The sequence below is a fragment of the Sphingomonas sp. DMC8 genome (assembly GCF_056314185.1).
In genome coordinates this window covers 285,423-386,248 of the sequence record NZ_JBQUYV010000003.1, presented here as the reverse complement: position 1 = coordinate 386,248, position 100,826 = coordinate 285,423, and the positions used below count along the sequence as shown (strand labels likewise).

Here is a 100,826-nt window from a genome sequence, read left to right as displayed (position 1 = left end):
CGGGCTGGCTGCTTGCCGATTGTGCGCCGGCTTCTATCATAGCCCCATGGCCAATATTCTGGTGGTAGAAGACGATCCGGCAACGGCGGACGCGATCGCAAGCGAGCTAGCCGCGCATGGCCATTGTGTCGATACCGCCAGCACCGGCAGCGAGGCGCTGGCTCGAGTGCGGTCGAATCCTCCCGAGGCGCTTACGCTGGACCGGTTGCTGCCGGACATGGATGGCCTTTCGCTGCTTGCCGAGTTGCGCGGCGCGGGCATTGAGGCACCGGTCCTGATGGTCAGTGCGCTGGGCGATGTCGATCAGCGGATTGCCGGCCTGCGGGCCGGCGGCGACGATTACCTCATCAAGCCGTTCGCGCCGAGTGAGCTGGCGGTGCGCGTCGAAGTGCTGCTCCGAAGGAGCAGGCCAGCGACCGAGGCGATACTGCAGGTGGGCCGCGTCCGGCTTGATCTCCTCCGGCGCGAGGCGCAGGTGGCGGGAACGCCGGTGCGGCTGCTCCAGATGGAATTCAAGCTCCTCGAATTCCTGATGCGGCACGCAGGCACCACCGTCAGCCGCCGGATGCTGTTCGAGCAGGTGTGGAACTATCATTTCGACCCAGGGGCCAACCTGATCAACGTCCATATCGCCCGCTTGCGCCGCAAGCTCGATGTGCCCGGCGCGTCCTCGGCGATCACCACGGTGAAGGGCGAAGGCTATCGGCTCGATGCCGTCTGACCGCCTCCGCTGGCGCGATGTGCGCAGGACCACGCCGTTTCGGCTGACGGTGATGCTGGGGGCGGTGTTCCTGGCCGGGCTTTGGGCTACGCTGGCGATCAGCTACATCTTCACGGCGCATGAACTGACCGTACGCAGCGACCAGATTCTCTATACCCGCGCTCGTACCCTGCTGGCGGCGCCAGCGGCGGCGTTGCCCGATCGTATGCGTGCCGAAATTGCCAACACCACGCCCGGCCTCAATTATTTTGCGCTGCTCGGGCGCGACGGTGAGCAGGTGATAGGCAATATCCGCCTGCCGGAGCCCTATCGCCTGGGCACGCCCTATACCTTGGCGGCGCGCGACGGAGCACATGGCATGTTGCGGGTGCTGGCGGTGCGCACGCCGAATGGCGAAACGATCATACAGGCACGGGATATCTCGCCGGTGCAGGATCTGCGGCTGCGGCTGCTACAGATCTTGCTGGTGAGCGGGCTGGCGGGGACCGCGACGGTGCTGACGGCGGCGATCCTGCTCAGCATGGGACCGCTTCGCCGGGTCCGCGATCTAGAACGCGCAAGCCGGGTGATCGCCGCGGGGGGCCTCGCGCACCGCATGCCCATCGCCGGACGCCATGACGAACTCGACCAGTTCGCCGCGACGGTGAATCTGATGCTCGAAGAAGTGGCGCATGTCGTAGCGCAAGTGAAGAACGCCACGGACGCGATCGCGCACGACCTGCGGACCCCGCTCACGCGCGTGCGGACTGCGCTGTCGCGGATGCTCCAGGCGGCCGATCTGCCGCCTGCCGCGCGCGCCACGACCCAAAGCGCGGTAGAAGACCTCGATGCGGTGGTCGATCGGTTCGCCGCGCTTCTCCGCATTGCTGAACTGGAGGCCAGCGGCCGACGCGCAGGCATGGAGGCGCTGGCGCTGGCGCCGCTGGTTCGCGCGCTGGCCGAGCTGTACGATCCGCTGGCGGAGGAACGGGGTGTCGCGCTGGCCGTCCGCATTGCGGACCAGCCGATCATATGCGCGGACCATGAGTTGCTGGCGGAGGCCATTGGCAACCTGATCGACAATGCCATCAAGTTTACCCGCAGCGCGGTGCGGGTTCATGTGCGCAGCGAGGGCGAGATCGCGCTGATCGAGGTGATCGACGACGGCCCGGGCATTGCGCCCGACGAGCGCGAGGCGGTGCTGCGCCGCTTCCACCGCGCGAGCGGCGCGGCCGGGGTGGAAGGCACCGGGCTGGGACTGGCGGTGGTCAGCGCGATCCTGCACCTGCATGGCTTTACGCTGGTGTTCGACGATGCCCGCCCGGGCCTGATCGCCCGTATCGGGATACCCCAGCAGCCAAGGTGAAATTCATTTAATTCGCCATTGCTGCAGCGCGGGAGCAAATGCCCTCGCGCCGGCGCCGGGGCGTCCCCCACCCCCTCGCGTCACGGGGCCGGCACTTCGTTCCCGTTGCGCAGGCTGCCCATGCTTCACCTCATCCGGATCGCGCTCAGCAAGCCCTATACCTTCGTCGTCCTTGCGATCCTGATCGTGCTGGGTGGCGGGGTGGCGGCGCTGGAGACCCCGACCGACATCTTCCCCGACATCAAGATTCCAGTGATCGCCGCGGTCTGGACCTATCGCGGCCTGCCGCCCGAGGAGATGTCCGGCCGCGTCGTCTATTATTACGAGCGGCAGCTCACCTCGACGGTGAACGACATCGATCACATCGAGAGCCAGAGCCTCGCCGGCATCGGCATCGTCAAGATCTTCTTCCGCCCGAACGTCGACATCCGCACCGCCACCGCGCAGGTGACGAGCATGAGCCAGACCGTGCTCAAGCAGATGCCGCCCGGCATCACGCCGCCGCTGATCCTGAACTACAACGCCTCGACGGTGCCGATCGTGCAGCTCGCGCTGTCGTCCAAGACGCTGTCGGAAGCGAAGATCTTCGACCTGGGTCAGAATGCGATCCGCCCGGCACTCGCCTCGGTGGGCGGCGCGGCCGTGCCCTCGCCCTATGGCGGCAAGGAGCGGCAGATTCAGATCGATCTCGATCCGGCCGCGCTGCAGGCACATCATCTCTCCGCCACCGATGTCGGCAATGCGCTGGCGCAGCAGAACCAGATCGTGCCGGCCGGTACCACCAAGATCGGCAGCTACGAATACAACATCCGGCTGAACAACTCGCCCGAAGTGATCGACCAGCTCAACGATTTGCCGATCAAGACCGTCGACGGCGCCACCGTGCTGATGCGCGACGTCGCCCATGTCCATGACGGTTCGCCGCCCCAGCGCAACATCGTCCGTGTCGACGGCCACCGCGCGGTGCTGATGACGATCCTGAAGAGCGGCGCGGCCTCGACCATCGCCATCGTCGATCAGGTGAAGGCGCTGCTGCCCCGGCTTGCCCAGACGCTGCCGCCCGACCTGAAGGTGCTGCCGCTATCCGACCAGTCGCTGTTCGTGAAGGCGGCCGTATCCGGCGTGGTCCGCGAAGGCGCGATCGCCGCTGCGCTGACCAGCCTGATGATCCTGCTGTTCCTCGGCTCGTGGCGCTCGACGGTGATCATTGCCGCGTCGATCCCGCTGGCGGTGCTTGCCGCCGTCGCGGGCCTCGCCGCCGCCGGGCAGACGCTCAACATCATGACGCTCGGCGGCCTGGCGCTGGCGGTCGGCATCCTCGTCGACGACGCGACCGTGACCATCGAGAACATCAACTGGCACCTCGAACAGGGCAAGACGGTGCGCGACGCGATCCTCGACGGTGCGCGTCAGATCGTGCAGCCGGCGTTCGTCTCGCTGCTCTGCATCTGCATCGCCTTCCTGCCGATGTTCTTCCTGCCGGGCGTCGCGGGCTTCCTGTTCGCGCCGATGGCGGAAGCGGTGGTGTTCGCGATGATCGCCAGCTTCGTGCTCAGCCGCACGCTGGTGCCGACCATGGGCAATTTCCTGCTCCGTCAGCATGCCGGCGCGCATACTGCCGAGCATATGGCCAGCCATGACGCAATGGCGGGCACGCCCAAGAGCCGCAATCCGTTCCGGCGCTTCCAGCACGGCTTCGAAATGCGCTTCGAAGCGATCCGCCGCTATTATCTGTCGCTGCTCGGTTTCGCACTCGCCCGGCGCAAGGCGTTCGTCCCCGGCTTCCTGCTGGTGGTGCTCGCCTCCTTCGCGCTGATCCCGATGCTGGGGCAGACCTTCTTCCCCTCGGTCGACGCAGGGCAGATCAACCTGCACGTTCGCGCGCCCGTCGGCACCCGCATCGAGGAAACGGCCGCGCTGTTCGACCGGATCGAGGACCGCATCCGCGGCGTCGTTCCGCCCGACCAGCTCGTCTCGATCGTTGACAATATCGGCCTGCCGGTCAGCGGCATCAACCGCGCCTATTCGAACACCGGCGGCATCGGCCCGCAGGACGGCGACATCCTGATCACGCTCTCCAAGGAGCACAAGCCGACCGACGGCTATGTGAAGGCGCTGCGCAAGGCGCTGCCCGAGGCCTTCCCGGGCTCGACCTTCTCGTTCCTGCCGGCCGACATCATCAGCCAGATCCTGAACTTCGGCGCGCCGGCCCCGATCGACGTGCAGGTCGCCGGCCCCGACCAGAAGGCGAACGAAGCCTATGCCCACCTGCTCGCCGAGAAGATGAACCATATCGCCGGTATCGCCGATGTCCGCGTCCAGCAGGCGAACGACTATCCTGAACTCGGCTTCGACGTGGATCGGGCGCAGGCCAATCGCGTCGGAATCACCGAAAACGACGTGACCAGGAGCCTGTCGGTCAACCTCGCCGGCAGCTTCCAGATTGCCCCGGCCTTCTGGCTCAACCCAAAGAACGGCGTATCCTATCCGATCGTCGTTCAGGCACCCCAATATCGCGTCGATACGATGTCGGACCTGCAGACCATGCCGGTGACCGGCGCGCAGGGCAGCGCCCAGTTGCTCGGCGGCCTCGGCACGCTCCACCGCGAACCGAGTGCGGCGGTGGTCTCGCATTATGCGGTTCAGCCAGTGTTCGACGTCTATGCAACCACGCAGGGCCGCGATCTCGGTGCCGTCGCGGGCGGTATCCAGAAGATCATCAAGGACACCGCCGCTCAGGCCCCCAAGGGTGCCACCGTCGCGCTGCGCGGTCAGGTCGAGACGATGAACACGGCCTTCTCCGGCCTGCTGTTCGGCCTCGCCGGCGCGGTGGTGCTGATCTACCTGCTGATCGTCGTCAACTTCCAGTCGTGGATCGATCCGGCGGTGATCGTTTCGGCACTGCCGGCAGCGCTGGCGGGAATCATCTGGATGCTGTTCGCCACCCACACGCCGCTGTCGGTGCCGGCGCTCACCGGCGCGATCATGTGCATGGGCGTCGCCACCGCCAACTCGGTGCTGGTGGTCAGCTTCGCCCGCGAGCGGCTGGCCGAAACCGGCGACGCGCTGAAGGCCGCGATGGAAGCGGGTGCCACCCGCTTCCGCCCGGTGCTGATGACCGCGCTCGCCATGATCATCGGCATGGCGCCGATGGCGTTGGGCCTCGGCGAAGGCGGCGAACAGAACGCCCCGCTGGGCCGCGCCGTGATAGGCGGCCTGATCTGCGCGACGCTCGCCACGCTGATCTTCGTCCCCGTCGTGTTCAGCATCGCGCACCGCCGCGACAAGCTTCGTCAACCCTCCGACCTCGCAGCCGAGGATCTTGTTTATGCAGAGTGAAGCTCCCCTGTCCTCCCAGACCCACGCCCCGCGCGGCCTGAAGACCGCCGGTATCGCCGCCGTCGTGATCGCCGGTGCCGTGATCGCGCTCGGCACGATGAGCCGCGCCCATGATGCCGGCGAGGCCCAGCACTGGTCTGATGCGCGCTCGATCCCAGTCGTCCACCTCGTGCCGGTACAGGCCGCCGCCGCTACCGGCACGCTCAGCCTGCCGGGCACGATGGAGGCCTGGGACGCCGCCAAGCTCTATGCCCGGGTGGCCGGCTATGTCCGCGCCTGGGACAAGGATATCGGCGCCACCGTCGCGGCCGGCACCCCGCTCGCCCAGATCGACACGCCCGAGCTCGACCAGCAGATCGGCCAGGCGCGCGCCGACCTTTCCAGTGCGCTCGCCAATGCCAGCCTCGCCAGGAGCACGGCGGCGCGCTGGAACGACCTGCTCACCACCCATTCGGTGTCGCAGCAGGAAGCAGACGAAAAGAATGGCGAGCTCGCCGTGCGCAACGCTGCGGTCAACGCTGCGCGGGCCAATCTCGGTCGGTTGCTGGCGATGAAGGGCTTCGCCACGGTGCGCGCGCCCTTTGCCGGCGTAGTGACGCAGCGCGCCGCCGATATCGGCGATCTGGTGGGGCCGAGCAGCGGCAATGCGCAGCCGCTCTTCTCGGTCGCCGATGTCCGCAAGATCCGCATCTATGTCAGCGTGCCGCAGGTCTATTCGGCCGCGATCCATCCCGGCCTTGCCGCGACACTGAGCGTACCCGATTACCCGGGCCGCAGCTTCACGGCGCAGGTAATCGCCCAGTCGGGTGCGATCAGCCAGCAGAGCGGCGCCTTCCAGGTCCAGCTCGTCACCGACAACCCCGGCGCAATGCTGAAGCCCGGCGGCTATGCCAAGGTCGCGTTCAACACCGCCGGTCAGGCAGGTACGGTGCAGATCCCGTCGAGCGCGCTGGTGTTCCGGGCGCAGGGCGCGCGCGTGGCGCTGGTGGGGCCAGGCGACCGCATCCACCTCCAGGCGATCACCATCGGCCGCGATCTCGGCCCGACGGTGGAAGTGCTGGGCGGCCTCAAGCCCGGTGACCGTGTCGTCGACAATCCGCCAGACTCGGTGAGCGAGGGCGAACTGGTGCGGGTGCAGCAGAGCCATGCGTAAGCGGCTGACGCTCGCCGGCCTTGCGCTGGCCACGGCACTTGCGGGCTGCGGGACCACGCCTGCCTATCATCCGCCGGTCGTTCCTGCCCCGCCGCAGTTCAAGGAAGCCGGTCCCTGGACCCAGGCTGCGCCCGCGCTCCCTGCCGATGGCCGCTGGTGGACGCTGTTCGCCGATCCGGTGCTGGACGGCCTCGAAGCACGGGTTGCGCAGGACAACCCTACGCTGGAAGCGGCAGTGGCACGCTATGAAGCGGCCCGTGCCTATATCGGCGCGACGCGGGCGGACCTGCTGCCTAGCCTCGGCGCGCGCGGCGACCTGACCCAGAACCGCCAGTCGGACCACCGCCCGCTGCGCGGTGGCAACCAGCCCGACGAATATGCCGCCGACACGCTTTCGGCCGGTATCGGCTGGGAACCCGATCTGTGGGGCGGGCTGCACGCCCGGCTTGCTTCCAGCCGCGCCGCAGCGCAGGCGAGCGCCGACGATCTAGCCGCCATCCGCCTCGCGCTCGAAACCGAGCTGGCGCAGCATTATGTCGAGCTGCGCGGTCTCGACGCGCAGGCGCATATGCTCGGCGCCACAGTGGAGGCCTATGCCCAGGCCGATGCATTGATCCGCAGGCGCTTTGCGGGCGGCATCGCCTCGGGCATCGACGTCGCGCGCTCGGGGGCATTGCTCGCCGATGCCCGCGCCCAGCTTGCCGACATCGCGGCAGCACGCGCGCTGGTCGAACATGCCATCGCCAGCCTGGCCGGCGCGCCGGCGAGCAGCTTCTCGCTCCCCGCCGCGGAGGGGCAGCCGGCGATCCCGGCGATCCCGGCGGTGCTGCCCTCGACACTGCTCCAGCGCCGCCCCGACATCGCCGCCGCCGAACGCCGGATGTTCGCCGCCAATGCCGGTATCGGCGCCGCCAGGGCGGCCTTCTTCCCCTCGATCGTGCTGGGCGGTACCGGCGGCGTGCAGAACACGGCGCTGGCCGGACTGGTCGCCGCGCCCAACAGCTTCTGGTCGATCGGCCCCAGCGCGATCCTCTCGATCTTCGATGGCGGCCGCCGCCGCGCTGCGCTTGCCACCGCCCGTGCGCGTTGGGACGAAACGACCGCCGATTATCGGACGCGGGTGCTCGCTGCGTTCCAGCAGGTCGAGGACAATCTTGCCCAGCTCCACCATTTCGCCGACGAGGCCGACGCCGAAGCGCAGGCTGTGCAAATGGCGGGGGAGGCAGAACAACTCGCGCTAAACCGCTACGGAAAGGGCGTTGTCACGTATCTTGACGTGGCGACGGCGCAGGCGACCGCCCTACAGGCACGGCGCAAGGTGATCGACCTCCAGACCCGCAGACTTGCGGCAAGCATCCGCCTGATCGGTGCGGTTGGGGGCGGGTGGGGCGCGCAGAATGGTTGCTGTGCGCGTGCCGAGTCAGTCCCGACGATGTGAGGGTGCGACGCCGGCGGTTTCTTTCTGGCCGCACCGGATAGTAACGGCACTTCCTGTTGCGGCAAAATGCAGGGTGAAGCCGTGCAAATCGACGATGCCCTTCACCAGCGACAGGCCCAGACCGGCGCCCGCGCTGTCGCGCCGGCCGCGATAGAAGCGCTGGGTGACGAGCGAGCGCTCGGCAGGGGGGACGCCGCTGCCCTGATCGGCGACGGTGATCGCCGGAACCCCTTCCTCTTCCGCGAGCCGGATGGTTACCGTTCCGCCGGCGGGGCCGAACTTCATGGCATTGTCGATCAGATTGGCGACGGCCTCGATCAGCAGGCTGGCGTCGCCCTGGATCGGCGCCACCGGCGCAATGGCGCAGGACAGGGTGATGCCGCGATCCTCGGCGGCGGGGCGGTGCAGGTCGCAGGCGTCTTCGACCAGCTGGGTCAGGTCGACCCGGGTGAAGCGGCTCCGCCGCTCGCCATCCTCCAGCTCGCGTAGCCGCAGCAGCGCGGCGACAATGCCTAGCAGCGCGTCGATTTCCGCCAGCGCGCGATCGACCACGGTCTCGAAGCCGGCGCGATCCTCCGCCTCGCGCAGTCCCCGTTCGAGGCCGGCGCGCAGCCGGGTAAGCGGGGTGCGGAGCTGGTGCGCGATGTCGTCGCCGATGCCGCGCACTTCGGCGACGAGCATCTGCAGCCGGTCGAGCATCGTGTTGATATGGGCGCAGAGCAGGCCGAAACTGTCGGGTCGGTCGGGGACGGGCAGGCGCCGGTCGAGCTCGCCCGCGACGATGCGCTGGGTCAGCAGCCGCACGGCATCCACCTGCCGCGCCGCGCGCCGTCCGGCGAACAGGCCGACGCCCAGCGCCAGGAACAGGCCGGGGAGGAGCCCCACGAGCAGCGAACGCCAGATCAGCCGCAGCGCCTCTTCGGTATCGTCCAGGTCCATGCCCGCGAGCAGCCGGGTGCCGTCCGGCATCGTGCACAGCGTCAGCCGGGCAACGTCGCTGGTCTTGCCGGGCAGGTCGGTCGGCGCGATCGTCGCGATAAAGGACTGGCCCGGGCCGACGGGGATGGGCGGCAGCGTTGCGACATTGCCGACCATACGCTGTCCGCGCGTATCGAACAGCGCCAGAAAGCGCTCGCGATGGATGTCGCGGGCCAGCCGTTCGCGCAGTTCCTCGCGCCGTTCCGCGACCGGGGTCAGCGAGAAGAAGCTGCAATCGTCGAGCAGCGTGTGCTCGATCGCGCGGCGGTGATTGTCGTTGGCGGTTACCCAGAAGATCGCGGAGAGGAGCAGCGACTGGACGATCAGGATCGCCGCCAAGGCACCACCCCAGCGCCAGGTCGCGCGGGTGCGTGGATCAGGCCGGAACATCGAAGACATATCCCTGGCCGCGCACGTTGCGGATCAGCTGCGGCTCGCCTTCGGCATCCACCTTGCGGCGCAGTCTGCCCATATGAACGTCGACGACATTGCTGTTCGGCTCGAAACTGTAACCCCACACGTCCTGAAGCAGCATCGAGCGGGTAACGATCCGCCCCGGCCGGCGGACGAGATAGTCGAGCAGTTTCAGCTCGCGCGGCAATAGGTCGAGCGGGCGGCCGGCGCGGCTCGCCTTGCCTTCGAGCAGGTCGAGATCGAGCGGACCGACGATCAGCCGCGTATCGCGTCGCTCGTCCGGGCGGCGCAGCAGCGCCTCGACCCGGGCGATCAGCTCGACGAGAGCGAAGGGCTTGGGCAGATAGTCGTCGCCGCCTGCGCGCAGGCCGCGCACCCGGTCGTCAAGGCTGCCCAGCGCACTGAGCACCAGCGCCGGCGTGCGCCAGCCTTCGGCGCGCAGGGTGGCGATCAGGTCCAGCCCTTCGCCGTCGGGCAACTGGCGGTCGACGATCATCAGGTCGGTTGTCCTGCCACGCACCACTTCTGCGGCCGCCGCCAGCGTCGTGCGATGGACGACGCCGTGGCCGGCGGCTGCGAGTTCCAGCCGGATCTCGTCGGCCGTGCCGGGGTCGTCCTCGAGGAGCAGTATCTGCGTCACGCGCTCCGTCTTCGCGCTGCGGGCGCGGCCGTCAACTGAATAGCAGTTCAGAGTCTGAACGCGGTTTTAATCGACGCTGCGGGCGGGCGGTGGCTAGGGGGCCGCAGGATCTGGAAACGGAGGCAGACATGCGGTGGCTGGCAGCAGCTTCATTGCTCTTCACGGCGGCGCCTGCGCTGGCGCAAAGCGGGCCCGCGCTGTCGCTCGACGCGCTGGTGCAGGATGTTCTCGCCAAGAATCCCGAGCGGCAATTCTACCAGCGCCAGATCGAGACTGCGGGCGTCGAGCGCGACGCCGCGGGACGCTGGGCGGACCCCGAAGCGGTGGTGGAATTCGGCCAGCGCCGCGCCAGCGATGCCAATAGCGGCGCGCTGATCGGCGAGGGCACGGCCTATGCCGTGTCGATCGTCCAGCCGATCGAGTTTGGCGGCCGCATCGCCCTGCGCCGCGCCATCGCCGACCATCAGGTGGCGCTGGCGCGGATCGGCTTGCAGCAGTTCGATGCGACGCTGGCGGCGCGGGCGCGGACGCTGGGCTACCGCCTGTTCGCCGCCGACGAGAAGGCCGCCGCGGCGCGTGCCGTCGCCACCCGGATGCGGGCACTTGCCCAGATCATCGTCGCGCGCGACCCGGCAGGCCCGGCGCCGCAGCTCGAGGCCGCCGCGCTCCAGGCCGGGGCGATCAGCGCCGAACGCAGCGCCGCCACCGCCGATGCCGAAGCCAATTCGGTGCTGTACGAGCTCAACCAGCTGCGCGGGGCCCCCTTTGCCGCGCGCATCCGTATCGTCCGACCCGACATGAGCTTGCCCGACCTGCCGCCGGATGCGCTGCTGGTCGACCGAGCCAGTGCCAATAATTTCGAGCTGCAGGCGCTGCGGGCGCAGTTCGCCCAGCAGGGGCTGCGGGTGGACCTTGCCAAGAAGGCGCGCATTCCGGTGGTGAGCGTCGGCCCCTATTACGACCATGCCCGCTCGGACATCCGTGAGACCAATGTCGGCATCCGCCTGTCGACCAGCCTGCCGTTCTGGAACCGCCAGGCCGGCGACGTCGCGGCCGAGCAGGGGCGCCAGGCCCAGGCCAATGCGACTCTGGTCGCTGCCGAGCGCCGCATCGCCCGCGACGTGTTCGATCAGGCGGCGCAATATCAGGCCAAGCGCGAGGCGCTGGCGAAATGGGACGGCGCCTCGGCCCAGCGCTTTGCCGCGGCAGCGGCGGAGGCCGATCGTAACTATCGGTTGGGGGCGATTCCGCTGACCACCTACACCCAGATGCAGCAGGCCTATCTCGACGCCACGGCGGCGATTCTCGACACCCGCCGCGACGCGATCGAGGCCCTGCAACAGTTGCGCGCCCTGAACGGCGGCAACCCGCTGACGCGCTGAGGGCCGCCCCGATGGCACGCTGGCTTCACTGGATGACGCGCCACCGACTGGGTGTGGCGCTGGCAAGCGCGATCGTCGCGGCGATCGGTCTCTGGTCTTATTTCAGCCTCCAGATCGACGCTATCCCGGACATCACCGGCGTGCAGGTGCAGATCAACACGCAGGTGCCGGCACTGGCGCCCGAGGAGATCGAGCGGCTGGTGACGCTGCCGATCGAGCGGGCGATGGGCGGCCAGCCGGGGCTGGAGCAGACCCGCTCGGTTACCAAGACCGGGCTGAGCCAGGTGACGCTGCTCTACAAGGACGGCACCGACCAGTTAAAGGCACGTCAGCTTGTCACCGAGCGGTTGAATGTCGTGCGTGACCAGTTGCCGCCGGGCAGCACGCCACAGATGGCGCCGATCACCACCGGTCTTGGCGAAATCTATTACTACACGCTCGAGTGGCGCCAGCCGCCGCCCGGTTCCAGCGCCCAGCGTCAGCTGATGGATCTGTACGAGGCGCAGGAATACACCGTGCGGCCGATGCTGCGGGCGGTCGCCGGCGTCGCGGACGTAAACTCCAATGGCGGCCTGGAAGAACAATATGTCGTCCAGCCCGATCCCGTCCGGCTGGCGCGCCACGGCGTCACCGCTGCAGAGCTGGCGGCGGCCGTGGCGAAGAATGTCGACAATGCCGGTGGCGGCATCATCGCGCGCGGCGCGGAGCGGTTCAGTGTCCGCACCAATGCCCGGGTGATGACCGCCGAGCAGATCGGCGCAATTCCCGTCAAATTTGCCGGCGGCGTGCTGCCGTTGCAAGTGCGCGATCTTGCCGATGTGGTGATCAGCCACGGCCCGAGACAGGGTGCCGCCACCCAGAACGGCCGCGAGACCGTGCTCGGCACGGTGATGATGCTGGTCGGCCAGAACAGCCGGCAGGTGGCCATGCGAGTCGAGGCCACACTTCCCGAAATTCAGGCGGCGCTGCCCAAGGGCATGGTGATCGAGCGCCAGTATAGCCGGGCCGATCTGGTCGATCGCACCATCCACACTGTCGAGCGGAACCTGGGCGAAGGCGCATTGCTGGTGGCGCTGGTGCTGCTGGTGGTCATGGGCAACTGGCGCGCGGCGCTGATCGTCGCGCTGGTGATTCCGCTTGCCTTTCTGGTGACGGTGTCGGGCATGCATGCCATCGGCGTGTCGGGCAATCTGATGAGCCTGGGCGCGCTCGACTTCGGGTTGATCGTCGACGGCTCGATCGTCGTCGTCGAAAATGCGCTGCGGCTGCTCGCCGAGCGTCGCCGCGACAAGGGCGATGACCTCACCCGCGAGGAACGCCGCGCGGTGATTGCCGAGGCTGCACAGCGCGTCGCGCGGCCTACCTTCTCCGGCATCGCCATCATCGCGCTGGTCTATGTGCCCGTGCTCAGCCTGGGTGGTGTCGAAGGCAAGCTGTTCCAGCCGATGGCACAGGCAGTGATGCTGGCGATCGTCGCTGGGCTGGCCTGGACGTTCACCATCGTGCCGGCGCTGTCGGCCTGGCTGCTGCGCACGCCTTCGGCACTCGATGCGGAGGGGCATGAAAAGGGGCTGATGCGGCTGGCCCAGCGCGCCTATGATCCGGTGCTGAACGCGGCGCTGGCGCATCCGCTGCTGCTGGTAATCGGCGCGGCGGCGTTGCTCGGCGCGACGTTCCTCACCTTCCGCACACTCGGCTCGCAATTCACGCCGCAGCTCGACGAAGGCGCGATAACAGCCATGGTCTATCGCCCGGTCGGCATGTCGCTGGAACGCAGCCTGGAAATCGAAATGGCCACCGAGCAGGCGATCCGTCGCGCCTTCCCGCAGGTGACGCATACCTTCTCGCGCATCGGTACCAGCGAAGTCGCGACCGACCCGATGCCGCCCGAACAGAACGACCTATACATCTTCTACACGCCCGAGGCGGACTGGCCGAAAGGGGAGGGCAAGCCGCGCACCAAGCAGGAACTGGTCGCCGGTATCGAGAAGGTCGCGAAGCAGGTCTTCGCCGAGCAGAATCTGGAATTCGCCCAGCCGATCGAGATGCGCTTCAACGAAATGCTGGAAGGCGTCCGCGCCGACGTGGCGGTCAAGATCTATGGCGACGATTACAACGTGCTCGAACGGCTCGCCGCACAGGCCAAGGCGATCCTGCAGAAACAGGCCGGCACCGAAGGCGTCGAGTTCGAAACCACCGGTCGCCCCAAGACGCTGGTGGTCGAGCTCGACCATGCGGCGATGCTGCGGCTGGGTCTCAGCACGCAGGAAGTGAATAAGGCGATCGGCGATGCCGTGGCCGGGGCCGAAGTCGGCTTCATTCCGCACGATGCCGCCCGCCACGCCATTGTCATCCGCATGGCAGAGGGTCTGCGCGCCGATCCGCAGGCGGTGCTCGCGCTGCCGCTGCGCGTCGGCGATTTCGGGATGGTGCCGCTGTCGCGCGTTGCCCGGCTGCGCGAGACACGGATGGTCGAGCCGATCCTGCACGACGGCGGCAATCGCCGCGCCGCGCTGATGGTCAATCTGTCGACCAACGACCTGCAAGGCTATGTCGATACGGCGCGCGCCGCGCTCGACCGGCAGATCAAGCTGCCGGCCGGCTATCGCATCGAGTTCGGCGGTCAGTATCACCAGCTCGAAGCGGCGCAAAAGCGGCTCGTGATCGTGGTGCCGGCGGCGCTGATCCTGATCTTCGCATTGGTCTATGCTGCGCTGGGCAGCGTGCGCGAGGCCGCCATCGTCTATACCGGTATTCCCTTCGCCATCACCGGCGGCGTGCTGGCGCTGTGGCTGCGCGGCATGCCCTTTTCGATCACTGCCGCCATCGGCTTCATCGCGCTGTCGGGCATCGCCATGCTCAACGGGCTGGTGCTGATCGACCATATCAGCGGCCTGCGGGATGGCCGCGAGGGCGAAAATCTGTCGGTTGACGAGGCAGTGCGCCGCGGCGCGCAGGACCGGTTGCGCCCGGTGCTGTCCACCGCGCTCGTCGCCTCGATCGGCTTTCTGCCGATGGCCATCGCCACCGGGGCGGGCGCAGAGGTGCAGCGGCCGCTGGCGACGGTGGTGATCGGCGGCATCGTTACCTCGACGCTGCTGACGCTGGTGTTGCTGCCAAGCCTTTATCGCTGGATTTTGGGCAGGGTGGCGCGGGGCGCGGGCGCGTAGTTATGCCGGGCGGTCGCTGCCGGCGCCGCGCCATTCCCGGGGCGTGGTGCCGAAGCGGCGGCGGAAACAGCGGCTGAAAAAGGCTGCATCGTTGAAACCCAGCGCAAAGGCGATGTCGGTCACGCTGCGGCCAGGTTCCGTCACCAGCAGTTCGGCGGCACGCACCAGCCGGCGTTCGGTGATGAAGGCAGTGGGGGTCCGGCCGGTCTCGCGCAGAAACGCTTTCTGGACCGCGCGTGGCGTCAGCCCGGTTGCGGCACACAGGGTAGCGGTGCCCAGTTCCGGATCGGCAAGATGGCGCAGGGCATAGGCGACCGGCGTCTCCGCAGCCGGGTGCAGGCAGGCGCCGGGGGTGGCAAGTCGCCGGCATACGAGCCGGGCCGCGTCCACCAGCAGGTCGCCGATGCCCTCGTCGACGTCGTCCAGCATCGCCCGCTGCTCCCACAGACCGACGAGCATATGGTTGAGGAAAGCGACATGAGGATCATGGCCGGCCAGCAGGCAGCCGTGCAGCGCGGTCGGCGCCACGGAATCGCTCAAAAGGGCGGCGGGCACCTGGAGGATAAGGCACTCGTTCGCATCGGAAATATCGATCGAATAGGGGCGGCTATCGTCGGCGATCAGAATGTCGCCCATGCCGCCGGAGACTGCCATTTCGCCTTGCAGCATGGTCAGCCTCCCGCGGCGCTGGAGGTGCAACAGCAGATTGTGGCCGTCGCGATTGACGGTGCGGCTCACCTGCGCCCGGCCGCTGCGTGCGCGGGCAAGGCCCACCGGCCCCAGACGCCACCGCGCGAGATCGGCGCAGATGCCCTCCGGCGCCGTCGCCGTCATGCCCGGAAAGGCTTCGGCGACAATCTCGCGCCAGAAGAGGTGTCGCCGCTGGGGCGGCACCGCCTGGGTGGTGAAATGCTCGACCGCGCTCAGGCGGCCGGCTCCAGCGCGACCGCGTTGACGATGTGCGGCTGGGTATATTCGTTGAGGCCCGCCTGTCCCAGCTCGCCGCCGAGGCCCGACTGCTTGGCGCCGCGGAACGGAATGCGGGGGTCGATGGCGAGATGCTGGTTGACCCACACGGTGCCGGTGTCGATCTTCATTGCCACTTCGGTCGCGCGCTCGACATCGCGGCCCCATACGGTGCCGCCCAGGCCATAGTCGGAGTCGTTGGCGCGGGCGATCACGTCGTCGATGTCGCTATATTTCAGCACCGGCAACACCGGGCCGAACTGTTCCTCGCGCACCAGCGGTGCATCGTCGTCCAGATCGCGCACGATCGTTGGCGGAATGAAATAGCCGGGCCGATCGAGCGGCTCGCCACCGGCCAGCACGGTGCCGCGCTGCTTGGCGTCCTCGATCAGCGCCTTGACCTTCTCGAACTGCATCGCGTTCTGGATCGGGCCGACCTTCGCACCCTGCTTGGCGCCGTCATCGACCACGGTATCGCGAGCGAGCTGGGCGATTTCCTCGCAGAACTCGTCATACATGCCTTCCGGCACATAGGCGCGCTTCACTGCGACGCAAATCTGGCCGGCATTGTACATCGCGCCCTGGAACACCTTTTTCGCCGCGAGCGCGGGCTCGACATCGTCGAGGACGATTGCGGCGTCGTTACCGCCGAGTTCCAGCGTCACCCGCTTCACGCCGGCAGCGGCGGTGGCCATCACCTTCTTGCCGGTCGCAGTCGATCCGGTGAATGCCACCTTGGCGACATCCGGATGCGCGGTCAGCATGCCGCCCAGATCATTCTGGTCGCAGATGACGTTGAAGACGCCCGCCGGCAGCAGTTCGGCGAGAAGCTCGCCCAGCAGCAGCGACGTCAGCGGCGTGGTCGGCGCGGGCTTCAGCACCATGGTGTTGCCGGTCACGAGCGCCGGGCCGATCTTGTTGGCGGCGAGGATGACCGGGAAATTCCACGGCGTGATCGCGGCGACCACACCCAGCGGGGTACGGTGCTCGATCACCTTGTTGCCGCCCTCGTCGCGCAGCACCTTGGTTTCAGGACGCATCGCGGCAAAGGCGCGCAGCGTGAAAACGGTGCCCATCACTTCGTTCAGCGCCTGATCGAGTGGCTTGCCCTGTTCGGTGGTGAGCAGGCTGGCAAATTCGTTGGCGCGCGCCTGGAGCTTGTCTGCCGCGGCTTCGAGCAGGGCGGCGCGCTGTTCGATTGGCGTTGCGGCCCAGCCGGGGAAGGCGGCTTTGGCAGCGGCGACGGCGGCTTCGAGCTGCGCGGCATCGGCCTTGGGGCAGCGCGCGAAGGGTTCGGCGGTCGCGGGGTTGATCACGTCGAAGCTGCCGGCGCCCTCGACGGTCTCGCCATTGATCACCAGTTTGAAAGTGCGTTCCAAGACCAACCTCCTAAAACAAGGGGCGACTCGCGGGAGCGAATCTTCTATTTTGAAAAAATGTATCCCAGGCATACCAACCCGACAAGATGACCCAGCAGATTCTGGACAACGAAATCGGCGAACTGATCGGCTATCAGCTCCAGATGGCGCGATTGCGGCTGATCGACGCGGCGCATGCGGCGCTGGCCGCCTATGGCATTTCGCCCGCCCGCGTGACGGCGCTGGCGCTGATCCGCGCCGAGCCGGGGCTGGACCAGTCGACGCTGGGGCGGGCGCTGTCGATCAACCGGGCAAGCGCGATGAAGCTGGTCAATCTGCTTGTCGAACGGGGGCTGGTGGAGCGCCGCGCCGGCCGCAACCTGCGCAGCCACGCGCTGCACCTGACAGCCGAGGGCGAGGCGCAATTGCCGGAAATGATCGCGCGATTGCGTGCCTCCGAAGCGCCGCTGATCGCAGGACTGAGCGATGCGGAGCGGGCGCAGTTGCTGGCGCTGCTACGGCGGATTCATGCGCCAGGAGCATGTGCATGAGGACAGGGTTCCCATATGCACATGCGAATGACTTGCAATATTAGATAGGCCTTGATAGGGCGCCTCCCGGTCGTCGCGACACCGTGCGGCGAAAGGGGGCCGTTGGATGTTATCTCGCGTACATACTGTTTGTTTTTCGCTACCCTTGCTGGCGCTTGCCGCGACGCTTCCGTCGATCGCCTGCGCCCAGACGCAGGATCCGGAGCGTGACGGGCAGACGGTGGTCGTCACTGCCGCCCGCACCGTGCTGCCGCCCAATGCCCTGCCGCTTACGATCGACGTGATCGACAAGACCGCGCTCGACCAGCAGATCGCGATTTCGGGATCGGTAACGGACGCGGTTTCGAACCTGACGCCTTCTTTTTCGCCTACCCGCCAGAAACTCTCGGGGGCAGGGGAGACGCTGCGCGGGCGCTCGCCGCTCTATGCGATCAACGGCATCCCGCAATCGACGCCGCTGCGGGACGGCAGCCGCGACGGCTTCACGATCGACGGTTTCTTTATCGACCGGGTCGAGCTGATCTATGGTTCGAACGCGCTGCAGGGGATTGGCGGCACGGGCGGCATCGTCAATCAGGTGACGGTGGGCGCGCCGACCAAAGAAGGGCTGGGCGGCCGGGTGCTGCTGCAGGGCAGCGCCGGCAACGACTTTCAGGGCGACGGGCTGGGCGGCAAGGCGGCGGGCCTGCTCGAATACAAGGCGGGGCGCTTCGATGTCGCGGCCGGTGCCGCGTTTGAGCGTCGCGGCGTGTATTATGACGGCGACGGGCGCCGCGTTGGCCTGAACCTCACCCAGGGCGAAACGCAGGATTCGAACACGCTCTCGCTGTTCGCCCGCCTCGGCTATCAGGTTAGCGACAGCGGCCGGTTCGACCTGATCGCCAGTCGCTTCAAGATGCAGGATGAAGGCGATTATGTCGCGGTGGCGGGCAACCGGCTGACGGGCGTCCCGACCAGCGCTCGTCGTGGCGACCCGCCGGGCATCGCCGCCGCCAGCCGCACCGAAAGCGTGGCGCTGTCTTACACGGATACCGCCTTGTGGGGCGGCAATCTGGTGAGCCAGCTCTTCTGGAACCGCACCCACGACACGTTCGGCGCCGAACAGACGCCGATTGCCGCGTTCCAGGATGCGCGAATCGCGCCCGTTGGCACGCTGATCGACCAGTCCGAGAACCGTTCACGCAAGATCGGCGGCAAGATCAGCTACGAACGCGCCGTGCCCGGGATCGAGACGCTGACGGCGATCCTCGGCCTCGACGTGCTGACCGATCGCACCGAACAGCGGCTGATCCTCACCAACCGCGTCTGGGTGCCGCCGACCGACTATCGCAGCATCGCGCCCTTTGCGCAGGCGAATCTCGCGCTGTTCGACAGGAAGCTGCGGCTGGCGGGTGGCGTGCGTTACGAGAATGTCCGCATTCGCATCGGCGATTACCACACGCTCGCCTCCACGACGACGCCGGCGGGCGGCGTGGCGGTTACCGGCGGCGCGCCGACCTTTGCGGCAACCTTGTTCAACGGCGGCGTGGTCGCGGAGCCGTTACCCGGCATCCGCGGCTATCTCAGCTATGCCGAGGGCTATACGGTGCCGGACGTGGGTCGCATCACCCGCGCGGTTAGCAAGCCGGGTGTTTCGATCGACAACTTCCTCAACATCGCACCGATCATCTCGAACAATCGCGAAGTTGGCGTGGAGGTGAAGCGCGGGCCGCTCGACGGATCGGTCGCCTATTTCTGGTCATCGAGCGACAAGGGCCAGTTGCTGATCGCCAATCCGGGCGGGATCTTCGACGTGCAGCGGCTTCGGGTCGAAATCCAGGGGCTGGAGCTGAACCTGGGCGTGAAGCTGCCGGTGCCCGGCGCCCGCGTGAGCCTGGGCTACGCGCATCTGGTGGGAAAATATGACAGCGACGGCGACGGCAAGGTCGATAGCGACCTCGACGGCACCAACATCTCGCCCGACCGGCTCAATCTGGCGGCGGATTTTGTCACCGGCCGGTTCAGTGCCCGATTGCAGAGCCGCTTCTTCCTGGCCCGCAGTTTTCAGGGGAAGGTCCGCGATCCCCGCAACGACTTTGGCGGCTATATGCTGGTCGATACGACTGCGCGCTATCAGACGGGGCTGGGCGGCTGGACGCTCAGCGTCTCCAACCTGCTGAATACGCAATATATCGACTATAGCTCGGACACGCGGCTGCCTACGGACAACTTCAGTTACTTTGCCGGCCGTGGCCGGACCTTCACGCTCGGCTGGGACTATCGTTTCTGATGAAGTGGCTTGATCTCGCACACCGCTGGACCGGCGGCTTTCTGGGGCTGATACTGGCGATACTGGGGCTCTCCGGCGCGCTGCTGGTGCACAAGGAGCGCTGGCTGTGGCTGCCGCATGCAGGCGATGCGCGTATCGCCGATCCTGCGGCGATTGCGGCGGCTACCCAACGGGTGCTGGAAGCCGAGCCGAAGACCCAGTCGATCCTGTATGCAAGCGACAATTTCGGGCTGCTGCAACTGCGCATGGGCCGGGGTATGGGTGCCTATACCGACCAGGCGGGGAATATCGTACTGCGCTGGCAGAGCCAATGGGAGCGGCCGGAAGTGTGGCTGTTCGACCTTCATCATCATCTGTTCACCGGCGATACCGGCGAGACGGTGATCGGCATTGCCGGCGTGGCGGGGATGTTGTTCGTCATCACCGGCACGATCCTGTGGTGGCGCACCCGCCGCACCTTCCATTTCCGCCTGTGGCCGAAGCGGATGAGCCGGCCGGCGATCGTGATGCATCACCGCGACCTGGGTATCGTGATGGCGCCGGTGCTGCTGCTCTCGGCCGTCACCGGTACGATGATGGTGTTCAAGCCCTTCGCCGCCTTGATGATTGCACCGTTCGGGAACGCCAATGCTGCACTCGCCGCCAACCGGCCGCCCCGCGTGAAGAGTGGCCCACTCGCGGCGCATCCTGACTGGCGGGCGATGCTGGCGGCCGCGCAGGCGCGCTTCCCCGATGCCCAGTTCCGCGGTCTGTCGCTGCCCCGCAAGCCTAGCGAGCCGATCATGATCCGGATGAAGCGGGCCGGCGAATGGCTACCCAATGGTCGCACCTCGCTGGCGTTTGATTCGGCAGACGGGCGTCTGCTCCAGGCAAACGACGCGCAGGCGCTGCCGCTGGGTGCCCGTGTGTTCAACACCGCTTATCCGCTCCATGCCGGCAAGGTGGGGGGACTTGCCTATGCATTGCTGATGACGGCGTCGGGGCTCGCCATGGCGATGCTGGGCAGCCTCGCGGTGTGGACCTTCTGGTTCCGTCGGCCGAAGCGCCGTCCTGCAATGCTTGGCATGGTACGGGAGCAGGCCGCCTGAGCGACTCGGGCTATATTACTTCGCCGACCGGTGACTTTATGGCGGAATCTGTCTCAGATGGTCGGCATGCGGGTGTGCATGTGTTTACCGCGCGCCTTCCCCCTTGCGCCGGGCAGCCGGAGCGCCGATGTTGTGGCGGGCAAGACAACAAGCACGAGACAATCCTACATGCATCCGCTTTCCGGTCAGATGACCATCGATCCCGTCACCGGCGCACTCGTTCCCATCGTCATCGAACAGTCGAGCCGCGGTGAGCGTAGCTTCGACATCTATTCGCGCCTGCTGCGCGAGCGGATCGTCTTTGTGACCGGGCAAGTGGAGGATCACATGGCCTCCCTCATTACCGCCCAGCTGCTTTTCCTCGAGTCCGAGAACCCGAAGAAAGACATCTGGATGTACATCAACTCGCCGGGCGGCGTGGTGACCGCCGGCATGGCGATCCACGACACGATGCAATATATCCGTCCTCGCGTCGGCACGGTGTGCATCGGCCAGGCGGCGTCGATGGGCAGCTTCCTGCTCGCCTCGGGTGAGCCAGGCCTGCGCGTGGCGCTTACCAACGCCCGCATTATGCTGCACCAGCCCTCGGGCGGCGCGCAGGGCATGGCGTCGGACATCGAGATCCAGGCCAAGGAAATCCTGCGCATCCGTGCCCGGATGAACGCGCTCTATGCTAAATATACGGGGCAGCCGATCGACAAGATCGAGACTACGATGGACCGCGACTCGTTCTTCGAGGCGGAAGAGGCAAAGGCATTTGGCATCGTCGACGAAGTGTATGACAAGCGTCCGGTGCCGACCGAAGAGGCGTCAGCATCTGCTTAAGACTGTTGCATTACCTGTTCTGCCCGGCGCCATCTTGCGATGGAACGTCGGGCGTGCAGGGCGATTATCGTTTGCCGGAACTTCGCCCGCGTGTAGGATGGCGGGCGAGCGTAACGCGCCGTGGGGCGCGAAGGATGGTTTGAATGGTTGACAAGGTGAGAGGCGGAGACGCCAAGAGCACGCTCTACTGCTCCTTCTGCGGCAAGAGCCAGCACGAGGTACGCAAGCTGATCGCCGGACCCACCGTATTCATCTGCGATGAATGCGTGGAGCTCTGCAACGACATCATCCGCGAGGAAACCAAGTCCTCGCTGGTGTCGAAGAAGGACGGAGGCGTGCCGACGCCGCAGGAAATCTGCGACGTGCTGGACGATTACGTCATCGGCCAGAAGAAGGCGAAGCGCGTCCTCTCGGTCGCGGTGCACAACCATTACAAGCGGCTGAACCACGGCGCCAAGGGTGCCGATGTCGAACTCGCCAAATCGAACATCCTGCTCGTCGGCCCCACCGGCTGCGGCAAGACGCTGCTGGCGCAGACGCTGGCGCGCATCCTCGACGTGCCGTTCACCATGGCGGATGCCACCACGCTCACCGAGGCCGGCTATGTCGGCGAGGACGTGGAGAACATCATCCTCAAGCTGCTCCAGGCCTCGGACTATAATGTCGAGCGGGCGCAGCGCGGCATCGTGTACATCGACGAGATCGACAAGATCAGCCGCAAGGCCGAGAATCCGTCGATCACCCGCGACGTGTCGGGCGAGGGCGTGCAGCAGGCGCTGCTCAAGCTGATGGAAGGCACCACCGCGAGCGTTCCGCCGCAGGGCGGCCGCAAGCACCCGCAGCAGGAATTCCTGCAGGTCGACACGACCAACATCCTGTTCATCTGTGGCGGCGCCTTTTCGGGCCTCGAGAAGATCATCGGCGATCGTCTGCAGGGCAAATCAATCGGCTTCGGCGCGCATGTCGCCGCACCGGACGAGCGCCGCACTGGCGAACTGCTTCGCCAGACCGAGCCGGAGGATTTGCTCAAGTTCGGCCTGATCCCCGAGTTCGTCGGCCGTCTGCCGGTGATCGCGACGCTGGAAGACCTCGACGTCGAGGCGCTGATCAAGATCCTGACCGAGCCGAAGAACGCGCTGGTCAAGCAGTATCAGAAGCTGTTCGACATGGAGACGGTCAAGCTCGGCTTCACCGATGACGCGCTGACGGCGGTGTCAAAGAAGGCAATCGAACGAAAGACTGGCGCGCGCGGCCTGCGTTCGATCCTCGAAGGCATTCTGCTCGACACGATGTTCGATTTGCCCAGCATGGATGGCGTCGACGAAGTGGTGGTCGACAAGGAAGTGGTGGAGGGCCGCAAGGAGCCGGTTCGCATCTACGCCAAGAAGGAAAAGGCGGGCAGCGCTGCCTGACCCCATGACGGCGCCCGTCAATCTGCGGGCGGCTGAGGCTAAAGACCGGGCGGGCATCGCAACGATGCTCGCCCGAGCTTTTATGAGCGACCCGGCGTTCGGCTATATCTTCCCCGATCCTGCCGATCGCGCGTGGCGGCTTCCCCTGCTATTTGCGCAATTGTTCGATTCGGACCTGCGTGGCGGTTATGTCCGCGTGACGCATTCCCACGAGGCAGCGACTTTATGGCGATCGCCCGGGCGCCCCAGTGCGGGCTGGGGCGAAATGTTCGCTCATGCCATTCCATTGTTTCGCGCGCTGGGTCCGGCAACGGTGCGCGCCTTACGGCTGCTTGCTGCGATCGAGGCGCATTTTCCCGACCATCCCTTCGCCTATCTTCACATTGCCGGCTGCGATCCCGCAGCGCAGGGGCGGGGGCTGGGCGGCGCGGCGATCCGCGCCGGCCTCGCTGCCGTGCCGCCGGGCACGCCTTGCTATCTGGAGACCGCGACCGAGTGCAATCTGGGTCTCTATGCCCGCTATGGATTCGTGCCCATCGGCGACTGGCGCGTCGGCGCCGATGGCCCGCGTTTCTGGTCAATGCTGCGGCCGGGGGAATAATCCTGTTTACAGATACGTGGGCCCAGTTCGATTGTGGCCATCCCGGTGCGGACTGGGGCCTCGATCGGCAGTGGTAAAAGGCTAAACCTCGCGTCGGTCACCTTTTGTGAGTTAGTCCATAGAAAAAGAGGGTGTTTTTTAGGAGCTAGTCCATCCAACGTAACAATCTTCTTCGATAAGAGCTGTTAGCTTCCGGCCGTCCTCGCCTTTGAAGCTGACTTTGGCAGTATAGCCGCCATCGTTCATGATGACTTCGGTCAGGTTGCCAGCGAAATTTTTCTGCTCGGTTTGAGCCGATCGGCTGAGCAAATCTCGCTTCTGCCGGATCGCTAGGGCCTGGGCTTTGGACGACGAAAGCCCTTTGCATTCGCTAGAGGGGACGTCTTGGCGGCAAGCGGCGCAGGCGAATGCGCATGCGATTATGATAATGCTGCTGTGGCTATTCATTCGGGGATGAATGCGCGCGGCGGGTGCGGCATGTAGTGCCATATTTACAGTCCTTTTCAGGATGGTGCCTGAAGCTGGCCCTGCTTACGGCGTGTCCAGCGCCTCGGGCCAACGCAGGGTGTGGATCAGGGTGGCGAAGGCGTCGCTGAAATCCTGTTCACGCGCCCAGGTGCCGCGCGCATAGACCAGCCATTTGCCGCCAGCCGGGCAGAAGAGATAGCTTTCTGATGCGAGTGGCCGCGCTTCGGTCTGGGTGCCCAGGGTGCCGGTCATCACGAAGCGGGTGTGAAACGCCACGGCGGGATATTTGCCGGAGGGTGAGGGCCAGTGGTCGGTCTCCAGCCGCTCGACGTCCTGATAGGATTGGGCGACATTCCCCGCCATCTCTTCAAAGGCGCCGGCGCAGCCCAGCGACGGGTCGGCGGGATAGATGTAGAGCGTGACGAAGGCCGCGTCGTCGCCGCGCTTCCAGAAATAGCCCGCGCTCGCGTCATTTCCGTCGGCATCATATTCGTGGATGTTGGTGCGTACGGCGTCGCCGATCTGCTCGGGAAACACCATGCCCGTCCCGCGGTGCGCCCAATCGCCGTCGGTGCGAATATCGCCCTGTGCATGGGCCGGTGCAGCCAATGCCAGCGCGGCCAGCGCCGCGAGCGTCCAGATGCCCTTCATGCCACTCCTTGTCGCGCGATCCGCCGCGCGGACGCTTCCCTGTTCGCAGACCTGCTACCGTGCCGCAAGACGGCCACGATTAGGGAATGCTACGGGGGCGGCGCGATTCAGAACAGGCCCGGCACGAAGCGTTTCACGCGCGCGGCATAGGCATCGAACGCCGCGCCGAACTGCTCGCGCAGCAACCGTTCCTCGGCGCGCACGCGAATCCAGGTGCCGAGCGCGAACAGCGGCACGCCGGCGACGAGGCTGCGCCAATGGCCGAAGGCCAGCGTCATCGCCAGCAGGTACAGGAACAGCGCGACATAGATCGGGTTGCGTACCCAGGCGAAAGGTCCCCAGGTGACGAGGGCATGGTCGTCTCTGGTACGCGCAACGACGCTCCAGTTGCGGCCCATGGCGCGAGAGGCGGCGAAGAACAGCGCCATGGTGGTGCCGCACAGGGCGACTACGGCGATCGCGCCGGCAATCTCCGCCGTGTCCGGCGTCGGCGAAAGGCGAAGCGGGCCGAAGCTGGCGAGAAAGAAGGCGGCGCCCTGCAGGCCAATGCCCCAAAAGGAGGCGCGTGCCGTGGCTTGTGTGCGCTCGGGCGCTGTCGGCGTGCTTCGGCGGCGGCGGGCAGCCAAGATCAGCACGAGCCCGATAAGGAAGAACAGCGTCAGCAAGACAGGTGTGAACATCCAGACAGGCTGGGGATCAACAAGCTCGGTCATCAGCGGTATCCCTGTTTCTGAACGGCCTCGACCGCCTCCGAACGCCGCAGCACATGCGCATCGGGATCGATTACGACGTGCGCGTCCGCAGGCACGTGCAGCGTGCTAATCCCGCCCTGCATCTCGACCCGCTGGCGCTTGCCGTCGACCGTTACGTCCAGCGGCATCGGGAAGGGCAGGTTGGCGGGCGTCTTCCAGCTTAGCGTCAGCAGGTCACCCTCGCGCTTCTGGATCAGTTCGGGCAACGCCGCCTGATACAGATAGATGTCGAAGAACCATTGCAGATCCTGGCCACTCACCTGCTTCACAATGCCGATGAACTCAGGCGTGCTGCCGAAGCGCGGCTTGAAATTGCCGGGCTTGGGGTCCGGGCGGCCATAGACGAGGCGGCGCGTGGCGTCGAAGAACTTGTCGTCGCCGATCAGGTAGCGCAGCGTGTGCAGCACCCAGGCGCCCTTCATGTAGATGTCCTGACCGGGGCCGCCATTGGCCTCTTCATACACCTGCTCTTCGGTGCGAATCTTGCCCGAGACGATCGGTGCCTTGTTCTGGATGGCGAGGCGGATTTGATCCATCATCGCCGCATAGCGGGCGTCGCCCTCGCGCCACTGGCCGTAGAGCGGCTGCATGTACTGCTCAAAGCCCTCGTGCAGCCAGTAATCGTCCCAGTTGGCGGCGGTCAGCTGGTTGCCGAACCATTCATGGCCGAATTCATGCTGAAAGATTTCGTCGAAGCCGGACGGCGTCTTGCGATAGTTGTTGCCATAGGCGTTGATCGTCTGGTGCTCCATGCCCAGATGCGGCGTTTCGACCACGCCCATCTTCTCGTCGCCCCAGGGGTAGGGGCCGATCAGGCGCTCATAGAATTCGATGGTCGGAGCAAACTCGGCAAACAGCGCCTTGGCCTTGGCTTCACGGCCGGGCAGGTACCAATAGTGCATCGGAATGTCGTTGCCGAAGCGGCTGTGATAGGTCGCCGAAAGTTCCTCATACGGCGCCACGTCGATCGCCACCGAATAGGGATTGGGGCTCTTCGCGCGCCAGTGCCAGGTCGTGCGGCCATCGGGCAGCGTGTCGACGCCGAGCAGGCGGCCGTTGGCGGGCGCCTTCAGCCCGGCGGGAACGGTGATATGCAGGTCGACCAGGTCCGGCTCGCCGCGCGGAAAGTCCAGGCAAGGCCAGAACAGATCGCAGCCATAGCCTTCTGCGGTAGTTGCTACCCAGGGCTTGCCGTCCTTGGTCTTGGACCAGACGAGTCCGTCATCCCATGGCGCCCGGACCGCGACGTGCGGCGTGCCGCCATAGGTGATTCGTACTACCGCCTTGTCTCCGGCCTTGAGCGGGCGTGGAAGCGAGATGGCGAGGCGTCCTTCCGGATTGGTCCACTGGCTGGGCTTCAGCGCCTTGCCGTCCAGATTGATCGCCGAGATCGGCAGGTTGCGGTCCAGGTCGATCAGCAGCCGGGTCTGCGGCGCGGCGGTGCGCAGCGTCAGGGTGGCGGTGCCGGCAATCCTGTAGGTGTCCGGAAAAACTTCGATCGCGAGATCGGCATGTTCGAGATGGAGGGCTGCACGTTCCTCGCTGATCGGGCCGCCCGATTCCTGTGTAGTCGGCGTGATCGGCGGCTCGCCGCGCTTCTGCGCCAGCGCGGGCGATGCCGCGATTGCCAGCGTTGCGGCGGAAACAAGCAAAAGAGTCGTGCGAATGACAGCCTCCCATACCGAACCTCCGCCGCCCCCCTGGCGCCGGTTTGGATCGTGTCGCTTCGAACTTGCAGGCAAATTCCCGTTCGCCGCAAGCCCCGCCATGGGGGATTGGTGTCAAATTGCCCGCTTTCGCGCTTCATCCACGGGTTAAACCCGCTGGACGATTGATGCGGCTGGCCCCGGCCCCATATATAGGGGGAAGAAGGGCCCGATCGGGCCGACCGGAGTTTTCATGAAGCAATCCTATCCCGTCCTGCCGCTTCGCGACATCGTCGTCTTTCCGCACATGATCGTGCCGCTCTTCGTGGGCCGCGATAAGTCGGTCGCGGCGCTGGAAGCGGCAATGGCTGCGGACAAGGAGATTTTCCTTGTCGCGCAGCTCGACCCTGCCGAGGACGATCCCGGCCGCGAGGACTTGTACGATACCGGTGTGTCGGCAGAGGTGCTCCAGTTGCTGAAGCTGCCCGACGGCACCGTGCGGGTGCTCGTCGCCGGCAAGCAGCGCGGCACGCTCGATTCGGTCGAGGAGACGGGCGCATTCCTGACCGCCCATGTCAGCCCGGTCGAGGAACAGCCGGTGGAGGGCGCCGAAATCCAGGCGTTGATGCGCTCGGTCGTCGACCAGTTCGAGAATTACGCCAAGCTCAACCGCAAGCTGCCCGCCGAAACGGCGGTGCAGCTGGGTGAACTGGATGACGCCTCGCGTCTGGCCGATGCGGTGGCCGCCAACATCGCAGTAAAGGTCGCTGACAAGCAGTCGCTGCTGGTCGAGACGGACCCCCACAAGCGCCTGGAGATGGTGTTCGCCTTCATGGAAGGCGAATTGGGCGTGCTGCAGGTCGAAAAGAAGATCCGGAGCCGCGTGAAGCGGCAGATGGAGAAGACGCAGCGCGAATATTACCTCAACGAACAGCTCAAGGCGATCCAGCGCGAGCTGGGCAATGAGGGCGAAGAGGGTGAGGGCGATGAAGTCGCCGAGCTGACCCAGAAAATCGCCACGCTCAAGTTGTCGAAGGAAGCGCGCGCCAAGGCACAGGGCGAGCTGAAGAAGCTGAAGACGATGGCGCCGATGTCGGCCGAGGCCACCGTCGTGCGCAACTATCTCGACGTGCTGCTGGGCCTGCCCTGGGGCAAGAAGTCCAAGCTGAAGAAGGACATCGCCGAGGCGCAGGGCGTGCTCGACCAGGACCATTATGCGCTCGAGAAGGTGAAGGACCGGATCGTCGAATATCTCGCGGTCCAGGCACGAACCAACAAGCTGAAGGGGCCGATCCTGTGCCTCGTCGGCCCGCCGGGCGTCGGCAAGACCAGCCTGGGCAAGTCGATCGCCAAGGCCACCGGCCGCGAGTTCATCCGCCAGTCGCTGGGCGGCGTGCGTGATGAGGCCGAGATCCGCGGCCATCGCCGCACCTATATCGGCTCGCTGCCGGGCAAGATCGTGTCGAACCTGAAAAAGGCCGGCACCTCCAACCCGCTGTTCCTGCTCGACGAAATCGACAAGCTGGGCCAGGATTTCCGCGGCGATCCCGCCTCGGCGCTGCTGGAGGTGCTCGATCCGGAGCAGAACAACAAGTTCAACGACCATTATCTGGAGATCGACATCGATCTTTCGGATGTGATGTTCGTGTGCACGGCCAACTCGCTCAACCTGCCGCAGCCGCTGCTCGACCGCATGGAGATCATCCGGCTCGAAGGCTATACTGAGGACGAGAAGGTCGAGATCGCCGAGCGGCACCTGATCGCCAAGCAGATCGACGCGCACGGCCTGAAGGAGGGCGAATTCGCCCTGACCAATGCGGGCCTGCGCGACCTGATCCGCTATTACACCCGTGAGGCCGGCGTTCGTACGCTGGAGCGCGAGATTGCGAAGCTCGCCCGCAAGGCGCTGCGCAAGATCCTGGAGGGCAAGGAGACGCAAGTCACCATCACGCCCGACAATCTGGCGGACTATGCCGGCGTGCGGAAATTCCGCTTCGGCATCGGCGAGGAAGAGCATCAGATCGGCGCCGTCACCGGCCTGGCCTGGACCGAAGTGGGCGGCGAACTGCTGACCATCGAGAGCGTCACCGTGCCCGGCAAGGGCGCGATCAAGACGACCGGCAAGCTGGGCGATGTGATGAAGGAATCGGTTGAGGCCGCATTCAGCTTCGTCAAGGCGCGCAGCCCCAGCTACGGCATCAAGCCCAGCCTGTTCGCCCGCAAGGACATCCACGTCCATCTGCCCGAAGGCGCGGTGCCGAAGGACGGACCCTCGGCCGGCATCGGCCTCGTCACGTCGATCGTCTCGACGCTGACCGGCGTGGCGGTACGCAAGGATGTGGCGATGACCGGTGAAGTCACGCTGCGCGGGCGTGTCTTGCCGATCGGCGGGCTGAAGGAGAAGCTGCTCGCGGCGTTGCGCGGCGGCATCAAGAAGGTGCTGATCCCGACCGAAAACGAAAAGGATCTCGCGGAAATTCCGGCGAATATCCGCGAGGGTCTGGAGATCGTGCCGGTTTCACATGTCGACGAAGTGCTGCGTCTCGCGCTCACCGAGCCGTTGGCTGCGATCGACTGGACCGACGCCGACGAACTGGCTGCGCAACCGCCCGTCGGGGTGCCGGCAATCGGGGATGCGGTGCATCATTGACAAAGCGTAACCTTTCTGACGCAATTCTGTCGGAAAGGCTTTGACTCCTTCGGAAAGCCAGTGCTCATTCGAGTACCGGCTTTCTGGAGCGAATCGCTCCAACTCCAATTGTTTCAACGCGATAGCGCTTTTCAGACTTCAAGGGGGTATGCACCAGCATGAATAAGCAAGAGCTGATCGGCCAGGTTGCCGATGTATCCGGCCTCGGCAAGGGCGATGCGAGCAAGGCCGTTGAGGCCGTGTTCGACGTCATTTCCACCGCGCTGAAGAAGGGCGACGAAGTCCGCCTGGTCGGTTTCGGCACTTTTTCCGTCAGCAAGCGCAAGGCCTCGACCGGCCGCAATCCGCGCACCGGCGAGGAAATGACGATCAAGGCTTCCAATCAGCCCAAGTTCAAGCCCGGCAAGGTGCTGAAGGACTCGGTGAACTGATCGTTCGACGCGAAATTCCTCGCTTCGAACGCGGATCAGGGCTGGACAGGGCGCATCGCTGCTCGTAAAGGCCCGCTTCCCGTTTCGGCCGAGAGGCCAAAGGGCGCGTAGCTCAGTGGTAGAGCACTGTGTTCACACCGCAGGGGTCGCAAGTTCAATCCTTGCCGCGCCCACCATTTCGAAAGCCCGTCGGTGTCGCACCGGCGGGCTTTTTCGTTGCCGGGTGCGGCGCCGGGCGATAGGAACGCCGTCGTATCGACAAGGCCCGCTTCGCTGATCGCCGCGTCGGGCGCGCGAGGGGGCGGTTTCCATGTTGTGGGCAGGCGCGACAGTAGCAGCGGCGGCGTTCCAGGTCGCGCGCAACGCTTTTCAACGCGGCATGATGGCTTCCAGCGGCCCCTGGGGCGCGACGCTGGTACGCTTTCTGTTCGGACTTCCTTTCTCCGTGGCGCTAATGCTGGTTGCCATCGCCGTGACCGGGCCGGACCAGTTGCACCCGCAGTTCGCGCTGGCCTTTTGGTGGCCTGCGCTGCTCGGTGCGCTGGCGCAGGTGCTGGCAACGGCCGCCTTGCTGCAGGCGATGCACCATGCTGGCTTCGCGGTGGGAACTGCGTTGCAGCAGAGTTCAGTGCCGCTGGCGGCGCTGGCTGGGCTGCTGGTGTTTGGCGACACGCTGAGCCCGCTTGGTTGGGTCGGCGTTGCCGTCACCACTGCGGGACTTGCCGTGCTGGTCTGGCCGCGGAACTTGGGCGGCGAAGGCCGGCTGGTGCCCGGTGTGCTATTCGGGACGCTGTCCGGCCTGTTGTTCGGACTGGCGCTCAACGGTTTTCGCCATGCCGGGCTGGCGCTCGAATCGCATCATCCCTTCTTCTCGGCGATGACCAGCGTTACGCTGGCACAGGCCGTCCAGACCGTCGGCCTGGTCGTCTTCCTGCTGTGGCGTGATCCTGCGGCGCTGCGCGCGGTGATCGCGGGGTGGCGCGGGTCGTTCGGTGCCGGGCTGTTCGGAGCGCTGGCCTCTTCGGGCTGGTTTTTCGCGCTCAATCTCGCCCCTGCCGCTGCGGTGCGTTCGCTGGGCGTGGTGGAAATGCCGATGGCGGCGCTGGCCGGACACCGACTGTTTCGCGAAAAGCTTACCGTGCGGCAGGCGATTGCCGGCGTCGCTGTCTGTGTGGGCGTGGTGCTTACCGCAGGGCTGTAAAAGCGCGCGGCCTCATCAGCCCCAGGGGCGTTCGCGGAACCACTGGGTAATCACATATTTGGTGCCGGCGCGGACCTTCATCGCATGATGGATGGTCGCCGGATTGGGGCTGCCATCGGCGCGCAGATTGTTCCAGGCGAGCAGCTTGCCTTGCTCCGGCTGGACGATCTTGTCGATCGCCTTGAAGCGCGTGGCACCACCCGACTCGACGGCGTTCAGATACACCATCGCGGTCCAGGTGCGTTGGCCGGCAACGCTGCAGAACCGGTCGAAATCGGCGGTGTTTGGCTCGAAATAGTCGGTATGCGCCTTGAACTCCTGGCCCACGGCATAACGCTGGCCCTGCATTGGTTCGGCATGGGCAGCGTCGATGCCGGTAAAGTCGAGAATCTGCGCCTGCAACGCGGCGACCAGCGGGTCATCGGACGAAAGATCGCAGGTCTCGCTGGTCCGAAAGGCATAGTCGCCACTGGCATTGGCGATGGTGGAGGGCCGGCGATCGGCGTCGATTCGCACCATCAGTTCCTCGCAGAGTTTGGGGTCCACGAAATTCCGGACGATGAACAGCGAAAGCTTCGGGTTCGGCACGCGCTGCACGCCGGGATGCCCAAGAATATGCGCGATGATCGGCTCGGAAGGGTGGCCACTGCCGAGAGAGAAGGGCGGGCGGGGCTGCAACGGCGTTTGGGAATCCATGGCGTAGTTTTGCCAAAAGCCCGCGGAGGGTGCTAGCGCGCAACGAAAATGTCATGAAAGCGCAGGACGCATGTCACACCATCTGCATAGCGCCACGAGCGTCCGCAGGGGGATAGCGATGGCACAGGCGCAGACGAGTACTAGTAAGCCGGTTGCCCGCGGCAGGGAAAAACAGGGTGATTCCCGCGCTTTCGCAAGCGGCGGGGCCGCAGGCGAAGCGTTGCTGGAACGGCTGCTGGCGGAGGCCGCCCAGGCCCAGGCAAGCAACATGCATCTTGAGCCGCTGGCGGATGGCGGTGCGGCGCAATGGTTCCGCGTTGCCGGAAAGCGCGTGCGTCGCGCCGATCTGCCGGCGGCGGAAGTCGATGCGCTGAGCGATGCGATTTTGGCTGCCGCCGGATTGCAGGTGGACCGGCGCGCGCCGCAGCGTGGCTGGCTGAACTGGGCGGGCGAACGGGTCGGCGTGGCGCTGTTGCCGCAGGCACAAGGCCTGCGGATCGCGCTGGCGCGCGAAGCGGTCGCCTCGGGCGAGCGCGGGCTCGAATCGCTGGGGATGCCGGGCGGCCTGGCGGGCGAAGTACGGCGCGCCTTGCAGCGATGCGGTCTGGTCCTCGTTGCCGGGCCGGAACGGGCAGGGCGGACGACGACGCTGCAGGCGCTGCTCCGCGTTGCTGCCGATGATGCTCGGTCGGGGCTGGCGATCGGCGCGGGGTTCGACGGCGGGCCTGCTACCCCGGCCGCGGTCAGCCCGAGCGACGCGGTGCCGATGGCCGACTGGATTCGCAGCGGCATCGATCAGGATTTCGATGTGCTGCTGATCGATTCGCTCGACGAGCGCAACGCAGCGCGCGCCGCAATCGAGGCGGCCCTGTCGGGGCGGCTGGTGCTTGCCGGTATTGTGGCGCCCAACGCGGTCGGTGCGCTGGGGCAGATGCGCAACTGGCGAGTCGATGCGTTTCAGCTTGCGTCCAGCCTCAACATCGTGCTCGCCCAGCGGCTGGCGCGCCGGCTGTGCGCCGCATGTCGCGAGCCGGTGCAGGCGCAAGGTTCGGTCTCCGCGCTGCTGGGCTTCGATCCCGGGGCGATCGTTTATGCCCCCACCGGGTGCAGCGCGTGCGACGGTACCGGTTTTGCCGGCGATACCGGCGTGTTCGAGGCGATTCGCGCCGATGCGGACATTCGCCGGCTGATCAACGATGGCGGCGACGAAGCGATACTTGCCCGCCATGCCTTTGTTGCGGCACCGAATCTCGGCTCGGCGGCACGGGCGCTCGCAAGATCCGGCGTGACGACGCCGGAAGAAGCGGTTAGAATTTCCCGCGGATAGGTTCGCAACTATCTTGCGCTACGGGCCGGAGCCCGCTAAGCGCGCTCTCCTTCGTGGCGACCATAGCTCAATTGGTTAGAGCGCTGGTTTGTGGTACCAGAGGTTGCGGGTTCAATTCCCGTTGGTCGCCCCATTCTCTCCCCCAATTTTCTCACGGCGCGGATCCATCCATGATCACCGACTGGGGCTTTCCCGACTTCGACGACCACGAGGGCGTTCACCTCTTCTCGGATCGGGCGACGGGCCTAAGCGCGATCATCGCGGTACACTCGACCGCGCTGGGTGCCGCAGCCGGTGGCGTGCGCTTCTGGCATTATGCCGATCACCGCGCGGCGATCACCGATGCGCTGCGTTTGTCGCGCGGCATGAGCTACAAGAACGCGATGGCCGATCTGCCGATGGGCGGCGGCAAGGGCGTGATCCTCGCTGAAAAGCCGGGCGCCGAAGTCACGCAGGCGCAGCTTGAGGCGTTCGGCCGCGCGGTCGAATCGCTCGGCGGCCGCTATGTCACGGCCGAGGATGTCGGCATGTCCGAAGCGCGGATGAAGGTGGTCGCCACCCAGACCCGCCATGTCTCGGGCCTGCCAGTTGCGGCGGGCAGCGCGGGTGGCGATCCGGGGCCGGTGACGGCGCGCGGCGTCTATCTGGGCGTCAAGGCGGCGGCGAAGCGCGGGCTGGACGCCGATTCGATGAAGGGCGTGCGAGTCGCAATCCAGGGGGTCGGTTCGGTCGGCGGCGGGCTTGCCCGGCTGCTGGCGGCGGACGGCGCGACGCTGGTGCTGGCGGACGTGAATGCCGATCGCGCCAAGGCGCTGGCGGCGGAGCTGGGCGCCGAAGCGGTCGCCGCCGATGCGATCCTGGCTCACGAAGCCGATATTCTGAGCCCCTGCGCGCTGGGCGCGATCTTCACCGAAGCCTCGATCGAGGCGCTGAAGGTGCGCGTGGTTGCGGGCGGCGCCAACAACCAGCTGGCGACGCGCGAGGACGGCCACCGAATGCACGCGCGCGGCATCCTCTATGCGCCGGATTATGTGATCAACGCCGGCGGCATCATCAATGTGGCGCTGGAATATCTGGGGCAGGGCGACCGCTCCGAAGTCGATGCGCGGGTGGAAAAAATCCCGGTGCGCCTGAACCAGGTTTGGGACGAAAGCGCCGCGACCGGCGACCCGGCCAGCGACGTTGCCGACCGGATTGCCCAGCGCCTGATCGGGCGGTGAGCGCGTTCCCCTCCCGCTTGCGGGAGGGGAGGATAGGGGCCTGTCACACCAGCCCCGCCGTCTGCGCCGCCAGCCACAGACCGATCGCGATGAATAACCCGGCGGCGATGCGGTGGACGGTCTGCAGCGGTACGCGGTCGATCACGGCCTTGCCCAGGAATACCGCGGGTACATTCGCCAGCATCATGCCGAGGGTCGTCCCCGCCGTGACCGGCAGCACCGCGTGGAAGCGCGCGCCGAGCGCGACCGTCGCCACCTGCGTCTTGTCGCCCATCTCGACCAGGAAAAAGGCGATCAGCGTGGTCAGGAACGCCCCGAACCGCGCCGGCTTTGGCGATTCCTCTTCGTCGAGCTTGTCGGGGATCAGCGTCCACAGGCCCATCGCCACGAAGGAGGCGGCGATCGCGTAGCGGAACCAGATGCTGTCGAGCAGCCCGGCCACTTCCGATCCGACCAGTGCGGCGAGGAAATGATTGGCGATCGTCGCCGCGAAGATGCCGAGGATGATCGGCACCGGCCGCTTGAACCGGGTGGCGAGCAGGATCGCGAGCAACTGCGTCTTGTCGCCGATTTCGGCGAGCGCGACGACGGCGGTGGAGGTGAGCAGGGCTTCCAAGGACATCACTCCGGGCCGGGCGGACTTGCGAATCCAACGACGCAGCATCTCTCCGCCCGGCAGGTGCGGAGATGCGGCGTCATTGGTCTCGCCCGAACCGCTGCTGCGGCTCCGCCTGCGCCATGGCCTCTCGACCAAGTATGTTGACGCGGACGCCCGGTGCCCGTGCGGCGCCGGCTGGCTACTCCCCAGATGACGGAGCAGCTGCTACCCGCTTCTGCGCGAGGGTGCAAGTCTGGCGCTGTGACCGCATGGTGAACTGCGGAACATTCCCAACATGGATTCGCGTGCCGATCCCCGCTATCCAGCGGCGGTGCCCGTACTTCACGCCCTCGCCAATCCTGCGCGCTTCCTGAAGATCGCCCGGCCGCTGACGCCCCTGCTGTTCTGGGCCGGCGTCGCGCTGGTGCTGTTCGGCGGCTGGGCAGGCCTTACCCAGACGCCCGCCGACTATCTGCAGAAGGACAGCGTCCGCATCCTCTATCTGCATGTGCCCACCGCTTGGCTGGGCATGGCCGGATGGAGCGGGCTGGCGGTGGCGAGCCTGGTCTATCTCGTCTGGCGGCACCCGCTGGCGCATGTCGCCGCGCGCGCGATCGCCCCGGCGGGCGCCACCTTCGCGGCGCTATGCCTGATCACCGGATCGATCTGGGGGCGGCCCACCTGGGGTACCTGGTGGGAATGGGACGGGCGGCTGACCAGCATGTTGCTGTTGTTCTTCGTCTATATCGCCTGGATCGCGCTGGCCCGCGCCGATGCGGACCGCGGCGGTGATGGCCGTATCCCCGCGCTGTTCGGCGTGGCGGGAACGGTGCTGCTGCCGATCATCCGCTATTCGGTGGTGTGGTGGAACTCGCTGCACCAGGGCGAGAGCATCGGTCTTGCCCGAACGACGATCGATGCGTCGATGCTCTGGCCGCTCTGGTACACCTTGTCCGGCTTCACCCTGTTTTTCGCCAGCATAGTGCTGATGCGGATGCGCGCATTGCTGGCCGCGCAGAAAGTCGAAGCCCGGCTGCGGAGGATGGCCGCCCAATGAATCACTGGTGGTTTGTAACCGCCGCCTATGCGGTGACGGCGATTGGCACCGGCGCACTGGCGCTGACGAGCTGGATCGCGATGCGGCGTGCCGAGGCTGCTGCCGACGCGCTGGGGCGCAAGCGATGAAGGCCAAGCATCAGCGGCTGGTGCTGGGGCTGGCGGCGATCGGTGCGATCATCGCGGCCGCGCTGCTCGCGCTGTCGGCGCTGAAGGATCAGGCGGCGTTCTTCTATGCCCCCGGCGACCTGACCGGAAAGCCGCTGCCGCTGGGCCGCGCGGTGCGACTGGGCGGCATGGTGGAGAAGGGGTCGTTGCAGCGTGCCGCAGACGGCGTGAGCATCCGCTTCACCGTCAGCGACGGCAAGGCGACCGTCCCGGTTGCCTTTCGCGGGGTGACCCCGGACCTGTTCCGCGAAGGATCGGGCGTGGTCGCCGAAGGCAAGTTCAATCCCGACGGCACCTTTGCCGCCGACAACCTGCTCGCCAAGCATGACGAGCGCTACATGCCGCCGCAAATGGCCGGCAAGATGCACAAGACAGAGACGCTGCAACAATGATCGCCGAAGCGGGACTGGCCGCGCTGTGGCTCGCCACGGCCTTCGCCGTGGTACAGCTGATGCTGGCGACGGGCGCCGCGCGTTCGCCGCAGGCGGCGGCCATGCTGCTCGGCCTGCGCCGCATTGCGCTGGTGCAGGGTGCGTTGGCCCTGACGGCGTTCCTGCTGCTCATCTGGCTGTTCGTGCGATCCGACATGTCGGTGCTGCTCGTGGCGCAGAACAGCAGCGTGCTGAAGCCGATGCTCTACAAGGTCGCCGGCGCCTGGGGGAACCATGAAGGCTCGATGCTGCTCTGGGTGACGGTGCTGGCCGTCGCCGGCGCCGGTGTCGCGCTGTTCGAACGGCGGCTGGCCCCCGGAACGCTGGCGGCGACGCTGGGCGCGCAGGCGGCGATCGCGCTGGGCTTCTACGCCTTCCTCGCCTTCGCCTCGAACCCGTTCCCGCGCCTCAATCCGGCGCCGGCGGACGGGCAGGGGCTCAACCCGCTGTTGCAGGATCCCGGCCTCGCCTTCCACCCGCCGACGCTCTATCTCGGCTATGTCGGCCTGTCGGTGGCGTTCAGCTTCGCAGTCGGCGCGCTGGTGATGCGCGATGTCGGCCCGGCCTTTGCGCGGGCAATGCGGCCCTGGGTGCTGGCGGCATGGATATTCCTGACGATCGGCATCACCGCCGGCAGCTACTGGGCTTATTATGAGCTGGGCTGGGGCGGCTGGTGGTTCTGGGATCCGGTCGAGAATGCCTCGCTGATGCCCTGGCTGGCGGCGACGGCCTTGCTCCATTCGGTGACGGTGCTGGCGACCCGCGACGGCTTGCGCGCCTGGACGCTGGTGCTGGCGCTGGTCGCCTTCTCCATGTCGATGATCGGCACCTTTCTGGTCCGCTCGGGCATCCTGATCAGCGTCCATGCCTTTGCGGTCGATCCGACGCGCGGCACCTTCATCCTCGCGCTGCTCGGCATCTATATCGGCGGCGCGCTGGCGCTGTTCGGCGCGCGGGTGAGCACGGTCACGCAGGGCTCGACGTTCGAGATCGTCAGCCGCGAAGGTGCACTGGTGCTCAACAACCTGCTGCTCAGCGTCATCCTTGGCGTGGTGTTCATCGGCACGCTCTATCCGCTGGTGGCGCAGGCTGCAGGCGTGCAGCTTTCGATCGGCGCACCCTTCTTCGACAAGACGACCGCGCCGATCGCGCTGTTGCTGGTGGTGGCAACCGCGGTGGGTCCGCTGCTCAAGTGGCGGCGCGACTCGCTGCAGGCGCTGTTCAGCCGCATCACCGTGCCGGTGGGGGTGGCGAGCGTCACCTTCGCGCTGGTTTTCGCGCTTTCGGGTGCGGCGCTGCTGCCGGTGCTCGCCCTCGGCCTGGCGGCCGGACTGGCCACTGCCAGCATCGCGCCTTTGTGGAAGCGCAAGCTGCGCCGCACGCCGCTCCATATCTGGGGCATGGTGATCGCGCATCTGGGCGTGGCGGTCAGCCTGGCCGGCATGGCGAGCGATTCCGCCTTCAAGCAGGAGCGACTGGCGGCAGTGATGCCGGGGGATAATCTGGAAGTCGGCCCGTTTCGCGTGACGCTGGACGAAGTGCGGCCGGCCGTTGGGTTGAACTGGTCGGCGATGGAAGCGAAGCTGAGCGTCCGTCGCGGTGATGGCGAGCCCTTCACGCTGTTCCCGCAGCGTCGCTTCTTCCCCAATCCCCGTACCGAGACGAGCGAAGTCGCGATCAGCACCATGGTGGACGGGCAGCTCTACACCGTGCTGGGCGCGCCTGACGGCAAGGGGCGCTGGCAAATCCGCTTGTGGTGGAAGCCTTTTGTGACGCTGATCTGGCTGGGCGGCGCGTTGATTGCGCTGGGCGGTGCGCTGGCGCTGATCGGCCGCGTCCGCCGCGAAATCCGTGATGCGCAGGCGGAGCATTACGCATGAAGAAGCTGCTGATCTGGTTGCCGCTGGCATTGTTTGCGCTGGTGTTCGTGCTGGTCGCCAACGGGTTGCTGAAGCCCGCCGATCATTTCGTGCGCTCGGCGATGATTGGCCAGCCGGTGCCGGCTCTGAACCTGCCGCCGCTGGTTCCCGGCAAGCCCGGCATCGCAGCCGGCGATTTCGGCAAGGGCAAGCCGCGGTTGCTGAATGTCTTCGCGAGCTGGTGCATCCCCTGCGTCGCCGAAGCGCCGAACCTGATGAAGCTGCGCCAGGCGGGCGTGGAGATTGACGGCATCGCCATCCGCGACACGCCCGAGGCGATGCAGGCGTTTCTCGCCCGCAATGGCGACCCCTATGCGCGGATCGGCGACGACAAGGCGAGCCGGGCGCAACTTGCCCTAGGTTCGTCGGGTGTGCCGGAGACGTTCGTGATCGATTCGCACGGTCGGATCGTCGACCAGCATATCGGCGACATTCGCGAAGATGATGTGCCGAAGCTGCTCGCCGCGCTGGAGAAGGCGCAGTGAGGCGGCTTGCGCTGTTCCTGCCGCTGGCGCTGGCGGCGTCGAGCGCCTTTGCCGATTCCGGCCAGCCGCCCGAGCCGCTCGCCTATACCCAGCTCGCCGATCCGGCGAAGGAGGCCGAGGCAAAGGCGCTGATGAACACGCTGCGCTGCCTTGTCTGCCAGGGCCAGTCGATCGCCGACAGTGATGCCGATCTGGCCGGTGACATGCGTGCGCTGGTCCGCCAGCGCATCCAGGCGGGTGAAAGCCCGGCACAGGTGCGGCGCTGGCTGATCCAGCGTTATGGCGATTACGTGACCTATGATCCGCCGCTGAGTTGGGTGACGGCGCCGCTGTGGATCGCGCCGCTGGTGCTGCTCGGCGTCGGGCTGCTGCTCGCGCGCCGGATTTTCGGGAGGCGCAAGGCATGACAGGCTGGCTGTTGTTCGCAGGCCTTGCCGTGGCGGTGGCTGCTATACTGGCGCTGTTGCGCTTTCCGGCGCGGTTGTGGATGCTGCCGGCCACGGCGCTTATGCTGGGTGCAGCAGGCTATGCATGGCAGGGCAGCCCCGGCCTTGCCGGGCATCCCGCCGAGCGCCAGGCGGATACGGCGGCGGTCGATCCCGACATGGTCGCGCTGCGCGAGACGATCTTCGGCCGGTTCAACTTCGACTACAGCTATTTCATGGCGGCCGATGCGATGACGCGCGCGGGATCGCCGGAGCTGGCCGCGAACATCATGATTGGCGGCGTGCGCAAGGCGCCCCAGGATGCTGCCTTGTGGACCGGCCTGGGAACCGCGCTGACCGAACATGACGATATGAGCATGTCGCCTGCGGCGCGCTATGCCTTTGAACATGCGATCGCGCTGTGGCCGAACCATGTCGGCCCGCCCTTCTTCTACGGCATCGCGCTCGCCCGGTCGGGCGATCTGGCAGCGGCGCGCAGGCAATGGGGCAGGGCGTTGTCGCTGGTGCCGGAAAAGGCGAGCTATCGCGAGGCGATGCTGGTCCAGATGCTGCGGGTCGATCCCGGCCTGGTAGAGGTGCTGCGCCAGATGCGCGCGGCACAGGGGGCGAAGGCGAATTGATGCGCGCTCCCGCGCGATAGACCACCGGTCACCCTCACCCTTCCGGCGCTTCGTGCCTCCCGCCCTCTCCCATTGGGAGAGGGAAGGGGCCCGCCGCCGATGGCGGTGGGAAGGGTGAGGTCGACCTGGCGGTTCAGGCTCAGCCCGCCCAGGCTTCGAAGGGCAGGTCGAGTGCTTCCGACACCGCCTGATGCCGGATCTTGCCGCCCGACACGTTGAGGCCGTTGGCAAGGTGACGATCCGCCTTCATCGCTGCTTCGGCGCCCAGATTGGCCAGCTTCAGCACGAACGGCAGCGTGGCGTTGTTGAGCGCGAAGGCCGAGGTGCGGGCGACTGCGCCCGGCATGTTGGCGACGCAGTAGTGGATCACGCCGTCGATCTCGAAGACGGGGTCGTCATGCGTGGTCGGACGGCTTGTTTCGAAGCAGCCGCCCTGGTCGATCGCGATGTCGACCAGCACCGATCCGCGCATCATCGTCTTCAGCATGTCGCGGGTGACGAGCTTCGGTGCAGCTGCGCCCGGCACCAGCACCGCGCCGATCACCACCTGCGAGGTGCGCACCGCCTCGGCGATCGCTGCCTTGCTGGCATAGGCGGTCTTGATCTGGCTGCCGAAATGCATGTCGAGTTCGGCGAGGCGTTCGTTGTTGATGTCATAGATGGTCACATCGGCGCGCTGGCCGGTCGCCATCTGCGCGGCGTTGATGCCGGAGACGCCGCCACCCAGAATCGCGACCTTGCACGGCGCCACGCCCGGTACGCCGCCGAGCAGTTCGCCGCGGCCGCCCTGTTCCTTTTCCAGATAGTGCGAGGCGACCTGCACCGACATGCGGCCCGCCACTTCGGACATCGGCTTGAGGAGGGGGAGGGCGCCCGAGTTCGACGTCACCGTCTCATAGGCGATGCAGGTGGCGCCCGAGGCCATCAGCCCTTCGGCCTGCGGCTTGTCGGCGGCGAGGTGGAGATAGGTGAACAGCAGGTGGCGCGCCTCGAGCATCGCGATTTCGCCCGGCTGCGGCTCCTTCACCTTCACGATCATGTCCGATCCCGCGAACACGGCGGCGGCATCGGGGGCGATCTTCGCGCCGACGGCGGTGTAGGCGGCATCGTCGAAATCGATGCCCATGCCGGCCTTGGTTTCGACCAGCACTTCATGGCCGGCATGGACCAGCTCGGCGACCGATGCCGGGGTCAGGCCGACGCGATACTCGTGATTCTTGATTTCCTTGGGAACACCGACGCGCATGGGATTTCCTCCACCTAAGAAATGTGGCGGCATCGTATCGAAAACCGCGCCGGGAATCCCTGCAAAGTACGCGCGTGAAGGCCGGTGCCGCGCATGAAAGATGCGTATTTTGGAAAAATATGATAGGTTCATGCGCAATGGATCGAATCGACACAGCAATCCTCAAGTTGCTCGCTGCGGATGCGCGCGCTCCCGTCAGCCAGGTGGCGGGCGCAGTGGGCCTGTCGCAATCCGCCTGCACGCGGCGCATCCAGGCACTGGAAGCGAACGGGCTGATCCGCGGCTATGGTGCGCGGCTGGGGCATCGACGGTTGGGGTTCCGTGTAACTGCGCTGGTCGACATCACCCTCGGCACGCAGGTGGAGGAAGACCTTGCTCAGTTTGAAGCCGCTGTGGGACGCATCGACGGGGTGGTGGAATGCGCGCTTGTCTCGGGGGGGCAGGATTATCGGCTGAAGATCCTCTGCCGCGATCTCGACGATTATGAGCGACTCCACCGCGAACATCTGGGACGACTCCCCGGAGTCGTGACGATCAACAGCAGTTTTGTTCTGCGCGAGGTGCCGACGCGCGGCGAGGCGGACGCCTTGTTTGGGGACAATCGCTGATTCTGTGACTGTTTTGGAACAGTTGCGGGCGATGTGCGTCTCCCCCTTGATGCGATGATTGCTAGGCCATGTTGCGCGTGCTAACGGCCCGCTTCCCGATGAAGACGAGAACACAGGTCTGCATGGCCCGTCCCGTTCGCCCCGCCCAGCGTAAGTCCTGCCGGTGACCACGCCTGCGACCGGAGACGCAGCAGCGCTCCTCCCCGATACCGCACCGCAAGGCGATCATGGCCATGGCCATGACGCGACGTGGAAGCTCGCGCTCGGTGCGATCGGCATCGTCTTCGGCGATATCGGCACCAGTCCGCTCTATGCGTTCCGCGAGACGTTCGCGAACGAGCATCACGAGCTGCCGCTCGACACGCCGCATGTGCTGGGTGCGATCAGCCTGATGTTCTGGTCGATGATGGTCGTCGTGACGTTGAAGTACGTCACCATCATCATGCGCGCTGATAATAAGGGCGAGGGCGGCAGCCTGGCGTTGCTGGCGCTGATTTCCGGGCGCGGCGGGCAGCGCCGCTGGACGCAGGGAATCGTATTGCTCGGCGTGTTCGCAACCGCGCTCTTCTATGGCGATTCGATGATTACCCCGGCGGTGTCGGTGCTGTCTGCAGTCGAGGGGCTGGCGATCGCCGCGCCGGGATTTCACCGGCTGGTGGTGCCGCTGGCGGTGGTGATCCTGGTCATGCTGTTCTCGATCCAGCGCACCGGCACCTCGCGCGTGGGGGCTTTTTTCGGCCCGGTCATGGCGGTCTATTTCGTCACGATTGCCACGCTGGGCGTGATCAGCATGGTGCAGACGCCGCACATCCTGCAGGCGCTGTTGCCACACCATGCGGTGCATTTCTTCACGCTCGATCCGCTGCGCGCCTTTCTCGCGCTCGGCTCGATCGTGCTTGCCGTTACGGGTGCCGAGGCGCTCTATGCCGATATGGGCCATTTCGGCCGCAAGCCGATCCGCATCTCGTGGCTGTGGTTCGTGCTGCCGGCGCTGATGATGAACTATATGGGGCAGGGCGCCCTGCTGATCCGCGACGCAGAGGCGCTGCGCAGCCCCTTCTACCTGCTGGCGCCCGAAGCGCTGCGGCTGCCGCTGGTGGGCATTGCCACCGCCGCCGCGATCATTGCCAGCCAGGCGGTGATCTCGGGCGCCTTTTCGGTTACGCAACAGGCGATCCAGCTCGGCTTCGTGCCGCGCCTGCGCATCGACCACACCAGCGCCTCGACCGCGGGGCAGATCTACATCCCGATCATCAACTGGGCGTTGATGGTGATGGTGATCCTGCTGGTGCTGTCGTTCCAGACCTCGTCGAACCTGACGGCGGCCTATGGTATCGCCGTAACCGGCGCGATGCTGATCGACAATTGCCTGCTGGCCGTCGTGCTGTTCAACCTGTGGCACTGGAAGAAGCGCTACGCGATACCGCTGCTGCTGCTCTTCTTCACGGTCGACTTCGCCTATTTCACCGCGAACCTGACCAAGGTGCCCGATGGCGGCTGGTTCCCGCTGATGGTCGGCTTCCTCGTGTTCACGCTGCTGACCACCTGGGCCAAGGGGCGCAAGCTGATGATCGAGCGGCTGCGCGAAAGTGCGATGCCGGTGCAGATCTTCATCGATTCGGCCGCCAATGCCGCCACCCGCGTGCCCGGCACGGCGGTGTTCATGACCTCCACGCCCGACGGCGTTCCGCACGCGCTGCTCCACAACCTTAAGCACAACAAGGTGCTGCACGACCGCGTCGTCCTGCTGACCGTCAAGATCAGCGACGTGCCTTATGTGCCGGAGGAAAAGCGGCTGATCGTCGAGGATCTGGGCAAGGGCTTCCACCGCATGATCCTTTATTATGGCTTCATGCAGGAAGCCGATGTGCCGGCGGCGCTGAAGCGGGTCGACGCCTGTGGCGGCGAGTTCAAGATGATGGAGACCAGCTTCTTCCTCGCTCGACAGACGTTGTTGCCGTCGCGGCGGCCGGGCATGGCGATCTGGCGCGAAAAGCTGTTCGCCTGGATGCTGCGCAACGCCGAAAGCGCGATGGAGTTCTTCCGCCTGCCCACCAACCGCGTGGTGGAGCTGGGCAGCCAGGTGGAGATTTGAGCGGCGGGGCCGCGCCCCTCATCGTCACGGCCTTGTTCGGCAAGGCCGACCAGGCCTGGTTCGATGCCCTGCGCCGCGTCCATTTCCCGCCCGAGCGTAACCAGCTCGACGCGCATCTGACCCTGTTCCACCATTTACCGCCCTCGGTGGCGGACGACCTGAAGCATCGCCTCATGCAAGAAACGCGCGGGCTGCGGGCGCCCCGGGCGCGGGTGACGGGCCTCATGTCGCTAGGGAAGGGCGTCGCCTACCGGATCGAGGCACCCGCGCTGGATGCGATTCGCGATCGCTTGCTGGATGCCTTTGCGGGACTGCTGACACCGCAGGATGCAGGGCGCTGGCGCCCACATGTCACCATCCAGAACAAGGTGACGCCGCTGCTCGCCAAGGCGCTGCTGGGCGCCCTGAGCCGCGATTTCCGCCCGCGTGAGGTGGAAATCGCCGGGCTCGCGAGCTGGTGGTATCGTGGCGGCCCGTGGGAAGCACATTCCCGTCACATGTTCGCTTGACTGGCGCGCGGGGAGGCCCTAAGCGGCGCCCTCGCTTCCGGGGCGGAGTAGCTCAGTTGGTTAGAGCAGCGGAATCATAATCCGCGTGTCGGGGGTTCAAGTCCCTCCTCCGCTACCATTCCCAAGTTGCTGATTATCAACAAAAACCGCGCAGTTGGTTGTGGGGTTCAGGCGGACGCCTGAGGCGTTTTTGGGAAGATTTTTGGCAAAATCAGCCGGATTCCAGCTTCCGGATCGCCGATTCAGCCAGGCGCTGGTCGCGATTCAGATAGTGGGAATCGAGGATGTCGTTCACGTCGCGCAGCGAGTGGCCGGTGATCGTTGCGATCTCCGGCGGGGTTGCTCCGGCAAGGGCCAGGCGGGTTACCGCAGTGCCGCGCAGATCGTGGAAGGTCACGCCCTCCACCCCGGCCAGCATGCATGCCTTCCGCCACGATGCGCGAAAGCCGCCCTCCGTCCATGGGGTGCCCCGCTCGGTCAGCAAGATCGTCTGGGCCGCAGCCGGTCTGGTTTCTGCCAGCGCGTCCAGCCGGGCCTTTAGCGGTTTGCCGACAGGGATGACGACGCGCTTGCCGCGCTGCCCTTCTTTCTTCCGGATCGTCTTTTGCTGGATCAGCCTCAGGCTGGTGCCGTCATAGGCACCCCATGTCAGCGCCAGCAGATCGCCCTGCCGCTGCCCCGTCCACAGCGCCAGCATCAGCGCCAGATGCAGATGCTCCGGTGCCCGCGCGTAGAAGGCGGCTTCGTTTTCCTGCGTCCACACCCGATCGGATCGCGCCGCGCGATAGACGCGCCCGCCCGCTCGACACGGATTGACCGGCGCCAGCCCGCGATCGACAGACCAGGACAATACCCGCGCCAGCACCGCATAGGCATAATCAGCCTGCCGCCGGGAGCGGATGGCGAGCCGATCCCGCCACGCCATGAACTCGCCCCGGGTTCGCCGATCCGCCAGCGCCGCGATGGGAAAATCGCCGAATTCCCCGTCGATCACCCGGAGCTGGCGGTTGTAATCGACGCGGGTGCGCTCGGCGAGGTCGGCAAAGGCGCTCGAATCCTGAAACGCATCGAGCAGCGTGCGCAGCGTGTCCGCCGCGCGCCGCCGGTCCTCCGCATGCGCGCGCTCATAGCTGGCGATAAACTCGGGCGAGCCCGGCGTGCCTTCCAGCCGCGGGCCGCCCTTCCACGCATAATAATATTCGACGACTCGCCCGTCTGCCGCGCGGATTCTGGTGCGGTTCAGCCCCTTCAGCTTAACCCGCATGGCGGCTGGCCTTCCATGCGTCGAACGGGCTTGCCGGCGCGGCCTGGGCGCCGGCGGCTGCGTGGAACAGGATGATGCGGCCATCGGGATCGATTTCGGTCCGCTCCACCTCCAGCCCCCCTTTGCGGGAGGCGCGGATGGCGCGGACCAGATCGGCCTGGCGGAATGTGGGGCGTGCGGCCATGGGCCTTTCCTTCGCTGTCGCCGTGTTCAGCGCCGCGCCGCCTGGGCGCGGCTGAACAGCAGAACCAGTTGGACGGGGACGCTGCACAGGGCAGCGCAGAGCAGCAGCGCGAACATCGCCGCGCGCGCGGTGGCGCCGATCAGCCGCATCGCCGCTCCCCCCGGCTGCACGCCGAGCAGCGATCCTGATCGTCCCAGCGGCACGTGCCGCCTTCGGCATCTCGGCAGCGGTCATGCGCGGAACAGCCGCAGGTGCGGCAGATGCGCGGGTGGCGATGCACCGGCTCTTCGGCGAGCTGCCAATAGACCGCCGTGTCGAACGGAAAGGCGCGCAACAGATGCGCGATGGTCGACCGGTACAGCGCGGTGCGTCCCGGCGTTTCCAGCCGGCGCAGAAACGCCTCTGCCCGGGCCTGATCGGCGCGGCAATCGACCAGCCGGCGGGCTGCATCGGCAATCGTCAGCCCGGCGGCAACACGCCGCAACCGCAGATAATCCGAAGGCGTCAACCGTGGCACCTCTGCCAGCGTCGGCCACAGGCTGGGCTGCAGTACGGATGCGGCACGCGGGCGCGCGCGGGTGGAGGCGAGGTGGGCCGCGATCATCGAATGCCCTCCCACAGCGCCACCACTGCCCAACCCGCGGCCATGCCGGCCAGCAGGCACAGACAGGCGCGATCGAGCGGGCGCAGAACCCAGCGGCCGCGCCGGCACGCCGGGCAGCTACATGCCGCAATCCGTGGGGGGCGGGGCGGGAAGGGGACTATCGCGTGCATCGGCATGGCTTCCTTTCGGACAAGGCAGGGGCGTTGCCCGACGCGCGGGTGCGTCGGGCCGTGGCAGGCAAATGGAGGCGGCGGGCCGCCGGGGGATCAGCGCGTCAGGGTTTCGGCGGCCTCGGGCGGGGGCGCTTCGTCGTCGTTGCCGGGCTGGCGCGTGTCGTCGTTCGCCGGGCGCGGGCCGAAATGCTGCAACCGCGGATTGGCAAGCGGCAACACGATGCCTGCGCGGGGCCGCGCGCTCTGCACCAGCGTGCGCACCAGCACCAGCTGGCCGGCGACGATGAAGCCGCATTCGTCGTTATCGCAGCGCAGTTTCACGTCGCGGACGGTTTCCGTGACCTGGGCACTGTGGCGAACGATCATGCGGCCCTGGCAATGCGGGCAAGGCATGCCGATGCGGCGCGAAGGACCGGCACTCATGACGGGGCTCCCCCTGTTAGGTTGCGCGGCACCGTGCCGCGTCGGAAAATGGAAGAAAGGCGGCGCGACAGCGTGCCGATCGCGCGGGCCGCTTCCTGTGTCTCACCCATGGCGCGCAGCATGGCGGATCGGCTGGCGCCCGGCTGGCTGGCGGCCAGGCTGAAACACACTGCCTCGCCGGCTTCGCGCGCGACATCGGCGATCTCGCCCACCAGCGCCTGCGGGCAGGCGGGCAGATCGATGGCGCCGCGATCCACCATGCGGCCATAACATTCCAACAGTGGCATCGCCGTGCCGCCGGCGGCAGCATAGGCGCGGTCCAGCGCCGCCGCCTGTGCCAGTGTGGGCGTGGTCGCCATGTCGGGATCGGACCATTTGTAAATCGTCCGTTCGCCCACGCCGGCGGCCCGCGCGGCATGGGGAACGCCCAGATGCTCGGCGATCAGCGTGACGGCGGCAGACGAGGTGCCGGGAATGCGTGCCTTCGTCATGCGCGGGTCTCCGCAAGGTTGCGGGGGCGGGCAGGGATGAGGCTCCGGTCGGCCCAGGCCGCCGGAGCCTCCACCGCAGTGCGACCCGCGGGGCTATCGGAAAAGGGGTAGGCGTTCGAAGCGGCGCGGGGATCGCACGCGACGCGATTCGAGGTGCGGCCTAGATCGAGATCATCGGGATAGAGATCGGGGCGAAGGAGCGAGCGCGAGACACCGGTGGCCTGTTCGACGCGGAGGACGTGCTCGGCGGGGAGGGGTTTCCCCTTGGTCAGCCACTTCCATACAGCCGCTTGAGATACAGCGCAGATTCGCGCGAGCGCGGATTGGGAGCCCGCTTTCTCGATCGCGGATCGAAGGGCTTCGGACGGGGATAGCTGAGGAGGCATGCTGGCTGCCTACAGCTATAGTGTTAGGCAGTCAATAGCTAAACCATTATACCGTTCTACAGCTAAAGGTGTAGCGTCGCGGCCATGTTTTCCTCAGAACGGTTTCGGTCACTCCTGGCCGAGCGCGGCATTAGCCAAGCTGAGCTTGGCCGCCGGATCGGAATTGCTCAGGCCACAGTCAATAAACTGGCCACCGGTGGGGTGTATGGCACAAAGCACATCCATCTGATCGCCCGCACCCTCCGAACGTCGCCAGCGTATCTGATGGGGGAGACGGATGATCCTGCACCCGATGCCCCGATCATTGAGCCCGAACGGCCGGTGCAGTTCGTAACCATGCAGGTCGCACTCCCTAGTGAGGACGCGCTGGCAACGATGTTCGAAGCGATGCTGCAGATCGTTCCGGCGGATGCGACCGAGGCCGAGCGCGCGCGAATCCTTGCTCGGCGCTTGCCAGCTGCGCTTTCGCAGCTTCGAGATCTCGCGCGCTGACCCGCCCGGGGTACAGCGCCCGCTCCCGGTGAAGCTGTTCCACTTCCCGCCACAGATCGTCGCGCAGCGCGGCAAACACTGCGCAGGACAGCACACACGCTTCGCACCCTTCCTCGCAACCGGGTGTCGTTCGTTGCACCAACTTCCCATCGTTCATCGCGGCCCCGTCTGTTGTTCTTGTTGTGTTCCGATAGGGCGCCAGGGGGCTTGTAGGACATCCCAAAAATTACAGCCGTTTCGGATGCGTTTTTCAGAGAACGGCCGGGTCTCCTCGCTTAGGACGGATCGGACCGGGAGGGGTGCCGCTCAGGTAACGTCATGTGGTGGGGTGAAAATTGCGACATTCGATAATTCGCGCGCGTGCGGTTGCCGTTGTTCTGGCGCTGCTCGCTCCATTGGCAATATTGCAGGCTTGTCGCGGCGCCGAAAAGTCGAGCGCCGCGAGCAATCAAGCCGGATCGGTGACTGTGCTGACAGCCCGTGATGTTATTAAGACCTTGTCGTCGGCCGGCATACGCATTGTCGACGTTCGCGAGGTTACCGATGTGACGGATGACAATCATCTACTCGGTCGACCTGGGCAATATACCAGCAAAGTCTTCTTCTTCGACGGCCGCCACCCGAGGGCCAGCGCGAACGATACGGAAGGGGAAAACACCATCGAGGTGTTTGCAAATGCGGCGGATGCAAAGAAGCGCCGGGACTATGTTGAGAGCGTCACCAAAGGGGCGCCGTTTCTGCTTCAGTATCAATTGCTCAAGGGACGCGCTTTGATCCGCTTGGACAAAATTCTCACTCCGGCAGAAGTGGCACAATACGAAGCCGCGCTCAAAGGGGTGGAATAGATCGCGCCGACGAACTGCTGCTATGGAGTTGGACCGCAACAGCAGCCCTGAAGCCCGAAAACGACTGAAAATCAGCCGGTACGCTCACGCTAAAATTTGTCTTTCAGATCGCTTCCAGGTCGACCGGAAAGCTGCCTTCTCTCCGCATGAGTTTGATCGGCCAAGTTTGGGACAAAGCCATCGTTCGTAAGCAGGGGCGGGAAGGGAGGGTTTCGATAGAAGCCGCCATCCGCGAGTCTGTATCGATCGCCCTTAGGCCTAAATTCGGTTTTGCGTGCGCAATTTTTCAATGATGAAATCTAATCGCGTGCCCATTATTACTTTTTCGGCACTATGAGATTCTGTCAAGATGCCCGCCAAGAGTGGTGGCCGGGGTAAAAAGCCGTTCAATATGCCAAGCGGGCCAACGTCGAATATAGCACCTCCACTAAAGCCGTTTTTTCTGCCGGGATTGATGCGTACACCATCTGGATTAAAGACGTACTTAGGATTTCTATCCACAAGGACATGCATTTCATTCTGAGCTCGATTCGGAAGCTGTGAAATGGCCCGACCCCTATTTGTATAACTCATCAGTTTGCTCCGCACGACCGTGGCGCCCCGATACGGATCGCGATTTTTCGAATTAGGATAGCCTAAACAAGTGAACATCTGGTCCTCGACGGGCCCTCCTATTCCGATCGAGCTCTCTGGTATAAATGTTGCATCTCCGATCTTTCCAATGAGGCCTACCGGGAACCGCGCAAATGCAAAATCAATGACATCATTATCACGATCTATATTTTGCACTTCTATCTCTTCAAATGAACACTTCAACTGCTCCAGTTCATTGAGTGCGATGTATAAATTGGATTTTTCAGCATTATCAATCACGTGCGCCGCAGTGAAAATGTATTTTTCTGACGCAATTTCTATGAGCGCGCACGAGCCGACATGGGTCGGGCGTCCGTTGGATTTCGCCATCCAGATTGGGCGCACTGCTGTTTTGAACGGAGCCGCACGATTCGCGGCTTCCTGGATACGCATTATTGCGAATTTCCGCAGTTCTTCTTTCGTGGGAGGGCGACCCACTTCTTCGGTAATTTGCTCCAGTATATCAGCAGAGGTTTGCTCGAGGCCGTGATCGGTAGTCTGTTGCGACATACAGTCCTCCGCTTTTAACCCTAGGGCCGCGCCCGTAATGAAGAGTACCTCGTCTGCCCAGCCTTAACAATGTCGGAGCGGCGTCCAATTCCAAAAGCGCGAATGTTCGAGCTGAGTGTCGAGAATAGAAGCATTCAAGCGTTGCAGCGCATAGTTTGCTTTCGGCCGATATCGACATGAGTCGCCATTCCGGAAATCGCCTCGGAATGGCGTGACTTGATCGACTGTTGCCGGAAACCTGATCGCCGTTTCTTGGGACCTTTCGGTCGTTGCAGAGCGATATGTCAAACGGCAACTCTTATTAGGAGCCGACGTTCGACGCCCGCTTGGCTGACATCGGAGAATGACAGAGATTGAGCCGGTTGCCGACAGGCAGCTTTCAAACGGATGCATTGCAAAAGCCGACGATCGCTAATGTGCCGGCTTGGTGGTGTCGGCCGCTTAACCGAAACGAAATGCCGACAATAATCCTAAAAACGAGCGAGATGTAGCTATGTAAAACGGGCAAACTATGGGTTATCGAAGGCATCCATAGAGGGAATGCGATGGCCTTTAAGAGTGCAGCTCCGACAGAAATTGTCCCAGCCAGTCCGGAAGAAATACTCCTCACGCTTCCGCGCAGAACCATCCCGGGCGTGCTGTTGCACCAGGGCGAGATCATGCGCAGCTATGCTATGCACGCGGTCGCCGACTCTGATGTCGCACTGCAGCTTCCGACGGGAAGCGGGAAGACTCTGGTCGGACTAATGATCGCCGAATGGCGCCGTCGGAAGTTCAAAGAGCGAGTCGTCTATCTTTGCCCAACCAAGCAGTTGGTGAACCAGACGGTGGAGCAATCGCGATCCCAATACGGGCTGATGGTGAACGGGTTCACGGGAAGCAATCGCGACTACGATCCGCAGGCGCGCGCCGAGTATCAAAATGGCGATCGGGTCGCGGTGACCACCTACAATTCGCTGTTCAACACCAACCCGTTCTTCTCGAACCCGGAAACCATAATCATCGACGACGCGCATGCCGCCGAGAATTATGTCGGCGAAATGTGGACGGTCCGTATCCAGCGCACCAAGCTGCAGCATCGTGCCCTTTTCGAGGCGTTGACCGGCGTGCTGCAACCGCATCTCGATGCGCACGACTTTTCGCGCTTGACGGGCCGCTGGGACAGCAATCCTGAGGACCGGCGATGGGTCGACAAACTGCCGACACCCGTCTTTGCGGAAATCGCTGGCGAAGTGACGGCGGTGATCGATACGCATGCGAACGAGTTGGATGTGCGGTGGGCCTGGTCGACGATCCGCAGCCATCTTTCCGCCTGCCATTTCTATGTTTCGGCGACGGAACTGCTCATTCGCCCGCTATTGTCGCCGACCTGGCAGCATGCGCCGTACCACAATGCGCGCCAGCGCATCTTCATGTCGGCCACTCTGGGTGCCGGCGGCGATCTCGAGCGGCTGACCGGGCGTCGCAGCATCAAGCGCCTCCCGGTACCAGAAGGCTGGGACCGCCAAGGTATCGGACGCCGGTTCTTCATCTTTCCGAACAGTTCGCTCGAAGCCGATGACGTCGTGAAGCTGCGGCACCAGCTGATGCGGCGCGCGGGACGCAGCCTGGTCCTCGTGCCCAGTGAACAACAAGCGCAGGAAATCCGCGAGGACGTCACGAATAATCTTGGCTTCGCGACTTTCACCGCCGATGCCATCGAGGATTCGAAGCAACCCTTCGTAACCACAACGCAGGCGGTGGCGGTGATCGCCAACCGGTATGATGGCATTGACTTCCCTGGTAATGACTGTCGGCTGCTGTTCATTGAGGGGTTGCCGCGCGCGTCAAATCTCCAGGAGCGCTTCATCATGTTGCGCATGGGTGCATCGCAGCTGTTCAACGATCGGGTGCAAACTCGCGTGCTTCAAGCAATTGGACGCTGCACGCGCTCGCTGCAGGACTATTCCGCGGTGGTCGTCTCGGGCGAGGAGCTGCCTGACTATCTCGCCGATCGTCGTAGGCGCGTCCATCTGCACCCGGAATTGCAAGCTGAACTGGAATTTGGCATCGAGCAATCGGTCGGCACGACTGTGGCCGATATCATCGAGAATTTCGACATCTTCCTCGCGAACGACGCGCGTTGGGATGCCGTCAACAACGACATCCTGCGCAAACGCGCCCAGGCGATACAGCTGCCTTTTCCCGCTCTGGGCGAATTGCAGGCGATCGTCGATAAGGAGGTCGAATACCAGGCCAGACTCTGGCAGGGCGACTATGAGAGCGCGGTGGAGGCAGCCGAGACCGTGCTGGGAAGCCTCGCCGATCCGGAACTGAAAGGCTATCGCGCGTTGTGGCATTATCTCGCCGGGTCTGCGGCCTGGTATGGCGAGCGCGCCGGTATCGGTTCGCTCGGCGCGAAAGCGCGGAGCCACTTCAATCACGCTAAGCGCGCTGCCACCGACTTGCCCTGGCTCGTGAAGCTTGCCCGCTATCACACTGCAGGAGAGTTGCCCGCCGGACGCAGCCCGCGACTATTGCAGCAGATCGAGCGTGTCGAAGGCGTTCTCGAACGGCTCGGCACGGTAACGGACCGCGAGTTTAACAAGCGCGAGATGGAAATCCTCCAGGGCCTCGCCTCCAGTGAGGGGTTCGAGCAGGCGCAGGTCCGGCTCGGCGAGATACTCGGCTTCCACGCCGGAAAGCGTGAAGTCGATGCGTCGCCCGATCCCTGGTGGGTGGTGGATGACCTGTGTTTCGTATTCGAGGATCATGCAGGCGCTACCAACGACGTGCTAGATGCCACCAAGGCGCGGCAGGCCGCCTCGCATCCAAATTGGATCCGTGAGCATGTAGCCCTGCCGGACAATGCCACGATCCTGCCGGTGCTAGTTACGCCGGTGACCAAGGTGAAATCGGGCGCGGTGCCCCATCTTCACACGGTTTCGCTGTGGGAAATAGAGAGCTTCCGACATTGGGCCGGACAAGCGCTCAGGACGCTGCGCGAGATACGGCGGACCTTCGGCCAAGCCGGGGACCTGATGTGGCGTGCCGATGCTGCCGAGAAGTTCGAACAGGCCGGCATGGGCGCCGATCAGATCTACGACTTCCTTAAGGGACGTATCGCTAGCGGCATTTTAGTGACCGTACCCTAAACCGGATCCGGAAGGGCGTGGGAGGGGCAAAGGCAATGCCGAATATGATCGGAGACGAACCGGACGAGCTTCTCAGCCCGACAAAGGCGGTCCGGGTTTGAAGATGCTTCGAGCACTCGCGCGTTTTTGGTCATTGCCCTAACCAAGCTGACAGAGGGCCTTGCAATATGTCCCAAAATATGCTCTCAGATGAGGGCGGATTTTGGGACACGACAATGAGCGAACCGGCGGTCTTCGATAACGGTCACGAACGCGAGGCCGAATTAACGGCGATGAAGCTTGATCTGGATGGGCTGCGCTGGTCAGCGCGCTCAGCCCATATAGAGGCAGGGTTCGCGACCGCCAACGACGTGAAGGGCTGGCGCCTGATCGTGACGCACGACAAACTGGTGCGCGCTCTTCGCGAGCGCTTCTGCGGTGAGGACTGGGAGCGGGATGACGCCGAAAACCAGGAGGGAATCCGCAATCCGGCGCTCGGGATCCGGATCATCGCGGCAAACTTCGATGAACTGGCCGGGGATCCCGACCCCTCAGTGATGCCGTCGAATCTTAGGCCCAAGGGTAATGCGTCGTGGCGCAAGGCCCGCTGCAACATGACCGGCTGGCTGCCTGGCCTCGCGCTTCCAGAACCTCTTCATCAGGAGTGGCAGACTTGGGTCTTCGGAATCTGTTCGGACGAACAGGGCCTTGGCGCTGAGCTATCACTGCCCCTCGAGTTCTCGGAAAACCGATTCTCCAAGCTGGTCAAACGGATCATTATCCAGTCGCGTGAGGATGGAGATGCCGTGCCCTCGCGCATCCCCACCGCGCCGCTGGAGGACATCGATATTCCGATCCGTCGCCGAGAGGCCTAACCGTGATAAATCCTGATCGCGTCGAGTTGGTCCGAATGAGGTTCGGGCTGACGAAGTCCGGATTCGCCGAAGCGCTTGGCGTCGATAGAAAGAGCATTCAGCGGTTCGAGGCTGGCACCCATGATTTCCCCCAAGGATGTCTTGAGAAGCTGTGCGACTTGTCGGGGTTCACACCACAGTATTTCGAGAAGGCTTCCCCCGAACTGCCAAACCCTGAAGGCGTCAGCTTCCGATCACTGCGGTCACTGACGGCAGCGCGTCGCGACATGGTGATCGCAGCTGGCGGAATTGCGTTTGAATTCGATGATTGGATCTCCAAACGCTATTCGCGCCCAGATCACGATCTAAAGCCGGCGGAGAACCTGAGTCCGGCGGCCGCGGCGGCGCAAGTTCGTGCGGAATGGGGCATCGGGCAGCGTCCGATTGGCAACGCCATCAATCTTTTGGAGGCGCACGGCGTGCGCGTGTTCTCGCTGGTCGAGGACACTCGTCATTTGGATGCGTATTCACTGTGGCGAAATGATATTCCCTACATCTTCCTGAATACAACGAAGACGACCGAGCGGTCGCGCCACGACGCCTTCCATGAACTGGGCCACTTGGTGATGCATCGCCATACCGGCTCGAAGCACGCATCCGCCGAGGACGAGGCAAATGCGTTCGCGTCGGCGTTCCTGATGCCTCGCGAGGACCTACTTGCCGAGACCCATTGGGACATGGACCTCCGCGATCTGATCAAAAAGAAGGGGCGCTGGGGTGTTTCTGCGGCATCGCTGAACTACGCCCTGCATAAAGCCGGGCGGCTCTCGGAATGGTCGTATCGAGGCAACTACATCGCGCTTGGCCAGCAATACGGCCGCATCGAGGAGCCCCAGCCCATGGCCGCAGAAACGTCGCAGGTCTGGACGAAGATCCTCACCGACCTATGGTCGCAAGGTTTCTCCATCTCGCGTATCGCCAAACTACTGGGCGTCTCGGAGAAGCAGTTGAACGACCTGCTGTTCGGCATCGCCGGTCGTTCCATCTCTACGCCGCGACAGCCGCTCAGGAGTGCATAGGCGGGCGCGCCGGACCGCGCCCGCCGGCAGCACGCAGTAGCGCTCGGGGGCCGGTTGGATCGCCCCGGCTGGAAGAGCATAGCATAGGAGAGCTCAGCACCTCGAACACGGCCTCAAATCCCGTAATCAGGTCCGGGGTGGGAGCAGTATCGCGACAGCGCATGCGCAGGATCTGGCGCAGGGCGCATTTCTACTGGCAGTGGCGCGCTGATCCGACCACCCATTCCGCGTGTCGGAGTTCGGCGCTAGCCGGCGCTGCCCGTTCAGGGGCGCGCCGGCGGCCCCACCAGAACGCACGCTGCGGGGATCACCGCGCCGAATCCGCCACCATGCTGCGCAGGGCGTCGTTGACGCGCGTCTGCCAGCCACGTCCGGTAGCGCGGAAGTGATCGAGCACCGCCTTGTCCAGGCGGAGCGTCACCTGTTCCTTGGCCGATCCGCGCGGGCGTCCCCCGCGACGGACAACCTTTTCGCCCAGCTTCAGGGTGGCGGTGTCAAACCATTCTTCGGTCAGCTCGGGCGCGTCGTCGGGATCAACCCAAGCGCTCTTGATATCGCTGTTGCTCACGATCGTTCGCCTTTCTCATGGAGATGATGTGGCGAGCCTCGCCACGCGGGGTCCAGACCAGTACCACCATCCGCCCATGGAGCAGGCCGATGGTGATAACACGCCGCTCGCCATAGTCGAAGCGGTCGTCGTCCTGTTCGAAAACCGGTCCTTCGAACACCTGCGGCGCATCGGCAAAATCCAGACCGCGTTCGGCCTTGGTGATGTCGCGCTTGGCAGGATCGAAGGTGATTTCCATGAGAGTTTTGGTAGCTACAAAAACAGGTGGCGTCAAACAGTTTTTGTAGTTGCATAAACTGTTTGCACTCACCCGTTCTCCAGCTTCAGCTTCGTAGTGAACCCCTGCTGGTTGAGGCTGTGCGTCACCTCGGAAATCAGCCAGTCGGGCGCCTCGATCTCCGGCTTGAAACCCAGCGCCTTGACGCGCTGTTCGGGCGCCACATCGGCGCGGCCAAGGGCAAGGTTCAGCTCCAGCGAGAGGGACTGGCGCTGCCGGTGGCTGTGTTCCGCCTGCGCTCCCCGTTTCGCGCTCGCTTCGCTGGCATAGACGCGCTGCAGCTTGCGGGCGCCGTCTGCCTTGCCCACCGTCACCGTCTTGCGCTTGCCCGCCTTCGCGTCGTGCCACGTCGCGGTAACGCCCTGGCTCTCTTCGCGCTTGTCGATCCGGAAGCTGTAGCGGTCGCCGTCGCTGCGCGGGATGGCGATGCGGGGCAGCGCCTTGCCGCCGGCGGTAACGCCCGTGCCCACCGGGGACAGGATCAGCGCGCCGGCCTTGATGGTAGCAACGGCGTCATGTTCGCGGCCCAGCCGGCGCAGAAAGGCCATGTCGCTTTCGCCGGTCTGGCTTTTCGCCTTGATGGCGAGTTTCGCCAGCCCGGCCGCGCAATGCGGTTTCAGGCCATGGGCGGCAGCGATCTTCTGGACGATCGCGCCCAGCGTGGTGTCGTGCCAGCTCCGGTCCCGCCGCTTGGTAAGGTCGCCGCGCAGATCGGCCGATCGCGCGCGAAGCGTGATGATGTCGGGCGCACCGCTGCATTCCAGCTCGTCGACCACGAAGCGGCCCTTGTCCACCAGCCCGATCGGCACGCCGCTGCCGGCGGCCCAGCCGAACGCCACCGTCAGTTCCACGCCCAGCTTGGGCAAGGCCAGATCGCGCCGGCTGTCGTCGATCACCAGATCGAGCTGATCGGCCTCGCCCCCGCGCTTTTCGGACAGGGTGAGCGAAATCAGCCGGGGCCAGATGCGCCCGGTCAAATCCTTTCCGCCCAGCGTCACGCGGGCGGCGGGGGTGGGCAGCGCGGTCATCGGCCGCTCTGCGGATCGGGCACGCGGCGCAGGTCGAGTCCGAATTCGATCTTGCGGGCCGTGCCGTCGCGCAGGATCGCGCGGTGCCGCTCGTCGATCGAGCCGATCACGAATGCGCCGAACACCCGGCCGGTGCCGTCCACCAGCGACCAGGCGTCGCCACTGTCCGCCATTTCGCGGAGCCGGTCGAGCGACACGCGGCCATCGGCAATCTCGGCATAGACGGTGCCGTTCAGCGTAACCGTCTCTTCGCCGGGGCCGACGAACTGATAGGCATCGCGTGCGCCGAAGCGCTGGTTGGCGGCGTGGCGCCAGTCCGATCGCCGCACCAGCTCGTCGGGCAGCAAGCTGCTCGCCTCGAATACGAACATGCCAAGGCTGTAGATCATAGCTGGTCGAGGTCCGGGCTGTCGGCATAGCTGGATCGGTTGCGCGCCGCGCGTTCGCGCTCCGCCTGTTCCAGCGCCTTGCGCACTTCGCGCGCGATCGCCTCGGCAAGGCTCTGGTCGGTTTCGCCGCCGGCGCGCTGCACGTTCACCGTGATGGCGATCGATTGCGCCCCCGCCGGCGGCGCAGCACCGGCCGCGCCGGCACGCGCGGCGGCAGCGACGGGGCGGGGCATGGCGCTGCCGCGATCCACCGCCTGTGCGGCAGTGGCGGCGCGATCGAGGATCGGCGCGGCCGGAGTGGCCATTGCAGGCGCGGCGACGGCGCTGAGCGCCATGGCGCCCGCCATCTTGCCGGTGAGGTTAGAGAGCCGGTCGAGCGGGCCGCGCTGTTCCGCATCGATGCCTTGCGACAGGCCCTGCATCATGAATCCGCCAAAGCCGGCAAAGACCCGGCTGGGCGAATGGATGCCCAGCTTGGCCTTGAACCAGTTCGCCGCCGAGGTCGCCGCGTTGACGATGGTGCTGTGCAGATTGCCCAGCATGCCCAGCACGCCGTTGATCAGCCCGCGCACCAGATCCACGCCGCACTGGAACATCTGTTGTGCCATCGGCCCGCGCAGCCAGCCGAACAAGGTCATGAAGCTTTGCAGCAGCAGCCCGGTCGGCGTGAAGTTCAGGAAGATCTGGGCGAGCCCCTGAATGCCCGCCCAGGCGGCCGACTTGATCGACTGCCACAGCCCGGCGAACCAAGCGCCGATGGCGCCCCAGTTGTTGTAGATCAGATAGGCGGCCGCCGCGACGGCCGCGATGGCGGCGAGCACCAGCCCGACCGTGCCGATCACCGGCAGCAGCGCGACCGATCCCGCCAGCCCCAGCGCGGTAAGCCCGGCCTGAATCATCGCTATCGGCCCCAGAATGGCGGCCATCACGATCATGATCGCGCCGATCGCGATGAACAGCGCGGCGAGCCCGCCCACGGTGTAGGCGATGGCCTTGGCAAGACCCGGATTGCGCTGTGCCCAGCGGTCGAAGCCATCGGCCATGCGATTCACGAAGGCGAGCGTGCTGGCCACCGCCGGCAGCAGGAGCGTGCCGAGCTTGACGCCCAGCTCGGTGGCATTGACCTGTGCCGCCTTCGCCTTTTCGGCGGTGTCGTTCAGCCGCTCGGCAAAGTCGCGATCGGTCGTGCCCTTGGCGTTCATCGCCTGGGCGCGAATGTCGCGATATTGCTGCATATTCTGGATCAGCGGGCGCAGGCCCGCCTGCACCTGCGCATCTTCGAACAGATTGCCGATCTTCGACAGATCGCCCTTCAGCGTCTTGTTGGTCAGCTCGGCAATCGCCTCGAGCGGGGTCTTGCCCTCCTTGTACGCCTTCTTCAGCGCGGCCGGCAGGTCGACGCCCATTTTCTTGAACGCGCGCACGGTGGCGGGGGCGTTGATCTTCTGCAGCACGTTCGCGACGTTGTTGGCGGCTGTCGCGGAATCGCCGGCGCCCTTGCGTGCGATCTGCAGCGCGGCGGCCAGATCGCCTACCGCGCCCACGCCCTTTTGCCCCAGCCCCTGATAGGCGGCGGTGAGCTGGGGGAAATATTGCGCCATGTCCTTGATTTCGAAGGCGCCGGATTTGCCCGCCTGCGCCATCACGTCGATAACGCGCGCGGTCTGGTCGACCGGCACTTTCAGATTGTCGGTTACGGCGAACGCGGCCGAGGAAAGGTCGGCGATTTCGGCCTTGTAGGCGGTGGCGGCGCGGCCGATCGGCTCCATCATCACCATCGCCTTGCGCGGATCGAGGCCCATGCCCGCGAGCACGTCGGCACCTTCCTGCAGCTTTTCGGGGAGCTGGTTGGAGGCCCGCGCTGCGGCCAGCAGCGTCTGGCCCATCTTGCCGGCTTCGGCGCGCGACAGGTCCGCCTTCTGGGCGATATCGGTCATCACCGATTCGAACTGCATCGCCTGCTCGATCCCGCCCAGAACGGGACGGCCCACGGCCATGCCGGTGCCGACGGCCGACATGCCGGTCGCCGCCACGCCGGTGGCGGCGCCGGTGGTGCGTTCGAAGCGGTTGCGCGCGGCGGCGAAACGCTGACTGCGGTCGGTCGCGGCCTTCAGCCGGCGTTCCTGTTCGGCAATCTCGCGGTTGGCATCGGCAATGGACTGGCGCAGCCCGCGTTCATGGCTGGAGAGGCGCGTGGTGGAAATGCCGGCGCTGTTGAGGCTGTCGCGCATCCGCTGCAGCCGCATCGATTGATCCGCCTGTTCGCGGCCCAGCGCTGCCGCCTCGCGCTTGGCGGCGGCAAGATCGGCCGTCATGCGCTTGGTGGGCGCGTCGCTCGCCTGCACGGCGCGGGCGAGTGCGCGCACCTTTTCCTGTGCCGCCTGCAGCCTGGTACCGGTTTCGCCCAGCTCGGTCTTCAGCGTGCGGAAGCTGCCGATATCGGCCTGGGCACGCTCCAACTCGCGCAGCCGGTCGCGCGCGCCTTTCAGCGCCTGCGCCGCGCGGGTCGAGCCGCCGGCGATGTCGCGCAGCGGCGCGCTGACCTTGTTCGCCGCTTCCAGCACCATGCGAATGCGCAGGTCGCGGTCCATCGCCTATTCCTCCGGATTGTGGCGCCGCGCCGCGCGCGCCCGCCACGCCATCAATTCGCCAAGCGGCATCGGGTCCATGACGGAGGGCGCCCAGCCAAACACCAGCGCCAGATCCGCCATGGCTTCGTCGACAGAGTCGGGCAGGCCTATTTCGCCCGACTCGGCAGCAAAAAATCCACCACCTCGCTGCCGAACTGCAGCAGGTCGGACGGCGCCATCGCCTTGGCGAGCGGCAGGGCGAGCGTGGGGCTGGTGACGCGCGGCGCCAGCGTCTGCAGCGCCACCACGTCCATATTGATGCAGTCGAGCAGCTTCAGCCCGCGCAGCGCGCCGCTGTCCGGCTTGCGGACGGAGATCACCGTCCCCTTGGGATAGACGGTGCGGTCGCCGACGACGATATCGTCGTCGAGCGCGAAGCTGTGCGGGGGCAGATCGTGGACGGTTTCCGGCATGTCGTTCATGGTCTTCTCTCGGATCGGCAGGGAAGGGGGATCAGACGAGCAGCGCGTTGACGCTCTCGTTGATGTCGATGCCGGCGACGCGGTAGACGCCGTTCAGGATATCGATTTCGATTTCCTCGGTGCCGTTCCACTCCAGCCGGTAATAGGCGCAGGCGAACTTGCCCTTGAATTCGCCGGCTTCGCCCGGCTTCTGTTCGCCCAGCTCCAGCTCTTCCCACCGGCCGCGCACGGTGATTTCGACCAGATCGACATCGCCGGTGCCGTCATTCTGGTACACCCCGGCAAAGCGCAGCGGATTGTCCACCAGCGACTGGCTGCCGAACTGGCGCAGCACGTCGCGCATCGGGCCACCGAACGTGACTTCGAGGTCAAGGTCTTCGGTGGCGCCCATGTCGATCTTGGCGGTGCCGTCCATGCCGGCGCCGCGCCAGCTTTCCAGCTTGCGGGCAAGCTTGGGCAGGGTGATCGACGCGACCTGGCCGATCCACGACGTGCCCTGCGAAAACACGTCGAACTTCTTGAGCTTGCTGGGGAGCATGCGTCACTCCTTCGATTTGAGGGGAAACAGGGGCGCGGGCGGTCAGGCGGCAGCGGCTTCACCGCTGCTGAGGCCGTTGCCGAAATCGGCGAGATACCGGTCGGTGATGCGCTGCTGCAGCATCAGGTTTTCCAGCGGCGGCACGGGCGTGAAGTCATAGTCGATCGCCAGCTTGCCGGCCTTCAGCGTGTCGGTGCTGTTGATCTCGCTATTGTACCAGGCGCGCCCGTCGATGATCTGGCCCTGCGCCTTCATCTCGCGCAGCTTGCCGTTGATCGTCTCGATAATGTCCTTGGCCAGGCTGGGGCGCAGCGGCTTGTCGATCGCCCACAACATGCCGCCGCCGATCGTATCGAGCAGCACCTGCGCCGTGCGGGTGGCGGTTTCGAAGCTGAACGGGCTGGTGGGGTCGACAGCGGTGCGGTTGCCCCAGAAGCGATAGCCGCCGCCGTTCGGCCGCACCAGCGTGGTGATCTGCTGCTCGTTCAGCAGCGCGGCGTCGCTGCCGGCATCCTGCACGTCGAACTGCACGTCGCGGGTAAGACCCACCACGCCCTGCACCTCGACGTTCGACAGGCTTTTGTGCCAGCCCTGTTCCTGATCGATTTTCGCGCGCAGGCCCATGGCGCGGGCGACGGCCCAGCTCGTCTGGTTGCTGGTGCTGGCGGTATCGAACGCCACGAAGTCCGGCCAGATCAGCATCAGCTCGCGCGCGGAGAAATTCTTGCGATAGGCCACCAGCGCCGTGCGGTCGGCGCCGATCGCCGCCGCATAGGTCATGGCGCGCAGCTTGCCCGCCACGACGGCCAGCGCGGTGGTGACCGCCTGCGTATCGAGCCCCGGTGCGCCCAGAATGCGCGGGCGCACGCCCAGCTTGCTTTCGGCCGTAAGCAGCGCCTGCAGGCCGGTGCGCTGGCCATTGGCGACAGTGCCGATCACGGCAGCCGAAGTTTCGCCGGCATCCTTGCCGGGGGCGACGCGCACCACGACGACGGGCGTTTTCGTCTGATCGGCAATTGCGCGCAGCGCTATGGCCAGCGTGCCGCCGGCGCCGGCATCGTCGATCGCCGCTTCCAGATCGGTCACCAGCGTGGGCGTGTCGAGCGGGAAGGCTTCGGCCTTGGCGGCGGGCGCCGTGGCGATCAGGCCGATTACGGCCGTGGCAACAGTCACCAGCGAACGTGCGCCGGTTACGGGTTCGGTAAGGGTGATGCCGTGCATGGGCGGGCTCCTTGGCTCAAAGCGGAATCGAAAGGCTGGTGGAGGGGGCGGTGGCGATGTCGGTGCGGCGGCCGGTGAGGCGCAGCACGTAGCGGCCGGTGCCGGCGGGCAGCAGTTCGGCGCGTTGCAGGGCGATCCGCGGTTCCCAGCGCAACAGCGCCAGCGCGGTCGCGGCATAGAGGCGCAGCTTGCCCACGGCGTTCATCGGCTGGTCGATCAGGTTGGGCAGTTCGCTGCCATAGTCGCGCAGGCCGATCCGCGATCCCACCGGGGTGGTGAGGATGTCGGCGATCGACTGCGCGAGATGATCGACACCCGACAGCGCCTTGCCGGTGGTGCGGTCCATCCCGTTCATGGCTGGGGCTTTCCGCTGATGCCGCCGCCGGGCTGCACCTTGTCGTGGGGGTGGTTCTTCAGGCTGATATTGCCTGCCTTCACATCGGCATCGCTGGCGATTTCGCTGGTGGCGTGCAGGCGGCCCTGCACCTCGACATCGCCCACCAGCGTGATACCGCCCGGCGCCTCGATGCGGGCGGTGCCGCCGCCGGGCAGGATGGCGGTGAGGCTATGGCTGGCGGGATCGTAGCGCAGTACGGCGCCATCCTCGAAATGGAGCGCGGCGGCGTCGATCGAATCGGGGGCCGGGGAGGCATCGGAATAAACGCCGGGCAGCACGACGCCGCCTTCGTCGTCGCCTTCCGGGCAGAGCAGCAACACCTGTTCGCCCACGCTGGGCGGGTTCCATTGGCGGGTGGCGCCGGCGCGGCCGGCGATCCAGGGCACATCGCCGGTGGTGATGTCGCCCATCGCCACGCGCACCCGCGCCTGGGCAAGATCGACGGAGGCGATCGTGCCCAGGCGGATCATGTTGCCGATCAGGCGGTGGCTGTCGGTCGGGGCGGCCATGGGGCAGGACCATGGCCGCAGGCGCGCGGCGATGCGCGTGGGCGGGCGAGTAGCGCCGGGCGATACTAGCCCCGGCTGCTGGCTTTTTTCGCCGGGGCGGGCGCGGTCGCTTGCGGTGCTTCCGGCTCGGCATCGGCCGGCGGCGGCGGGTTCGTGATCGCCCCTGCCTCTATCTTCGCGGTGACGCCCAGCGCCACCGCCTCGACGCGCTCTGCTGTCGCCTCTTCGTCATACCCGCCCTCCGCATCGAGGCAGGCGTTCACCGGGCGGGTGTGGGTGATGCCGGCATGTTCGAACGTGACCGACACGGTGCGGGTGTCCGGATCGAAGGGGCCGATGCTGGTCTTCATGGGTGCTTCCTTTCCTGTGGGCTGTGGGCGCGCGCCTAGACGCCGATCGTCCGGACCCAGACGCGGGCGGTGCGATCGTCGGCGTTCCAGATCTGGATGCCGGTGGGCGGGTTGCCGATGATGTCGGCGATGCCGGTGTTCTGATAGTTGGTGGTGTTGCCGCTCAGCGACGTGATGCCGGCGCTGGGGTGGACCCATGAAGTGTGGGGGACCGGCAGGCTGTAGGTCGCCCAGGAATCCTGGCCGACATAGACGAAGCCCCAAGTTTCCTTCCGGCCCGAGGCGTACACGATATAGCCGCCATTTTCGGTGAGCCTCTGGTCGACGACGCGGTCATAGGCAGAGCTGTCGTACCCGTCGAGCATATCGGCATCGAGCCCGGAGCCGGCGCCGTCGTTGCCCGCGTGCCAGATAGTGCTTCCGAGGACGTTGGGCGTTATTCCGAACCCCCAGCTCCAGCCATTTTCGCTGCCGAGTTGCAGCGAAGTGCTGCCATCGGACCATCCGACATATCCACGGCGGGTGCCATCCGCAGTGAAAAAGCTAATGTAGCCGGGGCGACCTTGGAAGTCTCCTTCCGTGAAAGTCACGAATCCGTTGGAGGTTTTAGAGCGGAACTGAAACGAGGCGTCCGTCGTCTTGAAAAATGCCGTCGAATCCTTGCCATCGAGCAGGTCAGCATCGAGGCCGGAGCCGGCGCCGTCATTGCCCGAATGCCATGCGCGCCCACCCTGCACGCGGACTTCACCTGTCGAACGGTAAATCAGCAGCGGCGTGTCTATGACGTTTCCCGCATCGTCGAAGCGGTTGATAAAGTAATCGCTGCCGACTGCGCCGCCGCTTTCTTGTGAGTTGTTCATGCCAACATCCCAGCGGGCACGGCCTGTCCGCTGGTATCGAATGAAGGACAGGGCGTTGGCTACAGTCTCGAAGAAAAAGGTATTCCAGCCGGAACTGGAAATCGTGATATTTCCGGTGAATGTTTCGCCTGCGCGGTTGGCCGGCGTGTAGCCCAACCGCGCCGCAATGGCGGTGTAATAGCTGCTATCCTGCCCATCGAGCAGGTCGGCATCGAGCCCGGAACCGGCGCCGTCATTGCCAGCGTCCCAAACCTGATTGCCGGCGCGACTGATCGTGCCGCTCCATTGCATTTCCCCGGCGGCGTTGAAGCGGATACTGCCCCATTGCACCGAGGCGGCGGCGTTCAGCACTTGTAGAAAGGCATAGCCGCTGGTTGCATTGCCGCGCAGGCGCAGCCCGCCGGTTGTGCCGTTATTGGGCGTCTGGACCGAGATGGGGCCGCTGAAATCGTCGCCCGCCCGATTGGCCGGGGTAAAGCCCAGTCGTGCGGGAATATTCGCGTACCAGCTCCCCTCCTGCCCATCGAGCAGATCGGCATCGAGTCCGGAACCGGCGCCGTCATTGCCGGCGTCCCAAACCTGATTGCCGGCGCGGCTGATCGTACCGCTCCACAGCATTTCCCCGGCGGCGTTGAAGCGGATACTGCCCCATTGCACCGAGGCGGCGGGGTTCAGCACCTGCAGATAGGCATAGCCGCTGGTGGCGTTGCCGCACAGGCGCAGTCCGCCCGTGGTGCCGCTATTGGGCGTCTGGACCGAGATGGGGCCGCTGAAATCGTCGCCCGCCCGATTGGCCGGCGTAAAGCCCAGCCGCGCCGGCACATTCGCGTACCAGCTCCCCTCCTGGCCATCGAGCAGATCGGCATCGAGCCCGGAACCGGCGCCGTCGTTGCTCGCGCGCCAGATATCGGCGCCCCAGCTCGCCAGCTTGGCCATCAGCGACGCCATCAACCCCTTGGGCGTGACGGCGCGGCGATCGTCGGTGGCGGCGATGGTTTCGGCATCGGTCGCCAGTTCCACCACGCCCTGCATTTCGGTGGTGGCGGCCGGATTGATGAAGTTCGTATTGCCGAAGCTGAGCTGCGCCGCATTCACGTCGGCAAAGCGCACGTCGATCGCCAGCAGCATCAGCGCCTGCGCCGATTTCTCGACGAGCACGCCCGCCTGGCCATAGCCGGCGAACAAGGTGCCATCGGCTAGATAGAGCGCGATCGAGCGGGTGCTGTACTGATCGCCGCTTTCATCGCGCGCGGTGACATGGATGGTATCGGGAGCCGTCACCGTGCCGGCGATGGTGCCGAGTCGCTTCACTTCGCCGGGCAAGCTGGTGGTGGTGGCGGCGAAGGCCACCGACTGGGGAGAGACGCCGATCGCGGCGACGCGCACGGCATTGGTGCCGTTGGCGGCGGCGTTGACCAGCGCGGCGCGGCCGGCATTGGTGATGACAAGGGTCAGCGCGGGCATAGGGGCTCCGGTTCAGGCGGCCAATTGCAGGCGGGCGAAGGCGACGGGGCGCGCGACGGCAATCACGCCCATCGGCTGGGCGAAGTTGATCCCCATCGTGTACGTAAAGTGGCTGCGCACCGGCTTGGTACGGGCCACCTCGGCAATCACGGCGTCGGTAAAGGCGGCAGTGGCGGGGGCGCCGTCTGCGCCGGATAGCGTCACCACCAACTGGAAGGTGTGCGGATCGCCGGCCGGCTGCTGCTGCCACCATTCGCGTAGCGCGACGGCGCCGCCGAAACTGGCGATCACGTCGCGCACTGATTTGACGGTGCCCTTCCGCCGGGCAATGTCCATCGCATAGCGGACGCGCGACCGTCGAACCGATTCCGGCCAGTCGCTCGACCAGGCATCGAGGCTGAGTGCCCAGGCGAGATAGGGCAGCAGGTCGACAGGGCAGGTGTCCGGGTTCCACAGGTCGCGCAGCGGCGTGGGGATGGCCGAGATGCGCGCAATGGCGCTGTCGATCGCGCGTTCCAGCGGCGTGGCGTTGGGCGGCAGCAGGCTGCTCATTCGCCGGTGCCTGCGTGGGTGACGGTGATCGCCGTGCACCAGCTCGCCTGTGTGCGATCGAGCACGATATCTGCGGCGGGCGTCGCCAGCGCGACATTCTGCACGCCTTCGGCGAACAGTGCGGCGATGATACCGGCGCGCGTTACGTCGAGCCCGAGGCCGTGGACCTTCGCGACATAGGCGTCGAGCCGCTTGCGCGCTTCGGCGAGCACCAGACTGCCGTCCGGGCCGGCGAAGGTGGTGACGGTGGCGGCAATGGCATAGGGCACGATTTGCGCGGCGCGCACCGTGACATGATCGGTCAGCGGGCGCCGGCTCTCGTCCGACACATAGGCCGCCACCTTGTCGAGCAGCGCCTGCGGTGCGGTGCCGTCTCCGGTGCGCGACAGCACGGTGACGACGACATCGCCGGGCGTCGGGCTGGTGGCGCTGGCGTCGAGCACATCGCCATCGGCCGAGCGCGCGTGGAAGATATAGGCGCCTTCCGGGCCGGCGACGCTGAACCCTTCGGGCGCGAGCACCAGCCGGGCGCGAAAATCGTCATTGCCTTCATAGGTGGGGTCGATGCCGCTGGCAGGGTCGCCGGGATCGAGCTCCAGCCGCTTGACGTTCATCAGCGCGGCCAGATTGTCGAGATCCGCGTCTTCCGCATAGGCGACCATCACCGCGCGGGCCGCGTCGTTGAGCTGGCCCCGCAGCAGCAGCTCGCGATAGGCGAACACCTCGATCAGCTTGATGACGGGATCGGAGGCGATAGCGGCGTCGAACGTCGGAAGCGCCGCCTGCAGCGATGCGATCAGTTCGCTGCGGATCGTCTCATAGCTGAGCGTCTGCACCACGGTCGGCGCCGGCAGGCGCGACAGATCCACGGCGGTGAAGGTGGCGGAGCTGGTGGCCATGGGGCAGGACCATGGCGAGCGGTTCGCGGGCGCGCGTGGGGCGGGGGGAGTAGCGCCCTTTCATACTAGCCCCGCCGTGGAAGTCCCCGCACCAGATGGTCGAGCAGAAGATCGGTGGCGTGGCGCTGTTCGGCCCCGGTGAGGCCCAGCAGGCGGCGCATGGCATAGCGAACCGGCTTCGCCTTGGCGGTGGGGCGATCGGTGAGCCCCTCTTGCGAAACCCGTGCGATTTCTGCGGCGCGGCCGGTGAATCCTGCCCATGCCTCATCGGCCGAGGCGCCCGCGCGCAGGAAGCGGGCGCGGCGGAGCTTGCGGAACATCGCCGCGCGGCGGATGGCGCCGCGTCGCTGCATCTTGCCGGCGGCCTTGTTCTGATCGGCGCCCTCGACCGGCAACCATTTGGCGACGTGATCCCAGAAGAAGCTGCGGATGCCGCCGGCTTCGATGTCATAGCCGGTGAACAGCGGCCCCTGATGCACCCATGATTTCAGCAGCGCCACGCGCGGTTCGGCCGCGCCCTTCGGGTAGAGGAATTTGAGGGCGTGGTTGCCGGGCTTCGCCGGCTGCTTGGCCCGGCGCGGGGCGAAGGCGCCGCCATCGGGATCGGTCTGGCTGCCGATGCGGGCGGACTGGCTGCGCTGGATATCGCGGGCCAGCTTGTTCAGCAGCCGGCGACGTTCGGCGGGGCCGAGCTGGCGCAGCAGGCCTTGCACGGTTTCGTTGATTTCGAGCAGTTCGGTCATCGGACGGCATATTGGCAGCCATGCCGGTCGATCGCGTTGTGCGGGGCAAGTGGCGTCGTCAGGCACTCCCCCGCCGGGATCGACTTTTCGCCAGCGCTGCGCGCGCCCCAGTAGAACGCCAGAGGCGACTGGCATAGGTTGCTTTCTGCATATGCAGAGGGGGCCATCATGGATTCGAGCAGGACGGAGGAAGTCACGCTGGACGCGCTCGCACATCTCGATCTCGCGATAGCGCTATGTGACAGCATCGGTGAACGTGTGGCGACATGCCATATGCAACTGGCATCGGATCTGCTGCGCCAACAAGTGCAAGGGCAGACCTATAATGGCTGGGGTGACGCATCCGCATGATGATGTGCTGCTTCGAATCGATGCGGTGTTGTGTCGTGCAATCATGATGGAGCCTGCGTTTTCCGATGAGGGGATCAACGCACTTTCCGAGCGGCAGCGACTGTGCCTGCGGCTGGTCGCCCGCGGCATGTCGTCCAAGGAAATTGCGCTTGAAACGGGCCTCGCCCCGCTGACCGTAGACACCTATCTGAAGCAAGCGATGGCACGGCTGCGCGTGAGCAACCGGAGAGAGGCGGCACGCCTTCTCGACGCCTGGGAAATATCCCAAAATTCGGGATCACCACCGCCAACCGTTGAGCCTGACCCATTTGTCGCGGCAGACATGTCCCCGACGGCACCGAATGACTGGCGGCAGTTTCTAAGACTGCCGCCCCTCGGCGGGGCCGTTAACGATCTGAACGCAACCCAGAAAACGCTGCGAATATTCCAGCTTGTTATCGTCGCCCTGGTGGTGGCGCTGGCAGCGACGCTGGTGCTCGCCGGCATATTGCGGGTTGTCCGCTAGATCGTCCCGCTACGACCGCCTGGCCGACCAGGCGCTTTGGACAGGAGCTATGGGGATGTTGAACTTTCGAGCTGGTGCAGGTGCGGTGGTGGCCGCCGATACGAAAAACGCCGTCGAGTCCGTCGACGAGGCGTTGCTGAACGGCGTGCGCATGTATGCGTCGATTCTGGAAAGCGTGAAGGGTTCGAACCTGCCGGCTGCGCGCAGCCAGAAGCTTTATTCTTCGATGAATGCAGGTCTTGGCCAGGTTCTCGCAGGACGGAACGAAATCGTCTCCACCCTCCGTCAACTGACGGTCATCAAGGGGCAGAGCAATTTTGCGCCGGAAGATTTCGGGTGCCCCGCCGGCTGGGTTCCCACCGACGCGCTGAACCTGCCCGAAACGGCGGCGGCGTGAAGCGGCAGATATTCCTTCTGCCAAATGTGCACTGACAGAGAGGCGTTGTGATAGCCGCGTTATTCTGGCTCCTGACCCTCGTCGCTTGCTACTATGCGGTAGTTTTCGGCGGGGGCGACGGGCGCCGCGCTGCGCTGCTTCTGATTGCAGCGTCTCTCATCACCCTTCCGGCGACGTTCGCCGGGGACCATTTTCGTAACATCGAATTGTGGGTGATGCTTGTCGATATTGCTCTTCTGGGCGGGCTATATGCCTTGTCCCTGAGAAGCAACAGATGGTGGCCGCTATGGATGACGGCCTTTCAGTTCATCACGGTACTGAATCATCTGAGCACGAAGTTGGCGCCGGGATTTCTGCCTCGGATATATTTCGCGATGACCGCTTTTTGGGCTGTTCCGATAATCCTTTGCATGGTGCTTGGTATCGCGCTGGACCATCGCAGCCCATATTTTAAAGGGGGTGAGGGATGAACGGCGGCGGCAATTCGAATATCGAAGACATGCTCGCACTGACACGGACGTTCACTGCCCGGCTGGAGAACGCTTCTGAAGCGCAACTCTCTCCCGAGCAGGATGCAGCCAGCCCCCTGCCGGGTGATCGGGCAATGGTCGCATCGGTTCGGCGCTACCTGCGCGCGCGACGGCGGCGCGAGGAGATCTTCCCCCGCAACCTGTTTTCCGATCCGGCATGGGACATGCTGCTCGATCTGTTTGTGGCGCGAATGGAAGGAAAGTCGGTCAGCGTGACCAGTGCCTCCATTGCCTCGGCGGCGCCACCCAGCACTGCATTGCGCTGGTTAGCGCGGTTGGAGGATTGCGATCTGGTCGTCCGGCTGCAAGATTCCAAGGATGCACGACGCAGCTTTGTCCGCCTTTCGCCCAGGGGAGAGAAGCTGATGCGAAACTGGTTGATGTCGCCCATTCCCTGAATGCGCACGTGCCGGCGCGTGGTGGTTGATTATTGGGCGTCGCCGCCCGCGACCAGCTCGTCGCGCAGGAACAGGCCCCAGAGCGGCGGCGCCCCGACATCGTCGAACACGTCGGGATCGTTGTTCGACCGGTTGGTTTCGGGCAGCGTTTCGGTCTGCCAGCCGCCTTCTGCATTGCGGATGACGCGCACCGCCTCGGTCAGCTCGATCGCGATCGAGATGTCGGCCGTGTCGTCGTCGAGCAGCTCGACTTCATAGGTGAAGGGCTGTCGGCTGTGGTTTTCGAGCAGGTCGGGCTGGGCTTCGGCGATCCACGCCAGCAGCGGCACGAAAAGGTCATGGACGTCGCCGGCAAATGCCTCGATCACCACGCTGAGCGTGTAGGCGGTTTCGAACGACAGCTCGGCGCCGGCGCGCGCCTGCACCTTGCCCTTGTCGACGAAGATGGCGAGCCGGGCGGGATCGGCCTGCAGACCGGGTACGAAATTGACGAGCACGCGGCGCAGATCGGCGGGTTTGTTCATGGTGCGGGCTCCGGACAGGCGCCGGGGGTGATCCAGTTGATCAGCCGCGCGGAGCGGGCGCGGGTGTCGCGATCGGCGAGCACCAGCGCCTGCAGGGTGCTGCGGATTGCGGGAGGGATGGTCGCGGCCTGATCGGTGGGGAAGGCGGCGGGTGCGGGCGGACAGAGCAGCAGGTCCGCCGGGGGCGTGTCGCGTACCGGCAGCGCCACCACCTCCGCCGGGCGATGTTCAATCGCGCGGTTGCAGCCCGCCAAGCCGATTGAGAGCAGCAAACCAGTCGCCGCCGACACGATCATCCTGGCCGATTTCGGCATTGCGTTTCTCCATGCTGGTCTGGGCGGCGCGCCGGCTTTCGGACTCGGCGCGGGCGATGCGGGTGTCGGTGACGGCCTTGGTTTCGCGGGCCTGTTCGGCCTGGGCGAGCGTGCGGGCGCTAGCCGCCAGCGTATCGGTGCGGAACTTTGCCAGATCCTGCACCGCCTCGCGGCACAGCGCGCCGCGCGGCATGGCGACCTTGTGGCGCTTGCCGTGCGCGTCGGCGCGCTCGACGGTGGCGGGATCGGGACTGGTGCCGGCGGCGGCGCAGGTTTCGCGCGCCCAGCTCGCCCAGGCGTCGCGATCGACGCGGGCGTGGCGCGCGTCGACATAGAGGGCGGCCGTCGCGATGCCGAGCGCGATCAGCACCAGCCAGCTATTGCCCGCCCATTGGTGCAGCGCCTTGCCGGCGCCGAGCAGGAAACGGATCATGCGCCCTTCTCCATCATGGCGGCGAGGCGAGCGGCGCGGGCGCCGACCTGCCGCGCCCACAGCGATGCCCGCATGCCGGCGGCGGCACCGGCGAAGTCGCCGCGCTGCATCATCGCCAGCGTGTTCTTGAACCCGAGCAGGCGGCCGATGCCGAGGTTGAAGCACATGTTGAGCAGCACGCGCTGGCGGACGGGATCGAGCCCGCGCCACCATGGCAGCCTGGCGTCCAGCGCGCGTTCGGCGCGGTCGATGTCGTTCGACAGGAGCGCGCGGGACTGGGCGAGGGTGATGCCGTTGGCGATGGCGCTGGCAGTGGTGATGCCGAGCGCCGCGGTTTCGGCGGGCAGGATGCCGACATCGTCGAGATTGCGGCCCACGCCGATCGTGCGCTTGCCGGCAGTGCAGCGATACACTTTCAGCTTTTCGCCTTCGTCGACGATCAGTTCGGCGACCAGGGCGTCGCGGTCATAGCTCATTGATCGCCTCCCTTGCCGAGGAACCTGTCGCGCAGCAGCGCGGGCAGGCCCGCCACCACGTCCGATGCTGCGGCGATGAAGCGGGGCGTGGCCTCGAACGCGATCATGCCGATGGTGAAGCTGATCGCCTGCAGCACGAAGGGATCGAGCGGCCAGACCGCGCCGATCGCGCGGGTGGCGAACCACGACACGACGATGCCTACGGAAAGCTGGGTAAAGCGGTCGCGCCACGTAAGCCCCTTGCGCCATGCCAGCGCCACGGCCGCGCCGATCGCGCCGGGGGTGAGGCCGGCGGCGAAGGTCACCAGCGATTGGGCGGCTTCGGAAAGGAACGGTTTGTCCATGCGATCAGTCCCAGAGCTGGATGACGGGAAGGGGGCGAGTGGCGGGGCGGGCGGTTTCGGGCACGGTCACTACGGTGCCGAGCGGCAGCACGGGGCCGAGCGCGGCAATGCCGGGATTGGCGTCGAGCACGCCGGGCACATCCTCGGCCGACAGACCGCGTTCGCGCCACAACAGCGCATCGAGCGTATCGCCCTGGCGTGCTGTGATCCGGTCGGCCATCAGATCAGCTCGATGCTGGTGCGGGTGCGGCCAAGCAGCGCGCGCACGGCGTGAATCGCATCGCGGCGCAGATCGCCGACGGGTTCGTCGAGCGCATCGGCCTTGCGGTCGCCGGCGGCGGTTGCGTCCATGTCGCGGTAGCGCTCGACCAGTGCAGCCTTTGCCCAGCTACACACCGCCTGGCGATAGAGCAGCACGAGCCGGCTTTCGCCGTCGATCCGCACCGCCGGCACGTCCGCCAGCGTGGCGGCGGTCTGCGCGGCGCGCCATTCGGCAAGCTGTTCGGCGGCCCAGATCATCGCTTCCACCACGGCGCGGCGCAGGCGTTCGGGGGTGACCGCGTCGCGCAGGCGGTATTCGGCGCGCATCCGCACCAGATCGATATCCGGCCACCAGCCGTCGCCCGTCACCGGCGCATCAGCGGGCGGCGCGGGCGGCGGCACGATAGAAGGCGCCGAACCGCCCCGGCCGATGCTGCCGAGGCCCGTCACGCCAGCGCCTGCCGCGCCAGCGCATCTGCCCAGCACAGACAGCCGATCAGGTTAAGGAGGATCAGCAGAAAGGCGACAAGCCCGCGCGAGACGGTTTCCGCCAGCGCCATGGTGACGACATTGCGCGCAAGGCAGATGACGGACGCGCAAAAGCCGATCAGGAGCAGGGTGAGGCAGAGGGCGGCGGGCATGGCGGCTTCCTGTGTGGCGCCCCCGGTTACGGGGGTGGGGACCGGGTCCGCGACGGCCCTCAGCCCGAAGGCCCTCCCGTCGCGCGCGATCCGCCCCCGAGCGCCGGGGGGCGAGCGGGTCAGTCGCCCTTGGGGGGCGCGGTTTCGGATGCGGGCGGGGCAGCCGGGGTTTCGAGCTGCTTTTCGAGCTTCTTGATCCGGCCGATCACGCCGGCGCGGTCGTCGAGCTGGTGGGCGCGGCGCAGCGCGTCGAGCGCCTTTGCCAGCGCGCGGGGCTGTTCTTCTGCCGGCAGCACGGCTTCCGCGCCCTGCGCCGTTTCCACGCCGATCGCCTTGTAGAGCTTGGCGCGGATCTGGTCGTGCATGTCGGCATCTTCGGTCAGCAGCTCGACGGCATAAAGCACGCCAAGGTCGAACCGCTTGTCGGCCGACTGTGCCTTCAGCGCGGCGGCGGCGATTTCCTCCGTCACCAGCGCGGCGGTGGTGCGCTGGTAGCGCGCGGGCATCGGCAGATCGTGGTGCAGCAGATATTCGGCCAGTTCGATCGCGCCGGCATATTCGCCAACGTCGATCAGCCAGACCATGATGGTGGGGATCACTTCGTCCGCCACTGCCTTGCCGGTTTCCTTCGCAGCGGCCAGCCGCGCCATGACCCAGTCGCGATAGGCGGGCAGCATTTCGCGCTTCGCCTCGATCTTCTTTTCGATCGACTGGATCGATTTCAGCCGGCGCATGTCGGTGACGAGGCGCAGCAGGATCTGGGCGTCGGGGCCGCTGGCAGCCGGATCGTCGGCGGGCGGCGCCTCGGCAGCGGCCAGCGCCGCGTGCTGCAGCATGTGCAGGCGTGCGGGGCTGGCGGAAACGACGGGGGAGACGGGCAGGGTGGTTTCCTGCCCGCCCTCGCCCTCGGGCGCGGCAACACTTCGGGTGGCGTGATCGGGCCTGGCCGTGGCGGCGAAGCGGTCACGATGCTGGCGAGCGGGGCTCATGATGCGTTCCGGTGCTGAAGAGGGGAGAGGGCGGGCAGCCTTGGCGCAGGGCCTCAGACCTTCGGGCCAAGCTGGATATTCTCGACCAGCGCCGCCTTGCCGTATTCCTCGACCATGAAAGCGTCGTTCACGCTTTCATAGTTGGCGACCTGATCGAGCGCCGATTCCTCGACGATGTTGCGGCGGTTGGAGCCGACCTGCCAGTAATAGGACAGGTTCTTGAGGCTGGTGACCATCAGTGCATTGGCCGGGAAGTTCGGCACCTGCATGGTCGGTTTGCCGCCAAGCTGGCGGCTGGACATCAGCACGTCGCGCGCGACCTGTTCGGTGGCCTTGTCGCCCGCCTCGCTGACGATCTTGAAGTATTTTTCGTGCACCAGATCGCTGCCGACGATCACCACCAGATCGGTCGCGCCACGGAACTGCTCGTGCAGCAGATTGTGGATCACGTCGAACACCAGCGCGTCGAGATTGACGTAGTCGGCGGCGCCGGTTTCGGACACATAGACCCTGGCCTGATCCAGCCCGCCATGGGCCATGACGCGCGACGGCGCATAGGTGCGCATCTTGTAGAGCCAGCCGTAGTTCACATCCTGCAGCAGCGGATAGGTGACACGGTTGGTGCTCGCCTTCGCATCGACGCCGTTGAAGCCGATGGTGACGATGTCCTGCGCCTTCTGCACGATGACCGCGTCGCGGCAGAGCTGCTGGAATTCGGGCCGGTGCGCCCATGCATCGAGCAGGCCGTACGACCAGGCATAGTCATAGTTGGTCTGGTTGCAGAGATAGCGGTCGATCGTGTCGCTGCCGAACGGGCTGGTCGGCGTGCGGCGTTCGCCGGCGGCGGTGTTGCTGCGGCTTGCCAGCGTGCGGGAAACGCCGACGCCGACGCGGTCGCCCATCTGCGGCACCACCGGGATCACGTTGATCCGCGAGAGGAAATCGCTGCTGGTCTGCAGCTTGGCCTGCAAGCGCTGTTCGATCGCCGGGGCCACGGCGAACTTCTTGATTTCGCTGGAACCGGCAGTGAAGAAATTGCCGTCCAGCCCGTTCAGGCGGGCGATCTGGCCCAGATAGCTGTTGAACAGCACGCGAGTGTGATTCTGCATGGGGGGCTCCGGTGATCGAGGGTGTGGGGCGCGGGCGGGGCGATCAGCAGTCGGTCAGATGCTGGCCGGTGCCCCCGGTTGCCGGCGGACGGGAAAAGCCGGCGGGCGTCGCCTGCAGCTGGGCCTTCAGCGCGGCGAAATCGCTTTCCATCTTGGCGATGGCGTTGTGCGCCGGCTGTACCGCCGCCGCGACGGCCTGGCCGATCGCGGTGCTGAAGGCGGCCGCGTCGAAATTGTCATTGGCCGGCTTCGGCTCGGGCTTGGGTTCCGCCTTGGGTTCGGTGGTTTCGCTTCGGCCGAACATCGCCGCGACCCTGGCGAAGCCGGCGACGATGGCATCCGCGATACCGTTCGCGCCGGCACCTTCGAATTCCAGTGCGATCGGCTCGCTCGACGCGCTGAACAGCGTGCCCGGCGCGGTGCGCGCGAACTGCAGCTTTTCGGTGCCGATCGAGGCGGGCGTGTCGGTGAAGGCCAGGCCGATCAGCCCCACCTTGCCGGTGCCGGCATAGTCCGGGGTCAGCTCGACCGAGGGATAGGGCTTCTGTTCGGCATTGGCGAGCGCGATGAGCTGGTCGTTGCCTTCGACCTGCGCATAGAGGGCGCGGCGGGTTTCCGTCTTGCCGGCGATGGTGAACTGATCGTCCTGCGCCTTGACCGCGACGACATCGCCATAGCCGTTAAAGGGCGGTTCCGGGCTGAAGCCGGCGATATGTTCGATGTTGATGCGGGGCGAATAGGTTTCGCGATTGAAGGTCGCGACGATGTCGTCGATCATTTCCGGGGTGATCGTGCGACCGTCGCTGATGGTCTGGCCGGCGACGAAAGCGCGGAAGAACTTGGAGAGCTTGCCCATGGCGCGGCGATCCTTGCGGGTGGGGGTGGCGGCAACTGGTTTTCAGGGCGCGAACAGGGCCGAAGGGCGCGCGATCCTCAAGCCGGGGGGCGAGTAGCGCCGGGCCATACTAGCCCTGCCGCTCCGGCTCGGCGGCGTGCGGTGGCTAGGTTCCGCCCGCCATGCACCCCAGCGACGAACCCCTGCCGGCATCGACCATGCCCATCCCGGTGGATGCCCGCCGGCAGGCGCGCAGCCTGTACTGGCGCGGGTGGGGCGTTACCCAGATTGCCGGCGAGCTGGGGCTGAACCGCGCCACGGTGCAGTCGTGGAAAGACCGGGAGAAATGGGACGATGCGCCGTCGATCGCCAAGATCGAGGATGCGCTGGAATGCCGGCTGAACCTGCTGATCGCCAAGGAACAGAAGACCGGCGGCGACTTCAAGGAAATCGACCTGCTGATGCGCGCCGTCGTCTCGGCCGCGCGGGTGCGCCGCTATGAGGCGCCGGGCGGGCACGAAGGCGACCTGAACGAGAAGGTCGCGAACCGCAACGCGGGCGAGAAGAAGAAGCCGAAGACCAATTATTTCACCAAGGAGCAGGTGGAAGCGCTGGAGCGCATCTTCCACGACGAGCTTTTCGACTATCAGCGCGACTGGTGGGAAGCGCGCGACGAGCGCACCCGCATGATCCTGAAATCGCGCCAGATCGGCGCGACATGGTATTTCGCGCGCGAGGCGCTGCTCGACGCACTGCGCGGGCGCGGCAACATGATTTTCCTGTCCGCCTCGAAGAGCCAGGCGCACATCTTCCGCAACTACATCGTCCAGTTCGCGGCACGGGTGGGGGTGAAGCTGCAGGGCGATCCGATCGTCATTGATGCCGAGACGCTGCCCGAGGGGGAGGATCTGCCGCAGCTCATCTTCCTTGGCACCAATGCGCGCACGGCGCAGGGCTATCACGGCAATTTCTACTTCGACGAGTTCTTCTGGACCTATGGGTTCGAGGAGTTGAACAAGGTCGCCAGCGGCATGGCGATGCACAAGAAGTGGCGGAAAACCTATTTCTCCACCCCGTCGACCGTCGCGCATCAGGCGCACCCCTATTGGACGGGCGAGCGCCGCAACCGGCGACTGAAGAAGGAAGACCGGATCACGATCGACGTAGGCCATGGCCGCCTGCACACCGGCACGCGGTGCGAGGACAAGGTGTGGCGCCAGATCGTGACGATCGAGGATGCCGAAGCGCGCGGCTGCGATCTGTTCGATCTGGACGAACTGCGGATCGAATATGCGCCGGACGAATTCGCCAACCTGCTGCTGTGCCAGTTCGTCGACGACAGCCTGTCGGCGTTCAAGTTCAACGAGCTGCAGCGCGCGACCGTCGACGCGATGGTCGACTGGACGGACGTGCAATTGCTGGCGGCGCGGCCGGTGGGCAACCGCGCGGTGTGGGCCGGATATGATCCGCAGGAGAGTGAGGAAGGCGACAATGCCGCGCTGGTGATCGCGCTGCCGCCCGAAGGCCCCACGGGCAAGTTCCGCCTGCTGGAGAAATACCAGCTTCGCGGGCTGGATTTTCAGGCGCAGGCGGAATTCATTCAGCAGCGGCTGTCGCGGTACAACTGCACCTATCTGGGCATCGACGCGACCGGGGTGGGTGCCGCCGTCTATCAGCTCCTGCGCGACAAGGTGCGCGGCTGCACCAAAATCGAATATTCGCTCGAATCCAAATCGCAACTGGTGATGAAGGCGCAGCACAGCTTTTCGCGCGGGCGGATCGAGTTCGATGCCGGCTGGATCGACGTGCAGTCGTCGTTCCTGTCGATCAAGAAGACCCTCACCGGATCGGGCCGGGCCATCACCTTCAAGGCGAGCCGTGGCGGCGAAGATACCGGCCATGCCGATCTGGCCTGGGCGGTGATGCACATCCTGATCAACGAACCCCTGGACGGCAGCGCGCGGCCGAAGACGCGCATGGAGATGATCGATGGCGAAGACGAGCAGGCGGCAGCGGCAGGCGAGGGCAGCGGCGCCGGCGGCGGCCTTGTCTGGGGAATGGGCGGCGCGGACGGAGCAGGCGCCGAATGCGTTCAGCTTTGGCGATCCCGAACCGGTGCTGAGCCGGCGCGAGCTGCTCGACATGGCCGAATGCTGGAGCAACGGCCGCTGGTACGAACCGCCGGTCAGCCTGGACGGGCTGGCGCGCGCGTTTCGCGTATCCCCGCACCACAGCAGCGCGATCATGCTGAAGCGCAATTTGCTGGTCGCCGCGTTCGAACCGTCGCCGCTGCTCGGCACCGCCGCATTCGAGGCGCTGGCGCAGGATTTCCTCGTGTTCGGCAACGGCTATCTGGAAGAGCGGCGTAACCTGCTGGGCGGCGTGCTGCGCTATGACCATGCTATCGCGAAATATACCCGCCGGGGCGTGGAGGCGGGGCGGTTCTTCTATGTGCCCGGTGGCCAGGACGAGCGCGAATTCGCGCCCGACAGCGTGTTTCAGGTGCGCCAGCCCGACGTAAATCAGGAAATCTATGGCGTGCCGGAATATCTGAGCGCGCTGCAATCCGCGCTGCTGAACGAAGCGGCCACGCTGTTCCGGCGCCGCTATTATCTGAACGGCAGCCATGCCGGCTACATCCTCTATGCCACTGGCGAAATCGACGAGAAGGATACCAACGCGCTGAAACAGGCGCTGCGCCAGAGCCGGGGGCCGGGCAATTTCCGCAACCTGTTCGTCCATGCGCCGAACGGCAAGGAAGGCAGCCTGAAGATTCTGCCGATCGCCGAGGTAGGGGCGAAGGACGAATTTCTCGGCATCAAGAACGCGACGCGCGACGACGTGCTGGCCGCGCACCGCACGCCGCCGCAGGTGCTGGGCATCGTGCCGGCGCAGGGATCGAGCGGGTTCGGCAATCCGTTGCAGGCGGTCGACATGTTCTTCGATCTGGAAATCGTGCCGCTGCAGGTGCGCTTGCTGCAACTGAACGAAGTGACGGGCCGCGAGCTGATCCGGTTCCGCGAACGCAAGCCGATGGCCGCCGCCGCATAAGCCATTCCCCCGCTGGCAAGGGCCGGCGGGGGTTCGATCCGGGGTGCCACCCGGCGAACCGACGAGATTGCCCCTCGCCATGACTGATCGGCCGCATCGGCCATCCCGCACCGGGCGTGCCCGGCGGGAATTCCAGAAGAGGGTAATCTCCTACATGTCCATCCCTGTTTCGCCGGTTGCGCCCGCAGCCGGCTATATCGGCGGCAAGCGCAATCTGGCCGGCCGGATCGTCGGCATTCTCGATCAGGTGGAGCACCAGCTCTATGCCGAACCCTTTGTCGGCATGGGCGGCATCTTCCTGCGCCGCCGGCGGCGGCCCAAGGCCGAAGTGATCAACGACATCAGCGGCGACGTGGCGAACTTCTTCCGCGTGCTGCAGGCGCATTACGGCTACTTCATGGATATGATCGGCTGGCAGGTGGCGAGCCGGGCGGAATTCGACCGGCTGCGGGCGATACCGGGCGAACGGCTGACCGACCTGCAGCGCGCGGCGCGGTTCCTCTACCTGCAGCGGCTGGCGTTCGGCGGGCGGGTGCAGGCGCGGACCTTCGGGGTGGACGCGCGGCAGGAGGCGCGCTTCAACGCGCGAAAGCTGGAGCCGCTGCTGGCGGACATTCATGCCCGACTGGCGGGCGTGGTGATCGAGCAGCTTGGCTATGCCGAGTTCGTGCGGCGCTATGACAGGCCGGACACGCTGTTCTATCTCGATCCGCCCTATTGGGGGTGCGAGACGGATTACGGGCAGGATGTGTTCGGCCGCGAGGATTTCGAACGGTTGGCCGCCCAGCTCGCCGGGATCAGGGGCCGGTTCCTGCTGTCGCTGAACGACACGCCGGGGGTGCGGGAGGTGTTCGGCGGGTTCGACATGATGCCGGTGGAGACGACCTACACCGTATCAAAGGGCGCCGCGGCGAGGGCGGGCGAGTTGCTGATTGCCAACTTCGCGATCGGCGGCGACGATGCGGAATGCGACTGCGCCGACCGACTCTGACCGAAATCGAGTACGTTGTGGTGGCCATCCTGTGCCTGGCGCAGGCGGGGGTGGCCATCGCTGCGGCCGTGGCCTGCTGGGGCAAATGGCTTTTGTCGGTTGCGACCGGGTAATGGCGCTGGCGGCGCGGAGGGCGCCCTATCTTCGGAGGCCCCGAACCAGTCTTTCCCACTGCTCTTCGCTGTTCGGGAAGCGGTTGGGGGCAGTCGGAACCTGCGCACATGGGCGCAGCTTGGCGGAAGCGGGCCGACCGCCGCATGCCAGGCAGTATAGATGATCGCGGATCATGTGCAGCGAGGTCGGCCATCTGTGGCACCGAAACCAGCGTTCCAGCCTTGGTGCGTCCAGCACGGCGCTGTGCCCGCACCCACACTGCACCAGCACGTTGAAGCCCCGGCGCGTGATGTCCCCGAGCGTGTCATAGCGATGGTTGGCGCTCATTTTCCGGGACCATCGGTGCGAGGTTGTGTTGGGAACATAACTAGAACACTATTAAGTGATGCGCGCACGAGTCGACAACCCGCACTATCACTCTGGCCCGGCGGGCGGCCGCTGCCGGATATGCACGGCTAATGACCGGGGAGCGCTGATCGAGGATCTCGCTCGCGCGCTGTGGGACAGCCGGCGCGGGGGACGCTAGATGACGTGCCCCTGGACCAGGCGGCCGAGCATTGGCAGCGGGTCTTTCACGAATTCGCCGAAGCCGCGATCAACCTGCTTGCGCCTTAAAAGGCTCGCGCGATCCTACCTTTCAAAAGGCTAAAATCACGATCCAAGTGATAACCGCGAAGGCCCAGGCTATCAGGGTCCAGCGGCCGATCAGCTTTCGATCCGGCCCTGGCGGGGCCGCCGTCGATCGATAATTGTAATCAAGGTCTTCTGCGTTGATGCCTAGTTCTCTGGCACGTCGTCGCTGACGTTGCAGGGACCGGCGGGAGCGCGGAGCCTCACCAGTTGTGTCCATGTAGGATTTCTGCAGATAGCAGAAGAACAGGAACGCTATAAGAGCGACCGCTACCGCCATTGTTTCCCTCCACCCTCACCCGGTTACACGAGGTGAGGGGCAGCATCTACCGCGATTAGCGCGCCTAGCCGACAGGCCGATCCGGATAGACCCTCCCGCACCACTTTCGCCCCAAAGCGAGCGCTTTTCCCCCCTCCTCGCCCGCCCCCTTTTCGTGTCGCTTTTGATGCAGGGATTGTACGCTGGGGGCGCCGCAGGGCAGGGCAGAGAGTTGTCCGATGCATTTTGATGCAGGGTTGCGGACATTCACGCTGTTTGCGCCGCGCTGGCCGCATTGCCCTCGATCGGCGCACCTCAAGCCCGCTGATCCGGCTTTGTTTGGCTCGAACCTCGCCGGGCTTCCCCACTGGGGAGCCCCCGAGGCGGCGCAAGCCGCCTCGTCCCTCTGTCGCGTCCTGGCGATGAAGGTGCCTTTTCAGTCCTATGGGGAATGTGTCCGCAAACCAGCGCGTGCCCGTAAGGGCACTCCTTTCCATATTTATCCTTCGGCTCCGGGATTCTCGCCCTTTAGGAAATTCGCGTTGTCGACAGCGCGCGCCAGCTTGCGCAAAGCGTTGCCCAGTTCGCCGCCGACGTCGATCGAGGCGTCGAACGCCTCCACCGCCGTCACCGACGCGAGCATTGAGGCAGTCTCTGCCGCATGATCTTCCTTGCGCCACAGCGCATCTTCCGGCGGCGGTGCGTTGCCCAGAATCTGGCGAACCATCGTCGCAACACGTTCCGGCAAGCGGAAACCATAGGCGTTGGATATCTGGCGAACCTGCGGGCCGAACTCGCCTTCGTTGTCGGTGCGCTCGGTGCGACGAATCCACTCAAGGAAGCCGGCAGCCGCCAGCCGCTTCAGCGCCGCGTGAACGGCTTTGTAGGATCGCTTGATGTTGGCGGCGATCGTCGAAACAGCAGGATCGAGCCTGCCCGTGCGATAGTCGACCAGGCGGAAAAGCTCTTCGAGCACCTCCAGCCCGATATGCCCCAGCGCGCCATTACGCTTTCCGGGTTCCATGCTCTCACGCTCGAATCGACGGGCCGCGCGCATGACGGCACCGATCCAGCGCCGCGCATTCCGGCATTTTCCATCGGCAATAGGACGCCAGAGACGACCTTCGCGCTCGCCGGCCGCATAGCTGTTGCGACGGACGGGCTGGCCCGTCCGTCGTGTCGGCTTTGAGCCGATCAACTGCGCCGTCAGGGCGCCGATTGAGCGGGCCGTCATGCGCCCGCTCCATTTGGAATTTTGCAGCTAAGTTGTTGAAAAGGCAAGGTCTACTTCTCTGACCTTGGCGGATAATGTCAACGAAATCAGCGGCTAATTGGGAATCATAATCCGCGTGTCGGGGGTTCAAGTCCCTCCTCCGCTACCATTCGCATATTGGCCAAGCCGTCTCAGGATTTCCCGAGGCGGCTTTTTTCTTGTCTTTTTCAAGGGATTGTGCCCGTGCCGAGGTGGCCGAAACTGACCCATTGGCTGCCTGAAGATGTCAGGGCGTCGATTTGCTTTTGGGGGTATTTTCTGGGGTAATCGCTGTAGACCTCAGCGGAGTACCCTCAGATAGCGCTTAAGGAACTCGAAGCCCGCTCGCAACCTGATCAGCCCGCCCATTGTGGGATCAGGGGGAAGCGGTGCATTGGATGGTCTTTCGCGAGTATCCCGGGTTTTCAGATCGCGCGCTGGCATATCGTCGCAGTCAGCGCCTTCCGGGCGCGCATCGCCCGAAAAGGAATGGCAAGCGGGTGGCGGACGGGCGTCATTGCTTGCCAACCGTTCGGAAGCCGAGATGCGACGCTGCGAGCGTTTCCTCCTGGGCATGGCGCGCAGCGGGGCGATAGCGGGCGCAGTAATTGCTGGCGCAGAGATAGGAGCCGCCCTTGATTACCCGCGCCTTCGCCTCGGGCTGGCGCGGGTCAAAGCTGGGATTGCCGGGCGTTCCGTCGCTGACCGCGAAGGGCGCGTGGCTGGGCAGATACCAGCTTTCGGTCCATTCCCAGACATTCCCGATCAGATCATAGGCGCCGGCACCATTGGGCTTGAAGCAGCCGGCGGGCGCGCGGCCGGTATAGCCGTCGTGCTTCGTATTCACGTTCGGGAAGCTGCCTTGCCAGGTGTTCGCTTCGTCCGGATTGGGTTCGGCGTCGGGATCAGCGATTCCGACGCGCGCCGCTGCTTCGAACTGTTCCTCGCTCGGCAGCGCACGGCCGGCCCAGCGGGCATAGGCCTGCGCATCGGCAAAGGTGACGTCGACCACCGGCTCTTCCTCGTGCCCGATGACCGTGCTGCCGGGGCCTTCCGGCTGGCGCCAGTTCGCGCCGTGCACGAACCGCCACCAGCGGCGCGGATCGGGTTCTTCGATCGGTGTCCTGGGCGGCACAAAGACGAAGGCGCCGCCGCCCGGATTCTCCGCTTCGGTGCGATAGCCGGTCGCTGCGACAAAGGCGGCGAACTGCCGGTTGGTGACTTCGTGCGCGTCGATGTCGAAGGCGGGCACCTCGGTTTCGATGGGTGGGCCTTCTTCCGGATAATAGCGGCTGCTGCCCATCACGAAGCGGCTGGCGGCGATGCGCACCGGCCGGTCGGCATGGCTGCCGGCGCAGACGCGGGGCGAGCCTGCCGGCGTGGGGGGCGCTGCCGGGCGGGGGGGGCAGAGCAGCGGCAGCCCGACCAGCGGCGCGAGGGCGAGCAGCACGATCGGCTTCGCGGGCGGCTTCACGGGAACGTCGCCGGCGTCGACTGCATCACCACGCCCGCACCCTTGGCATAGGTGTCCCACGCCGCCACCAGCGCCTTCAGCCGGGCGGGCTGTTCGGCGGCACGGTCGCGGGTTTCGCCGGGATCCTCGGCGAGGTTGTAGAGCTTCCACCCATCGCCCAGATCGACGAGTTTCCAGTCGCCCTGGCGGATCGCGCGGCGACCGAACAGCTCGGTGCCGACGATCTCCTTCGGCCCGTGCACCGCCCTGGTCTGCCCGCGCAGATAGGGAAGCCAGCTGCTGCCGCGCACCGGCTGTACCGTCCGGCCGCCATAGCTGCTGCCCTGCCAGCTACCACCGGCCGCCTCGACCAGCGTCGGCACCACGTCCATCACCGTCCCAAAGGCATGGCTGATCCCGCCCTGCCGCTTCCAGCCGGGATAGGAGAGGAACGCCGCAACCCGTGTTCCCCCCTCGCTGGTGAAGCCCTTGTACAAAAAGGAGGGCGTGGTCGCTGCCTGCGCCCAGCCGGGGCCATAGGCGGTGTAGGAGGTCGCGGCCCCGAGATTGTCGAGCCGATTATCGGCCGCCTTCAGCCGCTGCGCCATGGTCGGCAACTTGGTCGTGGCGAGGTCGATTCCTTCCGCGCCATTGTCGGCAAGGAACAGGATGATGGTATTGTCATACTGGCCGGTGGCCTTGAGGTACGCGATGACCTTGCCGACATTCTGGTCGAGCCGGTCGACCATCGCCGCATAGACTTCCATCAACCGGGATTGCTCGCGCTTTTCCTGCGCGGAGAGGTGCGCCCAGTCGCGCCCATCGGGCAGCACGAAGGGGTGCGGCTTCACCCCCACGGGCACCAGCCCCAGCGCCTGCTGGCGCTTGAGTCGCTCTGCCTGAAGCACCTCGAACCCGGCATCATAGCGGCCACGATATCTGGCAATGTCCTCCGCCGGTGCTTGAAGCGGCCAGTGCGGGGCGGTGAAGGTGAGATAGGCGAAGAAGGGCTTGGCTCGATCCGCTTTGCCTAGAAAGTCGATCAGCCTGGCGGCATAGGCATCGGACGAATAGAAATCCTTGGGCAGGCTCGGCAGCGTGACGCCATTCTCGCGATAGGTCGCCTGGCCGGGCAGCGCCACGGCAGTAGCGTCGATGCCGAAATGATTGGCTCCGCCCTGGAGCAGGGCGAAGCTCTGTTCGAAGCCATGGCGGCTGGGATCGTCCTGGGGCCGCGTGCCGAGGTGCCATTTGCCCGACATCAGAGTCGCATAGCCCAAGTCGCGCAGCCGTTCGGCCAGCGTCACCACATCGTCGGGCAGATAGCCCTGATAGCCGGGCTTGCCGATCTGGTTCGGCGCGACCAGCTCCGCCATGTTGCCCAAGCCGGCCAGATGGTTGTCGGTGCCCGAGAGCAGCATCGAGCGGGTCGGCGAGCACGTCGGCGCGGCGTGGAAGCCGGTGAGACGCAGGCCATGTTCGGCCAGCGCATCGAGATTGGGCGTGCGGATCTCGCCGCCGAACGCCCCGAGGTCCGAATAGCCGAGATCGTCGGCGACGATGATCAGGATGTTGGGCCGTTTGGGCGGCTGCGCGGGTTGAGGCAATTGCTGCGCCACGACTGCCGGGGACGGCAGTAGCAGCAGGAGCAGGGCGGCGAGGCGGAGACGCATGGGCGACCTATCCGGAAAAAGCGCCGCGCCCCCGATCGGGGAGCGCGGCTGAAGGGGTGATGTCAGGCGGCGGCTTCGAGGGCTGCGGCGGGTTCGGGCTTGATCACCCGGCTGGGCGCACCGTCGATTCCGCGCGGCACGTCCCCGGCGATGGTTGCACGGCGCAGGGTACGGCGCTGGTGGCCGAAATCGGCGATGGCGCGGTGCTGGGTGGCGCGATTGTCCCAGATAGCCACGTCGCCGGGGCTCCAGCGCCAGCGCACCGTATTCTCCGGTTTGGTCGCGTGATCCTGCAAAATGCCGAACAGGCGGGCGAAATCCTCGCGACTGAAACCGACAAAGCCCTTCACGAAGCTGCCGAGCAGCAGCAGCTTCTCGCCGGTCACGGGATGGACGCGGACGACCGGGTGCTCGGTCTCGTACACGGTCGACGCGAACACTTCGCGGTGGCGGCGGATCTGCTCGCTGGTCGCCTCCGGTCGCTGCGCCGCATAGTCATAGGCATTGGTGTGAACGGCGCGGAGATTTTCCACGAGCGCCTTCAGCGGCACCGGCAGCGTTTCATACGCGGTGACCGCATTGGCCCATAGCGTGTCGCCACCCGCCGGGGGAATGGTGATCGCCCGCAGGATGGACGCGGCGGGATAGGCTGGCAGGAAGGTGATGTCGGTGTGCCAGGCGGAGGCCGCCTCGCCTTCCTTGCTGTCGAGTTCGAGCAGGAAACGCGACCCGGCCGCCACCGGCACGGTGGGATGCGCGAGCGGATCGCCGAGGCGTTCGGCGAACGCCTCCTGGCCGGCATCGTCGAGATGCGTCTGCCCGCGGAAGAAGATCACCTTGTGGCGGTGGAGCGCGGCGCGGATCGCATCGATGGTTGCGTCATCGATGTCGCCGCCGAGGCGGATGCCACGGATTTCGGCGCCGATCCGGCCGGCGACGGGCGTGATGTCGAGCGGACTGTCCGCGTCGGCGGCGTTGGTGAAATCATGCGTCTGGACGGTCATGTGCACTCTCCTTCAGGGTCAGTCGTGGGGGAGTTGGCCGGCGGCACGCGCTTCCAGCGCGCGACGGATGGTGGCGTGGCGCTGCGCATCGAGCGGAAAGCGCCAGATCAGGGCGGCGGACAGGATGTGGGCGAGCGCCGGGCCCAGGGCGAAGACGAGCTTCAGCGTCTCCAGCGCCTCGGGCGTGTTGGTGCCCTTGGGGCTGAACCCCATCCAGGCGATGAAGGGCAGGGCGATGCCGATGCCGATCGCCGGCCCGGCCTTGGTGGCCAGGCTGAACACCGAAAATAACAGGCCGGTGCGGTTGTGGCCGGTTTCCAGCTCGTGCAGGTCGGCGACATCCGCCACCATTGCGCGGAGCATCAGATTGCCTGACCCCTGCGCCAGGCCCTGCGCGATCGTAAGGGCCAGCAGCAGCCCGATCGTGCCCGGCACCACGAACAAGAGGCCGAGATTGATTGCTACCTGTACCAGCTCGCCGGCGATGGCGGTTTCGCGCTTGCCCAGGCGGCGGCCGATCTGCAGCCAGATCGGCCCAGCGAAGATGCCGAACACAAACTGGAACAGGTAAAGCCCGCTCGCCCAGCCCGGTTGGTCCATATAGCTGACCGCGAAGAACGTGATGAGGCCGGCGCGGATCGACTGGCCGGCGGTGACCGCCACGTCCGAGGCGAGTACGCGCACCAGCAGCCGGTCGCGCAGGATCAGGCTGGCGGTGCGCAGAAAGCCTTCGGGGTGTGGTTCGAACGCCGGGCGGGGTGGCTCGCGAAAGGCCGCCAGGCTGAGCAGCAGCGCAGGAGCGAGCGTCAGCAGGATGAACCCGCCGACGACATGAAGCTTGAGTTCGATGTCAGCCGGACGCACCTGTTCGAGCAGGGTCGGCAGGATCAGCACCAGCAGCAGACCCGAGGCTTGCGCCGTCTGCTGGAACGTCACCGATCGGGTGCGCCCGTGATAGGCGCCCGACAGTTCACCGGCCCAGGCCGAGAATGGCACCTCGATCATCGTCCAGCCGGCGTAGAAAACGAACAGTGCGGCGGCGAGATAGAGCGGGGCGACTGTCGCCGGCGGGAAAAAGAGCAGGGTAGAGCCCAGCCCGAACAGCAGACCGCCGGCTGCGATCCAGGGCTTGCGACGGCCGAAGCGGCTGCGGGTGCGGTCGCTCAGCACGCCGACAATGGGGTCGGCGGCAACGTCCCAGAAGCGGCCGAGGAAGAAAATCAGGCCTATCGTCGCCAGGGATAGGCCATAGTGCGTCGCGTAGAGCTGCGGCACGAACAGTGCCAGCGGCAGCCCCGCCCCTGCGATCGGCACCGCCAGCGAGGCGAAGCCGATCAGCCGCCACGCCGGTGGTTCGTCGGTGCGCTCCGGCGGGAAGGCAATGCGGAACCGGGTGTCGTGGGCGGGGATCGTCGCCATGGGCTCACCATTTCGTCCGGAGGGTGACGCCCAGCGTGCGCGGATCGCCCAGGATCGCGGTGACGAGCCCGGTATTGGCCACGCTGAGCGTCTGGAAATACTGTTTGTCGAAGAGGTTGCGGGCCCAGACCGAAAGGTCGAACTTGCCCTTGTCGAACCGCACGCCGAGGCGCGCGTTGACCAGGCCATAGCCCGGCACCAGTCCATAGCGACTGTCGCTGGCAACGGTGTAATAGTTTGACCGCCACGACCAGTCGGCATGGCCGTACAGGTCGACGTGGTCGGTCAGCGCGTGCGAGGCGTCGGTGCCGAGCGTGGTGGACCATTTGGGCACGCCGGCGAGTCGCCGCCCGCTCATATCCTGCACCGGCGATCCGGCGGGCTGGGCGGTCGTTGGGTTCAGGGCCTCGACGGGCGTCGGGCCGTTCGGATATTTGCGATAGGTCGCATCGGTATAGGCAAGCGCGCCGGTGAAGCCGAGACCTGCGATCGGCTGCCACGCCAGATCCGCTTCGAATCCGCGCGAGCGGACCTTGGGGATGTTGGCGATGTAATTGATGTAGCTGTTGGTGCCGATCACCTGCTGGACGATCGTCGTCTGGTAATTGGTGACGTCGTCCCAGAATGCCGCCAGGTTTGCCGTGACCGTGCGATGGAACAGCTGGGACTTCAGCCCGATTTCGTAATTGTCGGTCTGTTCCGGTTCCACCACGGCGCTGACGCCGGTCGGGATTGTCGTCAGATTGAGACCCTGCGATTTGGTGCCGCGCGAATAGGTCGCATAGAGGAGTGCCGCTTCCATCGGCTTCCAGCTCAGCGTGGCCAGCCAGGAGAGGCTGTCGTCCTTCGCGCTCACACTGTAATTCGCAGCCGGGTTGAGGGCATTGCGGATTGCCTGGGCGCGTGCCGCCTGCGCTGCGGTTAGCCCGGCGAGCGACTTGCCGTCGGTCTGTTGCGACACATAGCTTCCCCATTTGTCCTCATGGGTGAAGCGCACGCCGGTGGTAAGGCTCAGCCGCGGACCGATGTGCCAGGTGGTCTGGGCGAAGGCGGCAAGACTGCGGGTATGCGGGTCGGAGCGCGATCGCGAGGTGAAACCGTTCACCGCCGCATCGGCAACGGCAGGCGTATCATTCGGATAGAGCCAGTTCGCGGCATCCGCCCCGTAAATGGCGGAGCCGACGCCGCGCACGACCTGCCAAAAATAATAGCCGCCGATCAGCCAGTCGATGCGATGCTCGCCATTGGAGGCGATGCGGACCTCCTGACTGAATTGACGCTGGAAATTCTGCTGGTTGCTCTGGAGGTTCACCGATAGCCGGGTGACGTCGGCATCATTCGATGGATACCAGTTCCAGTGCCGACCCGCAGTGACGGACGTGATCGTCGCCCCGCCCAAGTCATAGTCGATCTGGGCAGAAAGGCCCCAGGTGTCCATTTTTGCATAAAAGGGCGAGTTGGCGTCGGTCTTCCGGGCAAACGGGTCGAAGGCCAGCGGTGTGTAGCCGGCACGCGCAACCCGCTGCAGCCAGTTGTTCGCGATGGTCGTGCCGTTATTGTACGTCGTGAAGACCGATACCGGCAGGTTGACGCAGCATTGCTGGCGTTGGTTCGAATAGTCGCCGATCAGTCGGATCGACAGACGCGTCGCCGGCGTGACAAGCAACTGCCCTCGCGCGGTGAAGTCATCATAATTGTGCACGTCCTTGCCGGTCGTCACATTGTGGATGAAGCCGTCGCGATGGGTTTCGGCCAGACTAATCCGCGCGGCGGCGAGGCCGTCGATCAGCGGACCGCTCAGCGATCCGCGCAGCTGCCGATAGCCGTAATCGCCGACGCTCGCCTCGCCTTGCGCTTCGATCGTAAAGCTCGGCAGGCGCGAGGTGATGTTTATCGCGCCGGCGGTGGTATTCTTGCCGAACAGCGTGCCCTGGGGCCCTCGCAATACCTCGACCCGTTCGAGGTCGACCAGATCGAACTGGCTCTGCCCTGGTCGGCCATAATAGACGCCGTCTATATATAGGCCGACGCCATTCTCGATGCCGTCATTGGTGAGGGCAACGTTCGAGCCAAGGCCGCGGATATTGATATTGGTGTTGCGCGGGTTGAAGCTGAACACCTGGAGCGCCGGCACCAGCTGCTGGATCTGGTCGAGCCGATAGTCGCCCCGCGCTGCCAGTGTCTCGCTGTTGATGGCGCTAAGCGCGATCGGCACGTCCTGCGCGCGCTCGGTGCGGCGACGGGCAGTGACAACGATGTCCCGCTGCTCGTCCGCGGCCGGTGCGTCGCTCTCCACTGAGGTTGCGGTTGCGGTTGCGGTTGCACGCACCGGATCGGCTGCGGCCAGCTGCACGGACTGTGCCTGGGCCACACCGGCCGAGAACGCAGCAAGGCTGGCGCCGGCAAGCCATGCCGGCACAAAAGGTTGGAACGACAATGGTTTCTCCCTGGAAATCGAATCGTCGGCAGATCGCCGCCGGCGGAGGGCACGCAACATCCCCGTCCGGCGCAGCCTGTGCGCGGACGCCGGCGCGGCGCCGATCGGGTCGGGTTTGTCTGCTTTAGGGAACCGCGTGTGCGGTCAGCGGCTCCGGCAATCGGGTTGGATCATATAGCCTCCCTTGTCTGAGCTGCTAATCTCTACTTAATTAGTAGAGATTCTGAACCTAGTTTGCGTTTGTCAACGCGAAGCTCAGCTTTGGTGGACCGCAGGGCGCCGCTTCGGAATCGCCGACGAAGCCGGGCACCGACAGGTAGCGCTCACCGGTGTCGTAGGCAAAGCCGAGGATGCGTAGTCCGGCTAGCTCCGGCAAGCGCGCGGCGATGGCGGCTAGCGTGGCGCCCGAGCTCAGCCCCACGAGAAGCCCTTCGCGTCGTGCTGCCGCCTGGGCAAATCGTAGCGCTGCATTGGCCTCCACAGCGATCACGCCATCGAGCATGTCGGCGTGCAGGTTGCCGGGGATGAACCCTGCGCCAATTCCCTGGATAGGGTGCGGGCCTCCGCGCCCCCTCGTCAAAACCGGTGATGCCGCCGGCTCGACCCCGAACACCAGCAGGCCCGGCCATTCCATCTTCAGCGTTTCCGCCAGCGCCGTGATATGCCCCCCGGTTCCGACGCCAGTGATGATGGCGTCGATCGGTTCGTTGCGGAAATCGGCGAAGATCTCGAGCGCGGTGGTGCGGGCATGGGCGTCGATATTCGCAGGATTATCGAACTGCCGCGGCATCCATGCGCCGGGCGTGCTCGCTACCAGTTGTTTCGCCCGGACGATCGCGCCAGCCATGCCCCGTTCGCGCGGCGTCAGTTCGAACTGCGCGCCATAGGCTTGCATCAAGCGCCGCTGCTCCATCGACATGCTTTCCGGCATCACCAGAATCAGCCGATAGCCCTTGACTGCCGCAACCACGGCCAGTCCGACGCCGGTATTGCCGCTGGTCGGTTCGATGATCGTCCCTCCCTGGGGAAGCACGCCGCTGCGCTCGGCCGCTTCGACCATCGCCAGCGCGATACGGTCCTTGATCGATCCGCCTGGATTGCCGCGTTCGGACTTGATCCAGACCTCGTCGTTTGGAAACAGCCGCGACAACCGAATGTGCGGCGTGTTGCCGATCGTTCCCAGGATGTTGGCTGCTCGCATATTGTTTTACCCCAGGTTGCCGGGTGCAGCGTAATTCCTAGTGAATAGGTAGGCAATAAATCACGGCTTGTCCGATGCCAAATTCAGATTGCCTAACGGGAAGGTGTCGGCCAGCGTCACGCTATCGAGAATGCGCGCAGTTTCGTCGCGAACGCGCAGCATCAGGTGGCGAATGCGGCATTCCTGTTCCGGTACGCAGTTTTCGCAATGCTCGTGCGGCTCGCGGCTGGCGCAGGGAACCAGCGCGATTGAGCCGCGCATCAGGCGAACCACCTCACCGATGCGCACCTCGCTGGGGGCGGGTACCAGCACATATCCCCCTTCGCGTCCTCGCTGTGAACGCACCAGTCCCTCGCGTCCCAGTTCGGATAGGATAACGGTTAGGAATTTGGCCGGAATGTTCTGGACAGCGACGATCTCGGCCAGCGGTACCACGCCCTGTCCATGCCGATCGGCGAGATGTTGCAGCGCGCGGATCGCGTATCGGCTTTTCTGCGAAAGCATCACAGGCTTATGGGCGGTGAGTGGTTCGATTTCAAATACAGCGCATCCTGAGCATGCGGGAGCTCGTGGACCGTGCCGGTTTTGCCGGAAGCATTGGGTTGTGATTCACGCTGCAATATCGATGTTGTTCGCGGCAGCATAATATTGATCTTCGGCTTCGGCAGGTGGCAAGTTGCCGATGGGCTTCAGCGGCCCCACGATCGTCGAACCAGTCGACCCATTCGAGCGTGACATATTCGACAGCTTCGAAGCTGCGCCATGGCCCACGCCTGTGGATGACCTCGGTATTGTAGAGGCGGTGATGGGCTGGCCTACGCTTGTGAAACGCCTGTTCCAGGACATCGAGCACGAAGCTGGCATGGGCCGTTTTGCTGGCCCACCAGCTGACAATCCGCCGAGCATAGGCATCGATGACGCAGGCAACGTAGACGAACCCGGTTGGATAGGCGTGCGGATAGAACGCGCTTTGACATCAAAGCGGAACGCATGGGCATCTTGCTGCACTCGCAGAGCGGCGCAGGGGCAATCCGGGGCGGAGGTTGCATAAGTCAGATCCTCCGGCTAGGGAATTGCGAGTAATAATGATTCGCAATTATGGGGACTCAGTGAACAGGCTGGTGTTAGGTGGACTGGTGGGCGTTTCGATCGCTGCCGGGAGCGCTTCGGCGCAGCAAGGGCCCGACGGGCGCACCGCAGCGCCGGTGTCCCCGGCGGTGGTCGCCGGGGCGGATGCCCGAACCGCGCAGGACCAGCCGAACCCGCAGGAAATCGTCGTCACGGCAGACCGGCGTGGCACGTTCAGCGCCGACTATGTCCAGGCCGGCACCTTCCGCGATTCCCGCCTGCTCGACACGCCGCTGACGGTCGCCATCCTCACTCGCTCCATGCTTGATGCGCAGCAGGTGCAGTCGCTGGGCGGAGCGATGCGCAACACGCCGGGCGTGACCGAGGCGCAGATCAACACCAGCATCTACAGCAACCTCTCGATCCGCGGGATTCCGGTCAACAACTTCACCAATGTCCGCTGGAACGGCGTGCTCCCGGTCATCAACCTTATCGAGCAGCCGATCGAGAGCAAGGACCGTATCGAAGTGCTGAAGGGGGCGGCGGGTCTTTATTACGGCTTTGCCGCTCCGTCCGGGATCATCAACCTCGTCACTGAGCGTCCGACCGCGCAGCCGGTGACCCGCTTCGCCGTCCATGGCGATGCGAACGGATCGGTGGGTGCCGATGTCGATGTGGGCCGGCGTATCGGCGATGTCGGGTTCCGCGTGAATGCAGGCAGTTCGCTGCTGCGTACCGGCGTGTCGCGTACCGATGGCGAGCGGTTCTTCACCACCGGCGCGTTCGACTGGCAGGCGAGCGAGCGGCTGAAGGTGCTGCTCGACGCGGAATATATCTACAAGACCATTTCCGAGCCGGCAGTGATCAGCCTCACCGCGGTCAAGGGCGCCATCACGCTACCGCCGATGCCGCCGGCCTCGCGCAATCTTGGCGACCGCTGGATGCAGGCGCGGGGACGTGAAATCAACCTGCTCGCGCGCATCCACTATCAGCTTGCGTCCGACTGGCGGCTAGCGCTGGCCGTCGGGCAATCCTATCTCACCCGCGACCGCGCTTTCTCTTCGTTCGGCGCCTATGATCTCGCGACGGGGAACGGGCGGCTTACCGTCGCGCAGACCAGCGGCAATGATTATACCAGCCGGGTCTATCGGGGTGATCTGTCGGGCCGCATACGGACGGGGCCGGTGGTGCACGATATTCTGGTGGGCGTCGCCTACCAGACCCGCGACGGCGCCGTGCCAACCGCCGTCCGGCGCAGCTTTGCCCAGAATCTCTATGCGCCGGTGTCGATCGCGCCGCAGCCTGCCGCGCCGCGGATCATTCCCAATCCGACGCAGACGACGGATCTGGGTGTCTATCTGTTCGACCGCGCCTCGCTCGGCGAGTGGCTGCAGGCGACGATCGGCTATCGCAAGACCGAATATATCGATGAAAGCCGGACCAGCCGGCTCCGGATCACGCCCGGCACTTTCTCTTACGGAGTGCTGGTCAAGCCGGTGCACTGGGTCAGCGTCTATGGCAATTACATCGAGGGCCTGGAGCCTGGCCCGGTCGCGCAGCAGATCGCGAACAATGCCGGTGAGATATTGCCGGCGGCGGTCAGCAAGCAGAAGGAAGCAGGGGTGAAGGTGGAGCCCCTGCGCGGGCTGGTGCTGACCGGCGGCTGGTTCCGCATCAGCCGTCCTTCCGCCTATCTCAACAGCGCCAATTTCTTCGTTCAGGATGGCCAGGCGGTATATGAAGGCGGCGAGTTCGGCGCGGTGGGCGAAATGACGCCGCACCTGTCGCTTTCTGCCAGCGCGATGACGCTGGATGCCACCCAGCGTTCGGGTGCCGCCAGCGTGGTCGGCAAGCGGATCGAGAATGTCGCTCGCTTTTCCGGCTCCGTCTTCCTCGAATACCGCGTGCCGCAGCTTCCCGATCTGCGCCTTTCGGCGGGCATGTTCCATGTCGGCCCCCGCGCGGTCGATGCGCTCAATCAGGCGTTCGTGCCCGGCTATGATACGTTCGATCTGGGGGCCAGCTATGGCTTCGCACTGCTCGGCAAACGCGCGACGGTGCGCGCCTACGGGCAGAATGTCACCGGCAAGCGATATTGGGCGGCCACGGGCTCCGACCTGCTCGCACCGGGCCTGCCCGCAACGGTGCGGCTGTCGCTCGACATCGCGCTGTAAGGCGGCGGGCGCGCTTACCCGATGCCCAGCGCCTGCCGCTCTGCGTCGGTGAAGACCCTGCCGCGGGTGAGGAAGCGCTTCTCGCGGCCATTGTCTAGACTGAACATCCCGCCGCGTCCTTCGACCACGTCGAGGATCAACTGGGTGTGCGCCCAGGCCTGCCCCTGCGCCTTGCCGATATAGACCGGCACGCCGTCGACTTCGCCGAGCAGCGTGTCGCTGTCGCCGGTGATGAACTCGCCGGCCGGGTAGCACATCGGCGAGGAGCCGTCGCAACAACCGCCCGACTGATGGAACAGGATCGCGCCGTGTTCGGCCCTGATCTCGCGGATCAGGGCAATCGCCGCCGGTGTGGCGATGACGCGCGCGACGTCGTTCGTCCCGTCCTGCATGGTCGTTGCTCCTGCCGTGCCGAAACCGCGCAGGCGCCCGGCCCGCAAATGGACCGGGCACCCGCAGGCCGGGATCAGAAGAAGCCCAGCTTCTTCGGGCTGTAGCTGACCAGCATGTTCTTCGTCTGCTGGTAATGATCGAGCATCATCTTGTGCGTCTCACGTCCGATGCCCGACTGCTTGTACCCGCCGAACGCGGCATGTGCCGGATAGGCGTGGTAGCAATTGGTCCATACCCGGCCCGCCTGGATGGCGCGGCCGAAGCGGTAGCAGGTGTTCGCCTCGCGGCTCCACACGCCGGCGCCCAGGCCGTAGAGCGTGTCGTTGGCGATGTGCAGCGCCTCGTCCGCGTCCTTGAAGGTGGTGACCGATACGACCGGACCGAAGATTTCTTCCTGGAATATCCGCATCTTGTTGTGTCCGCGGAACACGGTCGGCTGGACATAATAGCCGCCCGCCAGTTCGCCGCCGAGGTCGGCCGCCTGGCCGCCGATCAGCAGTTCGGCACCTTCCTGCTTGCCGATGTCGATATAGGACAGGATCTTCTCGCGCTGTTCCGACGAGGCTTGCGCCCCGATCATCGTCGCGGGATCGAGCGGGCTGCCCTGCACGATCGCAGCGACGCGCTGCAGCGCCTTTTCCATGAAGCGGTCGTAGATCTTCTCGTGGATCAGCGCGCGGCTTGGACAGGTGCAGACCTCGCCCTGGTTGAGCGCGAACATCACGAAGCCTTCGATCGCCTTGTCGAGGAAGTCGTCATCCTCGCGCGCCACGTCTTCGAAGAAGATGTTGGGCGATTTGCCGCCCAGTTCCAGCGTCACCGGGATCAGGTTCTGGCTGGCATATTGCATGATCAGCCGGCCGGTGCTGGTCTCGCCGGTGAAGGCGATCTTGGCGATGCGCGAACTGGACGCCAGCGGCTTGCCGGCCTCCAGACCGAAGCCGTTGACGATGTTGAGCACGCCGGGCGGAAGCAGGTCGCCGACAATGTCGATCCATACCATGATCGAGGCGGGCGTCTGCTCGGCCGGCTTCAGCACGATGCAGTTACCCGCGGCAAGCGCCGGCGCCATCTTCCACGCAGCCATCAGCAGCGGGAAATTCCACGGGATGATCTGGCCGACCACGCCCAGCGGCTCGTGGAAATGATAGGCTACCATGTCATGATCGATCTCGCCGATCGAGCCTTCCTGCGCGCGGATAACGCCCGCGAAATAGCGGAAATGCTCGATCGCCAGCGGCACGTCGGCGGCCATGGTCTCGCGGATCGGCTTGCCGTTGTCCCACGTCTCGGCAATCGCCAGCCGCTCCAGATTTTCCTCCATGCGGTCGGCGATGCGGTTGAGAATTCGCGCGCGCTCGGCGACCGAGGTGCGGCCCCAGGCGTCCTTCGCCTTGTGCGCGGCGTCCAGCGCGGCCTCGACATCCTCCGCCTGGGAGCGGGCGATCTCGCCCACCACCTTGCCGGTGACGGGGCTGACATTCTCGAAATAGCGGCCGGCAACCGGCGCAACCCAGCGGCCGCCGATGAAATTGTCATAGCGCACGGCGAAAGGCGCCTTGAGCCCGGTGACAAGCCGATCCTGAACGATGGCGTCCATGTGCCTCTTGATCCTCTTCCTAGCGATGAAGGCGCCGTGGTCCGGCGTCTCTGCTGGGAGGATAAGTCCGATAATCGGTGCGGGGAAAGCCGGGGGGCAACGATTGATCGAGGCACCTGTCTCAATCGCGAGACAGGTCGGCAGCGGATTATGCTAGTGCTTGACCCCCGCCCGCGCCAGCCGCCGGTACAGCGTCGCCCGGCCCACACCCAGCAGCCGGGCTGCCGCACTGGCATTGCCGCCGGCCCGGGCAAGTGCCTGGCGAAGGACGGTGCGGTCGCCATCATCGAAGCCGGGAACGGCATCCTGCCCCAGCAACTGGCCGACCGAGCGCGGCACGACGAGTGGATCGTCGATGCCGAGACGGATTCGTGCGGCACGGGTAGCGCCGACCACCATGTCGTCCTTGTCCGCTGCGAGCAATGCCGTGCCGCCCGAAGCATCGTCGGAAAGGAAGAGGATACGGTGGCCGTCGAAATGGCTGCAGAAATAGTCGCGTTCGATCCGGCGGGCGGCGTCGCGGACGATCGCTGCAATCATTTCCGCCATGGCCGGGCCGTGATCGTCGCGGCAGCTCGACACGTCGAGCGCTGCTACCAGCCGGCCGTGCGGATCGTGCACCGGCGCATCCATGCAGCTGATGCCGATATTGCGGGTGGCGAAATGCTGGTCGCGATGGATCACCACCGCGCGGTCTTCGGCAAGGCAGGTGCCGATGCCGTTGGTGCCCTCATTCGCCTCGTCCCAGCGGCCGCCTTCGACCAGCCCGGCATGGGCGAACCCGGCGGCGTCGCTTTCCTCCACGCGCCGGGCGAGGATCACGCCATCGCGGTCGCTCAGCAGGACGCCGCATCCGGATCGACCGACATAGCGGAACGTCTGGTCTATAACCGGCGCCGCGATAGCCAGCAGGGCATCGTGGGCGGCGCGCCGTTCAGCGAGTGCGGCCTCGTCGAGCCGGATGCGGCCGGGATGGCGTTCGGGATCCAGCCCATGGTGGAGCGCCGAGCGGCACCAAGACGCCGCGATCGCCGACTGCGCGGGCAGGGCGGCGGAATGAATCGCGTCGAACACGCGATCGGCGTGTTGAGGCCCGTCGGACATCGCTTCTCCTGGCGCGATCTTCTTCCCCGTACTCGTGCTTGTCAAATCCGGGAATTTGCCAGGCGGTTACATATCCGGCGCGCCGCGCCGCCGCTATAGGGCGAGCGCGATGGTCTGCTGGAGATGTGCCACCATCGCGGTCACGCGGGCAGGGGGATCGGGCGCGTGAACGGCGAAAACACCTGTCTCTTCCGATCCGGCATAATCCGGCAGCACGCGCTGCAGCGCCCCTTCGGCCAATGCCTGCGCCACGTCCCATAGCGAACGCAGCGCAATGCCGCAGCCACCGATGGCCAGCTCGCGCACCACTTCGCTTGAATTGGTGCGGACGAAGCTGGTGCCCGTTTGCAGGACCGGCCCTTCCGGCCCCTGAAGGCGCCAGGGAAGCTGGCTGTCGGTTGCGAGCAGCCGGTGCCGCGCGAGGTCGCCGAGCGACTGTGGTTCGCCTGCGGCCTCCAGATATGGCGGGGCGGCACAAAGTACGCGCTGGCTGGTGCCGAGCCGATGGCCGATCAGTCCCGACCCGACCTGTCCGCTAATCCGGATTGCCAGATCGTGCCGGCCACCCAACAAATCGATCAATTCGTCCGAAAGATCGATCGACAGTTCGACATCGGGGTGGGCTGCGAGAAATGCCGGCAGCGTGGGAACGACGTGCATTCGGCCGAACGAGGTGGGGGCGGTGATGCGCAATATTCCCCGCACCGCGCTGTGACGGCCTGCGATCCGTCCCTCGGCTGCAGCCAGCGCCGCGCGGAGCGGGGCCAGCGTATCGAGCAGCTCCTTGCCCGCCGCGGTCAGTGCCAGTCTGCGCGTGGTTCGCTGCAGCAGTCGCGCGCCTAGCCGTTCCTCCAGTCGCGCGAGGCGTTTCGATAGGGCTGGCGGCGACAACCCCCGCGCCCGCGCCGCCGCTGAAATGGATTCGGCATCGAGGATGTCGAGGAATAGATCATAATCCGGATCGAACATTCGTAACTCATGGGAACAGGTGCTATAAATTATTTCCTTCTACCGCTGAAATTTGGGTCGCGCTACAAGCGTGCTCGGGCAGAGACGAGAGAGGAAGGACAATGGGCGAGATGGTGGAACGGGCCGGGCTGCGGGTCGCGTCGATTCTGGTGGACTTTGTCGAAACCCATGTGCTGCCCGGCACCGGTATCGCTGCCGACGCTTTCTGGCGTGGCGCTGCGGGCATTTTCGAGCAGTTCTCCCCCCGTAACCGGGCGCTGCTGGCGACGCGCGACGCGCTTCAGACCACCATCGATGACTGGCACCGGGAGCGCGCCGGTCAACCCCATGATCCGTTCGCCTATGCCGCCTTGCTCCGCGAGATCGGCTATCTAGTGCCGGAGCCTGCGCCGTTCCGGGTCGATCCCCACAATGTCGATCCCGAACTGGCGTCGGTTGCCGGGCCGCAGCTGGTCGTGCCGGTGCTGAATGCGCGCTTCCTGCTCAACGCCGCCAATGCGCGCTGGGGCAGCCTGTATGACGCGCTTTATGGGACCGATGCGATTCCGGGTGCGACAGCGACGCCGGGCTATGATCCCGTGCGGGGGGCTCAGGTGATCGCCTGGGCCAAGGCGTTCCTCGATCGCGCGGTGCCGCTTGCGACGGGAAGCTGGTCCGATTGGGACGGCACGGCGCCGACGCTCGTCGACCCGGCGCAACTCGTCGGGCGGGCAGGGGACTCGCTGCTCTTCGTGCGCAACGGCCTGCACATCGAAGTCGTGATCGATCGTACGCACCTGATCGGCAAGAGCGATCCGGCCGGCATCGCCGACATCGTTCTCGAATCGGCGCTTTCGACAATCTGCGATTTCGAGGACTCGGTCGCGGCGGTCGATGCGGAGGACAAGGTGCTCGCCTATGCCAATTGGCTGGGGCTGATGCGCGGCGACCTGGAAGAAACGTTCGACAAGGGCGGCAAGACCGTCACGCGACGGCTGGCGCCCGACCGCGCCTATGTCGCGCCCGACGGCACGGGCTTTACGCTGCCGGGCCGTTCGCTGCTGCTGGTCCGCAATGTCGGGCATCTGATGACGACACCGGCCGTTCTGCTGCCCGATGGCAGCGAGGCGCCGGAGGGGATTCTGGATGGCATTGTCTCCTCGGCCATCGCGCTGCA

At 65.6% G+C, this 100,826-nt stretch carries 101 protein-coding genes, 3 tRNA genes and 2 pseudogenes (1 of these 106 only partly in view); 46 read left to right on the top strand and 60 right to left on the bottom strand.

The annotated features are described in order from the left end of the window. The 5 genes from ACT53K_RS09420 to ACT53K_RS09400 form a co-directional block, all read left to right on the top strand. On the top strand, positions 1-721 hold a 721-nt coding region (locus tag ACT53K_RS09420), incomplete at its 5' end, for a response regulator transcription factor (RefSeq protein ID WP_476228354.1). Next, on the top strand, positions 711-2,066 hold the full coding sequence (locus tag ACT53K_RS09415) for a sensor histidine kinase (protein WP_476228353.1): 1,356 nt from the start codon (positions 711-713) through the stop codon (positions 2,064-2,066). The genes ACT53K_RS09420 and ACT53K_RS09415, both read left to right, overlap by 11 nt. A 120-nt stretch (positions 2,067-2,186) precedes the next feature. Then, positions 2,187-5,405 (top strand): efflux RND transporter permease subunit, encoded by a 3,219-nt coding sequence (locus ACT53K_RS09410; RefSeq protein ID WP_476228352.1) that lies wholly within the window; start codon positions 2,187-2,189, stop codon positions 5,403-5,405. Further along, complete coding sequence (locus tag ACT53K_RS09405) at positions 5,395-6,558, top strand: efflux RND transporter periplasmic adaptor subunit (protein WP_476228351.1); 1,164 nt, start codon at positions 5,395-5,397, stop codon at positions 6,556-6,558. The genes ACT53K_RS09410 and ACT53K_RS09405 overlap by 11 nt, the downstream gene beginning before the upstream one ends. Next, positions 6,551-7,996: an efflux transporter outer membrane subunit gene (locus tag ACT53K_RS09400; protein WP_476228350.1), complete on the top strand. Its 1,446-nt coding sequence runs from the start codon at positions 6,551-6,553 to the stop codon at positions 7,994-7,996. The genes ACT53K_RS09405 and ACT53K_RS09400 overlap by 8 nt, the downstream gene beginning before the upstream one ends. On the opposite strand, the gene ACT53K_RS09395 is transcribed toward ACT53K_RS09400, so the two are convergent. Both ACT53K_RS09395 and ACT53K_RS09390 read right to left on the bottom strand, forming a co-directional pair. Then, positions 7,979-9,364: a sensor histidine kinase gene (locus tag ACT53K_RS09395; RefSeq protein WP_476228349.1), complete on the bottom strand. Its 1,386-nt coding sequence runs from the start codon at positions 9,362-9,364 to the stop codon at positions 7,979-7,981. The genes ACT53K_RS09400 and ACT53K_RS09395 overlap by 18 nt on opposite strands. After that, entirely contained in the window at positions 9,351-10,028 is a 678-nt protein-coding gene (locus ACT53K_RS09390) for a response regulator transcription factor (protein WP_476228348.1), read from the bottom strand. The genes ACT53K_RS09395 and ACT53K_RS09390 overlap by 14 nt, the downstream gene beginning before the upstream one ends. A gap of 128 nt (positions 10,029-10,156) precedes the next feature. Between ACT53K_RS09390 and ACT53K_RS09385 the strand changes: the two genes are divergently transcribed. Together ACT53K_RS09385 and ACT53K_RS09380 are read left to right on the top strand one after the other, a co-directional pair. Beyond that, positions 10,157-11,410, top strand: coding sequence for a TolC family protein (locus ACT53K_RS09385; protein ID WP_476228347.1), 1,254 nt, complete (start codon positions 10,157-10,159; stop codon positions 11,408-11,410). Between the two features lie 11 nt (positions 11,411-11,421). Next, positions 11,422-14,580 carry an efflux RND transporter permease subunit gene (locus ACT53K_RS09380; protein WP_476228346.1) on the top strand — a complete coding sequence of 1,053 codons (3,159 nt, stop codon included), beginning with the start codon at positions 11,422-11,424 and terminating at the stop codon, positions 14,578-14,580. Here the strand turns inward: ACT53K_RS09380 and ACT53K_RS09375 are convergent, their stop codons facing one another. Further along, the gene (locus ACT53K_RS09375; protein WP_476228345.1) at positions 14,581-15,474 is read right to left on the bottom strand and encodes an AraC family transcriptional regulator; all 894 of its coding nucleotides are present in this window, start codon (positions 15,472-15,474) and stop codon (positions 14,581-14,583) included. 29 nt (positions 15,475-15,503) lie between these two features. After that, positions 15,504-16,925, bottom strand: coding sequence for an aldehyde dehydrogenase family protein (locus ACT53K_RS09370; RefSeq protein ID WP_476228344.1), 1,422 nt, complete (start codon positions 16,923-16,925; stop codon positions 15,504-15,506). A gap of 86 nt (positions 16,926-17,011) precedes the next feature. Between ACT53K_RS09370 and ACT53K_RS09365 the strand changes: the two genes are divergently transcribed. The 6 genes from ACT53K_RS09365 to ACT53K_RS09340 all read left to right on the top strand — a co-directional run bounded on the left by ACT53K_RS09365 (position 17,012) and on the right by ACT53K_RS09340 (position 23,650). Further along, the gene (locus ACT53K_RS09365; RefSeq protein ID WP_476228343.1) at positions 17,012-17,455 is read left to right on the top strand and encodes a MarR family winged helix-turn-helix transcriptional regulator; all 444 of its coding nucleotides are present in this window, start codon (positions 17,012-17,014) and stop codon (positions 17,453-17,455) included. A 106-nt stretch (positions 17,456-17,561) separates the two neighbouring features. Beyond that, positions 17,562-19,724 (top strand): TonB-dependent receptor, encoded by a 2,163-nt coding sequence (locus ACT53K_RS09360; RefSeq protein WP_476228342.1) that lies wholly within the window; start codon positions 17,562-17,564, stop codon positions 19,722-19,724. Then, entirely contained in the window at positions 19,724-20,812 is a 1,089-nt protein-coding gene (locus tag ACT53K_RS09355) for a PepSY-associated TM helix domain-containing protein (protein ID WP_476228341.1), read from the top strand. Before ACT53K_RS09360 ends, ACT53K_RS09355 begins: the two co-directional genes overlap by 1 nt. A gap of 168 nt (positions 20,813-20,980) precedes the next feature. Further along, positions 20,981-21,637 (top strand): ATP-dependent Clp protease proteolytic subunit, encoded by a 657-nt coding sequence (locus ACT53K_RS09350; RefSeq protein WP_476228340.1) that lies wholly within the window; start codon positions 20,981-20,983, stop codon positions 21,635-21,637. 143 nt (positions 21,638-21,780) lie between these two features. Continuing rightward, positions 21,781-23,049: an ATP-dependent Clp protease ATP-binding subunit ClpX gene (gene clpX / locus ACT53K_RS09345; protein WP_476228338.1), complete on the top strand. Its 1,269-nt coding sequence runs from the start codon at positions 21,781-21,783 to the stop codon at positions 23,047-23,049. Between the two features lie 4 nt (positions 23,050-23,053). After that, entirely contained in the window at positions 23,054-23,650 is a 597-nt protein-coding gene (locus ACT53K_RS09340; RefSeq protein WP_476228336.1) for a GNAT family N-acetyltransferase, read from the top strand. Between the two features lie 138 nt (positions 23,651-23,788). Here the strand turns inward: ACT53K_RS09340 and ACT53K_RS09335 are convergent, their stop codons facing one another. The 4 genes from ACT53K_RS09335 to ACT53K_RS09320 all read right to left on the bottom strand — a co-directional run bounded on the left by ACT53K_RS09335 (position 23,789) and on the right by ACT53K_RS09320 (position 27,173). Further along, positions 23,789-24,139 (bottom strand): hypothetical protein, encoded by a 351-nt coding sequence (locus ACT53K_RS09335; RefSeq protein ID WP_476228335.1) that lies wholly within the window; start codon positions 24,137-24,139, stop codon positions 23,789-23,791. Positions 24,140-24,181: 42 nt separating this feature from the next. Beyond that, positions 24,182-24,769 carry a hypothetical protein gene (locus tag ACT53K_RS09330; RefSeq protein WP_476228334.1) on the bottom strand — a complete coding sequence of 196 codons (588 nt, stop codon included), beginning with the start codon at positions 24,767-24,769 and terminating at the stop codon, positions 24,182-24,184. Between the two features lie 107 nt (positions 24,770-24,876). Beyond that, positions 24,877-25,482 carry a methyltransferase family protein gene (locus tag ACT53K_RS09325; protein ID WP_476228333.1) on the bottom strand — a complete coding sequence of 202 codons (606 nt, stop codon included), beginning with the start codon at positions 25,480-25,482 and terminating at the stop codon, positions 24,877-24,879. Next, complete coding sequence (locus ACT53K_RS09320; RefSeq protein ID WP_476228332.1) at positions 25,482-27,173, bottom strand: M1 family metallopeptidase; 1,692 nt, start codon at positions 27,171-27,173, stop codon at positions 25,482-25,484. Before ACT53K_RS09320 ends, ACT53K_RS09325 begins: the two co-directional genes overlap by 1 nt. 247 nt (positions 27,174-27,420) lie before the next feature. On the opposite strand from ACT53K_RS09320, the gene lon reads away from it, so the two are divergent. From lon to ACT53K_RS09300, 4 genes are all read left to right on the top strand, one after another. Beyond that, positions 27,421-29,817: an endopeptidase La gene (gene lon / locus ACT53K_RS09315; protein ID WP_476228331.1), complete on the top strand. Its 2,397-nt coding sequence runs from the start codon at positions 27,421-27,423 to the stop codon at positions 29,815-29,817. 158 nt (positions 29,818-29,975) lie between these two features. Continuing rightward, complete coding sequence (locus ACT53K_RS09310) at positions 29,976-30,248, top strand: HU family DNA-binding protein (RefSeq protein WP_476228329.1); 273 nt, start codon at positions 29,976-29,978, stop codon at positions 30,246-30,248. 101 nt (positions 30,249-30,349) lie between these two features. Further along, positions 30,350-30,424: transfer RNA gene (locus tag ACT53K_RS09305), tRNA-Val, on the top strand. 134 nt (positions 30,425-30,558) lie between these two features. Next, complete coding sequence (locus tag ACT53K_RS09300) at positions 30,559-31,449, top strand: EamA family transporter (RefSeq protein ID WP_476228328.1); 891 nt, start codon at positions 30,559-30,561, stop codon at positions 31,447-31,449. Positions 31,450-31,464: 15 nt separating this feature from the next. On the opposite strand, the gene ACT53K_RS09295 is transcribed toward ACT53K_RS09300, so the two are convergent. Beyond that, positions 31,465-32,145 (bottom strand): prolyl hydroxylase family protein, encoded by a 681-nt coding sequence (locus tag ACT53K_RS09295; protein ID WP_476228327.1) that lies wholly within the window; start codon positions 32,143-32,145, stop codon positions 31,465-31,467. Between the two features lie 220 nt (positions 32,146-32,365). Between ACT53K_RS09295 and ACT53K_RS09290 the strand changes: the two genes are divergently transcribed. The 3 genes from ACT53K_RS09290 to ACT53K_RS09280 all read left to right on the top strand — a co-directional run bounded on the left by ACT53K_RS09290 (position 32,366) and on the right by ACT53K_RS09280 (position 34,692). Next, positions 32,366-33,472, top strand: coding sequence for an ATPase, T2SS/T4P/T4SS family (locus tag ACT53K_RS09290; RefSeq protein WP_476228326.1), 1,107 nt, complete (start codon positions 32,366-32,368; stop codon positions 33,470-33,472). A 56-nt stretch (positions 33,473-33,528) separates the two neighbouring features. Then, a tRNA-His gene (locus tag ACT53K_RS09285) sits at positions 33,529-33,605 on the top strand. A gap of 37 nt (positions 33,606-33,642) precedes the next feature. Continuing rightward, positions 33,643-34,692, top strand: a complete 1,050-nt coding sequence (locus ACT53K_RS09280) for a Glu/Leu/Phe/Val family dehydrogenase (protein ID WP_476228325.1) — start codon at positions 33,643-33,645, stop codon at positions 34,690-34,692. Positions 34,693-34,735: 43 nt separating this feature from the next. Here the strand turns inward: ACT53K_RS09280 and ACT53K_RS09275 are convergent, their stop codons facing one another. Further along, positions 34,736-35,308 (bottom strand): TMEM165/GDT1 family protein, encoded by a 573-nt coding sequence (locus ACT53K_RS09275; protein ID WP_476228365.1) that lies wholly within the window; start codon positions 35,306-35,308, stop codon positions 34,736-34,738. 277 nt (positions 35,309-35,585) lie between these two features. Between ACT53K_RS09275 and ccmC the strand changes: the two genes are divergently transcribed. Genes ccmC through ACT53K_RS09240 form a run of 7 tightly spaced genes read left to right on the top strand, consistent with a single transcriptional unit; the run spans position 35,586 to position 40,415 of the window. Then, entirely contained in the window at positions 35,586-36,347 is a 762-nt protein-coding gene (gene ccmC / locus ACT53K_RS09270; protein ID WP_476228324.1) for a heme ABC transporter permease CcmC, read from the top strand. Further along, positions 36,344-36,475 (top strand): hypothetical protein, encoded by a 132-nt coding sequence (locus ACT53K_RS09265; RefSeq protein ID WP_476228323.1) that lies wholly within the window; start codon positions 36,344-36,346, stop codon positions 36,473-36,475. Before ccmC ends, ACT53K_RS09265 begins: the two co-directional genes overlap by 4 nt. Continuing rightward, positions 36,472-36,906, top strand: a complete 435-nt coding sequence (gene ccmE, locus ACT53K_RS09260) for a cytochrome c maturation protein CcmE (protein WP_476228322.1) — start codon at positions 36,472-36,474, stop codon at positions 36,904-36,906. The genes ACT53K_RS09265 and ccmE overlap by 4 nt, the downstream gene beginning before the upstream one ends. Next, positions 36,903-38,825, top strand: a complete 1,923-nt coding sequence (locus ACT53K_RS09255; RefSeq protein WP_476228321.1) for a heme lyase CcmF/NrfE family subunit — start codon at positions 36,903-36,905, stop codon at positions 38,823-38,825. The genes ccmE and ACT53K_RS09255 overlap by 4 nt, the downstream gene beginning before the upstream one ends. Next, complete coding sequence (locus ACT53K_RS09250; RefSeq protein WP_476228320.1) at positions 38,822-39,349, top strand: DsbE family thiol:disulfide interchange protein; 528 nt, start codon at positions 38,822-38,824, stop codon at positions 39,347-39,349. The genes ACT53K_RS09255 and ACT53K_RS09250 overlap by 4 nt, the downstream gene beginning before the upstream one ends. Further along, entirely contained in the window at positions 39,346-39,756 is a 411-nt protein-coding gene (locus ACT53K_RS09245; protein WP_476228319.1) for a cytochrome c-type biogenesis protein, read from the top strand. Before ACT53K_RS09250 ends, ACT53K_RS09245 begins: the two co-directional genes overlap by 4 nt. Next, on the top strand, positions 39,753-40,415 hold the full coding sequence (locus ACT53K_RS09240; RefSeq protein WP_476228318.1) for a tetratricopeptide repeat protein: 663 nt from the start codon (positions 39,753-39,755) through the stop codon (positions 40,413-40,415). The genes ACT53K_RS09245 and ACT53K_RS09240 overlap by 4 nt, the downstream gene beginning before the upstream one ends. Before the next feature lie 139 nt (positions 40,416-40,554). On the opposite strand, the gene ald is transcribed toward ACT53K_RS09240, so the two are convergent. After that, positions 40,555-41,661: an alanine dehydrogenase gene (ald, locus tag ACT53K_RS09235; RefSeq protein WP_476228317.1), complete on the bottom strand. Its 1,107-nt coding sequence runs from the start codon at positions 41,659-41,661 to the stop codon at positions 40,555-40,557. A gap of 137 nt (positions 41,662-41,798) precedes the next feature. On the opposite strand from ald, the gene ACT53K_RS09230 reads away from it, so the two are divergent. The 4 genes from ACT53K_RS09230 (at position 41,799) to ACT53K_RS09215 (ending at position 44,991) form a co-directional block, all read left to right on the top strand. After that, positions 41,799-42,269, top strand: a complete 471-nt coding sequence (locus tag ACT53K_RS09230; RefSeq protein WP_476228316.1) for an Lrp/AsnC family transcriptional regulator — start codon at positions 41,799-41,801, stop codon at positions 42,267-42,269. 163 nt (positions 42,270-42,432) lie between these two features. Continuing rightward, positions 42,433-44,364 carry a potassium transporter Kup gene (locus tag ACT53K_RS09225; RefSeq protein WP_476228315.1) on the top strand — a complete coding sequence of 644 codons (1,932 nt, stop codon included), beginning with the start codon at positions 42,433-42,435 and terminating at the stop codon, positions 44,362-44,364. Further along, a complete protein-coding gene (locus ACT53K_RS09220; RefSeq protein WP_476228314.1) occupies positions 44,361-44,873 on the top strand; it encodes a 2'-5' RNA ligase family protein in 513 nt (170 codons plus the stop codon). Before ACT53K_RS09225 ends, ACT53K_RS09220 begins: the two co-directional genes overlap by 4 nt. A 41-nt stretch (positions 44,874-44,914) precedes the next feature. Next, a tRNA-Met gene (locus ACT53K_RS09215) sits at positions 44,915-44,991 on the top strand. Positions 44,992-45,084: 93 nt separating this feature from the next. Here the strand turns inward: ACT53K_RS09215 and ACT53K_RS09210 are convergent. The 7 genes from ACT53K_RS09210 to ACT53K_RS09180 all read right to left on the bottom strand — a co-directional run bounded on the left by ACT53K_RS09210 (position 45,085) and on the right by ACT53K_RS09180 (position 48,398). Next, entirely contained in the window at positions 45,085-46,137 is a 1,053-nt protein-coding gene (locus ACT53K_RS09210; protein WP_476228313.1) for a tyrosine-type recombinase/integrase, read from the bottom strand. Further along, positions 46,127-46,321 carry a hypothetical protein gene (locus ACT53K_RS09205; protein WP_476228312.1) on the bottom strand — a complete coding sequence of 65 codons (195 nt, stop codon included), beginning with the start codon at positions 46,319-46,321 and terminating at the stop codon, positions 46,127-46,129. The genes ACT53K_RS09210 and ACT53K_RS09205 overlap by 11 nt, the downstream gene beginning before the upstream one ends. Before the next feature lie 26 nt (positions 46,322-46,347). Continuing rightward, complete coding sequence (locus tag ACT53K_RS09200) at positions 46,348-46,470, bottom strand: hypothetical protein (protein ID WP_476228311.1); 123 nt, start codon at positions 46,468-46,470, stop codon at positions 46,348-46,350. Continuing rightward, positions 46,461-46,925, bottom strand: a complete 465-nt coding sequence (locus tag ACT53K_RS09195; protein WP_476228309.1) for a hypothetical protein — start codon at positions 46,923-46,925, stop codon at positions 46,461-46,463. Before ACT53K_RS09195 ends, ACT53K_RS09200 begins: the two co-directional genes overlap by 10 nt. Before the next feature lie 266 nt (positions 46,926-47,191). Beyond that, complete coding sequence (locus ACT53K_RS09190; RefSeq protein WP_476228308.1) at positions 47,192-47,521, bottom strand: Ogr/Delta-like zinc finger protein; 330 nt, start codon at positions 47,519-47,521, stop codon at positions 47,192-47,194. After that, a complete protein-coding gene (locus ACT53K_RS09185) occupies positions 47,518-48,012 on the bottom strand; it encodes a hypothetical protein (protein WP_476228307.1) in 495 nt (164 codons plus the stop codon). Before ACT53K_RS09185 ends, ACT53K_RS09190 begins: the two co-directional genes overlap by 4 nt. Next, positions 48,009-48,398, bottom strand: coding sequence for a YdaS family helix-turn-helix protein (locus ACT53K_RS09180; protein ID WP_476228306.1), 390 nt, complete (start codon positions 48,396-48,398; stop codon positions 48,009-48,011). The genes ACT53K_RS09185 and ACT53K_RS09180 overlap by 4 nt, the downstream gene beginning before the upstream one ends. An 84-nt stretch (positions 48,399-48,482) precedes the next feature. Between ACT53K_RS09180 and ACT53K_RS09175 the strand changes: the two genes are divergently transcribed. Together ACT53K_RS09175 and ACT53K_RS09170 are read left to right on the top strand one after the other, a co-directional pair. After that, the gene (locus ACT53K_RS09175; protein ID WP_476228305.1) at positions 48,483-48,890 is read left to right on the top strand and encodes a helix-turn-helix domain-containing protein; all 408 of its coding nucleotides are present in this window, start codon (positions 48,483-48,485) and stop codon (positions 48,888-48,890) included. Positions 48,891-49,225: 335 nt separating this feature from the next. Further along, complete coding sequence (locus ACT53K_RS09170) at positions 49,226-49,735, top strand: hypothetical protein (RefSeq protein WP_476228304.1); 510 nt, start codon at positions 49,226-49,228, stop codon at positions 49,733-49,735. Between the two features lie 258 nt (positions 49,736-49,993). Here ACT53K_RS09170 and ACT53K_RS09165 read toward each other — a convergent pair whose 3' ends face one another. After that, positions 49,994-50,878: a serine protease family protein gene (locus ACT53K_RS09165; RefSeq protein ID WP_476228303.1), complete on the bottom strand. Its 885-nt coding sequence runs from the start codon at positions 50,876-50,878 to the stop codon at positions 49,994-49,996. Positions 50,879-51,423: 545 nt separating this feature from the next. On the opposite strand from ACT53K_RS09165, the gene ACT53K_RS09160 reads away from it, so the two are divergent. From ACT53K_RS09160 to ACT53K_RS09150, 3 genes are all read left to right on the top strand, one after another. Further along, positions 51,424-54,012, top strand: a complete 2,589-nt coding sequence (locus tag ACT53K_RS09160) for a DEAD/DEAH box helicase (protein ID WP_476228302.1) — start codon at positions 51,424-51,426, stop codon at positions 54,010-54,012. A gap of 215 nt (positions 54,013-54,227) precedes the next feature. After that, the gene (locus ACT53K_RS09155) at positions 54,228-54,866 is read left to right on the top strand and encodes a hypothetical protein (RefSeq protein ID WP_476228301.1); all 639 of its coding nucleotides are present in this window, start codon (positions 54,228-54,230) and stop codon (positions 54,864-54,866) included. 35 nt (positions 54,867-54,901) lie between these two features. After that, a complete protein-coding gene (locus tag ACT53K_RS09150; RefSeq protein ID WP_476228299.1) occupies positions 54,902-55,924 on the top strand; it encodes an XRE family transcriptional regulator in 1,023 nt (340 codons plus the stop codon). 307 nt (positions 55,925-56,231) lie between these two features. Here ACT53K_RS09150 and ACT53K_RS09145 read toward each other — a convergent pair whose 3' ends face one another. The 16 genes from ACT53K_RS09145 to ACT53K_RS09070 form a co-directional block, all read right to left on the bottom strand. Beyond that, complete coding sequence (locus ACT53K_RS09145) at positions 56,232-56,492, bottom strand: BrnA antitoxin family protein (protein WP_476228298.1); 261 nt, start codon at positions 56,490-56,492, stop codon at positions 56,232-56,234. Next, positions 56,458-56,730, bottom strand: coding sequence for a BrnT family toxin (locus ACT53K_RS09140; RefSeq protein WP_476228297.1), 273 nt, complete (start codon positions 56,728-56,730; stop codon positions 56,458-56,460). Before ACT53K_RS09140 ends, ACT53K_RS09145 begins: the two co-directional genes overlap by 35 nt. 68 nt (positions 56,731-56,798) lie before the next feature. Beyond that, positions 56,799-57,797: a contractile injection system protein, VgrG/Pvc8 family gene (locus tag ACT53K_RS09135; RefSeq protein ID WP_476228296.1), complete on the bottom strand. Its 999-nt coding sequence runs from the start codon at positions 57,795-57,797 to the stop codon at positions 56,799-56,801. Beyond that, a complete protein-coding gene (locus tag ACT53K_RS09130; RefSeq protein WP_476228295.1) occupies positions 57,794-58,168 on the bottom strand; it encodes a phage tail protein in 375 nt (124 codons plus the stop codon). Before ACT53K_RS09130 ends, ACT53K_RS09135 begins: the two co-directional genes overlap by 4 nt. Before the next feature lie 14 nt (positions 58,169-58,182). Continuing rightward, complete coding sequence (locus tag ACT53K_RS09125; protein WP_476228294.1) at positions 58,183-60,777, bottom strand: phage tail tape measure protein; 2,595 nt, start codon at positions 60,775-60,777, stop codon at positions 58,183-58,185. Between the two features lie 3 nt (positions 60,778-60,780). Continuing rightward, positions 60,781-60,897: a GpE family phage tail protein gene (locus ACT53K_RS09120; protein WP_476228293.1), complete on the bottom strand. Its 117-nt coding sequence runs from the start codon at positions 60,895-60,897 to the stop codon at positions 60,781-60,783. Between the two features lie 26 nt (positions 60,898-60,923). Next, a complete protein-coding gene (locus ACT53K_RS09115; protein WP_476228291.1) occupies positions 60,924-61,238 on the bottom strand; it encodes a phage tail assembly protein in 315 nt (104 codons plus the stop codon). A 31-nt stretch (positions 61,239-61,269) separates the two neighbouring features. Continuing rightward, positions 61,270-61,776: a phage major tail tube protein gene (locus ACT53K_RS09110; RefSeq protein WP_476228289.1), complete on the bottom strand. Its 507-nt coding sequence runs from the start codon at positions 61,774-61,776 to the stop codon at positions 61,270-61,272. A gap of 42 nt (positions 61,777-61,818) precedes the next feature. After that, positions 61,819-62,997, bottom strand: coding sequence for a phage tail sheath subtilisin-like domain-containing protein (locus tag ACT53K_RS09105; protein WP_476228288.1), 1,179 nt, complete (start codon positions 62,995-62,997; stop codon positions 61,819-61,821). A 16-nt stretch (positions 62,998-63,013) separates the two neighbouring features. Then, complete coding sequence (locus ACT53K_RS09100) at positions 63,014-63,352, bottom strand: GPW/gp25 family protein (protein ID WP_476228287.1); 339 nt, start codon at positions 63,350-63,352, stop codon at positions 63,014-63,016. After that, entirely contained in the window at positions 63,349-63,903 is a 555-nt protein-coding gene (locus tag ACT53K_RS09095; RefSeq protein WP_476228286.1) for a phage baseplate assembly protein V, read from the bottom strand. The genes ACT53K_RS09100 and ACT53K_RS09095 overlap by 4 nt, the downstream gene beginning before the upstream one ends. A 65-nt stretch (positions 63,904-63,968) precedes the next feature. Continuing rightward, positions 63,969-64,253: a hypothetical protein gene (locus tag ACT53K_RS09090; RefSeq protein ID WP_476228285.1), complete on the bottom strand. Its 285-nt coding sequence runs from the start codon at positions 64,251-64,253 to the stop codon at positions 63,969-63,971. A 35-nt stretch (positions 64,254-64,288) separates the two neighbouring features. Continuing rightward, on the bottom strand, positions 64,289-66,577 hold the full coding sequence (locus tag ACT53K_RS09085; RefSeq protein ID WP_476228284.1) for a hypothetical protein: 2,289 nt from the start codon (positions 66,575-66,577) through the stop codon (positions 64,289-64,291). A gap of 12 nt (positions 66,578-66,589) precedes the next feature. Beyond that, on the bottom strand, positions 66,590-67,129 hold the full coding sequence (locus tag ACT53K_RS09080) for a phage tail protein I (protein WP_476228283.1): 540 nt from the start codon (positions 67,127-67,129) through the stop codon (positions 66,590-66,592). Then, positions 67,126-68,028, bottom strand: coding sequence for a baseplate assembly protein (locus ACT53K_RS09075; protein WP_476228282.1), 903 nt, complete (start codon positions 68,026-68,028; stop codon positions 67,126-67,128). The genes ACT53K_RS09080 and ACT53K_RS09075 overlap by 4 nt, the downstream gene beginning before the upstream one ends. 65 nt (positions 68,029-68,093) lie before the next feature. Continuing rightward, positions 68,094-68,771 carry a phage virion morphogenesis family protein gene (locus tag ACT53K_RS09070; protein WP_476228281.1) on the bottom strand — a complete coding sequence of 226 codons (678 nt, stop codon included), beginning with the start codon at positions 68,769-68,771 and terminating at the stop codon, positions 68,094-68,096. Between the two features lie 168 nt (positions 68,772-68,939). On the opposite strand from ACT53K_RS09070, the gene ACT53K_RS09065 reads away from it, so the two are divergent. The 5 genes from ACT53K_RS09065 to ACT53K_RS09045 all read left to right on the top strand — a co-directional run bounded on the left by ACT53K_RS09065 (position 68,940) and on the right by ACT53K_RS09045 (position 70,952). Continuing rightward, a complete protein-coding gene (locus ACT53K_RS09065; RefSeq protein WP_476228280.1) occupies positions 68,940-69,122 on the top strand; it encodes a hypothetical protein in 183 nt (60 codons plus the stop codon). Then, positions 69,097-69,627: a helix-turn-helix domain-containing protein gene (locus tag ACT53K_RS09060; protein ID WP_476228279.1), complete on the top strand. Its 531-nt coding sequence runs from the start codon at positions 69,097-69,099 to the stop codon at positions 69,625-69,627. Before ACT53K_RS09065 ends, ACT53K_RS09060 begins: the two co-directional genes overlap by 26 nt. 88 nt (positions 69,628-69,715) lie before the next feature. Continuing rightward, a complete protein-coding gene (locus ACT53K_RS09055; RefSeq protein WP_476228278.1) occupies positions 69,716-70,024 on the top strand; it encodes a hypothetical protein in 309 nt (102 codons plus the stop codon). Between the two features lie 47 nt (positions 70,025-70,071). Continuing rightward, positions 70,072-70,494, top strand: a complete 423-nt coding sequence (locus tag ACT53K_RS09050; protein ID WP_476228277.1) for a hypothetical protein — start codon at positions 70,072-70,074, stop codon at positions 70,492-70,494. After that, entirely contained in the window at positions 70,491-70,952 is a 462-nt protein-coding gene (locus ACT53K_RS09045) for a winged helix DNA-binding protein (protein WP_476228276.1), read from the top strand. The genes ACT53K_RS09050 and ACT53K_RS09045 overlap by 4 nt, the downstream gene beginning before the upstream one ends. A 29-nt stretch (positions 70,953-70,981) precedes the next feature. Here the strand turns inward: ACT53K_RS09045 and ACT53K_RS09040 are convergent, their stop codons facing one another. From ACT53K_RS09040 to ACT53K_RS08990, 11 genes are all read right to left on the bottom strand, one after another. Beyond that, entirely contained in the window at positions 70,982-71,476 is a 495-nt protein-coding gene (locus ACT53K_RS09040) for a phage tail protein (RefSeq protein ID WP_476228275.1), read from the bottom strand. Next, on the bottom strand, positions 71,473-71,685 hold the full coding sequence (locus ACT53K_RS09035; protein ID WP_476228274.1) for a hypothetical protein: 213 nt from the start codon (positions 71,683-71,685) through the stop codon (positions 71,473-71,475). The genes ACT53K_RS09040 and ACT53K_RS09035 overlap by 4 nt, the downstream gene beginning before the upstream one ends. A 19-nt stretch (positions 71,686-71,704) precedes the next feature. Beyond that, positions 71,705-72,223, bottom strand: a complete 519-nt coding sequence (locus ACT53K_RS09030) for a hypothetical protein (RefSeq protein ID WP_476228273.1) — start codon at positions 72,221-72,223, stop codon at positions 71,705-71,707. Continuing rightward, the gene (locus ACT53K_RS09025; protein ID WP_476228272.1) at positions 72,220-72,699 is read right to left on the bottom strand and encodes a glycoside hydrolase family protein; all 480 of its coding nucleotides are present in this window, start codon (positions 72,697-72,699) and stop codon (positions 72,220-72,222) included. Before ACT53K_RS09025 ends, ACT53K_RS09030 begins: the two co-directional genes overlap by 4 nt. Beyond that, positions 72,696-73,043 carry a hypothetical protein gene (locus tag ACT53K_RS09020; RefSeq protein WP_476228271.1) on the bottom strand — a complete coding sequence of 116 codons (348 nt, stop codon included), beginning with the start codon at positions 73,041-73,043 and terminating at the stop codon, positions 72,696-72,698. The genes ACT53K_RS09025 and ACT53K_RS09020 overlap by 4 nt, the downstream gene beginning before the upstream one ends. A gap of 4 nt (positions 73,044-73,047) precedes the next feature. Continuing rightward, positions 73,048-73,263 (bottom strand): tail protein X, encoded by a 216-nt coding sequence (locus tag ACT53K_RS09015; protein ID WP_476228270.1) that lies wholly within the window; start codon positions 73,261-73,263, stop codon positions 73,048-73,050. Then, a complete protein-coding gene (locus tag ACT53K_RS09010; protein ID WP_476228269.1) occupies positions 73,263-73,754 on the bottom strand; it encodes a head completion/stabilization protein in 492 nt (163 codons plus the stop codon). Before ACT53K_RS09010 ends, ACT53K_RS09015 begins: the two co-directional genes overlap by 1 nt. After that, the gene (locus ACT53K_RS09005) at positions 73,751-73,945 is read right to left on the bottom strand and encodes a hypothetical protein (RefSeq protein WP_476228268.1); all 195 of its coding nucleotides are present in this window, start codon (positions 73,943-73,945) and stop codon (positions 73,751-73,753) included. Before ACT53K_RS09005 ends, ACT53K_RS09010 begins: the two co-directional genes overlap by 4 nt. A 119-nt stretch (positions 73,946-74,064) precedes the next feature. Continuing rightward, positions 74,065-74,934: a phage terminase small subunit gene (gene gpM / locus ACT53K_RS09000; RefSeq protein ID WP_476228267.1), complete on the bottom strand. Its 870-nt coding sequence runs from the start codon at positions 74,932-74,934 to the stop codon at positions 74,065-74,067. Positions 74,935-74,987: 53 nt separating this feature from the next. Then, positions 74,988-76,043 (bottom strand): phage major capsid protein, P2 family, encoded by a 1,056-nt coding sequence (locus ACT53K_RS08995; protein WP_476228266.1) that lies wholly within the window; start codon positions 76,041-76,043, stop codon positions 74,988-74,990. Positions 76,044-76,086: 43 nt separating this feature from the next. Then, positions 76,087-76,899 carry a GPO family capsid scaffolding protein gene (locus tag ACT53K_RS08990; RefSeq protein WP_476228265.1) on the bottom strand — a complete coding sequence of 271 codons (813 nt, stop codon included), beginning with the start codon at positions 76,897-76,899 and terminating at the stop codon, positions 76,087-76,089. A 161-nt stretch (positions 76,900-77,060) separates the two neighbouring features. Between ACT53K_RS08990 and ACT53K_RS08985 the strand changes: the two are divergent. The 3 genes and pseudogenes from ACT53K_RS08985 to ACT53K_RS08975 form a co-directional block, all read left to right on the top strand. Next, positions 77,061-78,851: pseudogene (locus ACT53K_RS08985) on the top strand (terminase large subunit domain-containing protein); the annotation flags it as partial. Positions 78,852-79,020: 169 nt separating this feature from the next. Continuing rightward, on the top strand, positions 79,021-79,929 hold the full coding sequence (locus ACT53K_RS08980) for a phage portal protein (protein ID WP_476228264.1): 909 nt from the start codon (positions 79,021-79,023) through the stop codon (positions 79,927-79,929). Between the two features lie 154 nt (positions 79,930-80,083). After that, the gene (locus ACT53K_RS08975) at positions 80,084-80,920 is read left to right on the top strand and encodes a DNA adenine methylase (protein WP_476228263.1); all 837 of its coding nucleotides are present in this window, start codon (positions 80,084-80,086) and stop codon (positions 80,918-80,920) included. A gap of 751 nt (positions 80,921-81,671) precedes the next feature. Here the strand turns inward: ACT53K_RS08975 and ACT53K_RS08970 are convergent. The 10 genes and pseudogenes from ACT53K_RS08970 to ACT53K_RS08925 form a co-directional block, all read right to left on the bottom strand. Continuing rightward, entirely contained in the window at positions 81,672-81,944 is a 273-nt protein-coding gene (locus ACT53K_RS08970; RefSeq protein ID WP_476228262.1) for a hypothetical protein, read from the bottom strand. Positions 81,945-82,422: 478 nt separating this feature from the next. After that, positions 82,423-83,157, bottom strand: coding sequence for a replication protein A (locus ACT53K_RS08965; RefSeq protein ID WP_476228261.1), 735 nt, complete (start codon positions 83,155-83,157; stop codon positions 82,423-82,425). 532 nt (positions 83,158-83,689) lie between these two features. After that, positions 83,690-84,649: a formylglycine-generating enzyme family protein gene (locus ACT53K_RS08960; protein WP_476228260.1), complete on the bottom strand. Its 960-nt coding sequence runs from the start codon at positions 84,647-84,649 to the stop codon at positions 83,690-83,692. After that, complete coding sequence (locus ACT53K_RS08955; RefSeq protein WP_476228259.1) at positions 84,646-86,301, bottom strand: arylsulfatase; 1,656 nt, start codon at positions 86,299-86,301, stop codon at positions 84,646-84,648. Before ACT53K_RS08955 ends, ACT53K_RS08960 begins: the two co-directional genes overlap by 4 nt. A gap of 62 nt (positions 86,302-86,363) precedes the next feature. Further along, positions 86,364-87,305, bottom strand: a complete 942-nt coding sequence (locus ACT53K_RS08950; protein WP_476228258.1) for a TauD/TfdA dioxygenase family protein — start codon at positions 87,303-87,305, stop codon at positions 86,364-86,366. Positions 87,306-87,323: 18 nt separating this feature from the next. Beyond that, positions 87,324-88,724 (bottom strand): MFS transporter, encoded by a 1,401-nt coding sequence (locus tag ACT53K_RS08945; protein WP_476228257.1) that lies wholly within the window; start codon positions 88,722-88,724, stop codon positions 87,324-87,326. Positions 88,725-88,728: 4 nt separating this feature from the next. Then, positions 88,729-91,161, bottom strand: a complete 2,433-nt coding sequence (locus ACT53K_RS08940) for a TonB-dependent receptor (protein ID WP_476228256.1) — start codon at positions 91,159-91,161, stop codon at positions 88,729-88,731. 229 nt (positions 91,162-91,390) lie between these two features. Continuing rightward, a complete protein-coding gene (gene cysK / locus ACT53K_RS08935) occupies positions 91,391-92,362 on the bottom strand; it encodes a cysteine synthase A (protein ID WP_476228255.1) in 972 nt (323 codons plus the stop codon). A 60-nt stretch (positions 92,363-92,422) separates the two neighbouring features. Continuing rightward, on the bottom strand, positions 92,423-92,866 hold the full coding sequence (locus tag ACT53K_RS08930; protein WP_476228254.1) for an RrF2 family transcriptional regulator: 444 nt from the start codon (positions 92,864-92,866) through the stop codon (positions 92,423-92,425). A gap of 105 nt (positions 92,867-92,971) precedes the next feature. Then, a pseudogene (locus ACT53K_RS08925) lies at positions 92,972-93,302 on the bottom strand (IS3 family transposase); the annotation flags it as partial. Between the two features lie 169 nt (positions 93,303-93,471). Between ACT53K_RS08925 and ACT53K_RS08920 the strand changes: the two are divergent. Then, on the top strand, positions 93,472-95,604 hold the full coding sequence (locus ACT53K_RS08920) for a TonB-dependent siderophore receptor (protein ID WP_476228253.1): 2,133 nt from the start codon (positions 93,472-93,474) through the stop codon (positions 95,602-95,604). 14 nt (positions 95,605-95,618) lie between these two features. Here the strand turns inward: ACT53K_RS08920 and ACT53K_RS08915 are convergent, their stop codons facing one another. The 4 genes from ACT53K_RS08915 to ACT53K_RS08900 all read right to left on the bottom strand — a co-directional run bounded on the left by ACT53K_RS08915 (position 95,619) and on the right by ACT53K_RS08900 (position 99,670). After that, a complete protein-coding gene (locus ACT53K_RS08915; protein WP_476228252.1) occupies positions 95,619-95,996 on the bottom strand; it encodes a DUF779 domain-containing protein in 378 nt (125 codons plus the stop codon). 74 nt (positions 95,997-96,070) lie between these two features. Beyond that, positions 96,071-97,597, bottom strand: coding sequence for an aldehyde dehydrogenase (gene adh / locus ACT53K_RS08910; RefSeq protein WP_476228251.1), 1,527 nt, complete (start codon positions 97,595-97,597; stop codon positions 96,071-96,073). A gap of 153 nt (positions 97,598-97,750) precedes the next feature. After that, positions 97,751-98,701, bottom strand: a complete 951-nt coding sequence (locus ACT53K_RS08905) for a GAF domain-containing protein (RefSeq protein WP_476228250.1) — start codon at positions 98,699-98,701, stop codon at positions 97,751-97,753. Positions 98,702-98,794: 93 nt separating this feature from the next. Beyond that, positions 98,795-99,670 (bottom strand): LysR family transcriptional regulator, encoded by an 876-nt coding sequence (locus tag ACT53K_RS08900; protein WP_476228248.1) that lies wholly within the window; start codon positions 99,668-99,670, stop codon positions 98,795-98,797. Between the two features lie 101 nt (positions 99,671-99,771). Here ACT53K_RS08900 and ACT53K_RS08895 point away from each other — a divergent pair, with 101 nt between their 5' ends. Beyond that, positions 99,772-100,826, top strand: the start of a protein-coding gene (locus ACT53K_RS08895; protein ID WP_476228246.1) for a malate synthase G. Its footprint extends 1,057 nt past the window's final position; the window shows 1,055 of its 2,112 coding nt (coding positions 1-1,055); its start codon is at positions 99,772-99,774; the stop codon falls past the right edge of the window.

Bases quoted from the DNA above. Each gene is read 5' to 3' on its own strand.
- ACT53K_RS09120 (WP_476228293.1), bottom strand. From the start codon at position 60,897: ATGGCGGATCTGGCGCTGGTGTTTGGCTGGGCGCCCTCCGTCATGGAC.
- ACT53K_RS09355 (WP_476228341.1), top strand. From the start codon at position 19,724: ATGAAGTGGCTTGATCTCGCACACCGCTGGACCGGCGGCTTTCTGGGG.
- ACT53K_RS09165 (WP_476228303.1), bottom strand. From the start codon at position 50,878: ATGTCGCAACAGACTACCGATCACGGCCTCGAGCAAACCTCTGCTGAT.
- ACT53K_RS09045 (WP_476228276.1), top strand. From the start codon at position 70,491: ATGAACGGCGGCGGCAATTCGAATATCGAAGACATGCTCGCACTGACA.
- ACT53K_RS09025 (WP_476228272.1), bottom strand. From the start codon at position 72,699: ATGAGCTATGACCGCGACGCCCTGGTCGCCGAACTGATCGTCGACGAA.
- ACT53K_RS09210 (WP_476228313.1), bottom strand. From the start codon at position 46,137: ATGCGGGTTAAGCTGAAGGGGCTGAACCGCACCAGAATCCGCGCGGCA.
- ACT53K_RS08980 (WP_476228264.1), top strand. From the start codon at position 79,021: ATGGCCGAATGCTGGAGCAACGGCCGCTGGTACGAACCGCCGGTCAGC.
- ACT53K_RS08900 (WP_476228248.1), bottom strand. From the start codon at position 99,670: ATGTTCGATCCGGATTATGATCTATTCCTCGACATCCTCGATGCCGAA.
- ACT53K_RS09085 (WP_476228284.1), bottom strand. From the start codon at position 66,577: ATGCCCGCGCTGACCCTTGTCATCACCAATGCCGGCCGCGCCGCGCTG.
- ACT53K_RS09400 (WP_476228350.1), top strand. From the start codon at position 6,551: ATGCGTAAGCGGCTGACGCTCGCCGGCCTTGCGCTGGCCACGGCACTT.
- ACT53K_RS09340 (WP_476228336.1), top strand. From the start codon at position 23,054: ATGACGGCGCCCGTCAATCTGCGGGCGGCTGAGGCTAAAGACCGGGCG.
- ACT53K_RS09030 (WP_476228273.1), bottom strand. From the start codon at position 72,223: ATGATCCGTTTCCTGCTCGGCGCCGGCAAGGCGCTGCACCAATGGGCG.
- ACT53K_RS09415 (WP_476228353.1), top strand. From the start codon at position 711: ATGCCGTCTGACCGCCTCCGCTGGCGCGATGTGCGCAGGACCACGCCG.
- ACT53K_RS09150 (WP_476228299.1), top strand. From the start codon at position 54,902: ATGAGGTTCGGGCTGACGAAGTCCGGATTCGCCGAAGCGCTTGGCGTC.
- ACT53K_RS09015 (WP_476228270.1), bottom strand. From the start codon at position 73,263: ATGGCCGACCGGATCACAGCACGCCAGGGCGATACGCTCGATGCGCTG.
- ACT53K_RS08930 (WP_476228254.1), bottom strand. From the start codon at position 92,866: ATGCTTTCGCAGAAAAGCCGATACGCGATCCGCGCGCTGCAACATCTC.
- ACT53K_RS09180 (WP_476228306.1), bottom strand. From the start codon at position 48,398: ATGCCTCCTCAGCTATCCCCGTCCGAAGCCCTTCGATCCGCGATCGAG.
- ACT53K_RS09130 (WP_476228295.1), bottom strand. From the start codon at position 58,168: ATGTTCGTATTCGAGGCGAGCAGCTTGCTGCCCGACGAGCTGGTGCGG.
- ACT53K_RS09155 (WP_476228301.1), top strand. From the start codon at position 54,228: ATGAGCGAACCGGCGGTCTTCGATAACGGTCACGAACGCGAGGCCGAA.
- ACT53K_RS09105 (WP_476228288.1), bottom strand. From the start codon at position 62,997: ATGCACGGCATCACCCTTACCGAACCCGTAACCGGCGCACGTTCGCTG.
- ACT53K_RS08915 (WP_476228252.1), bottom strand. From the start codon at position 95,996: ATGCAGGACGGGACGAACGACGTCGCGCGCGTCATCGCCACACCGGCG.
- ACT53K_RS09065 (WP_476228280.1), top strand. From the start codon at position 68,940: ATGGATTCGAGCAGGACGGAGGAAGTCACGCTGGACGCGCTCGCACAT.
- ACT53K_RS09325 (WP_476228333.1), bottom strand. From the start codon at position 25,482: ATGACCGAGCTTGTTGATCCCCAGCCTGTCTGGATGTTCACACCTGTC.
- clpX (WP_476228338.1), top strand. From the start codon at position 21,781: ATGGTTGACAAGGTGAGAGGCGGAGACGCCAAGAGCACGCTCTACTGC.
- ACT53K_RS09185 (WP_476228307.1), bottom strand. From the start codon at position 48,012: ATGACGAAGGCACGCATTCCCGGCACCTCGTCTGCCGCCGTCACGCTG.
- ACT53K_RS09100 (WP_476228287.1), bottom strand. From the start codon at position 63,352: ATGAACGGGATGGACCGCACCACCGGCAAGGCGCTGTCGGGTGTCGAT.
- ACT53K_RS09195 (WP_476228309.1), bottom strand. From the start codon at position 46,925: ATGATCGCGGCCCACCTCGCCTCCACCCGCGCGCGCCCGCGTGCCGCA.
- ACT53K_RS08955 (WP_476228259.1), bottom strand. From the start codon at position 86,301: ATGCGTCTCCGCCTCGCCGCCCTGCTCCTGCTGCTACTGCCGTCCCCG.
- ACT53K_RS09385 (WP_476228347.1), top strand. From the start codon at position 10,157: ATGCGGTGGCTGGCAGCAGCTTCATTGCTCTTCACGGCGGCGCCTGCG.
- ACT53K_RS08965 (WP_476228261.1), bottom strand. From the start codon at position 83,157: ATGACGGCCCGCTCAATCGGCGCCCTGACGGCGCAGTTGATCGGCTCA.
- ACT53K_RS09080 (WP_476228283.1), bottom strand. From the start codon at position 67,129: ATGAGCAGCCTGCTGCCGCCCAACGCCACGCCGCTGGAACGCGCGATC.
- ACT53K_RS08970 (WP_476228262.1), bottom strand. From the start codon at position 81,944: ATGGCGGTAGCGGTCGCTCTTATAGCGTTCCTGTTCTTCTGCTATCTG.
- ACT53K_RS09280 (WP_476228325.1), top strand. From the start codon at position 33,643: ATGATCACCGACTGGGGCTTTCCCGACTTCGACGACCACGAGGGCGTT.
- ACT53K_RS08945 (WP_476228257.1), bottom strand. From the start codon at position 88,724: ATGGCGACGATCCCCGCCCACGACACCCGGTTCCGCATTGCCTTCCCG.
- ACT53K_RS09190 (WP_476228308.1), bottom strand. From the start codon at position 47,521: ATGAGTGCCGGTCCTTCGCGCCGCATCGGCATGCCTTGCCCGCATTGC.
- ACT53K_RS09060 (WP_476228279.1), top strand. From the start codon at position 69,097: ATGGCTGGGGTGACGCATCCGCATGATGATGTGCTGCTTCGAATCGAT.
- ACT53K_RS09205 (WP_476228312.1), bottom strand. From the start codon at position 46,321: ATGGCCGCACGCCCCACATTCCGCCAGGCCGATCTGGTCCGCGCCATC.
- ACT53K_RS08950 (WP_476228258.1), bottom strand. From the start codon at position 87,305: ATGACCGTCCAGACGCATGATTTCACCAACGCCGCCGACGCGGACAGT.
- ald (WP_476228317.1), bottom strand. From the start codon at position 41,661: ATGCGCGTCGGTGTTCCCAAGGAAATCAAGAATCACGAGTATCGCGTC.
- ACT53K_RS09160 (WP_476228302.1), top strand. From the start codon at position 51,424: ATGGCCTTTAAGAGTGCAGCTCCGACAGAAATTGTCCCAGCCAGTCCG.
- adh (WP_476228251.1), bottom strand. From the start codon at position 97,597: ATGGACGCCATCGTTCAGGATCGGCTTGTCACCGGGCTCAAGGCGCCT.
- ACT53K_RS09405 (WP_476228351.1), top strand. From the start codon at position 5,395: ATGCAGAGTGAAGCTCCCCTGTCCTCCCAGACCCACGCCCCGCGCGGC.
- ACT53K_RS09175 (WP_476228305.1), top strand. From the start codon at position 48,483: ATGTTTTCCTCAGAACGGTTTCGGTCACTCCTGGCCGAGCGCGGCATT.
- ACT53K_RS09300 (WP_476228328.1), top strand. From the start codon at position 30,559: ATGTTGTGGGCAGGCGCGACAGTAGCAGCGGCGGCGTTCCAGGTCGCG.
- ACT53K_RS09005 (WP_476228268.1), bottom strand. From the start codon at position 73,945: ATGCCCGCCGCCCTCTGCCTCACCCTGCTCCTGATCGGCTTTTGCGCG.
- ACT53K_RS09095 (WP_476228286.1), bottom strand. From the start codon at position 63,903: ATGGCCGCCCCGACCGACAGCCACCGCCTGATCGGCAACATGATCCGC.
- ACT53K_RS09265 (WP_476228323.1), top strand. From the start codon at position 36,344: ATGAATCACTGGTGGTTTGTAACCGCCGCCTATGCGGTGACGGCGATT.
- ACT53K_RS09040 (WP_476228275.1), bottom strand. From the start codon at position 71,476: ATGAACAAACCCGCCGATCTGCGCCGCGTGCTCGTCAATTTCGTACCC.
- ACT53K_RS09020 (WP_476228271.1), bottom strand. From the start codon at position 73,043: ATGGACAAACCGTTCCTTTCCGAAGCCGCCCAATCGCTGGTGACCTTC.
- ACT53K_RS09115 (WP_476228291.1), bottom strand. From the start codon at position 61,238: ATGAACGACATGCCGGAAACCGTCCACGATCTGCCCCCGCACAGCTTC.
- ACT53K_RS08995 (WP_476228266.1), bottom strand. From the start codon at position 76,043: ATGCAGAATCACACTCGCGTGCTGTTCAACAGCTATCTGGGCCAGATC.
- ACT53K_RS08990 (WP_476228265.1), bottom strand. From the start codon at position 76,899: ATGGGCAAGCTCTCCAAGTTCTTCCGCGCTTTCGTCGCCGGCCAGACC.
- ACT53K_RS09200 (WP_476228311.1), bottom strand. From the start codon at position 46,470: ATGCGGCTGATCGGCGCCACCGCGCGCGCGGCGATGTTCGCGCTGCTG.
- ACT53K_RS09230 (WP_476228316.1), top strand. From the start codon at position 41,799: ATGGATCGAATCGACACAGCAATCCTCAAGTTGCTCGCTGCGGATGCG.
- ACT53K_RS08975 (WP_476228263.1), top strand. From the start codon at position 80,084: ATGTCCATCCCTGTTTCGCCGGTTGCGCCCGCAGCCGGCTATATCGGC.
- ACT53K_RS08905 (WP_476228250.1), bottom strand. From the start codon at position 98,701: ATGTCCGACGGGCCTCAACACGCCGATCGCGTGTTCGACGCGATTCAT.
- ACT53K_RS09070 (WP_476228281.1), bottom strand. From the start codon at position 68,771: ATGACCGAACTGCTCGAAATCAACGAAACCGTGCAAGGCCTGCTGCGC.
- ACT53K_RS09240 (WP_476228318.1), top strand. From the start codon at position 39,753: ATGACAGGCTGGCTGTTGTTCGCAGGCCTTGCCGTGGCGGTGGCTGCT.
- ACT53K_RS09110 (WP_476228289.1), bottom strand. From the start codon at position 61,776: ATGCTCCCCAGCAAGCTCAAGAAGTTCGACGTGTTTTCGCAGGGCACG.
- ACT53K_RS09310 (WP_476228329.1), top strand. From the start codon at position 29,976: ATGAATAAGCAAGAGCTGATCGGCCAGGTTGCCGATGTATCCGGCCTC.
- lon (WP_476228331.1), top strand. From the start codon at position 27,421: ATGAAGCAATCCTATCCCGTCCTGCCGCTTCGCGACATCGTCGTCTTT.
- ACT53K_RS09090 (WP_476228285.1), bottom strand. From the start codon at position 64,253: ATGAAGACCAGCATCGGCCCCTTCGATCCGGACACCCGCACCGTGTCG.
- ACT53K_RS09075 (WP_476228282.1), bottom strand. From the start codon at position 68,028: ATGGCCACCAGCTCCGCCACCTTCACCGCCGTGGATCTGTCGCGCCTG.
- ACT53K_RS09395 (WP_476228349.1), bottom strand. From the start codon at position 9,364: ATGTTCCGGCCTGATCCACGCACCCGCGCGACCTGGCGCTGGGGTGGT.
- ACT53K_RS09135 (WP_476228296.1), bottom strand. From the start codon at position 57,797: ATGACCGCGCTGCCCACCCCCGCCGCCCGCGTGACGCTGGGCGGAAAG.
- ACT53K_RS09360 (WP_476228342.1), top strand. From the start codon at position 17,562: ATGTTATCTCGCGTACATACTGTTTGTTTTTCGCTACCCTTGCTGGCG.
- ACT53K_RS09410 (WP_476228352.1), top strand. From the start codon at position 2,187: ATGCTTCACCTCATCCGGATCGCGCTCAGCAAGCCCTATACCTTCGTC.
- gpM (WP_476228267.1), bottom strand. From the start codon at position 74,934: ATGAGCCCCGCTCGCCAGCATCGTGACCGCTTCGCCGCCACGGCCAGG.
- ACT53K_RS09250 (WP_476228320.1), top strand. From the start codon at position 38,822: ATGAAGAAGCTGCTGATCTGGTTGCCGCTGGCATTGTTTGCGCTGGTG.
- ACT53K_RS09350 (WP_476228340.1), top strand. From the start codon at position 20,981: ATGCATCCGCTTTCCGGTCAGATGACCATCGATCCCGTCACCGGCGCA.
- ACT53K_RS09335 (WP_476228335.1), bottom strand. From the start codon at position 24,139: ATGGCACTACATGCCGCACCCGCCGCGCGCATTCATCCCCGAATGAAT.
- ACT53K_RS09295 (WP_476228327.1), bottom strand. From the start codon at position 32,145: ATGGATTCCCAAACGCCGTTGCAGCCCCGCCCGCCCTTCTCTCTCGGC.
- ACT53K_RS09255 (WP_476228321.1), top strand. From the start codon at position 36,903: ATGATCGCCGAAGCGGGACTGGCCGCGCTGTGGCTCGCCACGGCCTTC.
- cysK (WP_476228255.1), bottom strand. From the start codon at position 92,362: ATGCGAGCAGCCAACATCCTGGGAACGATCGGCAACACGCCGCACATT.
- ACT53K_RS09125 (WP_476228294.1), bottom strand. From the start codon at position 60,777: ATGGACCGCGACCTGCGCATTCGCATGGTGCTGGAAGCGGCGAACAAG.
- ccmC (WP_476228324.1), top strand. From the start codon at position 35,586: ATGGATTCGCGTGCCGATCCCCGCTATCCAGCGGCGGTGCCCGTACTT.
- ACT53K_RS09140 (WP_476228297.1), bottom strand. From the start codon at position 56,730: ATGGAAATCACCTTCGATCCTGCCAAGCGCGACATCACCAAGGCCGAA.
- ACT53K_RS09380 (WP_476228346.1), top strand. From the start codon at position 11,422: ATGGCACGCTGGCTTCACTGGATGACGCGCCACCGACTGGGTGTGGCG.
- ACT53K_RS09365 (WP_476228343.1), top strand. From the start codon at position 17,012: ATGACCCAGCAGATTCTGGACAACGAAATCGGCGAACTGATCGGCTAT.
- ACT53K_RS09330 (WP_476228334.1), bottom strand. From the start codon at position 24,769: ATGAAGGGCATCTGGACGCTCGCGGCGCTGGCCGCGCTGGCATTGGCT.
- ccmE (WP_476228322.1), top strand. From the start codon at position 36,472: ATGAAGGCCAAGCATCAGCGGCTGGTGCTGGGGCTGGCGGCGATCGGT.